Origin of the sequence: Streptomyces sp. NPDC086766, from assembly GCF_044746005.1 — a bacterium.
Taxonomy (GTDB): Bacteria; Actinomycetota; Actinomycetes; order Streptomycetales; family Streptomycetaceae; genus Streptomyces.
Genome location: NZ_JBIVBI010000005.1, coordinates 171,836 through 285,789, shown reverse-complemented (window position 1 = coordinate 285,789; position 113,954 = coordinate 171,836). Strand labels below are relative to the sequence as shown.

General features: G+C 72.7%; 97 protein-coding genes, 1 tRNA gene, 2 pseudogenes and 1 riboswitch (2 of these 101 running past the window's edge). Of the genes and pseudogenes, 60 read left to right on the top strand and 40 right to left on the bottom strand.

Features of this window, described 5'->3' with window-relative positions:
• The 4 genes from ACIPM1_RS11950 to ACIPM1_RS11935 form a co-directional block, all read left to right on the top strand.
• Positions 1-510 carry the 3' portion of a hypothetical protein gene (locus ACIPM1_RS11950; protein ID WP_402432461.1) on the top strand. The gene continues 834 nt to the left of window position 1, outside the view, so 510 of the gene's 1,344 nt are visible here — the last part of the coding sequence; its start codon lies beyond the left edge, outside the window; it ends in the stop codon at positions 508-510.
• 81 nt (positions 511-591) lie between these two features.
• A complete protein-coding gene (locus tag ACIPM1_RS11945) occupies positions 592-957 on the top strand; it encodes a hypothetical protein (RefSeq protein WP_402432458.1) in 366 nt (121 codons plus the stop codon).
• A 4-nt stretch (positions 958-961) separates the two neighbouring features.
• Positions 962-3,832: a caspase family protein gene (locus tag ACIPM1_RS11940; protein WP_402432455.1), complete on the top strand. Its 2,871-nt coding sequence runs from the start codon at positions 962-964 to the stop codon at positions 3,830-3,832.
• Positions 3,832-5,328: an extracellular solute-binding protein gene (locus ACIPM1_RS11935; RefSeq protein WP_402432452.1), complete on the top strand. Its 1,497-nt coding sequence runs from the start codon at positions 3,832-3,834 to the stop codon at positions 5,326-5,328. The genes ACIPM1_RS11940 and ACIPM1_RS11935 overlap by 1 nt, the downstream gene beginning before the upstream one ends.
• 91 nt (positions 5,329-5,419) lie before the next feature.
• Here the strand turns inward: ACIPM1_RS11935 and ACIPM1_RS11930 are convergent, their stop codons facing one another.
• Positions 5,420-5,587 (bottom strand): hypothetical protein, encoded by a 168-nt coding sequence (locus tag ACIPM1_RS11930; protein ID WP_402432449.1) that lies wholly within the window; start codon positions 5,585-5,587, stop codon positions 5,420-5,422.
• Between the two features lie 188 nt (positions 5,588-5,775).
• Here ACIPM1_RS11930 and ACIPM1_RS11925 point away from each other — a divergent pair, with 188 nt between their 5' ends.
• Positions 5,776-7,119, top strand: coding sequence for a tetratricopeptide repeat protein (locus tag ACIPM1_RS11925; RefSeq protein ID WP_402432446.1), 1,344 nt, complete (start codon positions 5,776-5,778; stop codon positions 7,117-7,119).
• Between the two features lie 16 nt (positions 7,120-7,135).
• Here the strand turns inward: ACIPM1_RS11925 and ACIPM1_RS11920 are convergent, their stop codons facing one another.
• Positions 7,136-7,918 carry a hypothetical protein gene (locus ACIPM1_RS11920; RefSeq protein WP_402432444.1) on the bottom strand — a complete coding sequence of 261 codons (783 nt, stop codon included), beginning with the start codon at positions 7,916-7,918 and terminating at the stop codon, positions 7,136-7,138.
• A gap of 223 nt (positions 7,919-8,141) precedes the next feature.
• Here ACIPM1_RS11920 and ACIPM1_RS11915 point away from each other — a divergent pair, with 223 nt between their 5' ends.
• On the top strand, positions 8,142-9,137 hold the full coding sequence (locus ACIPM1_RS11915) for a nucleoside hydrolase (protein ID WP_402432441.1): 996 nt from the start codon (positions 8,142-8,144) through the stop codon (positions 9,135-9,137).
• Here the strand turns inward: ACIPM1_RS11915 and ACIPM1_RS11910 are convergent.
• Positions 9,130-10,218, bottom strand: coding sequence for a HoxN/HupN/NixA family nickel/cobalt transporter (locus ACIPM1_RS11910; protein ID WP_402432438.1), 1,089 nt, complete (start codon positions 10,216-10,218; stop codon positions 9,130-9,132). The two genes, ACIPM1_RS11915 and ACIPM1_RS11910, sit on opposite strands and share 8 nt — an antisense overlap.
• Positions 10,219-10,247: 29 nt before the next feature.
• A riboswitch (cobalamin riboswitch) is annotated at positions 10,248-10,448 on the bottom strand.
• Between the two features lie 79 nt (positions 10,449-10,527).
• Here ACIPM1_RS11910 and ACIPM1_RS11905 point away from each other — a divergent pair.
• Positions 10,528-10,902: a metalloregulator ArsR/SmtB family transcription factor gene (locus ACIPM1_RS11905; RefSeq protein WP_356184938.1), complete on the top strand. Its 375-nt coding sequence runs from the start codon at positions 10,528-10,530 to the stop codon at positions 10,900-10,902.
• Positions 10,903-11,111: 209 nt separating this feature from the next.
• Positions 11,112-12,803, top strand: a complete 1,692-nt coding sequence (locus ACIPM1_RS11900; RefSeq protein WP_402432434.1) for a glycoside hydrolase family 13 protein — start codon at positions 11,112-11,114, stop codon at positions 12,801-12,803.
• A 21-nt stretch (positions 12,804-12,824) separates the two neighbouring features.
• Here the strand turns inward: ACIPM1_RS11900 and ACIPM1_RS11895 are convergent, their stop codons facing one another.
• The gene (locus ACIPM1_RS11895) at positions 12,825-13,556 is read right to left on the bottom strand and encodes a DUF4142 domain-containing protein (RefSeq protein ID WP_356184932.1); all 732 of its coding nucleotides are present in this window, start codon (positions 13,554-13,556) and stop codon (positions 12,825-12,827) included.
• 266 nt (positions 13,557-13,822) lie between these two features.
• Here ACIPM1_RS11895 and grpE (ACIPM1_RS11890) point away from each other — a divergent pair, with 266 nt between their 5' ends.
• Complete coding sequence (grpE, locus tag ACIPM1_RS11890; RefSeq protein ID WP_402432431.1) at positions 13,823-14,389, top strand: nucleotide exchange factor GrpE; 567 nt, start codon at positions 13,823-13,825, stop codon at positions 14,387-14,389.
• A 10-nt stretch (positions 14,390-14,399) separates the two neighbouring features.
• Complete coding sequence (locus ACIPM1_RS11885; protein ID WP_402432428.1) at positions 14,400-15,083, top strand: DUF6445 family protein; 684 nt, start codon at positions 14,400-14,402, stop codon at positions 15,081-15,083.
• 90 nt (positions 15,084-15,173) lie between these two features.
• Here the strand turns inward: ACIPM1_RS11885 and ACIPM1_RS11880 are convergent, their stop codons facing one another.
• Positions 15,174-15,659: a hypothetical protein gene (locus ACIPM1_RS11880; protein ID WP_402432425.1), complete on the bottom strand. Its 486-nt coding sequence runs from the start codon at positions 15,657-15,659 to the stop codon at positions 15,174-15,176.
• 386 nt (positions 15,660-16,045) lie between these two features.
• On the opposite strand from ACIPM1_RS11880, the gene ACIPM1_RS11875 reads away from it, so the two are divergent.
• Both ACIPM1_RS11875 and ACIPM1_RS11870 read left to right on the top strand, forming a co-directional pair.
• The gene (locus ACIPM1_RS11875) at positions 16,046-16,741 is read left to right on the top strand and encodes a type 1 glutamine amidotransferase domain-containing protein (RefSeq protein WP_356184920.1); all 696 of its coding nucleotides are present in this window, start codon (positions 16,046-16,048) and stop codon (positions 16,739-16,741) included.
• 157 nt (positions 16,742-16,898) lie between these two features.
• On the top strand, positions 16,899-17,789 hold the full coding sequence (locus tag ACIPM1_RS11870) for an NAD(P)-dependent oxidoreductase (protein WP_402432421.1): 891 nt from the start codon (positions 16,899-16,901) through the stop codon (positions 17,787-17,789).
• A gap of 56 nt (positions 17,790-17,845) precedes the next feature.
• Here the strand turns inward: ACIPM1_RS11870 and ACIPM1_RS11865 are convergent, their stop codons facing one another.
• The 6 genes from ACIPM1_RS11865 to ACIPM1_RS11840 form a co-directional block, all read right to left on the bottom strand.
• Positions 17,846-18,853, bottom strand: a complete 1,008-nt coding sequence (locus ACIPM1_RS11865) for a hypothetical protein (protein ID WP_402432418.1) — start codon at positions 18,851-18,853, stop codon at positions 17,846-17,848.
• A gap of 277 nt (positions 18,854-19,130) precedes the next feature.
• A complete protein-coding gene (locus tag ACIPM1_RS11860) occupies positions 19,131-19,496 on the bottom strand; it encodes a hypothetical protein (RefSeq protein WP_402432415.1) in 366 nt (121 codons plus the stop codon).
• A gap of 202 nt (positions 19,497-19,698) precedes the next feature.
• A complete protein-coding gene (locus ACIPM1_RS11855) occupies positions 19,699-20,550 on the bottom strand; it encodes a hypothetical protein (protein ID WP_402432412.1) in 852 nt (283 codons plus the stop codon).
• A 355-nt stretch (positions 20,551-20,905) separates the two neighbouring features.
• Positions 20,906-23,437 (bottom strand): SpoIIE family protein phosphatase, encoded by a 2,532-nt coding sequence (locus tag ACIPM1_RS11850; protein ID WP_402432409.1) that lies wholly within the window; start codon positions 23,435-23,437, stop codon positions 20,906-20,908.
• A 53-nt stretch (positions 23,438-23,490) separates the two neighbouring features.
• Positions 23,491-24,684: a PP2C family protein-serine/threonine phosphatase gene (locus tag ACIPM1_RS11845; protein WP_402432406.1), complete on the bottom strand. Its 1,194-nt coding sequence runs from the start codon at positions 24,682-24,684 to the stop codon at positions 23,491-23,493.
• Between the two features lie 124 nt (positions 24,685-24,808).
• On the bottom strand, positions 24,809-26,500 hold the full coding sequence (locus ACIPM1_RS11840; RefSeq protein WP_402432403.1) for an acetolactate synthase large subunit: 1,692 nt from the start codon (positions 26,498-26,500) through the stop codon (positions 24,809-24,811).
• 231 nt (positions 26,501-26,731) lie between these two features.
• Between ACIPM1_RS11840 and ACIPM1_RS11835 the strand changes: the two genes are divergently transcribed.
• A complete protein-coding gene (locus ACIPM1_RS11835; RefSeq protein ID WP_402432400.1) occupies positions 26,732-27,853 on the top strand; it encodes a RimK family alpha-L-glutamate ligase in 1,122 nt (373 codons plus the stop codon).
• 43 nt (positions 27,854-27,896) lie between these two features.
• On the opposite strand, the gene ACIPM1_RS11830 is transcribed toward ACIPM1_RS11835, so the two are convergent.
• The 3 genes and pseudogenes from ACIPM1_RS11830 to ACIPM1_RS11820 all read right to left on the bottom strand — a co-directional run.
• Positions 27,897-28,676, bottom strand: coding sequence for a hypothetical protein (locus ACIPM1_RS11830; RefSeq protein WP_402432397.1), 780 nt, complete (start codon positions 28,674-28,676; stop codon positions 27,897-27,899).
• Positions 28,677-28,789: 113 nt separating this feature from the next.
• A complete protein-coding gene (locus ACIPM1_RS11825) occupies positions 28,790-29,494 on the bottom strand; it encodes an RNA polymerase sigma factor (RefSeq protein ID WP_356184890.1) in 705 nt (234 codons plus the stop codon).
• 365 nt (positions 29,495-29,859) lie between these two features.
• Positions 29,860-30,237: pseudogene (locus ACIPM1_RS11820) on the bottom strand (hypothetical protein); the annotation flags it as partial.
• A gap of 176 nt (positions 30,238-30,413) precedes the next feature.
• Here ACIPM1_RS11820 and ACIPM1_RS11815 point away from each other — a divergent pair.
• The 4 genes from ACIPM1_RS11815 (at position 30,414) to ACIPM1_RS11800 (ending at position 36,845) form a co-directional block, all read left to right on the top strand.
• The gene (locus ACIPM1_RS11815) at positions 30,414-30,917 is read left to right on the top strand and encodes a DUF1877 domain-containing protein (RefSeq protein ID WP_402432394.1); all 504 of its coding nucleotides are present in this window, start codon (positions 30,414-30,416) and stop codon (positions 30,915-30,917) included.
• A 129-nt stretch (positions 30,918-31,046) separates the two neighbouring features.
• Complete coding sequence (locus ACIPM1_RS11810) at positions 31,047-31,919, top strand: hypothetical protein (protein ID WP_402432391.1); 873 nt, start codon at positions 31,047-31,049, stop codon at positions 31,917-31,919.
• 13 nt (positions 31,920-31,932) lie between these two features.
• The gene (locus ACIPM1_RS11805; RefSeq protein ID WP_402432388.1) at positions 31,933-34,509 is read left to right on the top strand and encodes a glycosyltransferase; all 2,577 of its coding nucleotides are present in this window, start codon (positions 31,933-31,935) and stop codon (positions 34,507-34,509) included.
• A gap of 20 nt (positions 34,510-34,529) precedes the next feature.
• Positions 34,530-36,845 carry a transglycosylase domain-containing protein gene (locus ACIPM1_RS11800; RefSeq protein WP_402432385.1) on the top strand — a complete coding sequence of 772 codons (2,316 nt, stop codon included), beginning with the start codon at positions 34,530-34,532 and terminating at the stop codon, positions 36,843-36,845.
• Positions 36,846-36,972: 127 nt separating this feature from the next.
• Here ACIPM1_RS11800 and ACIPM1_RS11795 read toward each other — a convergent pair whose 3' ends face one another.
• The 4 genes from ACIPM1_RS11795 to ACIPM1_RS11780 form a co-directional block, all read right to left on the bottom strand.
• Complete coding sequence (locus tag ACIPM1_RS11795; protein WP_356184875.1) at positions 36,973-37,389, bottom strand: YeeE/YedE thiosulfate transporter family protein; 417 nt, start codon at positions 37,387-37,389, stop codon at positions 36,973-36,975.
• On the bottom strand, positions 37,389-38,045 hold the full coding sequence (locus ACIPM1_RS11790) for a YeeE/YedE family protein (protein WP_402432381.1): 657 nt from the start codon (positions 38,043-38,045) through the stop codon (positions 37,389-37,391). The genes ACIPM1_RS11795 and ACIPM1_RS11790 overlap by 1 nt, the downstream gene beginning before the upstream one ends.
• 1,230 nt (positions 38,046-39,275) lie before the next feature.
• A complete protein-coding gene (locus ACIPM1_RS11785; RefSeq protein WP_402432378.1) occupies positions 39,276-40,445 on the bottom strand; it encodes a tyrosinase family protein in 1,170 nt (389 codons plus the stop codon).
• Between the two features lie 163 nt (positions 40,446-40,608).
• Positions 40,609-41,646: an aldo/keto reductase gene (locus ACIPM1_RS11780; RefSeq protein WP_402432375.1), complete on the bottom strand. Its 1,038-nt coding sequence runs from the start codon at positions 41,644-41,646 to the stop codon at positions 40,609-40,611.
• 118 nt (positions 41,647-41,764) lie between these two features.
• Between ACIPM1_RS11780 and ACIPM1_RS11775 the strand changes: the two genes are divergently transcribed.
• The 3 genes from ACIPM1_RS11775 (at position 41,765) to ACIPM1_RS11765 (ending at position 44,512) form a co-directional block, all read left to right on the top strand.
• Positions 41,765-42,337: a TetR/AcrR family transcriptional regulator gene (locus tag ACIPM1_RS11775; protein ID WP_402432371.1), complete on the top strand. Its 573-nt coding sequence runs from the start codon at positions 41,765-41,767 to the stop codon at positions 42,335-42,337.
• 219 nt (positions 42,338-42,556) lie between these two features.
• Positions 42,557-44,002, top strand: coding sequence for a rifampin monooxygenase (rox, locus tag ACIPM1_RS11770; protein ID WP_402432368.1), 1,446 nt, complete (start codon positions 42,557-42,559; stop codon positions 44,000-44,002).
• A 102-nt stretch (positions 44,003-44,104) separates the two neighbouring features.
• Complete coding sequence (locus tag ACIPM1_RS11765) at positions 44,105-44,512, top strand: hypothetical protein (RefSeq protein WP_402432365.1); 408 nt, start codon at positions 44,105-44,107, stop codon at positions 44,510-44,512.
• Here ACIPM1_RS11765 and ACIPM1_RS11760 read toward each other — a convergent pair.
• The 3 genes and pseudogenes from ACIPM1_RS11760 to ACIPM1_RS11750 all read right to left on the bottom strand — a co-directional run bounded on the left by ACIPM1_RS11760 (position 44,502) and on the right by ACIPM1_RS11750 (position 46,781).
• A complete protein-coding gene (locus tag ACIPM1_RS11760; protein WP_402432362.1) occupies positions 44,502-44,669 on the bottom strand; it encodes a hypothetical protein in 168 nt (55 codons plus the stop codon). The two genes, ACIPM1_RS11765 and ACIPM1_RS11760, sit on opposite strands and share 11 nt — an antisense overlap.
• A 124-nt stretch (positions 44,670-44,793) precedes the next feature.
• Positions 44,794-46,107 carry a hypothetical protein gene (locus tag ACIPM1_RS11755; RefSeq protein ID WP_402432359.1) on the bottom strand — a complete coding sequence of 438 codons (1,314 nt, stop codon included), beginning with the start codon at positions 46,105-46,107 and terminating at the stop codon, positions 44,794-44,796.
• A 145-nt stretch (positions 46,108-46,252) separates the two neighbouring features.
• Positions 46,253-46,781: pseudogene (locus ACIPM1_RS11750) on the bottom strand (cysteine hydrolase family protein).
• A gap of 441 nt (positions 46,782-47,222) precedes the next feature.
• On the opposite strand from ACIPM1_RS11750, the gene ACIPM1_RS11745 reads away from it, so the two are divergent.
• Positions 47,223-47,705, top strand: coding sequence for an SRPBCC family protein (locus tag ACIPM1_RS11745; protein WP_356184852.1), 483 nt, complete (start codon positions 47,223-47,225; stop codon positions 47,703-47,705).
• 275 nt (positions 47,706-47,980) lie between these two features.
• Here the strand turns inward: ACIPM1_RS11745 and ACIPM1_RS11740 are convergent, their stop codons facing one another.
• The gene (locus ACIPM1_RS11740) at positions 47,981-48,892 is read right to left on the bottom strand and encodes a hypothetical protein (RefSeq protein WP_402432356.1); all 912 of its coding nucleotides are present in this window, start codon (positions 48,890-48,892) and stop codon (positions 47,981-47,983) included.
• Positions 48,893-49,192: 300 nt separating this feature from the next.
• On the opposite strand from ACIPM1_RS11740, the gene ACIPM1_RS11735 reads away from it, so the two are divergent.
• The 5 genes from ACIPM1_RS11735 to ACIPM1_RS11715 all read left to right on the top strand — a co-directional run bounded on the left by ACIPM1_RS11735 (position 49,193) and on the right by ACIPM1_RS11715 (position 55,417).
• Positions 49,193-49,993 carry a hypothetical protein gene (locus ACIPM1_RS11735; RefSeq protein WP_402432353.1) on the top strand — a complete coding sequence of 267 codons (801 nt, stop codon included), beginning with the start codon at positions 49,193-49,195 and terminating at the stop codon, positions 49,991-49,993.
• A gap of 111 nt (positions 49,994-50,104) precedes the next feature.
• On the top strand, positions 50,105-51,049 hold the full coding sequence (locus ACIPM1_RS11730) for an RNA polymerase sigma-70 factor (protein ID WP_402432350.1): 945 nt from the start codon (positions 50,105-50,107) through the stop codon (positions 51,047-51,049).
• 107 nt (positions 51,050-51,156) lie between these two features.
• The gene (locus ACIPM1_RS11725) at positions 51,157-52,350 is read left to right on the top strand and encodes an NAD(P)/FAD-dependent oxidoreductase (RefSeq protein ID WP_402432347.1); all 1,194 of its coding nucleotides are present in this window, start codon (positions 51,157-51,159) and stop codon (positions 52,348-52,350) included.
• Between the two features lie 737 nt (positions 52,351-53,087).
• Entirely contained in the window at positions 53,088-53,933 is an 846-nt protein-coding gene (locus ACIPM1_RS11720; protein WP_402432344.1) for a hypothetical protein, read from the top strand.
• A complete protein-coding gene (locus ACIPM1_RS11715; protein WP_402432341.1) occupies positions 53,930-55,417 on the top strand; it encodes an NADH-ubiquinone oxidoreductase-F iron-sulfur binding region domain-containing protein in 1,488 nt (495 codons plus the stop codon). Before ACIPM1_RS11720 ends, ACIPM1_RS11715 begins: the two co-directional genes overlap by 4 nt.
• A gap of 335 nt (positions 55,418-55,752) precedes the next feature.
• Here ACIPM1_RS11715 and ACIPM1_RS11710 read toward each other — a convergent pair whose 3' ends face one another.
• On the bottom strand, positions 55,753-56,097 hold the full coding sequence (locus tag ACIPM1_RS11710; protein ID WP_402432338.1) for a helix-turn-helix domain-containing protein: 345 nt from the start codon (positions 56,095-56,097) through the stop codon (positions 55,753-55,755).
• Between the two features lie 618 nt (positions 56,098-56,715).
• Here ACIPM1_RS11710 and ACIPM1_RS11705 point away from each other — a divergent pair.
• A complete protein-coding gene (locus ACIPM1_RS11705; protein ID WP_356184827.1) occupies positions 56,716-57,090 on the top strand; it encodes a hypothetical protein in 375 nt (124 codons plus the stop codon).
• A 220-nt stretch (positions 57,091-57,310) separates the two neighbouring features.
• Here the strand turns inward: ACIPM1_RS11705 and ACIPM1_RS11700 are convergent, their stop codons facing one another.
• Positions 57,311-59,008, bottom strand: a complete 1,698-nt coding sequence (locus ACIPM1_RS11700) for an MFS transporter (protein ID WP_402432335.1) — start codon at positions 59,006-59,008, stop codon at positions 57,311-57,313.
• 494 nt (positions 59,009-59,502) lie between these two features.
• Between ACIPM1_RS11700 and ACIPM1_RS11695 the strand changes: the two genes are divergently transcribed.
• Positions 59,503-59,823, top strand: coding sequence for a hypothetical protein (locus tag ACIPM1_RS11695; protein WP_402432332.1), 321 nt, complete (start codon positions 59,503-59,505; stop codon positions 59,821-59,823).
• Positions 59,824-59,948: 125 nt separating this feature from the next.
• Here ACIPM1_RS11695 and ACIPM1_RS11690 read toward each other — a convergent pair.
• Positions 59,949-60,022, bottom strand: a tRNA-Gly gene (locus tag ACIPM1_RS11690).
• Between the two features lie 524 nt (positions 60,023-60,546).
• Between ACIPM1_RS11690 and dcd the strand changes: the two genes are divergently transcribed.
• The 3 genes from dcd (at position 60,547) to ACIPM1_RS11675 (ending at position 62,761) form a co-directional block, all read left to right on the top strand.
• Complete coding sequence (gene dcd / locus ACIPM1_RS11685; RefSeq protein WP_356184816.1) at positions 60,547-61,122, top strand: dCTP deaminase; 576 nt, start codon at positions 60,547-60,549, stop codon at positions 61,120-61,122.
• An 11-nt stretch (positions 61,123-61,133) separates the two neighbouring features.
• A complete protein-coding gene (locus tag ACIPM1_RS11680) occupies positions 61,134-61,643 on the top strand; it encodes a phosphoribosyltransferase (RefSeq protein ID WP_402432329.1) in 510 nt (169 codons plus the stop codon).
• 323 nt (positions 61,644-61,966) lie between these two features.
• Entirely contained in the window at positions 61,967-62,761 is a 795-nt protein-coding gene (locus ACIPM1_RS11675; RefSeq protein ID WP_402432326.1) for a hypothetical protein, read from the top strand.
• Between the two features lie 82 nt (positions 62,762-62,843).
• Here the strand turns inward: ACIPM1_RS11675 and ACIPM1_RS11670 are convergent, their stop codons facing one another.
• The 3 genes from ACIPM1_RS11670 to ACIPM1_RS11660 form a co-directional block, all read right to left on the bottom strand.
• The gene (locus ACIPM1_RS11670) at positions 62,844-63,836 is read right to left on the bottom strand and encodes a Yip1 family protein (RefSeq protein WP_402432323.1); all 993 of its coding nucleotides are present in this window, start codon (positions 63,834-63,836) and stop codon (positions 62,844-62,846) included.
• Positions 63,837-63,976: 140 nt separating this feature from the next.
• A complete protein-coding gene (locus tag ACIPM1_RS11665; RefSeq protein ID WP_402432320.1) occupies positions 63,977-65,428 on the bottom strand; it encodes an FG-GAP and VCBS repeat-containing protein in 1,452 nt (483 codons plus the stop codon).
• A 311-nt stretch (positions 65,429-65,739) separates the two neighbouring features.
• Positions 65,740-67,422, bottom strand: coding sequence for a recombinase family protein (locus tag ACIPM1_RS11660; protein WP_402432317.1), 1,683 nt, complete (start codon positions 67,420-67,422; stop codon positions 65,740-65,742).
• Here ACIPM1_RS11660 and ACIPM1_RS11655 point away from each other — a divergent pair.
• Positions 67,372-67,779 (top strand): antibiotic biosynthesis monooxygenase family protein, encoded by a 408-nt coding sequence (locus tag ACIPM1_RS11655; protein WP_402432314.1) that lies wholly within the window; start codon positions 67,372-67,374, stop codon positions 67,777-67,779. The two genes, ACIPM1_RS11660 and ACIPM1_RS11655, sit on opposite strands and share 51 nt — an antisense overlap.
• Before the next feature lie 80 nt (positions 67,780-67,859).
• On the opposite strand, the gene ACIPM1_RS11650 is transcribed toward ACIPM1_RS11655, so the two are convergent.
• Positions 67,860-70,142, bottom strand: coding sequence for a (Fe-S)-binding protein (locus tag ACIPM1_RS11650; protein WP_356184793.1), 2,283 nt, complete (start codon positions 70,140-70,142; stop codon positions 67,860-67,862).
• A gap of 227 nt (positions 70,143-70,369) precedes the next feature.
• Between ACIPM1_RS11650 and ACIPM1_RS11645 the strand changes: the two genes are divergently transcribed.
• The 5 genes from ACIPM1_RS11645 to ACIPM1_RS11625 all read left to right on the top strand — a co-directional run bounded on the left by ACIPM1_RS11645 (position 70,370) and on the right by ACIPM1_RS11625 (position 75,932).
• A complete protein-coding gene (locus ACIPM1_RS11645; protein ID WP_402432309.1) occupies positions 70,370-71,647 on the top strand; it encodes an MraY family glycosyltransferase in 1,278 nt (425 codons plus the stop codon).
• Positions 71,648-71,740: 93 nt separating this feature from the next.
• Positions 71,741-73,585: a molecular chaperone DnaK gene (gene dnaK, locus ACIPM1_RS11640; protein ID WP_356184786.1), complete on the top strand. Its 1,845-nt coding sequence runs from the start codon at positions 71,741-71,743 to the stop codon at positions 73,583-73,585.
• Positions 73,582-74,268, top strand: a complete 687-nt coding sequence (gene grpE, locus ACIPM1_RS11635) for a nucleotide exchange factor GrpE (RefSeq protein WP_402432305.1) — start codon at positions 73,582-73,584, stop codon at positions 74,266-74,268. Before dnaK ends, grpE (ACIPM1_RS11635) begins: the two co-directional genes overlap by 4 nt.
• Positions 74,269-74,304: 36 nt before the next feature.
• Positions 74,305-75,480 carry a molecular chaperone DnaJ gene (gene dnaJ / locus ACIPM1_RS11630; RefSeq protein WP_402432302.1) on the top strand — a complete coding sequence of 392 codons (1,176 nt, stop codon included), beginning with the start codon at positions 74,305-74,307 and terminating at the stop codon, positions 75,478-75,480.
• Positions 75,481-75,485: 5 nt separating this feature from the next.
• Positions 75,486-75,932 (top strand): heat shock protein transcriptional repressor HspR, encoded by a 447-nt coding sequence (locus ACIPM1_RS11625; RefSeq protein WP_402432951.1) that lies wholly within the window; start codon positions 75,486-75,488, stop codon positions 75,930-75,932.
• A 63-nt stretch (positions 75,933-75,995) separates the two neighbouring features.
• On the opposite strand, the gene ACIPM1_RS11620 is transcribed toward ACIPM1_RS11625, so the two are convergent.
• A complete protein-coding gene (locus tag ACIPM1_RS11620; protein ID WP_402432299.1) occupies positions 75,996-77,681 on the bottom strand; it encodes a PA14 domain-containing protein in 1,686 nt (561 codons plus the stop codon).
• A 296-nt stretch (positions 77,682-77,977) separates the two neighbouring features.
• Here ACIPM1_RS11620 and ACIPM1_RS11615 point away from each other — a divergent pair, with 296 nt between their 5' ends.
• Complete coding sequence (locus tag ACIPM1_RS11615; protein WP_402432296.1) at positions 77,978-79,084, top strand: sugar ABC transporter substrate-binding protein; 1,107 nt, start codon at positions 77,978-77,980, stop codon at positions 79,082-79,084.
• A gap of 325 nt (positions 79,085-79,409) precedes the next feature.
• Complete coding sequence (locus tag ACIPM1_RS11610) at positions 79,410-80,453, top strand: helix-turn-helix transcriptional regulator (protein ID WP_356184774.1); 1,044 nt, start codon at positions 79,410-79,412, stop codon at positions 80,451-80,453.
• Here the strand turns inward: ACIPM1_RS11610 and ACIPM1_RS11605 are convergent.
• A complete protein-coding gene (locus ACIPM1_RS11605) occupies positions 80,416-81,426 on the bottom strand; it encodes a helix-turn-helix transcriptional regulator (protein WP_402432293.1) in 1,011 nt (336 codons plus the stop codon). The two genes, ACIPM1_RS11610 and ACIPM1_RS11605, sit on opposite strands and share 38 nt — an antisense overlap.
• A gap of 292 nt (positions 81,427-81,718) precedes the next feature.
• On the opposite strand from ACIPM1_RS11605, the gene ACIPM1_RS11600 reads away from it, so the two are divergent.
• Positions 81,719-82,054 (top strand): hypothetical protein, encoded by a 336-nt coding sequence (locus ACIPM1_RS11600; RefSeq protein WP_356184768.1) that lies wholly within the window; start codon positions 81,719-81,721, stop codon positions 82,052-82,054.
• A 148-nt stretch (positions 82,055-82,202) separates the two neighbouring features.
• On the opposite strand, the gene ACIPM1_RS11595 is transcribed toward ACIPM1_RS11600, so the two are convergent.
• Entirely contained in the window at positions 82,203-82,619 is a 417-nt protein-coding gene (locus ACIPM1_RS11595) for a TIGR03618 family F420-dependent PPOX class oxidoreductase (RefSeq protein ID WP_356184766.1), read from the bottom strand.
• 131 nt (positions 82,620-82,750) lie between these two features.
• Here ACIPM1_RS11595 and clpB point away from each other — a divergent pair, with 131 nt between their 5' ends.
• The gene (gene clpB, locus ACIPM1_RS11590) at positions 82,751-85,348 is read left to right on the top strand and encodes an ATP-dependent chaperone ClpB (RefSeq protein WP_402432948.1); all 2,598 of its coding nucleotides are present in this window, start codon (positions 82,751-82,753) and stop codon (positions 85,346-85,348) included.
• A gap of 115 nt (positions 85,349-85,463) precedes the next feature.
• Here clpB and ACIPM1_RS11585 read toward each other — a convergent pair whose 3' ends face one another.
• A complete protein-coding gene (locus tag ACIPM1_RS11585; protein WP_402432289.1) occupies positions 85,464-85,979 on the bottom strand; it encodes a hypothetical protein in 516 nt (171 codons plus the stop codon).
• Between the two features lie 137 nt (positions 85,980-86,116).
• Between ACIPM1_RS11585 and ACIPM1_RS11580 the strand changes: the two genes are divergently transcribed.
• On the top strand, positions 86,117-86,653 hold the full coding sequence (locus tag ACIPM1_RS11580; RefSeq protein ID WP_356184760.1) for a YbjN domain-containing protein: 537 nt from the start codon (positions 86,117-86,119) through the stop codon (positions 86,651-86,653).
• A 157-nt stretch (positions 86,654-86,810) separates the two neighbouring features.
• On the opposite strand, the gene ACIPM1_RS11575 is transcribed toward ACIPM1_RS11580, so the two are convergent.
• Entirely contained in the window at positions 86,811-87,881 is a 1,071-nt protein-coding gene (locus tag ACIPM1_RS11575) for a zinc-binding dehydrogenase (RefSeq protein ID WP_402432284.1), read from the bottom strand.
• A gap of 431 nt (positions 87,882-88,312) precedes the next feature.
• On the opposite strand from ACIPM1_RS11575, the gene ACIPM1_RS11570 reads away from it, so the two are divergent.
• Positions 88,313-88,543, top strand: coding sequence for a hypothetical protein (locus ACIPM1_RS11570; protein WP_402432281.1), 231 nt, complete (start codon positions 88,313-88,315; stop codon positions 88,541-88,543).
• On the opposite strand, the gene ACIPM1_RS11565 is transcribed toward ACIPM1_RS11570, so the two are convergent.
• On the bottom strand, positions 88,524-88,994 hold the full coding sequence (locus ACIPM1_RS11565; protein ID WP_402432945.1) for an ATP-binding protein: 471 nt from the start codon (positions 88,992-88,994) through the stop codon (positions 88,524-88,526). The two genes, ACIPM1_RS11570 and ACIPM1_RS11565, sit on opposite strands and share 20 nt — an antisense overlap.
• Positions 88,995-89,202: 208 nt before the next feature.
• On the opposite strand from ACIPM1_RS11565, the gene ACIPM1_RS11560 reads away from it, so the two are divergent.
• Together ACIPM1_RS11560 and ACIPM1_RS11555 are read left to right on the top strand one after the other, a co-directional pair.
• Entirely contained in the window at positions 89,203-90,123 is a 921-nt protein-coding gene (locus ACIPM1_RS11560) for a Scr1 family TA system antitoxin-like transcriptional regulator (RefSeq protein WP_402432942.1), read from the top strand.
• Entirely contained in the window at positions 90,074-90,217 is a 144-nt protein-coding gene (locus ACIPM1_RS11555) for a DUF397 domain-containing protein (protein ID WP_402432278.1), read from the top strand. The genes ACIPM1_RS11560 and ACIPM1_RS11555 overlap by 50 nt, the downstream gene beginning before the upstream one ends.
• Positions 90,218-91,028: 811 nt before the next feature.
• On the opposite strand, the gene ACIPM1_RS11550 is transcribed toward ACIPM1_RS11555, so the two are convergent.
• The 4 genes from ACIPM1_RS11550 to ACIPM1_RS11535 all read right to left on the bottom strand — a co-directional run bounded on the left by ACIPM1_RS11550 (position 91,029) and on the right by ACIPM1_RS11535 (position 95,919).
• The gene (locus tag ACIPM1_RS11550) at positions 91,029-91,247 is read right to left on the bottom strand and encodes a hypothetical protein (protein ID WP_356184744.1); all 219 of its coding nucleotides are present in this window, start codon (positions 91,245-91,247) and stop codon (positions 91,029-91,031) included.
• Between the two features lie 532 nt (positions 91,248-91,779).
• Positions 91,780-92,232: a hypothetical protein gene (locus tag ACIPM1_RS11545; protein WP_356184741.1), complete on the bottom strand. Its 453-nt coding sequence runs from the start codon at positions 92,230-92,232 to the stop codon at positions 91,780-91,782.
• A gap of 202 nt (positions 92,233-92,434) precedes the next feature.
• Positions 92,435-93,688: a pyridoxal phosphate-dependent aminotransferase gene (locus ACIPM1_RS11540; RefSeq protein ID WP_402432273.1), complete on the bottom strand. Its 1,254-nt coding sequence runs from the start codon at positions 93,686-93,688 to the stop codon at positions 92,435-92,437.
• Between the two features lie 221 nt (positions 93,689-93,909).
• Positions 93,910-95,919, bottom strand: a complete 2,010-nt coding sequence (locus ACIPM1_RS11535) for a cell wall-binding repeat-containing protein (protein ID WP_402432270.1) — start codon at positions 95,917-95,919, stop codon at positions 93,910-93,912.
• Between the two features lie 603 nt (positions 95,920-96,522).
• Here ACIPM1_RS11535 and ACIPM1_RS11530 point away from each other — a divergent pair.
• The 15 genes from ACIPM1_RS11530 (at position 96,523) to ACIPM1_RS11460 (ending at position 112,382) form a co-directional block, all read left to right on the top strand.
• Positions 96,523-96,891: a hypothetical protein gene (locus ACIPM1_RS11530; protein ID WP_402432267.1), complete on the top strand. Its 369-nt coding sequence runs from the start codon at positions 96,523-96,525 to the stop codon at positions 96,889-96,891.
• 370 nt (positions 96,892-97,261) lie between these two features.
• Positions 97,262-97,789: a DUF2617 family protein gene (locus ACIPM1_RS11525; RefSeq protein WP_402432264.1), complete on the top strand. Its 528-nt coding sequence runs from the start codon at positions 97,262-97,264 to the stop codon at positions 97,787-97,789.
• Positions 97,790-97,877: 88 nt separating this feature from the next.
• Positions 97,878-99,518, top strand: a complete 1,641-nt coding sequence (locus ACIPM1_RS11520) for a polyamine aminopropyltransferase (protein ID WP_402432261.1) — start codon at positions 97,878-97,880, stop codon at positions 99,516-99,518.
• A gap of 74 nt (positions 99,519-99,592) precedes the next feature.
• The gene (locus ACIPM1_RS11515) at positions 99,593-100,498 is read left to right on the top strand and encodes an SRPBCC family protein (RefSeq protein WP_402432258.1); all 906 of its coding nucleotides are present in this window, start codon (positions 99,593-99,595) and stop codon (positions 100,496-100,498) included.
• Positions 100,499-100,617: 119 nt separating this feature from the next.
• A complete protein-coding gene (locus ACIPM1_RS11510) occupies positions 100,618-101,406 on the top strand; it encodes an aldose 1-epimerase (protein ID WP_402432255.1) in 789 nt (262 codons plus the stop codon).
• Between the two features lie 10 nt (positions 101,407-101,416).
• Positions 101,417-101,965 carry an orotate phosphoribosyltransferase gene (gene pyrE, locus ACIPM1_RS11505; protein WP_356184719.1) on the top strand — a complete coding sequence of 183 codons (549 nt, stop codon included), beginning with the start codon at positions 101,417-101,419 and terminating at the stop codon, positions 101,963-101,965.
• A 140-nt stretch (positions 101,966-102,105) separates the two neighbouring features.
• The gene (gene fbaA / locus ACIPM1_RS11500; RefSeq protein ID WP_356184717.1) at positions 102,106-103,137 is read left to right on the top strand and encodes a class II fructose-bisphosphate aldolase; all 1,032 of its coding nucleotides are present in this window, start codon (positions 102,106-102,108) and stop codon (positions 103,135-103,137) included.
• Positions 103,138-103,317: 180 nt separating this feature from the next.
• Positions 103,318-104,796 (top strand): MFS transporter, encoded by a 1,479-nt coding sequence (locus tag ACIPM1_RS11495; RefSeq protein ID WP_402432250.1) that lies wholly within the window; start codon positions 103,318-103,320, stop codon positions 104,794-104,796.
• Between the two features lie 45 nt (positions 104,797-104,841).
• The gene (locus ACIPM1_RS11490) at positions 104,842-105,255 is read left to right on the top strand and encodes a DUF3151 domain-containing protein (RefSeq protein WP_356184711.1); all 414 of its coding nucleotides are present in this window, start codon (positions 104,842-104,844) and stop codon (positions 105,253-105,255) included.
• Positions 105,256-105,441: 186 nt separating this feature from the next.
• Complete coding sequence (locus tag ACIPM1_RS11485; RefSeq protein WP_402432247.1) at positions 105,442-106,290, top strand: tryptophan 2,3-dioxygenase family protein; 849 nt, start codon at positions 105,442-105,444, stop codon at positions 106,288-106,290.
• The gene (kynU, locus tag ACIPM1_RS11480) at positions 106,283-107,509 is read left to right on the top strand and encodes a kynureninase (protein WP_402432244.1); all 1,227 of its coding nucleotides are present in this window, start codon (positions 106,283-106,285) and stop codon (positions 107,507-107,509) included. The genes ACIPM1_RS11485 and kynU overlap by 8 nt, the downstream gene beginning before the upstream one ends.
• A gap of 421 nt (positions 107,510-107,930) precedes the next feature.
• Positions 107,931-108,866 (top strand): alpha/beta hydrolase, encoded by a 936-nt coding sequence (locus ACIPM1_RS11475; protein ID WP_402432241.1) that lies wholly within the window; start codon positions 107,931-107,933, stop codon positions 108,864-108,866.
• A 148-nt stretch (positions 108,867-109,014) separates the two neighbouring features.
• Complete coding sequence (locus tag ACIPM1_RS11470; RefSeq protein ID WP_402432238.1) at positions 109,015-110,358, top strand: sensor histidine kinase; 1,344 nt, start codon at positions 109,015-109,017, stop codon at positions 110,356-110,358.
• Positions 110,355-111,020, top strand: coding sequence for a response regulator (locus ACIPM1_RS11465; protein ID WP_402432234.1), 666 nt, complete (start codon positions 110,355-110,357; stop codon positions 111,018-111,020). Before ACIPM1_RS11470 ends, ACIPM1_RS11465 begins: the two co-directional genes overlap by 4 nt.
• Positions 111,021-111,137: 117 nt before the next feature.
• On the top strand, positions 111,138-112,382 hold the full coding sequence (locus tag ACIPM1_RS11460) for a cytochrome P450 (protein WP_402432231.1): 1,245 nt from the start codon (positions 111,138-111,140) through the stop codon (positions 112,380-112,382).
• Positions 112,383-112,389: 7 nt separating this feature from the next.
• On the opposite strand, the gene ACIPM1_RS11455 is transcribed toward ACIPM1_RS11460, so the two are convergent.
• On the bottom strand, positions 112,390-113,954 hold the 3' portion of the coding sequence (locus tag ACIPM1_RS11455; RefSeq protein WP_402432228.1) for an ABC transporter permease. It continues 49 nt past the right edge of the window; the window shows 1,565 of its 1,614 coding nt (coding positions 50-1,614); its start codon lies off the right edge, out of view; it ends in the stop codon at positions 112,390-112,392.

The following is a 113,954-nucleotide window of genomic DNA, read 5'->3' as shown; positions in this document are numbered from 1 at the left end:
CCGCAGGCGCCGGTGACGGTCTCCCCGCTCGCCGCGACGGCCGACGGCGTCCCGGCCCCGCGGCGCGATCCGCGGCCGGCGGGCGCGGACGACCCGCACGCCGCGATCGCCGAGTGCGTCCGGGGCGGGCGGCACGGTGACGCCGACGTGCTGGCCGCCCGCTGGGAGCAGGCCGCCGTAAGGGCGCACGGAACCGCCTCCGAGGAGGCGCTGCACTGGGCCGAAGTCCGCGCGGATCTCGCGATGTTCGCGGGGGACGCGGCCCGCAGCTGCCGCGCCTGGCTGACCGTCGCCACCACCCGCCTCGCCCTGGGACAGTCCCCCGACACCCCGGAGGTCGAGGCCGCCGTCGACCGGGCGCACCACCAGTGGGGGCAGCTCGGCGACCCGGCGCGGGCCCGTGAACTCGGCCCCGAACTGGCCGAGTTGCGTGGCCGGGTGCCCGGCCGGAGGCAGGGCGCGCTGGACCACGTACGGCAGCAGCTGACGCAGCTCCAGACGCACGGCTGACCCAACTCCACTGGTACCAAAAGGACGTGTCCGGTACGAACCCTCCCCGCGACGCCTGCCGCGGTGCCAGAATGGTGAGTTATGGCTGAGGGGGAGGGCGTGGCCGGCCGAGGCATCCGGGTCCGGTTGGACGGGAGCGCGGGCAGCACCAACGACGTCGCCGCGCTGAAGGCGTGGCTGGAGCGGGAGAGACCGCTGGAGGAACTGGTCCGCGGCGGGCAGTTGCGGATCCTGGAGCGGCCCCGCACGGACGGCCCGCCGGGGCACATGGGCGTCGGCATGGAGATCCTGCTGGTCGTGGTCGGCGTCGGCACCGAGATCACGTTCCGGGAGCTGCTGGCGCAGACCAAGCGGGCGGTCGCGGCCTGGAAGGAGAACCGCCGCCGGGTGGAGCGCGGTGATCCGCCGGAGGAACGGGTCGATCCGGTGGACCTCGACGAGGGGTAGCCCCGTGAACCGCTTCGACCCGCGCGGGCGGGTGAACCGGGCGCTGCTGGTCGGCGTGTCCGACTACGACCACACGAAACCGGCCGAACCGGACGGCGTACCCGGCGATCTGCCCGCCGTCCGGCACAACCTGACCCTGCTCGAGGACGCGCTGCGGCGGGGCGGTGTGTTCGACCGGGGGGAGATCACCGTCCGGCGTTCGCCGTCCCTGGACGAGTTCAGCGAGGAACTGCGCACGGCCGCCCGCCTCACCGAGGGGCTGCTGCTGTGCTACTTCGCCGGGCACGGGGCGGTGCCGAGCGCGGGCAACGAGCTGTTCCTGCAGATGCGCAACGCGCGCGTGGTCGCGGGCGGGCGCGCGGTGTTCCCCGGCGCCGACGCCTTCACCGCCGTGCTCACCGAGCTGGCCGGGAGCCGCGCCGAGCGCGTCGTGGTGATCCTCGACTGCTGCTACGCGGGCAACGCCGCCAAGGTCTGGCACGACTTCGCCGACCGCCGCCAGAAGATCCTGCTGCTGATGAGCGTGCAGGCCAACCGGCTCATCGACTCCGGCGACGGCACGAGAGCGACGCCGTTCACCGACGCACTCGTACGACTCCTCGGCGCGGACGGGGAGTCGTCGCTTCTGGAGCTGTTCGACCGGCTGCGGGACCGCATGTCCCTGGCGGGCCGCACGACCACGCTCGGCGACGCGTGGGAGCCGCAGCTCGCCGGGGAGCCGGGCACGGACGTCCTGCTGACGGCGGCGCCGTGGTCACCGTCCTCGCCGTCGTCGGCGTCCCCGTCGTCCTTACCGTCGTCGCGGCCGCCCGTGTCCTCGGCGGCGTCGGTGACGGCGACGGCCTCGGGGACGGCGGCCTCGGCGTCTCCCCCGTCCTCCACCCAGTCGTCCGAGCAGCCGGGGCCCGGTCCGGAGGCGTCCGAGCAGCCGCCCCGTGCGGAACCGCCGGGCGCGGGACGGCCCGGCGCGCAGGGTCCACGGTCCGAGCCGCGGGGACGGCCGGGTGCGGCGCCGCCGGGATCCGGGCGGCCGGACACGGAGCGGTCGGAGCGGTCGGAGCCGTCCGAGCCGGGGCGGCCGGAGGGCTCCGGGGCCGGCGGCAGGCTCGCGGCCCCGCTGCGGGCCGTACGCGGCCGGGTCCGCGCCGCCGGCCGGTGGTTCCGCGGGCTGCGGCCCCGGGTCCGGGCCGCCGTGAGCGCCCTGACCGTGCTCGCGCTCGGCGCCCTCGGCGTCGGCTGCTACGTCCTCGTCGACCCCGGCGGCGACCGCCCCTGCGCGCCGCCGCTGGAGCTGCGCGTGCTGACCGACCCCGACCTGGAGCCGACGGTGCGCGCGGCCGCGGACGCGTACCTCACCTCGGACGCGAACACCACCGGGCACGGCTGCCGCCGTACCGGCATCACCGTCTACGGCGCGGGCGCGGCCGCCGCCGTCAACGCGCTGCACCAGCAGACGGACCCCTGGCAGGCACCCCGCGAGGACGCCGACCCGCAGCGGGACGTGGGACCGCAACCGGACGTCTGGATCCCCGCATCCGTCGCGGACGTGCCCCGGGTCAACACCGACCGGCCCAACCGCTCCTTCGCCCCGCTGGAGCCGGAGGCCGGGCCCTTCGTGTACTCGCCGGTCGTCCTGGCCGTCCCGCAGAACACCGCCGCGGACGCCCTGGCGGACCGCGTCGGGCGCCCGCTGTCCCAGCTGGTCGACGCCCTGCGGAAGCAGGACGCGAACGCCGAGGTCCGGCGGCCCGACCCCGAGTTCACCGACTCCGCGCTCCTCGCGACGGTCGGCCTCTACGACGGCGGCGGCGCCGACCCGCGCACCGCCGAGGGGAGGATCCGCCCCACCGGGCCGCCCGCGCCCACCTCCGCCGAGCTGCTGTGCGCGCTGCCGGCCGACCACACCGCGGACGGCCGCACCGCCGTACTCGTCCCCGAGTTCCTGCTGAAGAGCGGCGTCGGCTGCGCCCGGACCACCCGGGTGCGGCGGACCGCCGAGTACCCGAGCGACGTACCCGGCCTGACGCCCACCTTCGTACGGGTGCGCTGGGAGGGCGCCGACCGGGACGCGCAGGCGCGGGACGACGCCGTGCGCCGCTTCCACGACTGGCTCACCGGAGAGCCGGGCCGTGCCACGTTCGAGAAGGCCGGCTTCCGGCAGGCGTCCGGCCCCGGACACGCCCTGCTCGACCAGGACGATCCCGGCGAGGGTGTGCTGCGCGCCCCCAGCCCGCTGCCCGGCCCCGCCGAACCCGGGGTGATGGACGCGGTGCTGGAGCGGTACCGCAGCGCCAACGGCCCCGGCCGGGTCCTCTACCTCCTCGACAGCTCCGGTTCGATGAACGCCCAGTGGCGCGGGCCCAGCGGCGGCCCCGGGCTGCTGAAGCAGTCCCTCGGCGGACTCGGTGTGCAGGACGAGTACGGCGTGTGGTCGGTGTACGGCACCTCGGGGGCCCGGCCGTACGGGACGCTGCTGCCCTTCACCCACCACCGGCGCACCGACGCCGAGCGCGTCGTGGACGACGGGGCGCGGGTGCGGGACGCGGAGGCCGATCCGCACGCGGCCCTGCTCGCCGCGCTCGACGAGATGCGGCGCCGCGGCACCGACGACGCCCGGCCGCAGCTGATCGTCTACATCACCGACGACGAGGACGACAACCGGCTGACCGGCGGGAACCTCGACGACGTGCTGAGCCGGGCACGGCGGTTCAAGGTGCCGGTGGACATGGTGTCCCTGGCCGGGGGCTCCTGCGACGAGGGCCGGCCCGACGCCCTGATCGCCGAGGCGAGCGGGGGCCGTTGCCTGGACGCCGGCGACGACCTCGGCACGGGACTGCACGACGAGGTCGCGCGGGTGGGGACGGGGGAGGACTGATGCCACTGCGACCGAAGCCAGGGCGACTGGTGCCCCAGCGGCTGCGGCTCACACCCCGGCAACTGATCTCACGGCGGCCGACGCGGCCCGAGCCACGCCGGCCGGTGTCCCTTCGGCTGCGGGCGCGACGGCTCGCCCTGCCCGCGCTGCTGCCGCTGCTCGCGGTCGGCGCCTGCACCGGGCGCGGCCCGCAGGTGTCGCAGACACGGGCCGCCGACGTGCCCGGGGAGATCGTGGTGGCCAGCGGCCGTGACGTGACCGGCAAGAACGGCATCCGCGAGCAGCTCATCGACGCCTGGAACCAGCGACAGGCCAAGGAGCACTCGAACTTCACCGCCCGCCTGGTGGAACTGCCCGGCTCGGCCGACGAGCAGCGCAGCCAGCTGCTGGGCGCCCTGCAGTCGGCCAGCGCGCAGTACGACGTGGTGAACCTGGACGTGACCTGGGTGCCGGAGTTCGCCGAGGCCGGGCTGATCCGCCCGCTGTCCGACCAGGCGGTCGACGCCGACGTGATCGCGTCGGTCGCCGGCACCGCCCGCTGGAAGGACAAGGTGTACGCGGTGCCGTTCAACAGCGACGTGGGGCTGCTCTACTACCGCAAGGACTACCTGCGCGAGGCGGGCGTCCGGCAGACCGCGCTCGGCGGCGGCACCGACTGGCAGGACCTGCTCAACCTGGGCGACGTCCTGAACACGCACCGGCCCAAGGGGTTCGAGAAGGCGTGGACCACGCAGCTGGCCGGGTACGAGGGCCGTACGGTCAACGCGATCGAGGCGTTCGCGTCGGCGACGAAGGGCTTCGCGCTCACCGACGCCTCCGGCCACTACACCGGTGACGTCCAGGAGCTGAGCGACGGCATCGCGGAGCTGCGCGCGCGCACCGCGAGGCCGTACACCCTCGACGACGCCGTCGACTCCGACGAGGCCGCCTCGCTCAGCGACTTCGCGGACGGCCGCACCGCGTTCCTGCGGCACTGGCCGTACGCCTACCGCACGCTGTACCAGACCTTCACGGAGAAGCAGCTGGGCGTGGCGCCGCTGCCCGGCCGCGCGGTGCTCGGCGGGCAGAACCTGGCGGTGACCCGGGACTCGCAGCGGGCGGAGAAGGCGGCCGAGCTGATCACCTTCCTCACCAGCCCGGAGAGCGAACGCTGCCTGCTGGACGCGGGCTTCGCCGCGACGCGCACCTCGGCGTACGTGGACGACCACGTCACCTGCGCCTCCGCGCCCACCTCCGGGGCGAGAGCCTCGGCGTCGCCGACCGGCGAGAGCGCCGACCACATGCCCCGCGACCGGACGGGCCGCCCCCGCTACGCCCGCGGCACCCTGCTGCCGGCCCTGCGCGCGGCGGTGCGGCGGCCGAGCACCCCGCTCTACGGGGCCTTCACCCAGACGTTCACCGCGGAGCTCGGGGCCCTGTTCACCGACGACCCGCCGGGCGACGCGGACCTGGCCGCCCGCCTGGACCGCGCCCTGCGCCGGGCACTGCCGGACTAGGGACTTCTTCGGGACCCGGCCGGCCAGGGTCCTTCTTCGGGACCGGGCCGGTCGGGCCCCGCGACCTCCGGCTCCGTCCGAAGGAAAGGCCCTAGCGGTGCCGGGCCGTCTGGTGGGCGGCCGGTGCGGCGTCCGACGCGCGCGCGGGGCCGGCGTTGGCGGCGGCGATCAGGGCGGCGACGGCTATGACCGCCGCGCCGAATCCTCTGGCGTGACGTGCGGAGATGCGTCCATGGCGCGCGACAGTGCGTCCGGGCACGGCAACCGACCTCGCAGCGACAGTGATGGATCAAGCACGCTTAATGCGCTCCCCAACCTAGGGGGTCGGGAGGCCGAACCGAAAGGGGACCCAAGGCAGTTGGGCGTCATCGAGCCGTCTCGCACGGGCGCCTCGGCAGGCCCGTCGGGCCGCTCGGTGCACGTGGGCCTACTGGCATGATGAACCGCATGGCGAAGCGGGACGACCCGAAGACCATCGGACGCAGGGTGCAGCGGCTGCGGCGCGAACAAGGCCTCAATCGGCGGCAGTTGGCGGAGCCCGTGTACACGCCCGCCTACATCTCCACCCTGGAGGCCGGACGGGTGCGGCCGTCGGACGAGGCGCTCAGGCACCTCGCCGGCCGGCTCGGGGTCGCCTTCGACGAACTCGCCACCGGGCGCCCCGCCCACCTCGCCACCGACCTGCGGCTCAGGCTCACCGAGGCACAGCGCGCCCTCGCCGCCGGGGAGACCGGCAAGGCGGCCGAGAGCTACGCGCGGCTGCTCGCGGAGGCCGAGGAGCACGAACTCGCCGACGTCCGGGCGGAGGCCCTGCTGGGGCTCGGCGAGTGCGCCCTGGAGACCGGTGAACTGGAGGCCGGGCGGCAGCACTTCGAGCGGTCCGAGCGGGCCCTCGCCGACGCGCCGCTGCCCGCCCGCGTGCCCGCCCTGCGCGGCCGCGCCGTCTCCCACTACCTGGCCGGCGAACTCCGGTACGCCGTCTACCTCCTCGAATCCACCCTCGACGAACTCAACCGCGGCGGACTGCACGACCCGGACGCGCTGCTCCTGCTGTACGCCAGCGTGATCGGGCCGTACATGGACATGGGGGCGCACGCGCGGGCGGCGCAGGCGGCGGAGTTCGCGCTGGCCCTCGCCCCGCAGGCGGGCGACCCGGCGCTGGTGGCCCGGATGCACCGCTCGGTCGCCCGCACCCTGCTGGCCGAGGGCCGGGTCGCCGAGGCCGACGCGTCGCTCGCCAAGGCCGCCGAGCTCTACCGTCGCCTCCAGCTGCGCACCGAACTGGCCAAATGCCACTGGATGCGCGGCTACGTCTGCGCGCAGAACGGCGAACTGGAGCGTGCCGAGGAGGAGTTGCGCTCCGCGAAGGCCATGCTGTCGGCCCGGCGGGCGGCGCTCTACACCAGTCAGGTCGTGGTCGAGCTGGCCGATGTGCTGCACCGGCGCGGCAGGTCGGAGGAGGCCGCGGCGCTGCTGCTCGACGTCCTCGGCGACCTCTCCTCCGAGCGCGGCGCCGTCCACGCGGCCGCCGCGCACCGACTGCTCGGCATCATCGCGGAGGACGCACGCGACACCGAGGCAGCCGAGGAGCACTACGTCCGCGCGCTGAGCCTCCTGGAGCGGGCGGGCGCGGCCGGCGACCTGGCCGACCTGTGCCGCCTCCTCGGCGACCTGCTGCGCCGCACCGGCCGCGTCGAGGCCGCCCTGGACGCCTACCGCACCGGCCTGGGCCACCGCACGGCCCCCGGCACCACCACTCTGGGCCCGGCGCCCGCCCAGCCGCTCCTGTGAGGGGGGCTCACCCCTCTCAGGCCTGCACCCGCGCCCGCCGGCGGATCTCCGCCAGACGCTGGGCGCCCCGCTGGGCCGTCTGCGCGGTGGCGTCGGACGAGATGCCGCCGAGGGCGCCGTCGGTGAGGGTGATCGCGGTACCGCCGACCCGCACCGCGGCCACGTCCAGGGTGAGCACGGTCCGGTCGCCGTCGGAGTTCCTGCCGGTCAGCACCACCCGCAGCCCCTGGCGGGCGTCGCCGACGGCCGGCAGTCCGAGATCGGTGACCTCCACCTGCTGCGTGCCGGCCCGGGTGGTCGTCGCCGTGAACTGTGCGCAGGTCTTCGGCAGCTTCTTCAGCCAGGCCAGGGACCGGTCCACGTCCGCCGCCGGGCGGTCGAGGACCTGGTAGCGCAGCTGGGCCGCGTCGTCGCCGTTGTCGAAGGCGGCGACCGCGTGCGTCCCGGTCGGCGTGCCGAGCGGCTCGTCGGCGTAGAGGGCGTCGAGCAGACGCTGGCAGTCGGGTGTCCCGGTGCTCGCCTTGAGCAGTCCGTCCCGCCAGGTCGCGACGCCCTCGGTGGGCGCCCACGGCGACCCCAGGTCGGCCTGGGTGAGCAGGGCTGCCTGCGCCTGTGCGGCGGTCAGCGCGGACCCGGCCGCGGACGCGGCGGGCGTGCGGGTGTCCGGCGCCGTCACCGGGGGCGGTTCGGCCTTCCCGATGCCCCCGGCCGTGCAGGCGGCCGTGATCCCCAGGGCAGCGGCGAGGACCGTGGTCACCACGGTCGAGGTGGAGAGGGCGGGGGCCGGGAAGCGGGGCATGGCGGTGCCTCCAGACGTGCGGATGCGAGGGGCGTGGCTCAGTTCACGGCACCACCGGTGGCGCCCCCGCACCACCGAGCCGGGCCGTCCGGGTGATCGTTCGGGCGGAACTCCGCCGGGTCGGCGGCCGCCCCGCCGTGACCGAGCCGGCCGCGGCGCGCGTGCCCCGGCCCGTGCTGTCGCCGAGTGGCGCATAGGGTCGGTGCGACGGAAGGAGCCCGCCGTGACCGGTCAGCCCGTCCCCGTGGTGATCGACTGCGACACCGGCGTCGACGACGCCCTGGCCCTGCTGTTCGCCGTACGCCATCCGGGTCTCGACCTGCGTGCGGTCACCTGTGTCGCCGGGAACACGGACGTGGACCAGGTGGTGCGCAACACCCTGACCGTCCTGGAGCAGGCGGGCGCCGGCGACGTGCCCGTCGCGCGCGGCGCCCGGCGCCCGCTGATCGAGCCGGCCCGCGGCGCGCACCACGTGCACGGCCGGGACGGCATGGGCGACCTCGGCCTGCCCGCGCCGCGCCGCCGTCCCGTCGACGTGGACGCGGTGGCGCTGCTCCGGCGCGAGATCCTGGTGTCCGACCGTCCGGTCACCCTGGTCCCGACGGCCCCGCTGACGAACATCGCCCTGCTGCTGCGCACCCATCCGGAGGTGACGGGCAACATCGAGCGGATCGTGTTCATGGGCGGCGCGGTGGCCGCCGGGAACGCCACGGCGGTCGCCGAGTTCAACGTCTGGCACGATCCCGAGGCGGCGGCGATCCTGCTGACCGCCGAGGTGCCGATGACCATGTACGGCCTCGACGTGTTCGAGCGGGTGGTCGTCCCGGCGGCGGACGTACGGCGGCTGCGGGAGAGCGCGGAGCCCGGCGCCCGGCTGGCCGGGCGGCTGCTGTCCCACCGCGACCCGGCGACCTACCAGGCCCCCTCCGACGCCCTCGGCGACGTCTGCGGCGGCCTCGGCGACGCGGGTGCGGTCTGCTCGGTCGCCGACCCGGCGGGACTGGCCACCCAACGCCTGCCGGTGGAGGTGAACCTCGCGCCGGGCCCGGCCCGCGGGCAGACGGTCGTCGACCGCCGCCCGCGGCCGGGCGAGGCGGAGCTGCACGGCGAGATGCGCGAACAGCCGCTGGTGGACGTGGCCCTGGACGTCGACGTCGAGCGCTACGTGAAGCTGTATCTCACGACCGTCGAGAACGAGGCCCGGGCGGGGGCTAGTTGAGGTCGGCCGCCCATCGCTGCTCGACCTTGGCCACCTTCCAGTACGACAGCGCCGCCGCCCACACCACGACGAACAGGCCCACGATGACGTAGCCGACGTTGTCCAGGTCCAGCCCGGCGATCCAGCCGGTCACGTCGTCGCGCAGGTCGAGCTTGTCGTGCAGCACGCCGACCAGCTCGATGGTGCCGATGAAGAAGGCGACGGCGATCGACAGGCCGGTGATGGTGAGGTTGTAGAACACCTTGCGGACGGGGTTGGAGAACGCCCACTGGTAGGCGAAGTTCATGAACGTGCCGTCGAGGGTGTCGAACAGGCTCATGCCCGCGGCGAACAGCAGGGGCAGGCACAGGATCGCGTACCAGGGCAGCCCGGCCGCCGCCCCCGAGCCCGCCATCACCATCAGCGTGACCTCGGTGGCCGTGTCGAAGCCGAGGCCGAACAGGAAGCCCAGCGGGAACATCTGGCCGGGACGGCTGACGGACCTGGTCAGCCGGCCGAGGACGCGGTTCATGAACCCGCGGGAGTCCAGGTGCTCTTCGAGCTCCCGCTCGTCGTAGGTGCCCGCCCGCATCGCCCGGAAGACCTTGAGGATGCCGATCAGGGCGACCAGGTTGAGGGCCGCGATCAGGTAGAGGAACGTGCCCGAGACGGTCGTCCCCATGAAGCCGAGGACCTGGTGGGTGCGCGAGCCCTGGTCCATGACCTTTCCGGCGAGCTGGGTGCCGCCCGCGATCAGCACGGCGAGCACGACGACCACACTGGAGTGGCCCAGCGCGAACCAGAAGCCGACCGACACCGGCCGCTTGCCGTCGGCCATCAGCTTGCGGGTGGTGTTGTCGATGGCGGCGATGTGGTCGGCGTCGAAGGCGTGCCGCATGCCGAGGGTGTAGGCGGTGACGCCGAGGCCGATGCCGAAGGCCTGGGAGCCGACCTCGTAGTGCCCGGGCACGACGAGGAGGAACAGCACGCCGAAGGCCACGACATGCAGCACGGCGATGACGGCCATCAGGCCGGCGGTCTTGAGGGTGTCCTCCCGGCGCCAGCGGAAGGACGGCGTCGGGGCAGGGTCGGGCAGGGTCATCCGGTATCACGCTCCAGCACCTCGTGGATCACTTCGTGAGCTGCCGTGGCCGGTCTCCTGGCTTACGGGTCGTGCGTCCGCCGTCCCTGCCTTCCCGGTCGTGCGACCAGTGGCCCGGCGTGAGCCGGACGGAACGGGAACTCCCCGATCACAGTGGCGAGGGCCGCTCCGGCATGGGCCCCTGAAGGGCCGTCACCGGCTTCCCGAACACCACGGCCCGCCCACCGTAGGGCCGTGAGCGGTTCCCTGCATAGCTGCGCACCTGGGCAGGTATGGAAGATCACACGGGGCGCCTGCGAGGATGACGCCATGCATCTCGTCCCCGCGGACCGCGCAGACCGCCGCACGATCGACGGCCACCGGGTGTGCGACGCCATCGCCGCGATCGGCGATGCCGGCCACGTCCGTGCCTGGGCCGACCGCTTCTCCCTGCTCGCCGACCCCAAGCGGCTCGCCCTGCTGCTGGCGCTGCACCGCACCGGCCCGCTCGCCGTCTCCGACCTCGCGATCGCCACGGGCATGAACGATCCGGCCGTCTCACAGGCCCTGCGGCTGCTGCGCGCGGCGGGGGCCGTCGAGGGCGACAAGGAGGGGCGCGTGGTGCGCTACCGGATCGTCGACCCGCAGGTGCGGCAGTTGCTGCAGCACTGCGTGGCCGACACGGGCCGCCCCGGCCCCCGCTGATCCGGCGCGGGCCGCCCCGGCGCGCCCTTGTGTGAGGTGCGGTGATCCGGCGTGCGCCGACCCGCTTCCGTCGATCCGGCGTGCGCCGGTCCGGCGCGGGCGCGTGCCGCCCGGCGAGCCAACTCCCCGTGGTCCGTACGGGTTTCACTTTTCCGGCGAGGTGGACAGAGTCCTACGTGACGCTCGTACGCAGCCGAAGAGGAGAAAGCGTGACCGACCGCACCACCACGCACGGCTCCCCGCCCGACCTCTCGTCCCGCGACCCCGACTGGTGGCGGCAGGCCGTCGTCTACCAGGTCTACCCCCGCAGCTTCGCCGACGCCGACGGCGACGGACTCGGCGACATCCGGGGCATCACCCAGCGGCTGAACCACCTCGCCGCGCTCGGCGTCGACGCCCTGTGGCTCAGCCCCTTCTACCCCTCCGAACTGGCCGACGGCGGCTACGACGTCGCCGACCACCGGGACGTCGACCCGCGCCTGGGCACCCTCGCCGACTTCGACGCCATGGTCGCCGAGGCGCACCGGCTGGGCCTGAAGGTGATCGCCGACATCGTGCCCAACCACACCTCGCGGCAGCACCGCTGGTTCGAGGAGGCGCTGCGGTCCGGCCCCGGATCCCCGGCCCGGGACCGGTACGTCTTCCGCGACGGCCGGGGTGAGCACGGAGAACTCCCGCCCACCGACTGGCAGTCCGTCTTCGGCGGCAGCGCGTGGCGGCGGGTGCCCGACGGGCAGTGGTACCTGCACCTCTTCGCACCCGAGCAGCCCGACCTGAACTGGCAGAACGAGGAGGTCCGCGCCGACTTCCGCACCACGCTGCGGTTCTGGTCCGACCGCGGGGTCGACGGCTTCCGCGTGGACGTCGCGCACGCCCTGGTCAAGGACCTCGACGAGCCGCTGCGGGACCTCGGGGACATCGGCGCCACCGGCGAGGACGCGCTGCTGCGGGTACCGCCCGGCAGCCACCCCTACTACGACCGGGACGAGGTGCACGAGGTCTACCGGGACTGGCGGAAGATCTTCGACGCCTACACCCCGCCGCGCACGGCGGTCGCCGAGGCCTGGGTGCCGGGCGACCGGCGTGCGCTGTACGCCCGCCCGGACGAACTCGGCCAGGCCTTCAACTTCGAGTACCTGCAGAGCGGATGGGACGCCGACGAGCTGCGCCGGGTCATCACCGAGTCGCTGCGCACCGCGCGCGCCGCGGGGGCGTTGGCCACCTGGGTGCTGTCCAACCACGACGTCGTCCGGCACACCTCCCGTCTGATGCTTCCGCCCGGCACCGACGGCAACGCCTGGCTGCTGTCCGGCGGCCGCGCCCCGGCGGTCGACGCGGCGGCGGGGCTGCGCCGGGCCCGCGCGGCGACGCTGCTGATGCTCGCCCTGCCCGGTTCGGCCTACGTCTACCAGGGCGAGGAACTCGGCCTGCCCGAGGTGGCCGACCTGCCCACGGAGGTGCTCCAGGACCCGATCTGGGAGCAGACCGGGCGTGTCCGCAAGGGCCGCGACGGCTGCCGGGTGCCGCTGCCGTGGACGACCGGCGGACCGTCGTTCGGCTTCGGCGCGGGCGCCGCCTGGCTGCCGCAGCCGGACGGCTTCGCCGCGTACGCCGTCGAGGCGCAGGACGGGGCGGAGGGCTCGACCCTGGAGCTGTACCGCACGGCCCTGCGGCTGCGCCGCAAGCTGCTGGAGGGCGAGTCGCTGACCTGGGCGGAGGACGCCCCGGCCGGGGTGCTGCGGTTCGCCCGGTCCGAGGGCTGGCGCTGTGTCACCAACCTGTCGGACCGGCCGGTCGCGCTGCCGGCGGGCGAGGTGCTGCTGAGCAGCGGCCCGCTCGACGACGGCCGGCTGGGCCCGGACACGACCGTCTGGCTCGGTCCGGGCCTCTCCGTGGGCTGATCCGGGGAAGGGAGCTGGTTCTCATCCCACCGTCGGGCTCGGGGCGCCGTTCTGGCCGGGGTTCTCGCCCGGCAGGACCGGCGGCCTGGTGGTGCTGTTCACCGGTGGGGTGAGGACGACCTCGGGCTGGCCCGCGGGCGGGGGCGGCGGGGTCAGGTCCGTGTCGGGCAGCTGCGGCGGGGTGGTCTGCTGGAAGAGGACCTGGTCGAAGTCGACCAGGCCGGTCTGCTCCATGACCGTGATGTGGTCCAGCACCGTGTCGTTGGCCTGGTCGGCCAGGGTCCGCACCAGGGTGTTCTTCGTCGTCGAGCGGATCTTCGCGATCGTGTTGAAGATCGAGCCGTGCGTGACGCGCAGGATGTTGGCGAAGTCCGTGTCGAACTGCTTGCCCTGGTCCGCGGCCAGCTTGTTGACGAAGCCCTGCTGCTGGGGGCTGGCCACGTTGGGGATCGCGATGTTGAGCATGGGAGCGATCTTGCGGCAGCTGGCGTCCAGGGCCGCGTGCCCGTCGATCAGGTGCTTGCTCGCGGTGATGACCGCGTTGCTCTGCCCCTTCTTCAGCCCCATCTGCCCGACGGGGTACTCCCACAGCCCGGCCGCGCGCACCTTGACCACGAAGTCGCGATCCCCTTCGGTCAGCGGCCCCCACTGCGTCTGGGCGATGACGCGCGAGGGGTCGGTGGAGACCTTGGTGACCCCGAGCATGGACGGATAGGCGAGCGCGACGAGGGTCAGGCTGAGAGCTCCGCCCACGAAGAGAGTTCCCGTCGCGTTCCGCGAAAAGCGCACCGTGCCTCCTGCCCGGTCGTGGATCCGCCGGCGGGCGGTTCGGACACCCAGGAGTACGGACGCGGGAGCGCGTGGCGCCTCTGGTTCGGGTAAAGAATGGGCAAAGCATGTACGCCTGTGGTCCGGGCGTGCCACCGCCCGGATGTGACCCGGGAGCGCTCGGGTTTTACTCGGCACAGGGGCCGATCGGGCCCGGGAGCGCGGGCCGCGGGGTTGCGGGAGGTGACCGGATGCCGACGGGCGACGGAAGGCCGGACACGTCCGCGGAGCCGGCGGAGGCGGCCGCGCTGCGGCGCCTTCTGGAGGAGCGCACCGCGGACCTGCAGCGGGTGAAGGCGGAGTACGACAACTACCGCAAGCGGGTGCGGCGGGACCGGCTGGCCGTGCGCGAGATCGCGGCGGCCAACGTGCTGCGCACCCTGCTGCCGGTGCTGGACGCCGTGGACCGGGCGAACGCGCACGAGCCGTCCACCCCGGGTCTGCGGGACATCGCCGGCACGCTCCGGGAAGGGCTCGGCGGCCTCGGCGTACGGACGTTCGGCGCGGTCGGCGACCCCTTCGACCCGGCGTGCCACGACGCCCTGGCGCACCACGTCTCCCCCGGCGCCGGCCCCCTCGTCTGCACGGCGGTCCTCCGCCCCGGCTACCGCCTCGGCGACCAGCTGCTCCGCCCGGCCCACGTCGAGGTGACGGGCCCCGCGCAGACCCCCGCCAAGCCGCCGATGACCTTACACGGAGCCAAGGTTGAGGGAATGTTGACCGCTTCCGGGGAGAGCCCTGAGGAGGGCCCGGCCTAGATTCGGCGCCATGCCCCCACAGCCCCCCGGCGTGCCCGCCGCGCTGCCCGTCCTGCCCTATCGCAAGCCCACCGAGGGCCGTGACTACTGGGTGCTGGACGACGTCCTGCCCGACGCGGAGGCCGTACGGCAGCGGTGCCTGACCAGGGACGATTGGGTCAAGGGCCACCCGTACACCGCGGAGAGCTGGCCCGGGATGCGGACGATGCCCGGCCTGGAGCCCCCCGAGCTGGCCCGCGTCGAACGGCTGGTCAAGAAGGCCACCGGCGCGCGGGAGCTGTGGGTGCAGCGGGCGCCCGGCGGCGGCACCCTCAACCACAACTGCGTCCAGGTCGTCGGCGAGGGCGAGAGCGAGCCCCGGCCGCACACCGACTCCCGTGCCCTGTGCCGGTACGCGGCCGTGCTCTACCTCAATCCCGCCGTCCCCAAGGACTGCGGGACCGCCTTCTACCGGCAGTCCCTGCCCGGCGGGCGGCTCGGCGGCAATGTCGTCCGGGCCCCGCACACCAACCTCGTCGAGGCCCTCGGCACCCGGTTCGTCGCACCCGGCGCCTTCACCGAGGACGTCCGCGTGCCGCACCGGGCCAACCGGCTGCTGCTCTACCACGCCAACCTGGTGCACAGCGCGACCGGTTACACCGGGCGGACGCTGGAGGAGAAGCGGATGACGGCGGTCTTCTTCTGGATGGCATGACCTTCTGGATGGCGTGACCGTCGGGGCGGGCCGCACTTCGGAACGGCCCGATCTTCGGGCCGGCGCGGCCCGACGACCGCGGCGGCGGGGTCAGTACCGCAGGGCGGTGCCCACCTCCGCCTTCACCTGGCCGGACAGCTTGTGGGTGCTGCGGGCGGTGCCGTTCGCCGACTTGCCGGACGGTACGTCGTGGAGGGTCACCACGACCGTGTCGAGCAGGTTGCCGCCGGAGTCCTTGTAGTTGACCTGCACGGCGAAGGACTTGGTGGAGTCCGCGGAGTTGGTGACCGTCATGGGGACCGTGGTGCGTCCGGCGGAGTCCGTCGTCGGCGCGCCGAGCTTGACCGAACTCCTCGCGTCGACACCGCCCTTGGCCTCGTCGAGCCGGTGGCCCGCCTCCGCGGTCGCCGAGGCCAGCGCGTCGTTGGCCTGCGAGGCGAGCGACGAGGCGGCGGAGGCCGCCTTGCTCACGGACTCCGACGGGCTGCCGGTGTTGTCGGAGCAGCCGGTCAGCCCCATGGCCACGGCCGCCGCCAGCGCCGCGCCCGTCGTCCAGCGTGCCGGGTGACCGGCCATGTCGCCTCCCACTGCTCGTGCGGTGCCCCCGCGCCGGGAGCCGACGGGAGGGGTGGTCGTCAGTTCCAGTGAAGGGCCGGGGACGGGCCCCCGCACGCGGGCGTCACCCGACCGGGCCCGCCCCCGTGGTGGCGCCGGACCCACGGCCGGATGGTCGTAGAGGGGCGGCGCCCGGATGTCCCGGCGGCCGCCGTCCGCGGCTGTCGCACAGGGAGGCCGCCCGCGACCGCCGTGTCGGGCCGCCCCGCGCGGCCGTTCCCCGCGGCCACGCACGCACACATCGAAGATCCGATGGCAGGAATCGGATCTTCTATTGGCTCGCCGGCGGCGGGCGATCCTACCGTCGGGATCCTCGCCCCCGTGACCGTCCGAGGAGAGCTACGACCATGGCGAAGATCCTGTTCCTGATGACCGCCGCCGACCAGTGGACCCTGGCCGACGGCAGCAAGCACCGCACCGGCTTCTGGGCCGAGGAGGCGGTCGTCCCCCTCGAGGCCTTCAAGTCCGCGGGCCACCAGGTCACCGTGGCCACCCCGGGCGGCGCGGTCCCGCCGGTCGACCCGGCCAGCCTGAGCCCCGAGGCCGCCGGTGGCGCCGAGGAGGCCGCCCGGCTGCGGCAGGTGATCGACACCGCCCCCGAGTTCGCTGCCCCCGTCGCGCTGTCCGGCGTCCGCCTGGACGACTACGACGCCCTGTACGTCCCCGGCGGCCACGGCCCGATGGAGGACCTGGCGGTCGACGCCGACTCCGGCCGCCTCCTCACGAGCGCGGTGCAGAGCGGCCTGCCGGTCGGCGTGGTGTGCCACGGCCCGGCCGCCCTGCTGGCGGCGGTGCGGGAGGACGGCAGCAACGCCTACGCCGGATACCGCATCACCGCCTTCACCAACGCCGAGGAGCGGATGGCGGGCAACGCCGAGCGGGCCAAGTGGCTGCTGCAGGACCGGCTCACCGAGGCGGGCCTGAAGGTGGAGACGGGGGAGGCGTGGGCGCCGCACGTCGAGACCGACCGCAACGTCGTCACCGGCCAGAACCCGGCCTCCTCCGCGCCCCTCGCCCAGGAACTGCTCAAGAAGCTCGGCTGAGCCACGGGGTCGCGCCGGCCGGGGCGCGCACGGCCGGGCGCGCTCCCGAGGGGGCGTGGCCCGGCCGACTCCGGGAAGGCTCGGACCTGACCGGGCGCGCCGGCCGGATGCGCCCGGCCGCCCCACCACCCACCGCACGGATCAGGAAGCCGACGACATGACCGACACCCTCACCGTGAGCGTCCTGGGCACCGGGATCATGGGTTCCGCGATGGCCCGGAACCTGCTGAAGGCCGGGCACACCGTCCGGGTCTGGAACCGCACCCGCGCCAAGGCCGAGCCGCTCGCCGCCGACGGCGCGCGGATCGCGGACACGCCCGCCGAGGCGGTGCGGGACGCCGACGTCGTCCTCACCATGCTCTACGACGGCGGCACGGTGCTGGAGGTCATGCGCGAGGCCGCCCCCGCGCTGCGCTCCGGCGCCCTGTGGGTCCAGTCGACCACCGTCGGCCTGGACTCCGTCGAGGAACTGGCCGGCCTCGCCCGCGACCACGCACTCGTCTTCTACGACGCACCGGTGCTCGGCACCCGCCAGCCCGCGGAGGCCGGGCAGCTGACCGTCCTGGCCGCGGGGCCCGTCGAGCACCGGGACGCGGTCGCCCCGGTCTTCGACGCGGTCGGCGCCCGCACGGTGTGGACGGGCGAGGACGGCGCGGCGGCCGGTGCCACCCGGCTGAAGCTGGTGGCCAACAGCTGGGTGGTCGCGGCCACCGCCGCGACCGGTGAGGTCCTCGCCCTGGCCGGGGCGCTCGGCGTGGACCCGCAGGACTTCTTCGGCCTCATCGCCGACGGACCGCTCGACATGGGGTACCTGCGCGCCAAGGCGGCCCTCGTCCTGGAGGACCGGCTGTCCCCGGCGAGCTTCGCGGTGGCGACCGCCGAGAAGGACGCCCGCCTCATCGTCGAGGCCGGCGAACGCCACGGGGTCCGCCTCGACGTGGCCGCCGCGAGCGCGGAACGCTTCGCCCGCGCCGCCGCCCAGGGCCACGCCGACGAGGACATGGCCGCGGCGTACTTCGCGAGCTTCGGCGACAAACCGGCCGGCTGAGCGGGGGCCGCCCCCGCCGGGCTGCCCCGGCTCCGGTCGGGTCCGGGGCGGCGCGGTCAGCCCAGGCAGACCACGAGCAGGCAGAGCTGGGACGGCGACGTCGGGTCGGCCGTGGGGCTCGTCTGCGTCGACCCGGACCCGGACGTGGAGGTCGAACCCGAACCGGACTGCGATCCCGATCCCGTCGCGGTCCCGGATCCCGAGGCCGAGCCGGTGCCGTCGGAGCCGGCGGGCGCGGTGGACGGCTGGGCCGCCGTGCCGGATCCGCCGGAGGCCGTGCCGCCGGTGGACGAGGACAGGCTCCCCGTCCCCTGGGCCGCCGACGTCGTACCGGCCGGGCCGCCCGCCGTCGTGCGTCCCGTCGTGGGCGCCGCCGTGCGGGGCGCGGCGGAGTCCGGACGGACGTCCGGTGCCGTGGAGCCCTGCGGCGCGGGAGCGGACTGCCCGTGCGTGCGCCCGTCCGTCCGCGGCGCTGCGGAGGCGGGGGACGACTGACGGGCGTCGGGGCTCGGCGAGTCCGGGAGGACGTGCTGCGGCGGGAGGTCGCCCACGGAGCCCGCGTTCGCGGAGTCCGGTGCCGAGGCCGCCTGTGCCCGGTCGCCGGTGTGCTGGTCCATCGAGGCGAGGGTCAGGCCGCCGCCCACCATGGCGACGGCGGTCGCGACCAGGGCCCGCCGCTGCGTCTTCTTCCAGCGGGCCAGCCGGCGGCGCCGGGCCGCCCGCCCCATCCGCGCGGGCGCCACGCCCGCGACGCCGGTCTCGCCGTGCGGAGCCTCGTCCACGCCGTGCGGGGCGTCCATGTCGTGCCCGGCGTCCATGCCGTTCATGCCGGGTGCGTGGTGCACGTCGGCCGGAGCCGGCGGCCCGTCCGGACGGCGGCCGCCGTGCCACTCGCCCGAGGCCGTGACCTCCCACCCGGCGGCCGGGCCCGCCGCCGCGCCGGCCGACGCCAGCGGGGCGCGGGCCGAGGCGATGGGGGGAGCTATGTCCGGGGCGTAGGCGCCGCACCCGGGGCACACCAGGGCGCCGTTGAGATACCGGCGACACGAGGAGCAGTAGTCCATCCGCGGTCTTCCTGAGTCGACACGCCGTCGGCCCGCCGGGGCCGTGGCCTGAACACGCTCGCACGTGGAACCGAGCGGCAGTCACGCTAACGAGCCTTTCGAAAGACCCGGTGCAGCCCCTGTGACGCTGTTGCGCGGATTCTTCGCAAACCTCGCGCAGGTGTGACCTGCCGGGGGAACACCGCCCGCCCCGTCCGGCGCGGTACGTCGGGTGCGGTCCGCCGGGCGCGGTCTCTCGGCTGCGGTCCGCGGGGCGGGTTCGGGCACGCGCGGTCGGTCAGGCGCGGTCGGTCAGCTCCTCGGCGTACACCTGCGACAGCGGCTGGGGGCCGACGTACTGCCGGCAGTTGCACTCACCGGCCTCGAAGCGCAGCGGCTTCCTGTTCTCGTCCCAGGCGGTGGGCACCTCCACCCGCTCGTGGCACCGGCCCCCCTTGTCGTGCTTGGCCAGGTGATGGGTGCAGCCGCACACCGGCTCCGGCGGCCGGTGCGCCGCCTCCACGGCCAGGCGTTCCGACTTCGCCGCCTCCAGCCGCTCCATCCTGCGCTCGTGCCGGTTGCGCAGGGCGGTCCGCGCGGTGTCCGCGAGCCAGGCGAAGCCACCTGTCCAGAACAGGATGAGCACCCACCAGAACCAGTCCATCGGTCGTCCCTCCCCCGGTACGGCGGCGATCCGGTGCGGTCGCCGCGCGGCACCGGTGCCGGTCGGTGCACCGGGGCCCGGACTTCAGCATAGGCAGGGGGAGTTGGGGCCGACAGGGGTGAGCGCCGAGCTTCGACTGCCGGGCCTTCGGTGCCGGGCCCCGGATGCCAGGCATCGAGTGCCGGTGCAGGTGCCGGACGGCTCAAGACTCCCGGGCGGGCCGCGTCAGTGCGCGGGCCTGGTCGCCGCCCCGGGCCGCCACGGGCCGCACGGACACGGACACGGGTGCGGGCACCGGCACCGGCATGGGCGTCGCCGGTACGGACGCCGCCCGGCCGAACAGCCGGCTCGGGAGGTCCCAGGGGAGCGGCCGCCTCGGGCGGTGCCCGTGGAGCAGGCCCAGCACGATCGCGGCGGACACGGCGATCAGATGCTCGCGGCCGGCCAGGTTGGGCACGGCGATCGACTCCCACACCATCGACCCGCCGGTCAGGACGAACACGACCGGGGCGCGCCGGACCACCGCGATGTAGGTGAACAGCCCCACCACGGCGGCGGACGGACCGGTGTCGAGGACCTGCCCGATCTCGGGCGGCAGCCCCAGCCCCCACCAGCCCGGCCCGATCGCCAGCATCACCCGCACGGTCAGCGTCCCGGCCAGCGTGGTCGCGTACGACACCACCAGCGTCCTGGCCCGGCCCAGGACGAGTTCGGCCAGCGCGAACGCCAGGAACAGCTGGGTGATGCCCGCCCAGACCGGCAGGTCCAGGGCCGGCACGTACAGCGAGACCGGGGTGCGCAGCAGCGCCAGCCACAGCGGCAGGTCGGCCGTGACCCCGCCGAGCAGCCGCACCGCCACCTCACCGGCCGGCCGCTGCGCCAGCGCGTGGAAGAAGATCACGCCGAAGGCGGCCACGAACGCCAGCACCAGTCCGGACAGCCCCCGGCGCACGAGCTGCCGCACCGGATCGACGACGATGCCGTGCCACTCGTCGCGCAGGGTCCGGCCGGCGAACAGTGCGGCCCGCGCCAGAAGGTCACGCGGCCGCTCCAACCCGGCGCCGAAGCGCCGCCGTGTCCCTCGGAGCAATTCCCCCACCCACCGTGCCACACCCGTATGGACCGCGATCCCGCCCAGCGCGTTGCCCGGCCGCGCCCGGGCGGCCCCCCTGTTCCATGATCTTCCCCGAGCTGCTCCGCGATAACATCCCGTGCGGCGCCGGGTCCGGCGCCGGCCCGTCGGGAAGCCGCGTGCGGCGGGTGGGCGTGCGGACAGCGGTGCGCGGGGGCGGGCGGGCCGGCGCCTTCTCCGCCACCTCGGGGGGCGCCGCCGCAGCGAGCCGGAGGGCCTTGCTCTCCGCGTCCTGACGCGACCGCTGCGCGTCCCGTCGCGCCGAACGGCGGAGGACTCACCCGCCGGGCAGGTCGATCTCCGCCCAGATCGTCTTTCCCTCGGTGTGGGGGCGCGTCCCCCACCTCTCGGCGAACTGGGCGACGAGGAGCAGGCCGCGCCCGCCCTCGTCGAAGGTGCGGGCCCGCCGCAGGTGCGGGGCGCTGCTGCTGCAGTCGGACACCTCGCAGATCAGCGCGGTGGCCGTGTGGATCAGCCGCAGCCGGATGGGCGGCTGCCCGTAGCGGATCGCGTTCGTGACGAGTTCGCTGACCACCAGTTCGGCGGTGAAGGACACCTCCTCCAGCCGCCACTCCGTCAGCCGGGCGAGGACCGCGCCACGGGCGTCGGCGACCGCCGCCGGGTCGGACGGCAGGTCCCAGCTGGCGACGTGGCCGGTGTCGAGCGCCCGGGTGCGGGCGACCAGCAGGGCCACGTCGTCGCGGGGCTGGGCCGGGAGCAGCGTCTCGATCAGGTCGTCGCAGGTGGTCTCCAGCGATCGGGCGGCCCGCTGCTCCAGGCACTGGCGCAGCAGCGCCAGGCCGTGGCCCAGATCGTGCTTGGCCCCTTCCACGAGGCCGTCCGTGTAGAGGACGAGGAGGCTGCCCCGGGGCAGCTCCCACTCGCTGGTCTCGAAGGGCAGGCCGCCCACGCCGAGCGGAGGGCCGGGCGGTACGTCGACGAAGTCCGCCGCGTCGTCGCCGGTGACGACGGCGGGCGGCGGATGGCCCGCGGTGGCGGCGGTGCAGCGCCGCGAGACCGGGTCGTAGACCACGTACAGGCAGGTGGCGATGAGCGCCGTGGAGAGGTCGAGGTCGGCCCCGCGGGCGGGCACGGGCCCCTGCTCCGGCTCCGGTTCCGCGGAGGCGTCCTCCTCCGCGGCCAGATGGGTGATCAGATCGTCGAGGTGGGTGAGGAGTTCGTCGGGCGGGAGGTCGACGTCGGCCAGGGTGCGGACCGCGGTCCGCAGGCGGCCCATGGTGGCCGAGGCCCGCAGGCCGTGGCCCACCACGTCGCCCACGACCAGGGCGACCCGGGCACCCGACAGCGGGATCACGTCGAACCAGTCCCCGCCCAGCCCCGCCCGGGTGCGGGCCGGGAGGTAGCGGTAGGCCACCTCCACCGCCTCCTGGGCCGCGAGGCGGCGCGGGAGCAGGCTGCGCTGCAGGGCCAGGGCGGTGTCGCGTTCGAGGGTGTAGCGGCGGGCGTTGTCCACGGCCACGGCGGCGCGCGCGCCGATCTCCTCGGCCAGCAGCAGGTCGTCCTCCTCGAACGGGTCCTGGCGCCGGTGGCGGACGAGCACCGCCACGCCGAGGGTGATGCCGCGGGCGCGCAGCGGAATGACCATGACCGAGTGGATCCCGAACGTCCGGACCACCCCGGACCGCGCCGGGTCCGCCTCCTGCCAGGCCTGGACGGACTTGTCGATCGTGCTGTGCAGCGAGGGCCGGCCGGTGACCAGGCACCGGACGGGGGGAGCGGCCTCGGGGTAGTGGTCCACGTCTCCCGGCTGGATCACCGCCTCGGGCACACCGGGCAGCACGGACTGCTGTGCGACCCGGCGCAGGGCGACGGTGCCCGGGGAGGGGGACCGCGGCTCGACTCCCCGGAACAGGGAGTCCAGCAGGTCGATGGTGACGAAGTCGGCGAGCCGGCCCACCGCCACGTCGGCCATCTCCTGCGCCGTGCGCATCACGTCCAGCGTGCTGCCCACCTGGGCGCTGACGTCGTTCAGCAGCGCGAGCCGTTCCCGGGCCCGGAACTGCTCGGTCACGTCGAGCGCGGAGAGCTGCACGTGCCGCACCCGGCCGGACGGGCTCCTGATCGGCGACACGGTGATGGACCAGGCCCGCTCGGACGCGTCCGGCCGGGCTCGACCCCGTATCTGGAACTGCTCCGGTTCGCCGGTCTTCAGCACCCGGCGCATACCGTTCTCGGTCGTCCGGCAGACGTGGGGCGGCAGGATGTCGGTGACCCGCAGCCCGCTCATCCGCTCCTCGCTCATCCCCAGCTCGCGCACGGCCCCGGCGCTCGCCCGCAGGGCCCGCAGCCCGGAGTCGAAGACCATCACGGGCAGATGGCACTGCGTGAACGCCTCGTCCGCGGTGAATCCCTCGACGTCCTCCGGCTCCGGCCGCTCCGCCCCGGTCTCCTCCGGCTCCGGCCGCTCCGGCTCCGGGGACGGTGCCGAGACCACGACCAGCTGCTGTGCGTTGCCCACGCCGTCGAAGGAGGGGTACACCCGCAGCCGTACCTCCACCCGGCGGCCGTCCCGGTGCCGCAGCACGGTCGTCCCGCGCCGCACCCCGTCGGCGGCGTGCTCCCCGAGCACCGCGCGGAAGCCCCGCTCGACGTCCGCGTCCGAGCCGAACAGACGGACCACGGGACGCCCCACGACCTCCTGGTGCGGATAGCCGAGCAGGCGCTCGGCACCGGCGCTCCACCCGGTCACGAGCCCCTGGTCGTCGACGACGGCCGTGGCCGCGCCCGCCGGGTCCGGGAGCGGTCCGGAACCGCTTCCGGGTGGGGTGCCACCGTGCATGTCGATCATCGCCCGTTCCGACCTCGCCGCGTCGACCCCGTACCTCCTCGCGTACCTCACTTCTACCGTTCTTCGCCGCCGCCCGCGCGTCGTGACGCCGCCCCGCCCGTCGCGGGGTGGGGGCATGTCCCGGCGTCCTCCGGGAGCCGGTCGACGAGGATCATGGCGACGTCGTCCGCGAGCGAGTCCCCGGTGTGCCGGAGCAACCGCTGGTGCAGCTGCTCCAGGAACTCCTCGGGACCGCGGGCGCGCACCGTCTCCATGGCCTCGGGCAGCGGGAAGAAGGTGTCGGAGCCGTCGCGCGCCTCCACCACGCCGTCGGTGTGCAGGAGCAGCCGGTCGCCCGGCGCGAACGGATGGCGCTCGGTGGCGGCGGGCGGGCAGGTCAGCAGGTCCTCCAGACCCAGCGGCGGCATCGGCACCCGGGGGTCGAGCGGCCGGGCCCTGCCCTCGTGCAGCAGCAGGGGAGGCGGATGCCCGCGGTTGACCAGCTCGACCTCGGACGTGCTCGACACCTGGGCGACGACCGTGGTGACGAAGCACTCGGTCCGGTACTCCTCGTCGTGGCCGGAGGTGGCGCACTCCCGGCGCAGGGCGGCCGCGCAGTGGTCGATGACCTCGACCAGGTCGCGCTCGTAGTGGGCGGTCTCCCGGAACGCGCCCAGCACCGCCGCGGCCGCCTGCACCGCGGGCAGCCCCTTGCCCCGGACGTCGCCCACGATCATCCGGACCCCGTACCGGGTCTGCACCGCCTCGTACAGGTCGCCGCCGATCTGCGCCCCGGTCTCGGCCGCGAGGTAGATGCTGGCGGCCCGCAGCGGGCCCAGCCGGGGGCACACGGGCCGCAGCAGGACCGCCTGCGCGGCTTCCGCGATACGGCGGATCTGGTCGAGCTCGTTCTTCCTGCGCGTCCGCATGAGGTTGCTGATGGTGACGGACGCGACGGACACCACGAACAGGCCCAGCATGTTGCTGTACACCTGCTCGCCGGCCCACGAGTGGTGCAGCGTGGCGGACGTGCTGGTGACCGCCAGGGCGCCGGTGGCCGCCGACAGGGTGCCCACCGGTCCCATGGTCAGCGCGGCGAGCGGCGGCATCGCGGTGAGCAGCGGCCCGGTGTAGACGAAGTGCGCCGGTGACAGTTCGATGCCGAGGCCCACGAGTACGACCGCGAAGGGTACGCACTGCTCGACTCTGAGAAGGACCCGGCCGTGACCGCCCGCCGCGGATCCGGGAGAACCACGGAGCCACCGCATGACAACAGCGTCCCTCTTGGCCTCCCGATGGTCCACCCGCGCCCGGCGCCCCCACGCGCCCGGACCGTGCCGCCGCCGCCCGTGCGGCCCGCGGCGCGGCCCCCGGGGGACCGGCGGGGCCGGGTCAGAACGGGCCGCTGAGGCTGCCCAGCCGGTCGGTCAGGCGCAGGTTCTCGGCGTAGTCGACGGGGCAGGCGATCACGGAGACCGCGTCGTCGGCGAGGGCGCCGCGCAGCACGGGCAGCAGCTGGTCGGCGCTCTCGATCGCGTAGCCGCGGGCGCCGAAGCTCTCGGCGTAGGCGACCAGGTCCGGGTTGGCGAAACGGGTGTGGCTGTGGCGGCCGAGTTCGAGTTCCATCTTCCAGGTGATCAGGCCGTACTCCTGGTCGACCAGGACGAGGACGACCAGCGGGACGCCCTCGCGTACGGCGGTCTCCAGTTCCTGGGAGTTCATCAGGAACGAGCCGTCGCCCATCATCGCCAGCACGCGCCGGTCCGGCCGGGCCAGCTTGGCGGCGATGGCGCCCGGCAGCGCGAAGCCCATGGTGGACAGGCCGTTGGAGACCAGGCAGGTGTTCGGCTCGTAGGTGGGGTAGAGGCGGGCCATCCACATCTTCCCGGCGCCGGTGTCGGCGAGCACGATGTCGTGGCGGTCGAGCGCGGTGCGGACGTCGGCCACCACGCGCTGCGGCACCAGGGGGAAGGCGTCGTTGTCGCGCCCGTAGCGCAGTTCGTCGTCGAGGAGCGTGCGGATCTTCCCGCTGCTCCCCGAGTCGTAGGAGAGCCCGTCGGGCAGTGCCGCCGCGAGCGCGTCCAGCGCCAGTGAGGGGTCGCCCTCGACGCCCACCGCGACCGGGTAGTGGGTGTCCACCTCGGCGGGGAAGCGGTGCACGTGGACGATCCTCTTGTCGCCGTCCGGGTTGATCTTCGCCGGGTCGAACTCCTGGATCTCGTAGCCCACGCAGACCAGCACGTCGGCCGCGTCGAAGCCGAAGTTGCCGTAGTCGTGGCGCATGAAGCCGACCGCGCCGAGGGCGCTGGGGTGGTCGTCGGGGAAGACGCCCTTGGCGTGGAAGGTGGTCGCGACCGGGATGCCGAGCCGCTCGGCGAACCGTACGAGGGCGTCGCCCGCTCCGGCCCGGGTGGCGCCGTGGCCGGCCAGCACGACGGGGTGCCGTGCGGCGGTGAGCACCTCGGCGGCCCGCGCGATCTGGGTGAGGGACGGCGCGTCGGCGTGGACCGTGTCGATCTGGAGGGGCGCCAGCGGCTCGGCGGGGTGCTCGGCCTCGATGTCCTCCGGCACCGCCAGGAACACGGCGCCGGGGCGTTCGCTCTCGGCGGTCTTGAACGCCTTGCGCGTCATCTCCGGCACCGCGTCCGGGCACTCGACGCGCGCCGCCCACCGGGTGACCGGAGCGAACATCGACACCAGGTCGATGACCTGGTGCGACTCCTTGTGCGTGCGGCGCAGGGAGCCCTGGGCGGCCAGGGCGACCATCGGCGTGCTGTTGGTGGTGGCGTCCGCGGTGCCGAGGAGCAGGTTGATCGCTCCGGGCCCCAGCGTGGCCGAGCACACGCCGGCCCGTCCGGTCAGCCGGCCGTAGATCTCCGCCATGAAGGAGGCGGCCTGTTCGTGACGCACGAGGACGTACCGGATCCCGGAGCCGTTCAGCGCGTCGACGAAGCGGATGTTCTCCTCACCGGGGATCCCGAAGACGTACTCGACGCCCTCGGCGCGCAGACAGCGCACCAGCAGGTGCGCGACGTCCTCATCCGCTTCCGCGGTCCGCGACCCGGTCGCGTCGTTGGTGGCCATGGGACGAACGTAGGCACGCCCGCCGGGCCCGGCCACTTGTCGGCGTCCGGACGGGCGGGTGCCGGGGAGCGGGGCACCGCGGTGGGCGGGCGCGCGGGGGCGGGTGGTGGCGCGCCGGGGCGGACGGGCACGCGGGCAGCGCCCGCGGGGCCGCCGGGATGCGCCTGTCGGCGCGATGTGCTGCTCTGGGGGGAGATCGCCCTCGACCGGTCCCGGACGGCGGAGATGGTCATGCTGACAGTGGGCACCTTTCTGCCGCCCGCCCCGCGCGGCGGAGCGCCGGCGCCGGCCGCTCGCGCGCGGACCGGAAGGATCCCGGCCGACGAACACGCGCTGCTGATGGACCTGCTGGCGACCCTCCCGGACGTCGAGTTCGTGCACGGCCTGGACATCCGCCGCTCCTGCGTCCGCGACGGCAGGGTGCACTGCGGCGAGGTCTGCCTCAACGACCTCGACCTCTACGTCTGGCACGCCGGGACGGCCCGCGACCCCCGCGGCTACACCCTGGAGGCGCTGCGCACCCTGAGCCTGGACGTCCCCGTCGTCCCCGACCCGGAGCGCTTCGCCACGGGCCTGGACAAGTACCGGGCGCACCTACGGCTGTCCCGGGCCGGCCTCCCGGTCCCCGACACGATCCTCCTCGACCACCGCAACACGGAAGCGGGCGCCCCGGTCCTCGCCGCGTGGGGCCGCGCCCTGCTGAAACCCCGGTTCGGCGCGTACGGCAGAGGAGTCCTGCTGATCGAGGACGCCGCCACCCTGCGGGACCTGGCGGACTACCTCGACGGCACCGTCGGGGCCGGTGCGGAGAGCACGTTCCTGCTGGAGCGCTTCTGCCCCAACCGCGGTCCCGCGGACTGGGTCGGCACCACTCTCGTCAACGGCACGCTGATGTACGGCTACCGCAAGCGCGCTCACCGCTTCACCCGCATGCCCACCGGCGCCTGGAAGGTGTACGACCCGGAGGGCGTCGGCGGCGACGTCGACGCCTGCGACGTCCCGCCGGAACACGCCCGGCTCGCGCGGCTCGCCCAGCGGGCCCTGGACCTGCCGCTGGTCGGCTTCGACCTGATCCGGAGCGAGGGGCGGCCCGTCATCGTGGACGAGAACACCTTTCCCGGCTTCTACCCCGATCTCCTCGCCGCCGCGGGACGCTCGCTCGGCCGTGAACTCTTCGGCCTCGTGCGGGACCTGGTCGCCGGTCTGATCGCGGAGCGGGCCGGGGCGCCGGAGGCGGCACGGCGGACGCGCCTCGACGGCGAGCCCGCGGGGCCCGGCGCCCGGGGGGAAAGGCCCCCGAGAACGGCGGACGGCGTGCCCGCGAGAGTCTCCGGGAGGTCCACGGCCACGTGAGTCCCGGCGCGGGCGCCGGCCGCCCCGGGCTTGGAGCCGCCGTCTACCTGTGGCTCCCGCCGCCGCCGCTCCCGCCGCTGCCGCTCCCGCTGCCGCCGCTCCGGTCGCCGCCGCTCCCGCTGCCGCCGGCGGTGCCGCCCGAGCCGCCGGAGGCGCCGCCGGACGTGCCGTTGCCGGAGGCGTCCCCGCCGGAGCCGCCCGGGTTCCCCGCCGTGGCCCTGCCGGCCGCCGTCGCCCCTGCGGCCGGTCTGCCGGTGCCGTCCGGCCCGGTCGGCGCGGCTGTCGCGTGGGCGAGCTGCTCCAAGCAGTACGCGGAGACCCGGTCCTTGCCGCCGGCCGCCTCGACGAGCTGCCGCCAGGCCGTGGCGTCGAGCGCCTTGCCGTGGTCCTCGACCTTCTCGTAGGCGCGGCAGTGCGCCTCGGTGTCCTGGGCGGAGGCCGGGCGGCCCGTCGGTCCGCGGTCGCCGGAGGACGACGAGACGGCGCCGCCCGGCCGGTCCGAGGCGGCCGCCGACGGGTGCGCGGCTCCCGGGCCGGCATCGGCTCCGTCCCCGGACGGGCCGGCGGAACCGATGGCCGCGACCGCGACACCGCCCAGCGCCAGACTGGCGAACACCACGCCGAACGTCGTCTTCATCGGGCGCCCGGACCGCCGCTCCGCGGGGTGCCGCCAGTCGTCCCGGCGCCGGGTGCGCGCCCCGTGCGCGCCCGTGCCGCGGGCGGACCGGTAGGCGGTCACGGCCCGCTGCTCGGCCGCGGGGGCGGGATCGGCTCCGCGCAGGGCGGCGGCGAGCGCCGCTTCCAGCGCGGCGGTCTCCCGCACGTCGTCCCCTTGGCCGGACACCTCGCCGTGAGGGCGCGCATGTCGACGGCCTCTGACTCCGCCGCTCAGCCGTTCACCCATGTCCGCTTCCGTTCCTGTACGGCACGTTCGATTCATTTCGACTCCCCAAGCGTGCGGGAAGCCTCATCCGTCACACCCTCGCCCTCCTCGCCGCCCAGACCCAGCTGGCGGGCGAGGCGTTTCAGACCCCGGTGGGCGGCCGTGCGCACCGCCCCCGGGCGCTTGCCGAGCACGCGTGCGGCGGCGGGACCGTCCAGGCCGACGACGACCCGCAGGAGCACGGCCTCGGCCTGGTCCCGGGGCAGCCCGCGGACCAGTTCCAGGGCCCGCTCGGTGGAGAGGGACTCCAGGGCCAGGTCGTGGGTGCTGTGCGGGCTGGGCAGGTCCAGGACGTCCTGTTCGGTGCCCCCCGCCCGGGGCCGCGCGCGCTGGCGGCGCAGGTGGTCCAGGGCCCGGTGCCGGGCGATGGTCGCCGTCCAGCCGCGGAAACCGGCCCCGTCGCCCTTGAAGCGGCCGAGGTCCCGGGCTATCTCCAGCCAGGCGTCGGACGCCACGTCCTCCGCGTCGTCTCCGACGATGCCGTGCAGATAGCCGAGCAGTCCCGGCTGGACGATCCGGTAGGCCACGGCGAAAGCGGTCTCGTCGCCGTCCTGGGCCCGCGCCACCGCCGCGCCCAGTTCCCCGTTCGCCGCCACGCGCCCGGGTTGCCGTACCTGGCTCAAAACTGTCCTCGTTCGCACCGAATTCACAGCGAGTCCATGCCTCCGCCGTGCGCCCGATCGCGTCGACGGCCCCATGATGACCAGCGTCCGCTCGCACGGAAATGTCACAACGCACCACGTGTCTTCACGTCGTCGCGGGTGTGGCGGGTGACGTTTCGCGCCGCCCGTGCGCTGCATGAGTGCCGAGTCCGCCCGGGACGGGTCGTGAGCGACCACCTGGCCGGATCCCGGCACCGTGATCCACCTCCGGATCTCTCTCCGTGCTGCTCTTGACTCCCCCCGGGAGCGGCACGGAGAGGGCCGCGGGCGGCCGGAACCCCTCCCACTGCATGGGGTTCCGGCCGCCCGCACATCTCCCGGCCTCACCGGTTCCGGTGATCCGCGGGCGCCGGTGAGGGCGCCCCCGCCGACGCGGGGGCGGGAGCGGCCGCCGGTGCGCCGGCCGTCGCGTCGCGGCACAGCAGCCGCAGCGAACCGTGTCCGGCGAAGCAGCGGCGGGCCTCGTCGATGGGGTCCCACAGCCGCCCGTCCGCCGTGCGGATCCGGTGTCCGCCGTCCACCGCCGACCACTCGGCGTCGGCCTGGCGGACGATCACCTCACCCGCGTACGCCCCGAGGGAGCGCAGCACGCTCTCCACGGCGGCGTAGGGCGTCTCCTCCCGCCGGAGGTCGGCGATGATCCGGTCGACGCGCCACAGGCTCGGTGCCGAGTAGTCGAGGCGCAGCCGGGCCCCCTCGCGCATCGTCGCCACCACGTCGGCCGCCCAGCGCACGGGCTTGGCCGCGGCGTGGGGTCTCGTCTCCTGCTGTGTCGTCACGTACGGAGTAGCGAGGGCACCGGCCGATCCGTCACCCGGTGCCGGCGCTCGCCCGCGACGGGGCCCGGGGTGCCCACCCCGGCCGGACGACGGACGTGCGACGGTCCAGGAGCCCCCGGACCTGGCGGTCCTTCCGCGGGCGTGACGCTCCGGCACCCCGGTGCGCTCCTCCTGGCATGAGCGCGTACCTCCGTCTGCGAGCGGTGCCGCCCCCGGCACTGCGCAACAGTGCGACCTGGCTTGAACGGCTGTTCGAGGACGACTCGGCGGCCGTACGGCACCGGGTCGGCCGGCACCGCGAGGAGGTGCTGGACGGGCGCTATCTGGACCAGGAGCGCATCTACGCCGGCGTCTGCCCGCAGCGCGCCGCCGACCGGCCCCAGGCCCAGGTGGTCCTCGGCGGCCGGCCGGTGCCCCGCGCCGATCCGCGCAAGCCGCGGCTCCTGGTGCTGACGGCGGCCCAGGCCCGCCGGGTGGCCGGGTTCCTGACCACCGCCGACTTCGACGCGCTGTGGTTCTTCGCCCGCGACGAACTGCTGCCGCGCTACGGCGGTGCGCGGGCGGAGCCCGAGACGTGGGGCGCGTTCGTCACGGGGCACCGGGAGCTGACGGCGTTCTACACGCGGACGGCCGACTGCGGCGAGGCGGTGGTGAAGTGGCTGCCCGCCCGGACCACGTGAAGCGCCCGCGCCACGTGAAGGCCGTCCGGGGCGCATGAGGGTCGCCCGGGTGTAACACTTTCGGCCGCGTGCGCTCTTTCCATGCGGACGACCATGCCGGTCGTCGGCCAGGACTAGGGGGCACGACTCGTGCAGTGGACGAACGACAGCGGCGCGGCGTACGGCGAGGACCCATACGCCGGTGCCGGGTATCCGTATGCCCACGGCCAGGGCCACGGATACGGCCACGGGTACACGTACGGGCACGGACACGGCGGCACCGCCACCACCGACACGGCCACCCTGCCCTGGTCCCCGCAACCCGCGTACGGGACGCACCCGGGGCAGGCCGTCTTCACGACGGGAACGTACCCCCACGCCCCCGGCACGCACCCGTACCCGGCCGGCCCCGGCACCGCCACGACGGCGTGGGACGCCCCCCACGGTGACGCCCTCACCGTGCCGCCCCCGGAGTACGGCACTCCCGTCCCCGCCGTACCGCAGGGGCGAGCGGAACCGCCACCGGGTCCGGAGCCGGACGCGGCGGGGGAGGCGGTGCGGCCCGTCTTCGTCGACTCCTCGGGGCGACGCCAGCGCCGCGTCCTGCGCGCCACCCGGCTGCTGCTGATCCCCGCCGGCGGCTACGTCGCCCTGCTGATCAGCACCGTGCTCGGCGGCCCCAGCATCAGCTCCCCGGTCGTCCCGCAGCCGCACTCCCCGCACCCGGCCGCGCCCGGGGCGACCGCACCCGACGCCGCGCCCGGCACGGACCACTCGTCCGGGACCACGGACTCCGTCGCCGCGCCCCGGAACTCCCGCTCCGCGGCGACGCGGGCGGCCGCCGGCCCCACCGGCAGGCCGGCCGGCTCCTCCACCCCCGTGGCCACCTCCGGGACCACCGCGGCCCCCACCCGGACCACGTCCCCGGCCCCGGCCCCCACTGCGACGGCGACCACGACCGCCGCCCCCACCTCCGCCTTCCAGGGCCGCGGCGCCGGCTCGACCCACAACCCCGTGAAGTGAGCCAGGCCCCGACGTGACCGACCGCCGACGCCACACCGCTCCCGCGCGCCGCGGCCGCAGCCGCACCCGCCAGATCACCCCCCGCACCCACTGGCTGCTGCTGAGCGTGCTCACGGTGACCCTGGCGACGGCGCTGCTGCTGCAGGGCTACACCCACCACATGTTCGGCATCACGTCGGACGCCGTGTCCGGCGCCCGCGGCCGCAGCGAGGCGGTGCCCCGCCAGGTGGCCCACGGCGGCCCCGTGATCGCGAACGCCGCCGGCACCGCGCACACCGCCCGGGTGAGGGCCCACACCGTGGCGCTCACCTTCGACGACGGCCCCGACCCCGTCTGGACGCCGCGCATCCTGGACGTGCTGCGCCGCAACCATGTGCACGCGACCTTCTTCGTCGTCGGCACCGAGGCCGTCGCCCACCCGGAGCTGGTCCGCCGGATCGTCGCCGAGGGCCACCAGATCGGCATCCACAGCTTCACCCACCCCGACCTGTCCCGCATCGCCCCCTGGCAGCGCTCCCTGGAGCTGCGCGAGACGCAGCTCGCGGTGGCCGGCGCGGCAGGCGTCACCACCGCGCTGCTGAGACCGCCGTACTCCTCGCAGAACGGGGCGCTGGACGACGCCGACTGGTCCGTCCTCCGGCAGGCCGGCGCGGCGGGCTACGTCACGGTGCTCTCCACCCAGGACGCGGGGGACTGGCAGCGCCCCGGCACGGACCGTGTCCTCGCCCGGGCGACGCCGCACGGCCACGCCGGGCAGATCGTGCTCCTGCACGACGGCGGCGGCGACCGGTCGCAGACCGTCGCCGCGCTGGGCGCGCTGGTGCCCCGGCTCAAGGCGCGGGGCTTCACCTTCGCCACGGTCTCCGACGCGGTCGGCATGGCCCCGCCCGTCCGGTCCGCCGGCCTCGGCGACCATCTGCAGGGACTGGCCCTGATCCGGGTGCTGCAGGGCGGCGACTGGCTGGTGTGGCTGCTGGGCCTGCTGATGTACGCGGCCGGCGCGATCAGCGTGCTGCGCGCGGTGGTCGTGCTGGTCGCCGCCCGCCGGCACCGGCGGCTGCGGACGGCTAGCCGGGGCGCGTCCTGGGGGCCGCCGGTGACCGAACCGGTCAGCGTCATCGTCCCCGCGTACAACGAGAGCGCCGGGATCGAGGCGGCCGTGCGCTCCCTGCTCGCCTCGGACCATCCGGTGGAGATCATCGTGGTGGACGACGGTTCGACCGACGGAACCGCCGACCTGGTGGAGTCGCTCCGGCTGCCGGTACGGGTGATCCGGCAGCAGAACGCCGGCAAGCCCGCCGCGCTCAACACCGGTCTCGCGGCCGCGACCCACGACCTGGTGGTCATGGTCGACGGCGACACGGTCTTCGACTCCGACACGGTCGGCGCGATCGTGCAGCCCTTCGCCGACCCGCATGTGGGCGCCGTCTCGGGCAACGCCAAGGTCGTCAACCGCGGCGGCCTGCTGGGCCGCTGGCAGCACATCGAATACGTGGTCGGGTTCAACCTCGACCGCCGCCTGTTCGACCTCGCCGAGTGCATGCCGACCGTGCCCGGAGCGGTCGGCGCGTTCCGCCGCCGGGCGCTGCTCGAACTCGGCGGCGTCAGCGACGTCACCCTCGCCGAGGACACCGACCTCACCATGGCGCTGTGCCGCGACGGCTGGCGCGTGGTGTACGAGGAGGGCGCGGTGGCCTGGACCGAGGCGCCCGCGTCGCTGAACGCCCTGTGGCGGCAGCGGTACCGCTGGTGCTACGGCACCCTCCAGGCGATGTGGAAGCACCGCGGCGCGCTGGTGCAGCGCGGCGCGGCCGGGAAGCTGGGCCGCCGCGGCCTGGTCTACCTGCTGCTCTTCCAGGTGCTGCTGCCCCTGCTCGCACCCGTCGTGGACGTCTTCGCCGTGTACGGCCTGTTCTTCCTCGACCCGGTCCGGATCGTCGGGCTGTGGCTGGCCTTCCTGCTGCTTCAGCTCCTGATGGGCCTGTACGCGTTCCGCCTGGACGGGGAGCGGCCCGGCCCGCTGTGGAGCCTGCCGCTGCAGCAGTTCGTCTACCGGCAGCTGATGTACCTGGTGGTGATCCAGTCCGTCTTCACCGCCGTCTCGGGCTCCCGGCTGCGGTGGCAGCGCATGGAGCGCTACGGCAGCCTGCGGGCCCCCGTGGCCGCGGAGACGCCCGGCGACGGCCACGGCCTTCCCGGGCAGGACCCCGGCTCTCCCCACCCGGCGCCGTACGACGGCCTTCCACGGCAGACGCAGGCGCAGCCGGGATACGGCGGCGTTCCGGCGCAGGCGCCGTACGACGGCGTTCCGGCGCAGGCGCCGTACGGCGAGGCTCCGGTGCCGCCCGGCCACGGCGGCTTCCCGCGGCAGAGGCCGTACGAGCCCCTCCGGCAGCCGGCCCCGTACGGCGGTGTCCCGCAACAGGCCCCGTACGACCCGTACCAGCAGCCGGCGCCGTACGGCCCTTACCAGCAGCCGGCGCCGTACGACCCCTACCAGCAGCAGGCGCCGTACGACCCCCACCAGCAGCCCCCGCCCCACCCCGGTCACTGGCAGCCCGGACCCCACGAGACCACGCGACCGTACTGAGAGGACAGTGAGCAGCGCCCATGAGCGGACACCGGCGCCGACCGCCGCAGCGCTTCCCCGGCGGCCCACGTGCCGGGGGACACCTCGCCACGGGCCGCAGGGCCGCACGCGGTGACCAGATCCCCGGTCCGGACGTGCCGGGCCGCGCCCGGCAGCGGGCGCCGCAGGGCAAACGCCGGATCGACTACCCGCGCCGGGCCAGGACGGGCCCGCGCCGCTGGCTGCCGTCGGTGCGTCAACTGCTGGCGCTCCTCGCGCTCTTCTCCGGCGTCTCCGCCGCGGCCGTCGGCTACGCCTACGCCACGGTCACCATCCCCGACCCCAACCCCACGACTCTGCTGCAGAACAACGTCTACTACTGGTCGGACGGCACGGTCCTCGCGACCGACGGCAGCGTCAACCGGCAGAACGTGACGCTCGCGCAGGTACCCGCCGACGTGCGGTGGGACTTCATCGCCGCGGAGAACGCCTCCTTCTACACCGACCCCGGCATCGACCCGCAGGGCATCCTCCGCGCCGTCGTCGACATGGCCGAGGGCGGCTCCGTCCAGTCCGGCTCGACGATCACCCAGCAGTTCGTCAAGAACACCTACCTGGACCAGTCGCAGACGGTCTCACGGAAGCTCAGGGAGCTGCTGATCTCCACCAAGATCGGCGCCGTCATGACCAAGGACCAGATCCTCCAGGGGTATCTGAACACCTGCTTCTTCGGCCGCCAGGCCAACGGCATCCAGGCCGCGGCCCGTATGTACTACGACCTGCCGGTGGAGAAGCTCGACGTGAGCCGGGGAGCCTTCCTCGCCGCGGCGGTCAACGAGCCGAGCCTCTTCCAGCGCGCGGACTCCGACCCGGTGGCCAGGAAGAAGGCGGAGGCACGCTGGTCCTGGGTGCTCGACCGGATGGTCGAGATCGGCAGGCTGACGCCCCAGCAGCGGGCGCGGTACGCCGCCGCCGGATTCCCCGCCCCCAAGAAGTGGACCCCCGGTTCGGGACTCACGGGCGAGACCGGCTACCTGGTCCAGCTCGCCCGGTCCTACGTCCAGTCCCACGACCCGAACATCACCGACGGCAGCCTCAGCAGGGGCGGCTACCAGATCCACACCACCTTCGACAGGAAGAAGACGGCGCACCTGGCCCGGGCCGTCGCCGCGGTGCGCAGGCAGCGCCTCGACCCCGCCCACCGGCCCGTCGACCGGGACGTCCAGGTCGGAGCCGCCTCGGTGGATCCCTCGACCGGCAGGATCCTCGCCGTCTACGGCGGTCCCGGGTTCGACCACAACCACTTCTCCGACAACGCCGACACCTCCGGCGTCCCGGTCGGCTCGACCTTCAAGCCCGTCGTCCTCGCCGCCGCCCTCCAGCACGGCGCCGTACTGCGGCCCGGCGCGTCCCCGAAGCCGATCACCCCGGCCAGCAAGTTCGACGGCGACGACGGCCTCAAGATCAAGGACCAGCAGGGCAACTACGTCGCCGACCCCAAGGACCCCACCGGCCTCCTCCACCAGCACAACGACACCCCGCAGCGCTGGGGCTACATCTCCCTGCGCAAGGCGATGGAGCAGTCGGTCAACACGCCGTACGTGCAGCTCGGCGAGGACGTGGGCTACGGCAATGTGGCGCGCACGGCCCAGGCCCTCGGCCTGCGCCCGAGCAGCCTCGCCGCGCCCAGCGCCGGCTTCTACATCGGCACCTCCACACCGAGCGCCATCCGCATGGCGGGCGCGTACGCGACCTTCGCCGCCGAGGGGATGCAGGCCACCCCGTACTCGGTGACGAAGGTGGTCCACAACGGCTCGCCCCTGCCGGGCTTCACCGCCCCCGCCCCCGTGCGGGCCCTGCCGGCGGAGATCGCCGACAACGTGACGGACGTGCTCCGCGGTGTCATCGCCCGGGGCACCGGCACCAAGGCCCAGGCGCTCGGCCTGACGGCCGCGGGCAAGACGGGCACCACCGACGACTTCAAGTCGGCCTGGTTCGTGGGCTACACCCCCCGGCTCGCCACCTCCGTCGTCCTCTTCCGCGAGGACCCGGCCCACCCGCAGTTGCAGTCCCTGATCGGTGTCGGCGGCCTGCGGAAGGTGTTCGGCGGCGACATCCCCACCGAGATCTGGACCCAGTACATGCGGGACGCCCTCGCCGGTCTGCCCGACGTGCCGTTCCCCGCTCCCGCGCCCCTCGGCCGCGGCGCCGACGAACCCGGCGTCCCGTCCCCCTCCCCGTCCGCCTCCCGTCCCGGGCGAGGCGGCAAGACCGGCAAGAAGTCGCCGTCGACCGCCGCACCCACCCCGGGCGCCCCGGTGAACCGCACCAAGTGCCACGCCCACAAGTGCCGTTGACGCAGTGTGGCCCGGGGTGTGAGACCCCGGGCCGCAGTGGCGTGGCTTTCGTCCGGTCGTCCGGCTGTCCGGCCGTCCCGTTGCCCGGCCGGTCCGGTCCTTCGGGAACGACGCGGGTTCCCCCGCGTCACATCCCGCAGGAGCCGCGGTCGAACTGGAAGAACCGGTTGCTGGCCCAGCGGCACAGCCACATGCCGACGGCGACGCCGGCGATCGTGACGAAGGCGGGCAGGTACCCGCTGGCGACCTGGATGATCGGGATCGTCGGGCACCCGCCCGAGATCGCCCAGCCCGCGCCGAACAGCATCGCGCCCGGGATCACACCGGCGTGGATGCGCCCCGGGGTGCGGCGGACCCGCACCAGGGCGAAGGCGACCACGATGATCGCGACGGCGCCGGCGAAGGAGTAGAACATGCGCATGTCCTGGAAGGTGAACATGCGGTTCAGCTCGGCGAAGTCGCCGAAGCCGATGTTGGTGACGACGTAGCCCAAGGCCAGTCCGGTGAGGATGTTGGCCAGCAGAATCGCGCCCCGGGTACGCATCAGATCACCTTCCACAGGAGGAACGACACCGCGACGGCGGTGCCGAAGAACACGGTGGTCGCGACGATGCTGACCGGGCGGAGCCGGCCGCAGCCGCTGAGTCCGTGGCCGGAACTGCACCCGCCGGCCAGTCGCGTGCCGAAGCCGACGAGGACGCCGCCGAGGAACAGCACACCGATCATGACGGCCGGATCGGCCGTGACCAGGTTCCGGAAACCCGCGCCCATGTCGTACCGCACGTGGAAACGCCCGGAGGTGACCGCGGCGATCAGCCCGCCGAAGAAGACCGACACCAGCAGGGCGGCCTGGGTGACCAGCGGGGCGGGCCGCGAGTTCGTGACCGAGGAGTCCGCACCCGGCGCCGGTTCGACGACGTCCGGCTGGGGCGGCTGCGCCTGCGGGTAGGGGGCCGGCCCCGCGGCGGGGGCGCCGACCGTGCCGAAGTGCTCCGCGGTGGCCGCGGCGAGCGCCGCGGCGAGCGCCTCCTCGTCGCCGAACTCCTCGTCCATCCGCTCGAGTTCGCGTTCGCTGCGCCAGTTCAGCACGCGCTCCCACGCCGAGGACACACCCAGGGAGCGGTCGGTGATGAGGGTGAAGTTGATGGTGATCAGCGCGAGCCCGACAGCTCCCGCCCACCAGGGCCAGTACGTACTCATGCGGGGCCTCTCATCCAGTCGGCGAGTCGAGCCCACCAGCCGCGCTTCGGGCTGGACGCCTGCCGCCCGCGTCGGGCGGGGCGGCCCCCGGGCTGGGGAGTCAGGGTGGGTGATGACATTTGGTGGTGCCCGGCCATGGCCGGCTGGGACCAGGAAGCGTCGGCCTGCTGGGACCAGGGATCGGCTCCCTGCGCCCACGGATCGGGCTGTGACGGCGGGGCCTGTGCGGGCGCCTGCCAGGACGCCTGCCCCGGGTTGCTCGCGCCGTGCATACCGGCGCCCTGCATACCCGCACCGGGCATACCCGCACCGTGCATACCCGGGCCGGGCATACCGGCGCCCTGCACACCCGCGCTGTGCCGACCCGCGCCCTGCATACCCGGGCCGGGCATACCCGCGCCGTGCATACCGGCGCCCTGCATACCCGCGCCGTGCCGACCCGCGCCCTGCATGCCCGCGCCGGGCGTACCCGCACCCTGCATCCCCGCGCGGGCCGTCTCCGCGGCGGCCGGGGTCTCGAGGTGCCGCGCCACCGCTCCGTTGGGCAGCAGGCTGATGGGTACGCGCTCACCCGCGAGCGACGACTTGTAGCGGGCACACGAGTGCCACTGGTCCTGGCTGTCGCAGTAGTAATCGCGCCATCCGTGCAAGCTCGCCCGGAGTAGGGGGAAAAGGGGACATGACACGGCGTGCGAGCAACTCACGCTGCTCCCTCCTGACCGGGGCCTGCCGCCCGGTTCGGAGAGGGCGGTTGCCGTTCTCGGTTCTTGTCCTTGCTGCGGCCGGCCGGCGATATCGAATGCCTCGAGAAATGCGGGCCCAGTGCCGAATTGTGACTTCCTGTCATCGTGTTCAGCGGTGATGCAACCACTTTTCCGGTGTCCCGGGCAACCTGACTGGGTATTCACCGGCCAACCTCTTGACATCACCGAGTGATGTGCGCCACGTGTTGAATACGCCGGTCTATCTGCCATGTCCGGATATCCGCAGGCCGCGGCGCGGGTGGTTTGATCGTTATTCGGCCGCACAGTTGAATCCTTGACCGCTCAGGTCGGTTGTTCGTGGAGAGGGTAGAAATTCTGCGACCGAGTGTGACGAAAATGTGAATATTGCGGATCGTAAATGAAGACTTTCGCGAAGAGTGATCATCACACCTGGTCTCCTGGCCGCCGTGCCCGGCCAGGAGACCGTCGGGGGGAAAGAGACCCGGGGAGGGTGCCTCCGGCCCGGTCAGGCGGTCGCGTCCCTGGTGGACCGCCATGCGATCGCGCCGGACAGACCGCTGACCTCCAGGCCGCCCTCCTCGGTCAGCCGGAGACTGTTGCCGGTGCCGTCGACGCCCAGGCTCCACACCCGGTGTCCCTCGGCGTCGTCGATGGTGAGGTCGCCGTCCATCTGCATGACGCACATCCCGGGAGACGTGCGCTGCGTCTCGGACGCCCACCGCGGAGTCCGTTCGCCGTCCTGATACAGCACCAGGTTCCCGTCCGTCTCGTAGACGAGCCGGTACCGGCCGTCGTCCGTACTGATCGAGTCGCCCCTGCGGAGGGTGTCCCCGGGATGCATCTGGTCGCCCTGGGCCGTGGGGTTCTCGGTGTCGTAGACGTAGCCGAGGCGGCGGTGGTCGAGCACCGCGCTCACCCTGACGTTCGTCCACGGCGGCATCAGGTCGTTCTGGTTCTGTCCGGGCGGGCCGCCGCTCTTCGGGAGATACCCGTCCGGGTTCAACTGCTGCCACTGGGCCCAGAGCCGGTCGAGGTTGCAGTGGTGCAGGAAGAACACAGGATCGTTGGGTGAGCTGTTGAGCTGCATGTTGCCGCCGACCCACCGGTGGACCCTGTTGTGGATGTAGGGCGCTGTCGCGCCTTCGAGGGAGTTCCGGAAGCTCGGGTCGCTGGTGACGTCCCACGGCGGGTTGTCGTACGGCGTCTTCCGGAGGCAGTCCTCCACGTCGTCGGCCGTGGGCAGTCGGCGGCCGCCGGCTCCGAACTGCCGCCTGAGGAAAGCCGGGATCGGCCGGGTGGGGTCGACACAGGTCCATCCGTTGGCGTAGGCGAACGGACCGGTCGTCACCATGGCGTCGCCGGCCCTGCCGTTGCCGCCCATGAAGTCGTCCGCCCAGATCGACCAGGGATCGACGGTGTCGGTCCAGTCCCAGTACGGAATGGTGGCCTGCTGGTCCCCGGCGAGCCGCTGCACCGCGACCTCGAAGATCCGGACGAACTCCCGGTGCCAGGGGAGGAAGGTGGGGACCTGGTGGTACCAGGGGGCGCCCTCCGCGTGCATCTCGGTGAACTGGTCGTAGGCGCCCTGGCGCTTGGCCTCCAGCACGGCGTTGACGAACTGGGCCTTCTGTCCTGCGGAGAGCAGTGCCTGGTTCCTGCGGACGACGTGAGCCATGACGGGCTCCTCTCGACGATGGGCCGAACGGGTGAATCCCCCCGACCAACGTCGAACGCGCCCCGACCCCCCGCCACGCGGATTACGCCATCCGGGTGACATCCGGGTGGCGCACGGCGATCCCGGCGCTCCCGGCACGCGGCGCTGCGGGGGCCCGCCCGGTCTACCGGCGGCGGAACGCGGCGTCCAGCGAGGTCGTACTGGTGCTCCACATGTTGTCGGCGATGTTGATCGTGTGCCCGGGAGGCACGATCTCGTCGATGCGGTCGAGGACCTCGTCGGACAGATCGACGCCGTCGGCCGTCAGGTAGGAGTCGAGGTGCTCCATGGTGCGCGGGCCGACGATCGCGGAGGTGACCGCCGGGTGGCGGGTGACGAACGCGATCGCCATCTGAACGAGCGTCAGGCCGGCCTCGTCGGCGAGCGCTCCGAGGGCGTCGGCGGCGTCGAGCTTCGCCGCGTTCGCCGGGGACGTGGCGTCGTAGGCGCCGGGGAAGCGGCGCTGCCGGGCCGGCGAGCCCGGCCCGGCGATCTCCCGGCCCTTGCGGTAGCGCCCGGTCAGCCAGCCCCCGGCCAGGGGGCTGTAGCTGAGCACGCCCATGCCGTGGCGCAGGCAGGTCGGCAGCACGTCGTACTCGACGGCACGGGTCAGGAGGGAGTACGGCGGCTGCTCGGTGCGGAACCGCTCGCGGCCGCGCCGCTCGGCGGTCCACCGCGCCTCGACGATCTCGGACGCGGCGGCCGTGGACGCGCCGAACATACGGATCTTCCCGGCGCGGACCAGGTCGGACAGGACGCCCAGGGTCTCGTCGACGTCGACCGCCGCGTCGAGACGGTGGACCTGGTAGAGGTCGATCCGGTCGGTCCCCAGCCGGCGCAGCGAGCCCTCGACCGCCTCCGTGAGCCAGCGCCGCGACGCCCCCCGCCGGTTCGGGTCCTCGCCGAACGGCAGCCCGACCTTGGTGGCCAGGACGACGTCCTCGCGCCGCCCGCCGCCGAGCGCCTTGCCCACGATCCGCTCCGACTCCCCGCCGGAGTAGACGTCGGCCGTGTCGATGAAGTTGACGCCGGCGTCGAGCGCGCGATGAATGATCTTGATCGAGTCGTCGTGGTCACTGTTGCCGAAAGCGCCGAACATCATCGCGCCGAGGCACAGCCGGCTGACGGAGACGCCGGTGCGTCCCAGGGGTCGGTAGTCCATCGAAGCTCCTCCGGTCACCGCGAAACGCTCGCGGTGGATGGGTAGAATCAGGCTCCGCGCAGAACCGGATAGCCTGTCCGTTCAGCGTACCGGATAGCCTATCCATTTAGGAAGCCCGATGACCCCGTACCAGCTGCCCGCACCGCCGAGGCGTGCCGACGCCGAGCGCAACCGCGGCAAGATCCTCGCGGTCGCCCGCGCCGCCTTCGCCGAACCCGGCGCCCAGGTGTCGATGGCCGAGATCGCGCGCCGCGCGGGGGTCGGCATGGCGACCCTCTACCGCAACTTCCCCGGCCGCCGGGAGCTCCTGGAAGCCCTGTACGTCGACGAGGTCGACGCCATCTGCGAGGCCGCCGGGACCGTCGAGGGCGAGACGCCGGGAGCGGTGCTCACGGCCTGGCTGCACCGGTTCTTCGCCTTCTTCACCAGCAAGCACGACATCGCCTCCGAGCTGCTGGCGCAGTCCGGCGGCGACAACCCCGTCTTCAGCGAGAACCGCCCCCGGGTACTGGCCGCCGGCCGGCCGCTCCTGGCCGCCGCGCAGCAGTCCCGCGAAGTCCGCGCCGACCTCACCCTCGAGCAGATCTGCGACATGGTCATCGCCATCGCCACGATCCACGGCGACCCCGACTACGTCGCCCCCATCCTGGGAGCCGCCCTCGACGGCCTGCGCCCGACGGACACCGCTTAATTCGCCCAGGACCTCTTTTCCGGTCCCCTTTTCGGATCTTGCCGGGATCGTAGGGCCCGGCAAGGCCGCGGAGGGCGGAGAAAAAGACAAAGGCAAGGAGGTCGACCCACTCCTTGCCACTCTCAAGATATAGCGCACCGGGGGGCTTGCGGCAAGGCCCCTCTCATGCCGCAGAATCGCCGGCCGAAGCGACAACCTGCGGAAACAATGGGGGCGTTGATGATCGACGTGATCATCGCCGGTGGCGGACCGACCGGATTGATGCTGGCCGCCGAGCTGCGGCTGGCCGGAGTGCACGTGGTCGTGCTGGAAAAGCTGACCGAGCCGAGCGGCCAGTCCCGCGGACGCGGGCTGCACGCGCGCAGCGTCGAGATGATGGACCAGCGCGGCCTGCTGGACCGGTTCCTCGCGGTCAGCGAGAAGTTCCAGGTGGGGGGTCTCTTCGGCGGCATCGTCAAACCGTGGCCGGACCGCCTGGACACGGCCCACCCGTACGGCCTCGCCACCCCGCAGCCGGTCACCGAGCGGCTGCTCGGCGAGCGTGCCCGCGAACTCGGTGCCGAGCTCCGGCGCGGCCGTGAGCTGGTCGGGCTGAGCCAGGACGGGGACGGGGTCACCGCCGAGCTGGCGGACGGCACGCGCCTGCGCTCGCGCTACCTCGTCGGCTGCGACGGCGGCCGCAGCACGGTGCGCCGGCTGCTCGGCGTCGGCTTCCCCGGCGAGCCCGCCAAGGTCGAGACGCTGCTGGGCGACATGGAGCTGACCGAGGATCCGGAGACGATCGCCGCCGTCGTCGAGGAGGTCCGCAGGACCCAGCTGCGGTTCGGAGCCATCCCCGAGGGCGAGGGGGTGTACCGCGTCGTCGTGCCCGCCGCGGAGGTGGCCGAGGACCGGACGGCCGCGCCGACCCTGGAGGAGTTCAGGGACCGGCTGCGGGCGGTGGCGGGCACCGACTTCGGCGCGCGCTCGCCGCGCTGGCTGTCCCGGTTCGGCGACGCCACCCGGCAGGCCGAGCGCTACCGGGTGGGCCGGGTGCTGCTGGCCGGCGACGCGGCGCACATCCACCCGCCGACCGGCGGGCAGGGACTCAACCTCGGTGTGCAGGACGCGTTCAACCTCGGCTGGAAGCTGGCCGCCGCCGTCAACGGCTGGGCGCCGGAGGGGCTGCTGGACAGCTACCACGCCGAACGCCACCCGGTGGGCGCCCGCGTGCTGGCCGGCACCCGGGCGCAGATGACGCTGCTCGGGACCGATCCGGGCGCGATCGCACTGCGGGAGCTGTTCTCCGAGTTGATGGACTTCGAGGAGGTGAACCGGTACGTGACCGGGATGATCACCGCGGTCGAGGTCCGCTACGACTTCGGCGAGGGTCACGACCTGCTCGGCCGGCGCCTGCGGGACGTGCACCTGAAACGGGGCCGCCTCTACGAGCGGATGCGCGACGGCCGCGGACTGCTGCTCGACCAGACCGGCCGGCTCTCGGTCGAGGGCTGGGCGGACCGCGTCGACCACGTCGCCGACGTCGCCGAGGACCTGGACGTGCCCGCGGTGCTGCTGCGGCCGGACGGCCACGTGGCGTGGGTCGGTGAGGACCAGCGGGAACTGCTCGGCCACCTCCCGACGTGGTTCGGCACCGCCGCCGGACGCGGCCCTGAGCAAAGGTGACGACGACGGTCCGGAGCGCACCGTGCCCCCGGTTCAGGTACTCGGGTCGAGCTGAGTACGCGCGCTCTGTGCGGGGACGGCGCGGGCCGGAACGCTGGGGCCATGCGCCAAGGACTGATGAAACCCGTGCTCCCGCTGTTCCCGGTCCTCGTGCCCGCCGCGGCGTCGCTGCTGCTCTGGGCCGCCTGGCTGGGCTGGGACCAGCAGCGTGACGTCCACCCCGACGGCACGACGACCGGACCGTACGACGCCTGGCAGGTGATCGGGCTGGTGGTGACGCTGCTGGTGCCGGTGTACTGGGCGGCGTCCCGGCGTCACGTGGCGGCCGCCGTGCTCGGCACCACGGCCGGCCTGACCGCCGCCGCCTGGGCCGACTGGTCGGACGACTCCAGCGGCCTCTTCGTGATCGGCGTGGGGATGGTCATGGTGGGGAGCCTCGCCGTGACCGCCGTCGCCTCCACCGTGATCGCCTCCGTGACCCGGGGCGGGCCGCGGTCGGCTATCCGCTGAGCGCGTTCACGAGTTCCACGAGGACGCCCACGCCGAAGGCGGTGAGGACGACCAGCCCGACGACCACCAGCGAGCAGCACGAGGCGGCCGCCACCATGACCCATGCCCGCCCCGCGGCCCGGCGGTACTCGGTGTCGTCGTCCCAGTCCTGAGCCATCACGCCGTCCCCTCGCCGAGCACGATACGGAGCGGGCCGGCCCTCCGCGGAGCACGGCCTTCCCACGCCCCGGGTCGCGACCTCGCGCGCCGCGACCGTCCTCCATGCGCGAGCGCCGGGCGGGTTACCGCCGGGCCGCGCGACGGCGTACGAGCAGGACCGTCCCCGCACCGGCGGCGACGACCGCGGCCGCGGTGCCCGCCAGCGGCAGGGCCGGACCGGAACCGGTCGCGGCGAGGTTGCCGCCTGTGGAGGAGGCGCCCCCCGAAGCCGCGGAGCCGCCGGCCGGGGAACCGCCCGAGGTGTCCGCCCCGCCGCCGGTGGTTGCGGAGCCGCCCGCGGCCCCGCTTCCGCCGGTGGAGCCCGAGCCGCTTCCGCCCGCGGTCCCGCTCCCGCCCGTCGAGCCGCTGCCGCCGGTCGTCCCGCTCCCGCCCGTGGAACCGCCGCCCGCTACGTCGAGCAGGATGTCGGCCTTGTCGTTCGCCTTGTTCACGTCGTACGGGCGGGCTTCGTCCTCGAGGGCCACCGAGCCGGCGGCCCCCGCCACCGCCTTGTCGATCTTCAGCCTGAACTTGTAGTTCTGCACCTGGCCCTCCTCCACCCAGGACTGCACGGTGCCGCAGTCGTAGGTGCCGGCCGCCGGGTTCTTGCAGTACTGGAGCCCCCCGACCACGCGCGTACCGGCGGGCACCTTGATCAGCACCCGGGTCACCGAGGTGCCCAGTTCCCCCATCACCCAGGCGGGGCCGGCGTTGGTGAACTTCACCTGGGCGTCCACCGTCGACCCGACCCGGCCGGTGAGCCTCGCCCCCGTCACCTGGAAGTCGGCCGTGTTCACCGCGCTCACCCGCACCGAGGCCGAGTCCCAGTCGGGGCTCTTCGACCCACCGCCGGTGGCGGCGGAACCGGCGGGCTGCTCCACCAGCTTCACCGCGGGCCCGGTCCCGCGCACGGGCCCCGAGGCGTTCTCGTCAGCGCTTATCTCGTGGTTCGCGACCATGACGAAGAGGTCGTCGTACAGCGCCCGGTCGAGAGCCTTGAGGACCAGCGGCCTCTCGGGCGCGTAGACGGCACCCGGCTCCACCGCCTGGTCGAACTCGCAGATCACCGAGGATCGGGCCGGCATCTCGTCGTAGGAGCCGACGTCCCACCGCTCGCAGTTCGAGGGCATCTCGGTGTGGCTCAGCCCCCGGGTGACGGAGTACGACAGCCAGACCTTCGGCAGCGCCTCGGCGCCCTTGTTGGCGAAGGTCACCGGTGCCTCGAAGGTGCTCCCCGGCTTCACCCCGTCGATCGGGGCGATCTCCCCCAGCACCAGCCCGGTCCCGGAGTCGTCGGCCACGGCGCCGGACGCGGTGCCCAGCGCGATCAGCGCACCGGCGCCGACGACACCGGCGGTCCTGCGGAACGTGCGGAGGCGGGGACCGAAGTGGGGCATGCGGGTCTCTCCGGGGGGAAGCGGCGGCAACGGACGGTGAACCGGGGGCGAACGCCGGTTCAGCACGTCAGACACACACCGGCGCCGGAGAGTTGTACCGACGGCGGGCGGACCTCTCCGGAAGGAGTCGCACGCGCGAGTGCGGTCAGGGCCCGGCGGCTGAGTCCGTGAAGTCGATCTCCTTCGCGGTGACGATCCGGGCGCCCATGTTCCGCTCCATCATCTCCAGCGCGGCGGAGGCCAGATGGGGATGGATGGAGGCGACGGCGTCCTTGGGCACCGTGACCTCCAGGTGGCGGATGTGCGCGTCCAGGGCGGAGTAGAGGACGCACTGCTCGGTGACCTGACCGGCCAGCACCACCTGCCCGACGGCCAGACGCCACAGGAGGTAGGCCAGGGGCGTCTCGTAGAAGGCGGAATGGCGGGCCTTCACCACGAAGAGCGACTCGGCGTCGGGCCGTATCGGCTCGGATCAGGCCGGCATGGGGCCCGGCCAGCGCGGCGTCCACCAGCTCACCGTGGTGGGAGCGCCACAGCCCGAAGTTGTCGTTCGCGTAGATCACCGGCACGCCCGCCTCGCGGGCCCGTTCGAGCAGCCCCGCCAGCACGGGTACGACACGTTCGACGGACGGCACGAGCAGTTCGGCGTCCTCGTGCTCGTACGTGTTGATCATGTCGACCACGAGGAGAGCGAGCCCCGTCGGGTCCGGCCGCCGGTCCACGGCCTCCTCCGCCCGTCCGTCTCTCTCAGCCACGCGGCTGCGACAGGATGTCGGACATGGTGTCTCCCGGGTGAGGTGTGGGGCGGCGCTTGCGGGAACGCGCTGCCGAGTACCCGGTGGCCCGGCGGGCCTAACGGGGGGCGCGCGGGTGCCCTCGCCCGTACGAACACCTCAGGGAGAGCGCCGAGGACCGCGCCGAGTCCCCGACGCGCACCATCCAGGGGCGCTCATCGACGGCCGAGAGGGAGCCGCGGAACGCACTCGGCCGCTGAGGCGCGGAGTCCCGTCCCGAAGCGGTGGTCTTCACATCGGTTTCCCGGGTACCCGGTCCCTCGCACACAGGCAGGAGGCCGGCGCGGCCGGTCCCGGTGACCAGCGGACCAGGAGGGATCTATGAGCACGGTCAAGGAAACGGTCGACGTGGAGGTCCCGCTCCGCAGGGCGTACGACCAGTGGACGCAGTTCGAGCAGTTCCCGAAGTTCATGGAAGGCGTCGAGGAGGTCCGCCAGCTCGACGACCGGCACAACCACTGGACCACGAGCATCGGCGGGGTCCGGCGCGAGTTCGACACGGAGATCGTCGACCAGTTGGCGGACGACCGGATCACCTGGCGGTCCGTCGGCGGCGAGACCCGGCAGCGCGGCTCGGTCCGGTTCGAGCGGCTGGACGACGCGCACACCAGGGTCGAGCTCACGATGGAGGTCGAGCCGACCGGTGTCGCCGAGAAGGGCGCGGACGCGCTGGGCGTGATCGACATGCGGGTGAAGGGTGACCTGCGCCGTTTCAAGGACTACATCGAGGGTGGCGGCGGCGCGGGCGAGGGCTGGCGCGGACGCATCCGCCCGGGCGAGCCGGGTGCGGGCACAGGTTCCTGACGGTGCGTCAGGCGTTCGCGCCGCCAGGTGCCGGCGCGGCACCCGGGCCGGGGCGCCGACGGAATCCCCGGCCGGGACCCCGATCGGAGCGTTCTGCAGGCCAGGACGCCCGCCGGCCGTTCGGCAGGCCAGGACGTCCGCCGGCTCGCTCCGGCGGGCCGGTCCGGACCACGCGCAGGCCGGCACGGCCCCCGGAGTGAGGGGCCGTGCCGGCTGCGCGGCCGGTTCGGCCACTGCCGTCCCGGCTCCCTGTCGTGGTCGCCCGAGGCCGGAGGTCAGACCCTGGAAAGGGTGACCTCGGACTCCTGCTGCCCGGTGTCGACGGTCACCGGGTAGTCGCGGTCGTCCGCCCTGGCCTTGCCGCGCATCGTCGCGGTGCCCGGACGGAACGAGGTGTCGGGTTCCTGGCTGGTCAGGCTGACGGACCAGGGGACGGGCGCGCCCGGGGTGCAGGCGACGGTGGTCGCGTACGACGCGCCCGGCGTTCCGTTGTTCAGGACCTGGAAGACCTGGCCGGTCAGTGAGACGCTCGCGGCCTTGTTGCACGTCACGGTGCCGCCGACCGTGATGTGACCGTCCCGGACGTCCACCGTGCCGTCGGGGTCGGTGGCCATGCCCAGGGCCAGTTCGGCCGGAGGCTCGGGCATGACGGCGTGCACCTCACCGCTCAGAGGCACCGTCGATCCGTTGCAGTACTGCTCGTAGGTGGCGTCCAGTTCACGGACGTAGCCGTAGGGGCCGAAGGTGATGTGCTCGATGGTGAAGGAGCCGGAGTTGGTGCTGCACCATTTGTCGGTCCCGTTGTCGGTCCCGCTGAACTGCAGTTCCGGATCGGCCGGCTGGGCGTAGGGCCACTGCTTGGCCCCGGTGTACGTGGTGCCCTCGGTCAGCTTCTCACCGTCGGGCGCGGCGATGATGAGACGCCAGCGCGTGCTCTCGTCCGCGTCGACCGCGACGGTCAGGCTGTTCCCGTCCTGGCTGCCCTGGACGTCGAACAGCTGGACCGCGCCGGCCGCGTACGCGTACGACTGACCGCCTGAGACGGGCTCGCCCGTACCGCCGCTGAAGCTGAGCGTTCCCGACTCCGCGCTCTGGGCCTCCGCGGTGCCCGTCAGCGGTGCGGCCGTGAGCGCGACGGTGACCGCCGCGACCACGCCCATCGTGCGGGCCAGTACGCGCCTCGGCATGGTACTTCTCGTCAAGGTCCCCCCAAGGGAGTGTGGTGAGCTCGACCGGCCTGGCGCGCGACACATGCGCCCGCTCTGGTCAAGTCGCCCTGGAATGAGGCTGGTTGAGGGGCAGCTCAGGCCCCACCCACTAAGCGCCGAAACGTGATCGAGCGTCACAGTGCCCCTGTCGTCCCCGTCCGCCGCGCACCGCGCGCGGACGGCCGGGGCGGGGTGGGACCGGTGGCACCGGGCGCGTCAGGTGGTAGCGTCACGCTCTTCGCCAGGCGCCCTGTGCGGAGTCACCGGTAGGTACCCGCCATGCCTGATCAGCTCGCCCTCGACCCGTACGCGATGTGGCGGCACGCGCTCGCCGAGGTGGACCGGGTCTTCGCCCCGCCGCCCGAGCTCGACCGGCCGGTGGAGGGGTGCACCTTCTGCACGCCGGAGCCGGAGCTGCGCGTCCTCGGCGGCGACCCGGCCGCCGTACCGGAGGATCTCCTCGGGCATTTCCTGCGCGAGGTCGTCGACCACTGGAGCGCCGACCAGTACCCCGTCCTGTGGCGTCGCCTGCTGCCCCGTGCCCTGCGCCATTGGGGCCCGGACGGCTCCGGCACCGACCCGTCCGGGGAACTCGACCGTCTCGGCCCGCACGGAGCCCGGCTGGTCGACTGGCCGGTCTGCGAACGTACGGCGGTGGAAAGGGCCTTCCGGGCCCTGCTCGCGATCGCCGTGACCGACGGCCGGTCCCCCGGGGAGATCACCGACCTCGTGGAAGGCATCGCCGGCGCCACGGACGGCCTGGGGCCGTGGCTGGAGCACGTGGCGGGACTGCCCGGCCCCGAGGCGGACGCCGGCCTCGTCCGGCTGGTGCTCCACTGGGCGACCGAACTCCTGTGGGAGGACTTCCGGTTCTGGTACTACGACGGCGATCCGCAGGCCGTCGCCGACTGGCTCCTCACCCAGCAAGACCGCATCGCGGCCTTCGCCGCACGGCATCCGCGCTGCAAGAACGCGTCGGACGCCCTGACGGCGCTCGCCCACCTGCGAGCAGGGGCCGAGAGCCCCTGGCTGTACCCGTACAGCGGGGCGAGCACGTCGTGCTTGCCGCTCGGCGCGTGACGCGCACCGGGAACGGCCGGGCCGCCGGCGCGTCCCGCGGCCGCCTCGCGGCCGGTCGGTCCACCTGATGTGCGGGGGAGTACGGCCCCTCCGGGAGCTAGGATCCGGGCCATGGCCCTGACCGTGAACGACGTGGAACGGTTCGAGGCCTCCAGGCCTCGCCTGGAGGCCATCGCCTACCGCCTCCTCGGCTCCGCGAGCGAGGCCGAGGACGCCGTGCAGGAGACGTTCCTGCGCTGGCAGGCCGCCGACCTCGATCACATCGAGGTCCCCGAGGCATGGCTGGCGAAGGTCCTCACCAACCTGTGCCTCAACCAGCTCACCTCGGCCCGCGCGCGGCGCGAGACCTACGTGGGCCAGTGGCTCCCCGAGCCGCTGCTCGCCGGGGACCCGATGCTCGGCCCGGCCGACACAGCCGAACAGCGCGAATCGGTCTCGTACGCCGTCCTCACCCTGCTGGAGCGCCTCTCCCCCACCGAGCGGGCGGTGTACGTGCTGCGGGAGGCCTTCGCCTACCCGCACCGGGAGATCGCCGAGATCCTCGACCTCACCGAGGCCGCCAGCCAGCAGATCTTCCACCGGGCCAAGAAGCACGTCGCGGACGGCAGGAGCCGCACCGAGATCGACGAGGCCGCCGCCCGGCGGATCGTCGAGGAGTTCCTCGCGGCCGCCACCAGCGGCCGGACCGAGCCCCTCGTACGGCTGCTCACCCAGGACGCCGTCTCGATCGGCGACGGCGGCGGGAAGGTCCCGGCCCGGGCCAAGGCGTTCGAGGGCGCGCTCGCGGTCGCGAAGTTCATGCGGGGCCTGTTCAAACCGAGCAGGGCCAAGCGCGTCCTGGCCGGCGGATCCCCCGAGGTCTACGCCACGACCGCCAACGGCGATCCCGCCGTCGTGGCGGTCGTCGAAGGCCGGGTCGTCGGCGTCATCTGCCTGGAGGTCACCGCGGGCGGCATCGCCGCGTTCCGCAACCAGGTCAACCCCGACAAGCTCGAACGGGCGACCCGGCGGTGGGCGTCCGCCGACCACGGTGACCCCCTGCTCCACGCCTTCTGACCCGGAGACTTCCGACCAGATGTGAGGTGCTTCACATCGCCCTGTTGTCAGGAAAGGGCGGCCGGCCCGGTTCAAGTGGCGAACCCGCTGACGACAGGAGCCAGGAAATGCAGCACCGCATCATCGTCCTCGGAGCCGGATACGCAGGAGCCATCGCCGCCGGGCGCCTCGCGGGACGACTGCGCCGCGAGGAGGTCGCCGTCACCCTCGTCAACGCCGAGCCCGACTTCGTCGAGCGCGTCCGGATGCACCAGCTCGCGGTCGGCCAGGAGCTCGAGCCGCGGCCCTTCAGCGAGATGTTCGCGGGCACCGGCGTCGAACTGAAGCTCGGCAAGGTCACCGGCGTCGACGTCGACCGCAAGACGGTCACGGTCCTCGCGGCGAACGGCGTCGAGGAACTGGCGTACGACACCCTCGTCCACGCCCTCGGCAGCGGCTGGAACGGCCACGACGTCCCCGGCGCCGCCGAGTACGCCCACGAGATCGCCGGCCGTCCCGGAGCACTGCGGCTGCGGGAGCGCCTGGCCCGCCTGGACGCCGGCCGGCCCGTGGTCGTGGTCGGTGGCGGCCTCACCGGACTGGAGGCCGCGAGCGAGATCGCCGAGGCCCGGCCGGACCTCGACGTCGCCCTCGTCGCCCGCGGCGGCCTGGGCGACTGGCTCTCCGGCAAGGGCCGCGGGCACCTGCGCAAGGTCTTCGGCAAGCTCGGCGTCACGGTGCACGAGCACACCACCGTCACCGGCGTCGAGGCCGACCGCGTCACCACGGCCGAGGGCGGGACGATCCCCGCCGCGGTCACCGTGTGGACCACCGGCTTCGCCGTCCACCCGATCGCGAAGGCCACCACCCTGGAGGTCACGGGCACGGGCCGGATCGTGGTCGACCGGACCATGCGCTCGGTCTCGCACCCCGACGTGTACGCCATCGGCGACGCGGCCATGGTGACGGGCCCCGGCGACAAGCCGCTGCGCATGTCGTGCGCCTCGGGCGTCCCGACCGCGTGGCAGGCCGCCGACGCCATCGCGGCGCGCCTGACCGGCAGGAAGCTCCCGAAGGTGCCGCTCCGCTACTTCAACCAGTGCATCTCGCTGGGACGGAAGGAAGGCCTGATCCAGTACGTCACCGCCGACGACCGCGCCGTGCGGATCGCCCTGACGGGGCGGACCGCCGCCCGCTACAAGGAGTTGGTCTGCAAGGGCGCCGCCTGGGGCGTGGCCCACCCGTTGCTCGTGCCGGCCCGGCGCCGTCACGTGGTGCGGGAGCCGGCCCGGGCGGGCTCGGCGGTCGGGACGCCGGCCTGACGCCTCCTCAAGGGCGCGCAGGCTGCGGCGGCGTGCATCGCCGGGAGGCCATGGAGGTGCAGTGCCGATGCGCTGGGTCCCGTTCGCCCTGCTCACCGGTCCGACCCTGCGCGGCACGGGGGCCTGAGCAGGGTCGTCATGGCGCTGCTGTGGCGGCTGTCCACCCGGGAGCGCGAGAGCGGCAGGACCGCCGGGCCGGCGGGGCCCGTCGGCATGGTGACCGTGGTGGCCCCGTGGGCCTGCGCCGTGGCCGCGGGCCGGCCGCCACGGCCGAGGCGGGAGCCCCGTCAGCCGGTGATCGTGCGGGTTCTCGCGGCACATCGGCGACGGCTGCGCTTCCGCCGGCGTGGGCAGGCTGGTGGAGAACGGCCAGGCCGGCGCGGATGGCCGGGCTTCCAGGCCGGGCGACGCCGAGCCCGAGATCCTGACCCGGCCCCTGGCCGCTGCTCGGTGAGTCTGGTCACGCCGCTCTCGGTGGCTACTACGGACGGTCGTGGGCCACAACGCCCGCCGCCCGGCGACGATCCGGTGCCGGGGCCGGGCCCCGCTACGGTCGTAGGTCGTACCGGAGGCGGTTGGCACGGGGCCGGCTGCGAGCTAACGATGGCTCCTGCCGTGTCGCGCCGCAGGTGCCACGCTCCCCGGCGGCGCGCTGCCCCGGCGTGGGCATGCGGAACCACGATCCGGCCCGCCACGGCCCGGCCGTGTCATCCGAGCGCGAGGAAGAAGGTGCCCCCATGCCCAGCGTCGCCCTGCTCGCCCGGCCCGCGGTCGGCACTGCGCCGGCTGGAGCAGCGGGCCGGGTGATGGCCTTCCTGGACTGCTTCGACGGTGTCTTCGCCCTGCTCTCGCTGACGGCCGTGGTGGCATGCGGGCTCGCCGCCACCGACCGGCTGGTGCTGACCCCCCGGCTGCGGGTGGCCGTGCAGTCGGTGCACCGGGCGAGCGCCGTCGCGGCGCTCGGTTTCCTGGCCACCCACATCGCGGTCAAGGTCGTCGAGCGGCACGCCGCTCCGCTGACCGCGGTGGCCCCCTTCACCCGCGGCGCCGCCCTCTCGGTGAGCCTGGGCACCGTCGCCGCCGACCTGCTCGTGCTGATCACGGCCACCGGTGTGCTCCGCGGCCGGTTCGCCGGCAGCCGGCGCCCCTGGCTGTGGCGGGTGCTGCACTCGACGGCGTACGTCTGCTGGCCGGTCTCTCTGGCGCACGGGCTGACGGCCGGGCGCACGGCGCACGCGTGGGTGCTCTGGGGCTACGGCCTGTTCGCGGCCCTGGTGGCGCTCGCACTGCTGGTCCGTGCGCTTTCCGGCCTGGGCCGCCACCGGAACCTGAGCCGCCGTCGGCGCGGCGCCAGGGCTTATCGGCCCGCCGCGGTCCGCCCGGCCGCGCTGGCCGACCTGTCCACGCGGTCGGCCCGGCCCCTCACCGGCGCCCGCCCGATCGCCTGGGCTGCCGGGCCCGCGGCACTGACGAAGGCGGCTCGCCGGTCCCCGCAGAGTGCCGGCCTGTCCGGGCAGCCCAGGCACGCCGCGAAACCAGGGCCCCGACCGGTCCGCCTGGCCCAGCCGGGGAGCAGCGAGTGAAGGACGCCCCGCTGAAGCTGCCCGAGGTGCGCCACCTGGATGCGGCCCGGCTGACGGCCGGCCTGGACCGCCACCGGCGCCTGGACCTCGCCGCGCACACCCGTGTCCACCCGCCGCTCCGCCCACCGGGCCGGGACGGTCTGCTCGCCCTGGCCGAAGCCGTCGACCTGTCCGGCCGCGGCGGCGCCGGCTTCCCCTTCGCCCGCAAGGCCCGTGCCACGCTCGCCGCCGCCGACCGCACCGGCGCGCGGCCGGTCGTCGTGGTGAACGGCGCGGAGGGCGAACCGGCCAGCGCCAAGGACAAGATGCTGCTCGCCCGCGTGCCGCATCTGGTACTGGACGGTGCCTGCCTGGCCGCGGCCGCGTTCGGCGCCGAGGAGATCGTGATCGGCGTCGCCGCGGGCAGTCCCGGCGAGATGTCGGTCCCGGCGGCCCTCGCCGAGCGGGAACTTCCCTGCCGGGCCCGGACCGTGTGCCTGCCCGACCGCTTCGTCTCCGGCGAGTCCGGGGCCCTGATCCGTGGCGTCAACGGCCTGCCGGTGGTACCGGCGCCGTTGAAGGCCCGCGCGGCCGGCGGCGGAACGGGCGGGGTGCGGCGCCGTCCGACGCTGCTGTCCAACGCCGAGACCTGGGCCCAACTCGCCGTCGCGGCCCGGCTCGGACCTGACTCCTACGCCTCCGTCGGCGCCGCCGGTGAACCCGGTACGGTCCTGCTCACCGTCAACCGGCCGGGTGCTGATCCGCTCGTGGTCGAGGTTCCGACCGGCACCCTGTTGGGCCCGGTACTGGACGCCTGCGGCCTCCAGCCCGGCGCCGGAGTGCTGGTGGGCGGCTACCACGGCGCCTGGCTGCACCCGTCGGACGCCGTCGGCGCGCCGCTCTCCCGTGCCGGCCTCGCCGGCCTCGGCGGAACCCTCGGCGCGGGCGCGATCGTCGCGCTGCCCGGCGACACCTGCCCGCTCGGTGAGACCGCCCGGGTCGCGGCCTGGCTGGCGACCGAGTCCGCCGGCCAGTGCGGACCGTGCAAGCGCGGCCTGCCCGAAGCCGCCGAGGCCTTGATGGTGCTGGCCGCCGGTGCCGGCGAGCCCGCGGTGCTGGAGGACGCCCGGCGCGCCCTCGGCGCGGCTCAGGGCGGTGGCGCCTGCTCCCATCCGGACGGCACGGCCCGCTTCCTGCTCACCGCGCTGGACGTCTTCTCCGAGGACGTCGACGCCCACCTGTCCGGCCCCGGCTGCGGCCGTCCCGTGCGCGGCGTCCTGCCCCTCCCTCCTGCGAAGGGCGCCCGCCTGGAGGTGGACTGGTCCCGCTGCGCCGGCCACGGTCTGTGCGCCGTCCTGGCTCCCGAGCTCATTCGCCTCGGCCCGCACGGTTACCCCACCTCCACCACCATCCCGGTCGCCCCCTGGCAGGAGCACGGCGCCCGCCGCGCCGTCAACCAGTGCCCGGCCCTGGCCGTGCGTCTCCGGCATCGCGGGTTCCGGTGATCGGTGCCGGGAGCGCCCGAAGTGGCGCTTGTCACAGAGGGTTCTCACTCTCGGAGGGATCTCCGTGCGAAGGCACCGTGTGAACACGGGATGCAGAGGACTTTCGGAGATGGCCCACAGAAGGGGCCCCTTCGTCTCCGCAGAGAGATCCTGGTCCTGACCGCGGCGGCGATGGGCGCCTACGCCAGAGTGCTGGTCACCGCCGCGCCGATGCCGCCGAGCAAAGCACCGGCCGTCCCGGTCGCCGGGGGAGGCGGCTCCCGCTCCGACGCCCCGAGGGACTCAACCGGCAAGGAGGAGTCTGCGTACGACGGGACACGGTGGCGCCCGCGTCTTCAGCAGGAGCTGGAAGTGCCCGCCGATTCACCGGCGGCACGGCGGTACGCGGCGTTGATGCGCTGTGCCTCCTCGAGCTGGTCCTCGAGGATGACGATCCGGCAGGCGGCCTCGATCGGGGTCCCCCTGTCGACGAGCTCGCGGGCGCGAGCGGCGATCCGCAACTGGTAGCGGGAGTACCGGCGGTGTCCTCCCTCCGAGCGGAGCGGAGTGATCAGACGGGCCTCACCGATGGCTCGCAGGAAGCCCGGGGTGGTGCCGAGCATCTCGGCTGCCCGGCCCATCGTGTACGCGGGATAGTCGTCGTCGTCCAGACGATCATTGAGAGGGTGGTCCGCTGTCATGTCACCTCGCTGTGCAACGCGTCGAGGGGCCCTGGTGCCGTACGGCACCAGGGCCCCGAAGGAAATTCAACACCATCTGTCGGCCCTATTGCTGTGCCGACCTTCTGTTTCCGCTGCCCGGCCCGGCAGGCGGGGGAGCGGGGATCGCGGCTGCGTGACCGGGGACCACCATCCAATCCGGGGTCTTGCGGTACCCGGGCCGAGTGCTTCTCGGTCCGGGCGATCCTGATGGCGTCTGCTCCTCCGTTTCTCTCTGAACCGACAACTGCGTGGAGCGGTACTGCCGTCGGCGGCTCCTCGACCTGCGAGCCGCCCTGCGTACTTCGTGTTCCGCCACTCGCCAGTTCGTGTCTGGCGGGTCTCGTTCGACCGTGTCTACGAGATGAAGCGTAACCATGCCGGCAACGAATGTCTACTCTGGCAAAGATAGATTTCACCTCCTTGGCGGAGCAGGAACCCTGCCACCTGCGGTATTGGCTCACGCGGGTCGACGTGCGCTGCGACACGGCGGCGGAGCGGCCCCCAACGCCTGGTCGGGAGCCGCCCCCCGTCGCCCGCGGGGCGGTTTCACGCCCCGCTGGGCGCTTAGGGGAGCGTCAGTGAATAGGCTCTGCTGTCATGTCGAACCCTGATGAGCTGCTCGTCGCCATCTCGGCCGCGGTGGAGTCCGAACGAAGCAATCAGATGGCGCTGACGGTGGTCGTCGGCGGTGCCGTCATCACCGGCCGGCTGGCTCCCGAGGCGGTGTGGAGGGAGCGGGTGGCGGAGGTCCTCAAGGACTCGGACCGTCTCGGCCCGTTCTCCGACGTCTTCGCCAGCGGGCCGCGGGCGAACCGGCCCGGTCGCGGTGAGGCGCCCACGCATCTGCACTTCCATCTCGCCCGGATCCTGCAGGGCAGCCTCGGGATCCCCGAGACGGGCGGCATGTACCGAGTCGCGATCAAGGACGTCAGCGCTTGGACCGTGGGCGATCTCAGCTACTTCGACCGGTGAGACGCCGTCTCCGCCCCGTCGCCCGACCAAAGGTCTGCGAGCGGACGACGGCATGGAAGTGGTGCCCCGCCGACGCCGACGCGTGTCGGCGGGGCCCCGGATCACTCACACGGCGGGCGGGGCGGCCGGGACGCCGCGCCCCGCCGTCCGGCCTCGCCGGAGCGAACGGTCCTGTGAGATCGGGAACCCCTCGACTGCCGAGGACGACCCAGGACGTGCATCACCGCGGCCGCGGCGCGCGCGTTCGGACCCGCGGGATCCGGGACGCCACCAGGCATCCCGCAGCCGCCAGCGCGGCCATGCAGACGACCCCCCAGGTCAGTGCCCGTTCGCGGGCGTAGGCGTTGATGCGGACGACTTCCTGGGAGGCGCCCTGCGCCACACCCCGTGCCTCGAGTTTCGCGCGGACCGCCTGGTCGGTCGCCGCCGTGATCTGGACCTGCCTTTCGAGCGCCTCCTTCGTCAGCTCTTTCTGAGTCGACGTCAGGACGGTGCTGCCGTCCGTCCTGGACTCGAAGGAGTGGAGCAGCGTCGTGGTCATGACGGCACCCGCCAGCGCCACGCCGAGGGAACTCCCGAGGTAAGTGCCACTGCGCGAGAGCCCCGTCACGTCGCTCACCTCGTCCGGCGGCGCGGCCGACTGGATGAGGTCGGTGACCGTCGTGGCCAGGCCCTGCCCCACACCGACGAGGAACAGACCGGGTGCCAGCGCCAGGCCCGTGGCCGTGATCCCCCGGCGCGGGTCGAACAGGGCGGCGACGACGACACAACCGGCGAGGAGGAACACGAACGACCACATCTGGGCGGCGCGGTGGGTCATCCGCTGGGCGGCGACGAGCCGTGCGGCCGGCGCGGCGGTCAGCATCAGCCCCAGGGTCGTCGGCAGCAGCGTGACACCGCAGTGGAGCGCGTCGAAGCCCAGGGTCGTCTGCAGGAACACCGGTACGAGGAAGAGCGCCCCGTTGGGCACCAGGTACTGCATCGCCTGGGTCTGCGTGCCGGCCCGGACGGTGCGGTTGCGCAACACGGACAGCCGCACGAGGGGATCCCTGCCCCGCTCGACCAGGTGGCGCTCCCAGACGGCGAACGCGGTCAGCACCACCAGCCCGATACCGGCGAGGACGGGCACGGGCGACAGGCCGCCGCGGTGGAACAGCGTGTGGCCGAAGACCTCGACGTCATGCCGGGCCCTGAGCAGGCCGAACCACCCCGCCAGCAGGATGGCGACGACCAGCAGCCCGACTCCGGCGGCGGACAGCAGTGCCCCGGGCACATCGAAACGCTGCCCGGGGCGCGCGGGCGGCGACTCGGGTTCGGCCGGCCGCCGCATGAGGAGCATGACCGCGACCGTGACCACGGTGCCCATGAGGAACGACACACGCCAGCTGGAGTAGTGGGTGATGAAGCCGCCGAGCAGGGGACCGGCCGCCGCGCCGATGCCGCCGATCGTGCCCAGCGCCGACAAGGCCCTCGTCCGCGTGGCCCCGGAGAGCGCCTCGGTGAGCAGGGACAGCAGCGCGGGAAGCATCAGCGCGACGCCGATCCCCTGCAGCAGCGGCCAACCGACCAGCATGAACGCCATGTTCGGGGCGAGTGCGGTCACCAGCGTGCCCACCGCGAACACCCCCGCGCCGAAGACGAAGGTGCGCCGGTACCCGTGGCGCGCCCCGATCTTGCTCGCGGCGATCAGGGACGCGGCCACCACGAGGGAGTACAGCGAGATCGCGGACTGCACGGCGATCAGCGTGGTGTGCAGATCCCTGACGATCGCCGACAGCGCCACGTTCATGGCGGTCGAGGTGTACGTCATCAGCAGGTTCTGCAGGGCGAGCGGAAGGAACAGCGCCCCGAACTCCGGGCCGGGCCCATCGCCGGCCGGTCCGCCGACGGTCCGCCGCTGTCTGCCGCGTCGCCCCACGGTTCCGCCCTGCGTCTGCTCGCGTCTTCCGAGGCCGGCCCGGACCGTGCTCCGAGGCCCTGAGCCGGCCATGTCGCGGCTTCGCCTGCGGCCCAGGGTGGCACACGGCGTTCGCCCAGCCCCGCCAAGACGCCACCGAATCGGGCGTCGTCACCCGCCACTCATTCGAGGGTGCACCCGTTCGCGTCGTCGGAGAGCCGGCGACAGGCAACAAACCCCCGGCCGGTTGACCTGCGGTTCCCTTCGGTGGCGGCACGGGGAATACCCGCTGCTTCCCCGGCGGCATGGTCGCCCTCTTCGACCGCATCACCCCCGTGTCCCCGACAAGGCATTCGTGCCGACCATCGCTGAAAGCACCGCAGTCTTGATCCGGAAAGGCTATTGAGGTCGACTTGAGTGCTGACCTGGGCAGACGGCCAGGCTCCGACGTCGTACAACCTTCCCGATCCCTCGGGTGTCTGAGCGTCACTGGGAGCTGAAGGGAGAAGTGGGAAGTGGAAGGCACCGTGGGCGGGGCTCTTGTCCTCGCCGGCCGGCCGGTGGTCACCCCCGTCAATTGGGTGGAAGCCCTCTTCGTGTTGAGCTGGGTCGCCCTGCTGGGAGTCCTCTGTTTTCTCGTCGCCGTCGACTACCGCAATCTTGGTCTCTGGGTCTACGACTACTTGGATCGGAGGAACACCGTCACTGCCAGGCCGATGATGACTCCGGATCGCTTCCGGGTCGTGGCGGGTGCGATGGCAGCGGTCTTTCTGTGTGTGCTCGTCTATCTGCTGGGCGGACTCGTGGTGGACGCCGGCGCCGGCAGGCACACGTAGCCGGTTCGGAAGATCGCGTATGCGGATCCCGCCTGAGCCGGCAAAACGCTGACCTGCGCGTTCCCGGGCCGCGCACCGGTCTGGAGAACAAAGAACCCCCGGGCCTCTGGCCTGGGGGTTTTTGCTGGAGCGGGTGACGAGAATCGAACTCGCGCTCTCAGCTTGGGAAGCTGATGTTCTACCATTAAACTACACCCGCGTAAGACGCCGGATCGCCCGGTGTCGAATGCTCGCCCACTGTACCCCATGCGTGGCCCCCGGTGCTCAAGCCGAGGGGCCTGAGTGCGTTTCAGGGGAGTGGGAGGTGTGGTGACGGGGCTGCGGGGTACCGGAGTTGGGGCGTACGGTGGTTCGGTGGAGCAGGGGCCGGGTGGGGTCGGAGTGCCGCCTGGAGCGTCGTCTCTTCCATCCCGTAATGTGCCTTTTGTCGTCAGGTGGCAGCAGCCCGACGCGGCTCTGGGGAAGGGACTCTAGGACTTGATGGAGCGCACCGTCGTCCGTTGTGCCGATGGGCACGTGTTCAGCACCGCTTCGTTCCCGATGCAGAAGGCCGAGCGGCTCGGCCCCGGTCGGCTCATGCGCTGTCCGGGGTGTTCCCGGCTCCGCAGTGTCGTGCCGGTGAGCTTGGAGAGGCGATAGGGCGCTCGGCAGAGCGGCTGATCACAGGCGCGCGGGGCCGGTCACGATTGTGGCCGCTCCGCGCGCCTTGCGTATCCTCGGGGCGTGCTTCTCTCAGACAAGGACATCCGGGCCGAGATCGACGCCGGCCGGGTGCGGATCGATCCCTACGACGAATCCATGGTGCAGCCGTCGAGCATCGACGTGCGACTCGACCGCTACTTCCGGGTGTTCGAGAACCACCGCTACCCCCACATCGACCCCTCCGTCGAGCAGCCCGACCTCACCCGGCTCGTGGAGCCGGAGGGCGACGAGCCGTTCATCCTGCATCCGGGCGAGTTCGTCCTCGCCTCGACGTACGAGGTCGTCTCGCTGCCGGACGACCTCGCCTCGCGGCTCGAGGGCAAGAGCTCGCTCGGGCGGCTCGGGCTGGTCACCCACTCCACCGCCGGCTTCATCGACCCCGGTTTCTCCGGGCACGTGACGCTGGAGCTCTCGAACCTCGCGACCCTGCCGATCAAGCTCTGGCCCGGTATGAAGATCGGCCAGCTGTGCATGTTCCGGCTGAGCTCGCCCGCCGAGTTCCCCTACGGCAGCGAACGCTACGGGTCCCGGTACCAGGGCCAGCGCGGACCGACCCCCTCCCGGTCCTACCTCAATTTCCACCGGACGCAGGTGTGAGTGACACGGGCATGAGCGACATACGAGAGAACCTCAGCTACGAGCAGTTCGGCGTCGCCGTCCGCGAGCTCGCGCAGACCATCGCCGACGACGGGTACCAGCCCGACATCGTCCTGTCGATCGCCCGCGGCGGCGTCTTCGTGGCGGGCGGTCTCGCCTACGCCCTGGACTGCAAGAACATCCACCTGGTGAACGTCGAGTTCTACACCGGGGTCGGCACCACGCTCGAGATGCCCGTCATGCTCGCGCCCGTTCCCAACGCCATCGACTTCTCCGACAAGAAGGTCCTGATCACCGACGACGTCGCCGACACCGGCAAGACGCTCAAGCTGGTCCGCGACTTCTGCCTCGACACCGTCGCCGAGGTGCGCAGCGCCGTGGTCTACGAGAAGTCCCAGTCGCTGGTGAAGTGCGAGTACGTGTGGAAGCGCACGGACGAGTGGATCAACTTCCCGTGGAGTGTCCTGCCTCCGGTGCACAAGTCGGGTGAGGCGCCGAAGGAGAACAAGGAAGCCCTCTGACCTGCGGATCTGCCCGCGTCCGCTGCCACCGGCGCGGGCTCTTCCGGGCGTGCTCCGGGGGCCCGCCGGCCCGGTGACCGGCCCCGGGCAGGGTCGGGGAGCCGTGGCGACGCCTGCGCCGGCGGAAGGCCGACGACGCGACCGCGAACCTCCAGGACGACCGCGGTACCGGCCACGGACCGGCCCTCGTGCAGGGTGATCACCTGACCGACCGCTCCACGCCTTTGCGAAGCCTGGGTGATCCAAGGGCTGGAGTCCTGGTGATCCTCGGTGCGAGGGTCCCCCAGCAGTGCGGTGTCCGGCATCTGCGTGGGGGTCCACACATGCTCGTCATGGAAGCGCTCGTCGCCCTGCTCTGCCTCGGCGCCGGGACCTTGCTGGTGCGGCGCGGTCTGCGCAGTTGGCGTACGGAGGCTCCCGCCGGGGACCGCTCGGCGATCCTCATCCCGGGCATGAAGGACGGGACCGAGCGGGCACTGCTCCCGCTGGGAGTGTTCTCGTACTTCCTCGGCTCGCTCTTGGGGACTGTTGTCTGTCTCCATGCCACCCACCACATGGGTGGCGCGAACCGACACCTGTCGTTGGCGCCGGCGATCGTGCTGCTCGTCCTGCTGGTCGGCACGACCGCCAGTGCCTTGACAGTCGTCGCGATCACCACGGTGGGCAGGCCCCGCTGCCTGGTTCCTCCGCAGCTCCGGCGGCGACAGGGGGCCGCCGACCCAGCCGGGTTCGCCGAAGACGTTCCGGTCGGCGACGACGATGACGACGGGTCCGCGCGGGGCGGTTACCTGATCAGCGTGGTGCCCGGGGCGCTCACGACGACGCTGGCCGAGCGGATCGGCTCCATGCGGGCGGACAGCCTGTCGGTCGCGGTCTCCCACCGGGAACTGCTGCCGGGCGGGAACTACCTGCTGGGCGGCCCCGGGGAACCGACCTGCGAGGTGGTCCAGATCGCGGAGGGAGAGCCGATGCCGCCGGGTGGGCCCCTGCGTGTGCGGCGGGGGAGATTCCGGACCATCGCGTCCACCCACCCGGCGGGTACCCCGGTCACTCCGGTCACCGCCGAGTACGTCGAGGACTGGGCGCGGTGGGTCCCCGGGGACGCCCCACCCGCGTGAGCGCGTGACGGGGTGATCGCGTGACCGGCGTGAGAAGGGCCCCCGGCGTGCGTCCGGGGGCCCTTTCGTGTGCGGTCGGGCGTCAGAAGGTGCCGAGCTTCACGATCGACAGCAGGGCGATCAGCTGGATCGCGCTCGCGCCCAGCGCCTTCGGCCAGGGCAGGTCGTGGGAGCGGCTGACCATGAGGGTCATCAGGGCGCCGGCCCCGACCCAGGTGGCCCAGCCCAGCAGCTGCACGAAGCCCGCGTCGCCGCCGAGGAACATGGCGACGAGCAGGCGCGGCGCGTCCGTGAGCGACATGATCAGCATGGACAGGCCGACCGTGGGCTGCCAGGCGCCGTCGCCGCCGAGCTGGCGGGCCACGGTGTGGGTGACCACGCCGAGGACGAAGGAGCTGATCACCATCGCCACGGCGGTGACCAGGACGATCGGGACCGCGTTCGAGAGCGTGGCGTTGATGGCGTCCTGGCGGGCGCCGTCGAAGCCGAAGACGGCCAGCAGGCCGTAGAGGAAGGTCACGGTGAGGGCGGGACCCCACATCGTGTAGTCGCGCATCTGGAGGAACGTCTGGTTGGGGGCCAGCACGATCCCGCGCAGCAGGTCCTTCCAGTGCAGCCGGGGGCCGATCGGGCCGGCCGGGGCCGCACCGGCCCGGTAGGTCCCGCTCTGCTGGTACGGGTCCTCACCGACCGAGAAGGCCTGGGTGTGACCCGGGTTGTTGGCCGCGTACGGGTCGGGGCCGCCCTGGGCGTAGGACCCGTCGCCGAAGTACTCCGGCTCGCCCTGGCCGCCGCCGTTCGACTGCGGCCACTGGCCGCCCCGGGCCCCGCCGCCGTTCCCGTACGGCGGTTGCTGCTGCGGGTACGGCTGCGGCGCCGACGGGTAGCCGTACGACTGCGCCTGGGGCGCCTGCTGTCCGTACGGGGGTTGTTGGGGGCGCGCTTGCGGGGCCCGGTTGTCCCGGCCGCCGCGTCCGTTCCTGAATCCAGCCACGTCTTCGAACGTACCTGCTTCCGCAGAGTGACGTGCGAGGCCGGGGCATTCGGGACCGGCTTTGCTGCCGAGCTGTGACATCCCCTAGGGGGATCGCGGGAGGGCTGTCCTACCTGAGCAGGCCCCTGCTCCATCCGGAGGAGGGGCCTGCTCCGTCCGGAGTACGGGGCCGCTTGCTCCATCCGGGTTGCTCCGGCTCCCTCCCGCCGCCTCCGTAAGGCTCAGCCGCCCAGTACGTTGCCGAAGTACGCGGTGCCCGACGGGCCGCCCAGGGTGGTGCTGCCGAAGGACGTGGCGCCGGTGGCCGTGGTGCCGGAGGAGGAGCCGCGCAGCACCCAGACCGACCCGGCCCCGTCGTTCTCGCCGCGGGCGCCGGCCACCAGCTCCGCCCGGCGGTCGCCGTCGGCGTCGGTGAGGAAGACCGCGTCGCCGAAGAAGTCCTGCGACTCGGCGGTGCCGGGGACGCCGGAGGTGTCCTGGGAGAAGGACTTGGCGCCGGTGCCGGTCAGGCCGGTCGCCGAGCCCCGCAGCACGACCACCGCGCCGGCGCCCTGCTTGGCGCCCAGGTCCTCGTCGGGGACGCCGACCGCGATGTCGGGGTAGCCGTCGCCGTTGGTGTCGCCGGCCGCGAGGCTCCAGCCGAAGGCGTCGCCCTTCTCGGCCGAGCCGGGCACCCCGGCCGTGTCCTGGGTGATGCGGACCGGCGTACGGCTGCTCAGCCCGCCCGAGGCGCCGTAGGTGACCGTGAGCGCGCCGCCCGGGCCGCCGTTCGGCTCGGTGGTCGACTTCTCCATGAAGTTGCCGGTGACGATGTCGCCGTAGCCGTCCTTGTCGACGTCGGCGACCACGGCCGCGTAGCCGCCGGCGAGCTTCTTGCCGGGCGTGGGACCGCCGGCGGAGCCGGTGTAGAGGACGCTGCGGGTGCGGTACTCGCCCGTGCTGGTCTCCTCCTGGCCGAGGACCACCAGGTCGGTCCTGCCGTCGCCGTTGACCTCGCCCGCGACGAGGGAGCTCGGGACGACGCCAGTCTGCTCCACCGGGTCGATGCCGAGGAGCGAGGCCGCCTGGCCGGTGCGGGAGAGGGGGCCGCGGAAGACGCTCAGCGAGGGCGAGGCGTTGTTCAGGGCGGCCAGGTCGGTCTTTCCGTCGCCGTCGAAGTCGCCGGCCGCGACGGACCAGCCGAGCTCGTTGCGGTACTTCGGCAGCGGGGAGGAGATGTCGGTGCCGGAGGTGATGCCGGCCGCCCCGCCCCAGAGGACCGTGAGCGTGCCGTAGTCGCCGGTGGAGCCGATGCGCTCGGCGTGCACGCCGACCACGACGTCGGTGTAGCCGTCGCCGTCGAAGTCGCCCGTGGTCAGGCGGTCGCCGAAGTAGTCGCCCGACTCGGGGGTGCCGGGTATGCCGGTGGTCGCCTGGCTGATGATCTGCCGCTTGGCGGTGTCGAGGCCGTGGGAGGTGCCGTAGACGACGGCGACGTAGCCGGCGCCGGACCTGCTGGAGACCTTGGCGAGGGGGGCGGCGATCACGACGTCCCGGTGGCCGTCGCCGTTGAAGTCGCCGGAGAGGCCGGAGGGGGCGGCGGCGGCCGTGGGGGCGGGCAGGACGGTGAGCAGGCCGGTGGTCAGGGCCGCGGTGAGGGTGGAGGCGGCCAGCAGAAGAGTGCGCTTGCGCATTCCGGTCCGTTCTGGGGTGGGTGGCGGTCGGGCCCGGGGCGGGCCCGGCGGGCGCCGGGGTCGGCGATCAGGAGACCCCCCGCCAGAGGTAAGGGTTGTACGTGAATCCGGTAAAGGTTCGGGTCGGCTGCGGAGATCTCTGATTCCGCGTGGCCGTACGCCCCGGCCGGTATGCCCGTCGTCCGCCCGTGGGGGCAGGGGGCAGGGGGCAGGATGGGGCCACGAGCGTCGTGAAGAGAATGAGGAAGCACCACCCGCGCGTTCCTCCCACCAGAGACGCCCGAACGGGGCTCAGAGGGGCACCCGGGTGCCTACTTGACTGGTGCCTCTGCCCAGTGCACGGCCACCCGTTCCGCCGTGTTCGCATTCCGGCCCCTACCCACGCTGCGTGCCACGCTCACGCGGTCAACGAACAGCGCAAGGAACTCCCGTCGTTTGGAAAGGGCCCAACCGGCCCACGTCGACTCTGGCCCCAGCGGGTCACCCTCCGGGGCCGTCCACTCCGAGGGGATCGCCACCGTGCCGGCCTCGGCGGTCCCCAGTTCTTCCACACGTCCGGCCGTTCGTGCCTCGTGCGCTGTCAACCGCTCCACGGACTCACGGAACATCTGGTCACCCACGGCACCTGCGTACAAGCCTGCCTGCCGGTCGACATACAGCGTGCGGAGCGCTTCCCGCACGTGTTCCAACTCGACGCGTGCGGCTGTTAGTTCGGCCTGTCGCTCGCCTGTGTCCGCTTGCGCTGCAAACCGGCGTGCGGCCTCGGCGAGCCATTCGAGATCTTCGGGGTCTTCGGGGTCCAGCGCTGTCAGGCGGGACCACACGGTACGGGCCACCACGTCATCAGCTGCGTCCATGTCGATGGCCAGACCACCGTGTCCCGGTACGGCGCCGAACTGGGCCCGGTTGCAGCGGTAGAGCGGCTTGCCGTTGCGCTTGTCTGTGACCATGGAGCTACCGCAGACCTCGCAGAACAGCATCCCGGCGGAACCGAGCAGGGACGGCACGGAACGGCCACCCTGGCGAACCACTCGGGGCGTGCGACCGTCGAGTACGTCCTGAAGCCGCCACCAGTCATCGGCGGGAACGATGCCCTCATGCGCCACCAGCGGGGCCCCTGAGTCGTCGCGCAGGATGACGCGCTTGGTCCCCTGGCGTTCGGCGGCGTAGCCGGCAAGGCGCGGGTCACGGAGGATGCGGAGCACAGTGGACGACACCCACGTCGTACGCTCCAACGGCTGGCTTGTGCCTCGCGCCCGGCGGGCCGTCACCCGCGCTGACATGTCCGCTGCTTTGGTCGGTACGCCCTCCGTGTTCAGCTTGCGAGCGATGGCCGATGCTGTCATGCCATCCAGCGCCCAGGACACCATGTCGCGCACGTACGGGGCCTCAGCCGGATCGGAGATCAGCTTGACCACCACCAGATCTCCACGCGGCTCACGCGTCGACTGGAAGCCATACGGGGCCATGCCGGACACGTGGGAGCCGGCAGCGCGCAGAGTCTCTTTCGTCGCCGTAATGTACGCGGACTTGAGGTCGCTCTCCTGCTGGGCCAGCGCAGCGATAAGGCCGAAGATCGCGACGCCCATGGGGGTGGAAGTGTCCAGGTAGGGCTCTTCGACGCTGACGAGCAGCACGCCGTGTTTGGCCAACCCCTCATTGATCAGCATGGCCTCAAGGGCGCCCTGTCGGGTGAGGCGGGACAGCGAGAACACGACCACTGCGTCTACGTGCCCGGCGCGAACGGCGGACATCATCTCCTCGAACTCCGGCCGGACAACCTTGGGGTCCCAGCCGGATGTACCGACGTCGGCGAAGTGACCCGCGTTGTCCCAGCCTTTGGCCGTGATCAGTGCCTCGCACTTGGTCCGCTGCGCTTCGGGGGACGACGCGGAGTCGTCCTCACGCTTCCTTGACTGCCGGATGTAGGACACTGCGCGCACATGGTCCGGGTTAGGGGTCCAGTCGGGGCCTCGTCTGACGAGAGGTGTCATGTGCCTAGCGTAGTTAAAATCAATGTGCTGACCGTGCCCGCCGAGCAGCGGGAGACGCTGGAGAAGCGGTTCGCCTCGCGCGCGCACGCCGTGGAGAACTCCGACGGGTTCGAGTGGTTCGAGCTGCTCCGCCCGGTCGAGGGCACCGACACCTACCTCGTCTACACCCGCTGGCGGGACGAGGAGGCGTTCCAGGCCTGGATGGAGGGGCCGATGAAGGCGGCGCACCAGGGCGCCGGAGAGGGTGCGGAGGGCGGAAGGGGCGGTGAGGGCGGAGAGCGGCCGCGGCCCGCGGCCTCCGGCGCCACGCTGTGGTCCTTCGAGGTGGTGCAGCAGGCGGGGCCGAAGGGCGAGTAGTCGGCCCGCGCCCCTGGTACACCACGACGCCCCCACGTCCGTACGGGACATGGGGGCGTCGGTCGTGGTGACGCGGCCGGTTACTTCACCGGCTCCGGCTCCGGCTCGCTCTCGGTCTCCGCCTCGCCCGCCGGGTCGACCGGCGTCTTGACGGAGTCGAGGAGGAGCTGGGCGACGTCGACGACCTGGATCGACTCCTTGGCCTTGCCGTCGTTCTTCTTGCCGTTCACGGAGTCCGTGAGCATGACGAGGCAGAACGGGCAGGCCGTGGACACGATGTCGGGGTTCAGCGACAGGGCCTCGTCGACGCGCTCGTTGTTGATGCGCTTGCCGATGCGCTCCTCCATCCACATCCGCGCGCCGCCGGCGCCGCAGCAGAAGCCCCGCTCCTTGTGGCGGTGCATCTCCTCGTTGCGCAGGCCCGGGACCTTGCCGATGATCTCGCGCGGGGGCGTGTAGATCTTGTTGTGGCGGCCCAGGTAGCACGGGTCGTGGTAGGTGATGATGCCCTCGACCGGGGTCACCGGGACCAGCTTGCCCTCGTCGACGAGGTGCTGGAGCAGCTGGGTGTGGTGGATGACCTCGTAGTCGCCGCCGAGCTGCGGGTACTCGTTGCCGAGGGTGTTGAGGCAGTGCGGGCAGGTGGCGACGATCTTCTTCGCCGACTTCGGCTTGCGGGACTCCTCGGTGACCTTGCCCTCGTCGTCCGTCTCCTCGCCGAACGCCATGTTCAGCGCCATGACGTTCTCCATGCCGAGCTCCTGGAACAGGGGCTCGTTGCCCAGGCGGCGGGCGGAGTCACCGGTGCACTTCTCGTCGCCGCCCATGATCGCGAACTTGACGCCCGCGATGTGCAGCAGCTCCGCGAAGGCCTTGGTGGTCTTCTTGGCGCGGTCCTCCAGGGCGCCGGCGCAGCCGACCCAGTAGAGGTACTCGACCTCGGTGAGGTCCTCGATGTCCCGGCCGACGACCGGGATCTCGAAGTCGACCTCCTTGGTCCACTCCAGGCGCTGCTTCTTGGCCAGGCCCCAGGGGTTGCCCTTCTTCTCCAGGTTCTTGAGCATCGTGCCCGCCTCGGACGGGAACGCCGACTCGATCATCACCTGGTAGCGGCGCATGTCGACGATGTGGTCGACGTGCTCGATGTCCACCGGGCACTGCTCGACGCAGGCGCCGCACGTGGTGCAGGACCACAGGACGTCCGGGTCGATGACGCCGTTCTCCTCGGCGGTGCCGATCAGCGGGCGCTCGGCCTCGGCGAGGGCGGCTGCGGGCACGCCGGAGAGCTGCTCCGCGGAGGCCTTCTCCTCGCCCTCCATCGTCTTGCCGCCGCCGGCCAGCAGGTAGGGGGCCTTGGCGTGCGCGTGGTCGCGCAGCGACATGATCAGCAGCTTCGGGGAGAGCGGCTTGCCGGTGTTCCAGGCGGGGCACTGCGACTGGCAGCGGCCGCACTCGGTGCAGGTGGAGAAGTCGAGGAGGCCCTTCCAGGAGAACTGCTCGACCTGGGAGACACCGAAGACGTCGTCCTCGCCCGGGTCCGCGAAGTCGATCGGCTTGCCGCCGCTCGTCATCGGCTGGAGGCCGCCGAGGGCCGTGCCGCCGGCCGCGTCGCGCTTGAACCAGATGTTCGGGAACGCGAGGAAGCGGTGCCAGGCCACACCCATGTTGGTGTTCAGCGAGACCACGATCATCCAGATGAACGAGGTGCCGATCTTGATCGTCGCGACCAGGTAGACCAGGTTCTGCAGCGTGGGGAGGCTCAGCCCCTTGAAGGCCAGGACCAGCGGGTACGAGGCGAAGTACCCGGCCTCGTAGCCCTCGACGTGGTGGAGGGCGCCCTCCAGGCCGCGCAGCACGTAGATCGCCAGGCCGATGGTGAGGATGACGTACTCGACGAAGTACGCCTGGCCGGCCTTGGACCCCGCGAACCGCGACTTGCGGCCGGGCCGCGAGGGCAGGCTGAGCAGGCGGATCGTGATGAGCACGACGATGCCCAGGACGGTCATCACACCGATGAACTCGGTGTACATCTCGAACGGCAGGAAGTCGCCGATGACCGGCAGCGTCCAGTCGGCCTGGAAGAGCTGGCCGAACGCCTGCGCGAGGGTCGGCGGCAGCGTCAGGAAGCCGACGGCGACGAACCAGTGGGCGAAGCCCACGATCCCCCACCGGTTCATGCGCGTGTGGCCGAGGAACTCCCGCACCAGGGTCACGCTGCGCTGGTAGGGGTTGTCGGTCCGGCTGCCCGCGGGCACGGGCTGGCCCAGCTTGAAGTACCGGACGAACTGTCCGATGGCGCGGGCGAGCAGCGCGACGCCGACCACGGTCAGTACCAGCGACACGATGATCGCGGCGAGTTGCATGGGGGCTCCTCGGGCCTGCGAGGTTCTCTTCGAGCGGCTCCCACGACGGGGATCGCGGGAGAGGACGGAGATTACTAAGCGGTAACTTATGCAGTCCGTCTGAGACTACCCCCATCCTGCGACGCAATGTAGTCGAGCGCGGGGTGATCTCGGTCGCTGAGGGTTGCCTGACGATCCATTCGTGTTATTCGCACCCAATCAGTACATTCACCCCTAATTTAAGAACCGTGCTCTACGGGATCGTCACCGCCATCACCGCTCTGCTCCTCGCCGCCCTGCTCTCGGCGCTGCTCCGGACGCCCGCGCTGCGGCTGGGGCTCGTCGACCGGCGGCGGGTGCGACCGGTGCCGCTGCTCGGGGGCGTGGCCGTGGTGGCCAGCACCTGCCTGGTCGCGGCGGCGGGGGGCTGGACGGGTGCCGCGCCGCTCAGCGACCCGGTCGGCGGGCTGCTGGTCGCGGCGGCCGGGGTCGCCCTCCTCGGCCTGGCCGCCGACCTGTGGCGGCTGAAGACACGGCTCCTGCTGGTGGGCGCGGCCGTCGCGGCCGCCTTCGTGGTGCCCTACGACGAGACCGGGCTGCCCGCCGGGATCTGCGCCGTGGTCTGGATCGCCTGTGTGGCGGCCGCGTTCCGGGGGCTCGACCACGCGGACGGCCTGGCGGGCACGGTGGGTGTGGTCACCGCCTTCGGGGTGGGCGCCTGCGCGGCGGCCGAGGTGATGGACGACCTGGCGGCGCTGCTGAGCGTGCTGGCGGCCGCCCTCACCGGCTTCCTGATGCACAACTGGCCGCCCGCGCGGATCGCGTTCGGCGCGTGCGGCTCCCTGTTCACCGGCTTCGTCCTGGCCTCGGCGGCGGTGCTCACCCGCAGCGGGTACGACTCCCTCTCCAGCGCGGCCGTGCTGTTCGCGCTCACCGCCACGGCCGCCGCCGACGCCCTCCTCGTGCTGCTGTCCCGGTGGCCGGCGCTGTTCCGGTGGCAGGCCCGGCGGCCCGCGCCGCGCCGCGGGCCGGAGCATCTCGCGCACCGGCTGCGCCGGCTCGGGATCACCCCGCCGGGTGCGACCGTCCTGCTGGGTGTGGGCACCTTCTGCGCGGTGCTCGTGGGGGTGCTGGTGCACACGGGCTGGCTGCCGTGGACCGGCGGGCTGTGGGTGGCCGGCGTGGCCCTGGTGGCCGTGCTCGCACTGCTGCGGGTCCGGGGGTCCCGTCGTCCGGGCGAGACCCGTCACACCCGGATTCGGACGGGCGTCCACGGGGCACCGGTGACCGGGAGCCGGACGGGCGTCCACCGGACGGGCCTCCGGGAGACCCCGCCCGTCCGAGGGCGGCCGGGTGGCCGCGAGGTCCCGCCCACCCGAGGGGAGGCGGCCGTCCGCGCGCCCCGGTCCGCCCGCGGCCAGTCAACCGCCCAGGCGACCGGTCGTCACCCTCAGGTCACCCCGCGCCCGCCGCGACAGTCCACATCGGCGCAGGTCAGCGAGTCCTTGCGCGTAAGGGATGGATAAGACTTGAGTCGGAGCGACTCAGGTCTGTTGACCGCATGGCGAGCCTCGTGCACACTTGAGTCCGTTCCACTCAAGTCAGCTGGAGGATTCACCATGGCACGTGCGGTCGGCATCGACCTGGGCACGACTAACTCCGTCGTCAGCGTTCTGGAGGGCGGCGAGCCCACCGTCATCACCAACGCCGAGGGCGCCAGGACCACGCCGTCCGTCGTCGCCTTCGCCAAGAACGGCGAGGTGCTGGTCGGCGAGGTGGCCAAGCGTCAGGCCGTGACGAACGTCGACAGGACCATCCGGTCGGTCAAGCGCCACATGGGCACCGACTGGAAGATCAACCTCGACGGCAAGGACTTCAACCCCCAGCAGATCAGCGCGTTCGTGCTGCAGAAGCTGAAGCGGGACGCCGAGTCCTACCTGGGCGAGAAGGTGACCGACGCGGTCATCACCGTTCCGGCGTACTTCAACGACGCCGAGCGCCAGGCCACCAAGGAGGCCGGCGAGATCGCGGGCCTGAACGTGCTGCGCATCGTCAACGAGCCGACGGCCGCCGCTCTCGCGTACGGCCTCGACAAGGACGACCAGACCATCCTGGTCTTCGACCTCGGTGGCGGCACCTTCGACGTCTCGCTGCTGGAGATCGGCGACGGCGTCGTCGAGGTGAAGGCCACCAACGGTGACAACCACCTCGGTGGTGACGACTGGGACCAGCGTGTCGTCGACTACCTGGTCAAGCAGTTCCAGTCGGGTCACGGCGTGGACCTGAGCAAGGACAAGATGGCCCTCCAGCGTCTGCGTGAGGCTGCGGAGAAGGCCAAGATCGAGCTGTCCTCGTCCACCGAGACCACGATCAACCTGCCCTACATCACCGCGTCCGCGGAGGGCCCGCTGCACCTGGACGAGAAGCTCAGCCGGGCTCAGTTCCAGCAGCTGACGGCCGACCTGCTGGAGCGCTGCAAGACGCCGTTCCACAACGTCATCAAGGACGCCGGCATCCAGCTCGGCGAGATCGACCACGTCGTCCTCGTCGGTGGCTCCACCCGTATGCCCGCCGTCGCCGAGCTCGTCAAGGAGCTGACCGGCGGCAAGGAGGCCAACAAGGGCGTGAACCCGGACGAGGTCGTCGCCATCGGCGCCTCGCTCCAGGCCGGTGTCCTCAAGGGTGAGGTCAAGGACGTCCTGCTCCTCGACGTGACCCCGCTGTCCCTCGGCATCGAGACCAAGGGCGGCATCATGACCAAGCTCATCGAGCGCAACACGACCATCCCGACCAAGCGGTCGGAGATCTTCACCACGGCCGAGGACAACCAGCCGTCGGTGCAGATCCAGGTCTACCAGGGCGAGCGCGAGATCGCGGCCTACAACAAGAAGCTCGGCATGTTCGAGCTGACCGGTCTGCCGCCGGCGCCGCGCGGCGTCCCGCAGATCGAGGTGTCCTTCGACATCGACGCCAACGGCATCATGCACGTCACGGCGAAGGACCTCGGCACCGGCAAGGAGCAGAAGATGACCGTCACCGGCGGCTCCTCGCTCCCGAAGGACGAGGTCGACCGGATGCGCGAGGAGGCCGAGCGCTACGCGGAGGAGGACCACAAGCGCCGCGAGGCCGCCGAGACCCGCAACCAGGGCGAGCAGCTCGTCTACCAGACCGAGAAGTTCCTCAAGGACAACGAGGACAAGGTCCCGGGCGAGATCAAGACCGAGGTCGAGGAGGCCGTCGCCGAGCTGAAGGAGAAGCTCAAGGGCGAGGACACCACCGAGATCCGCACCGCCACGGAGAAGGTCGCCGCCGTCTCGCAGAAGCTCGGCCAGGCGATGTACGCGGACGCCCAGGCCGCGCAGGCCGCGGGCGGCGAGTCCGCCGGCGCCGGTGAGGCCAGGGCCGACGACGACGTGGTGGACGCCGAGATCGTCGACGACGAGCGCAAGGACGGTGCCGCGTGACGGAGGAGACCCCGGGCTTCGACGAGCAGCAGTCTCAGCAGCCCGACGTCCCCTCCGGCGCCACCTCTGACGACGCCGAGCCGCAGGCCGCCTCCTCCTCCCAGGAGAAGGAGGCGGCCCCGGCCGGGGACGAGGGCCGCGTGGCCGGCCTGACGGCGCAGCTCGACCAGGCACGCACGGCGCTCAGCGAGCGGACGGCGGACCTGCAGCGGCTGCAGGCCGAGTTCCAGAACTACCGGCGCCGGGTCGAGCGCGACCGCGTCACGGTCAAGGAGATCGCCGTGGCGAATCTGCTGACCGAACTCCTGCCCGTGCTCGACGACATCGGGCGCGCACGGGAGCACGGCGAACTGGTGGGCGGTTTCAAGTCCGTCGCCGAGTCGACGGAGACCGTGGCGGCCAAGATGGGCCTCCAGCAGTTCGGCAAGGAGGGCGAGCCCTTCGACCCGACGATCCACGAGGCCCTGATGCACTCCTACGCCCCGGACGTCACGGAGACGACGTGCGTGGCGATTCTGCAGCCCGGGTACCGGATCGGCGAGCGCACCATCCGCCCCGCGCGGGTGGCCGTGGCCGAGCCCCAGCCGGGCGCGCAGACGGTCAAGCCGGCCGAGGAGTCGGGCCAGGCCAAGGCCGAGGAGCCGGCCGAGGACAAGGAGAGCGGTGGCCCGGACGAGGGCTGACGTGGACACGAACGCAGGGAAGGAGGGACGTCGGGGATGAGCACCAAGGACTTCATCGAGAAGGACTACTACAAGGTCCTCGGCGTCCCCAAGGACGCCACCGACGCCGAGATCAAGAAGGCGTACCGGAAGCTCGCCCGCGAGTTCCACCCGGACGCCAACAAGGGCAACGCCAAGGCCGAGGAGCGCTTCAAGGAGATCTCCGAGGCGAACGACGTCCTCGGCGACCCCAAGAAGCGCAAGGAGTACGACGAGGCCCGCGCCCTCTTCGGCAGCGGCGGGTTCCGCCCGGGGCCGGGCGCGGGCGGCGGCTCCTTCAACTTCGACCTGGGCGACCTCTTCGGAGGCGGCGCCCAGGGCGGGGGCGCCGGCGGCTTCGGCGGCGGCATAGGTGACGTCTTCGGGGGCCTGTTCAACCGCGGCGGCGCGGGCGCCACACGCACCCAGCCCCGGCGCGGCCAGGACATCGAGTCCGAGGTCACGCTGAGCTTCACGGAGGCCATCGAGGGCGCGACGGTTCCGCTGCGCATGTCCTCGCAGTCGCCGTGCAAGGCCTGTTCGGGCACCGGCGACAAGAACGGCACGCCGCGCGTGTGTCCGACCTGTGTCGGCACCGGGCAGGTGGCGCGCGGCTCGGGCGGCGGGTTCTCGCTCACCGACCCCTGCCCGGACTGCAAGGGCCGCGGCATGATCGCCGAGCACCCGTGCGAGGTGTGCAAGGGCTCGGGCCGTGCCAAGTCGTCCCGGACGATGCAGGTGCGCATCCCCGCGGGCGTCTTCGACGGCCAGCGCATCCGGCTGCGCGGCAAGGGCGCGCCGGGCGAGCGGGGCGGCCCCTCGGGCGACCTGTACGTGGTCGTGCACGTGGGCGCCCACCCGGTCTTCGGCCGTAAGGACGACAACCTCACCGTCACGGTGCCCGTCACCTTCGCGGAGGCGGCCCTGGGCGGGGAGGTGCGGGTCCCCACGCTCGGCGGACCCCCGGTGACGCTGAAGCTGCCGCCGGGCACGCCGAACGGCCGGACGATGCGGGCCCGGGGCAAGGGCGCGGTCCGCAAGGACGGCACCCGCGGGGACCTGCTGGTCACCGTCGAGGTGAGTGTCCCGAAGGACCTGGCGGGGAAGGCTCGTGACGCACTGGAGGCGTATCGCGAGGCGACCGCGGGCGAGGACCCGCGGGCGGAGCTGTTCGAGGCCGCGAAGGGAGCATGAGTGAGATGGACGGCCGCCGCCGCAACCCGTACGAACTGACGGAAGAGACACCGGTGTACGTCATCTCGGTGGCCGCTCAGCTCTCCGGACTGCACCCTCAGACGCTCCGTCAGTACGACCGGCTGGGTCTGGTCTCGCCCGACCGCACCGCAGGGCGGGGCCGCCGCTATTCGGCCCGTGACATCGAACTGCTCCGTCAGGTGCAGCAGTTGTCGCAGGACGAGGGCATCAACCTGGCCGGCATCAAGCGGATCATCGAACTGGAGAACCGGGTCGTCGCGCTCCAGTCCCGAGTGGCCGAGCTGGAGGCGGCCCTGGACGGAGCCGCGGCCGCCATGCGTCAGCGGGAGGCCGCCGTGCACGCCTCCTACCGCCGGGACCTGGTCCCGTACCAGGAGGTCCAGCAGACCAGCGCGCTGGTGGTGTGGCGTCCCAAGAAGGCCAAGGACTGACCCGCCCGCGAGGGCCACGACGAAGGGGCCGGGAGGCGACAGCCTCCCGGCCCCTTCGTGTGGTCACGGGAACAGGATCGCGTAGTCGGCGCCGGGTGCCGACTCGGTGCCGTCCGCGTACCGCGCGGTCACCCAGTAGTAGCGGGTGGTGTCCGCGCCGGCCGTGGTGTCCACGTAGGTCTGCTGCTCGGTGGCCGCCAGCTTCTCGTACGCGCCCGTGGCCGGGTCCCAGCGGTAGACCTGATAGCCGGTGGCGTCCGCCACCGTGTTCCAGGACAGCGTGACGGGCGAGGTGCGCTGCGAGGCGGTGGTCGCATCCAGTTCGACGGGTGAGCCCTCGGGCGTGGCCACGCCGGGCGTGGTGTCGAGCTCGGTCGCGGTCACCACCTCGGGCGCGCGGGTCCACTGGTAGTGCGAGTTCCAGTCGTCGTCGACGGCGTCGACGAACATGCAGCGTTCCTCGCCGTCCGGCAGGGTGGCGTAGTCGTAGGAGGTGGTGTCGGTGAACAGCCACTCCACCTGGTGTGCGGAGCAGGCCCGCTCCTCGTCGTCGCCCACGATTTCGCCCGCGTAGACGACGTACCGCGCGAGGTCGGGGGTGGTGTTGGCGTCCCAGGCCAGGTGGAAGCCGTACCCCGTCGGCGTGATGGTCACCCCGGTCACGGCGGACGGCGGGGTGAGGTCGATGCGCCGGGCGCTGACGGCGGCCGGCGCGGACTCGTTGCCCGCCGCGTCGAGGGCGGTGACGCGGTAGTAGGAGGTGGCGCCCTCCACGGCCGAGGTGTCCAGGTAGGACGTCTCGCCGGTGCTGCCGGCCAGGGTGTACGCGCCGTCCGCGCTGGTTGCCCGGTAGACCCGGTAGGAGGCGGCGTCCGCGACCGGATTCCAGCCGATCCGCAGCCCGTCCGTCTCGGAGTCGGCGGTCGGCCCCGTGGGCGCGGCGGGCGGCGTGCGGTCGGCCGTGGTCACCGGTTGGTCCGCCGTGCCGGCCGAGGTGTTGCCCGCCTTGTCGTAGGCGCGGACCTCGTAGTAGTACGTCTGGCCGGTCACCGGCAGGGTCGCGTCGGTGTACGACGTCGTGGTGGTGGTGGCGAGCGGGGTGCCGCCGAACGACGTGCCCTTCAGACGCCGGTAGACGCGGTAGCCCCCGAGGTCCATCTCCTTGTTCTTCGACCAGCCGAGCCGGGCCTTGCCGGTCGCCGGGTCGTAGGCGGCCGAAGCCCCGGCCGGGGTGAGCGGCGCGACCTTGTCGATGTCGGCGGAGGTGCGCGGCTTGTAGGTGAAGGCGACGTTGGCCGTGCCCGTCCAGTTGACGAAGTCGACGCGGAGGGTGTGTTTGCCGGAGGGAACGGTGACGTTGACGGTCTTGCGCACCGTCGACGAGACGTTCTTCCACAGATCGATCTTGCGGACGCCGTCCAGGTAGACGCGGACGCCGTCCTGCGCGGACGCGGCGAGGGCGAAGGGACCGCCGGAGCCGAAGTCGCGGGTGACGGTCCAGCGGACGGCGAAGTAGTTGGAAGGCAGGCCGGAGGCGGGCGCGCCGGTGCCCCAGTTCTGGTCGATCGCGCTGTCGCAGTCCGTCTTCTTCGGGGTGCCGGAGAAGGTGGTGTTCGCGTAGAACTGCCGCTTGTAGACGGGGGAGGCGCAGCTGACCGCGGCCGAGGCCGGGACGGCGGCCGCGCAGAGCGCGCCGGCCGCGGTGGTGAGCACGAGGGCGGTGGCCGTCGTGCGTCTGGCTGGGTTCATTCGGTCCTCTGGTCGACGCCTGGACAGGCGGGCGAGACTTTCGTGATCACGACTCGCGGGGAATGGAATTGGTTGTACGGATCTTTGCCGCTCCGTTAACTGCCGTTGAGTGAAGGGTCCGTAACGCACGTTTGAAGGCGATTCCCCACCCCCTTCACAAGAGAAGCGGAGGGTGATGTTGTCATCTCGTTAAGTGGCATGGGTTGACGCCGGTACCCGCCTCCGCGTTGGCTTTTCAGTCACCTGGGGCGCAAAGTTGCGCCCGCGTCCGGAAGGCACCAGAAGTGAGCACCTCGATGCGTCGTATCGCCATAGCCGTGGCTGCGCCCACGCTGACCCTCTCGCTGGCCGCCTGCGGCGCGCTCGGTGTATCGGGGAGCGGCAGTGACGCCAGCCCGACCAAGGGCGACGACCTCACGGTGGGCCTGCTGCTGCCGGAGACGGCGAACACGCGCTACGACAAGTTCGACTACCCCATCTTCAAGGCCAAGGTGTCCGAACTCACCCGCAACCGGGGCAAGGTGGACTACGCCAACGCCGGTGCGAGCGCCGACAAGCAGATCAGCCAGATGCAGCGGATGATCGACGACAAGGTCGACATCATCCTGATCGACGCCGTGGACTCGCACTCCATCGCGGGCGAGGTGAAGAAGGCCAAGGAGGCGGGCATCCCGGTCATCGCCTACGACCGGCTGGCCGAGGGCCCGATCGACGCCTACATCTCCTTCGACAACGAGCTGGTCGGCGAGGTGCAGGGCCGCACCCTGCTGGAGGCCCTGGGCCGGGAGGTCGACAGCTCCTCCAAGATCGTCATGATGAACGGCTCGCCCACCGACCCGAACGCCAAGCAGTTCAAGGCCGGCGCGCTGTCCGAGCTCAACGGCAAGGTGACGGTCGCCAAGTCCTACGACACCAAGGACTGGAAGCCGGAGAACGCCCAGGCCAACATGACCGAGGCGCTCAACGAGATCGGCAGGAGCAACCTCGTCGGCGTCTACGCCGCGAACGACGGCATGGCGGGCGGCGTCATCAAGGCGCTGAAGGCCGCGGGGGTCACCAAGATGCCCCCGATCACCGGCCAGGACGCCGAACTCGACGCGGTCCAGCGGATCCTCGCCGGCGAGCAGTACATGAGCGTGTACAAGTCCTACCCGACCGAGGCGGAGGCCGCCGCCGAGATGGCCGTCGCCAAGGTCCAGGGCCGCGACATCCAGTTCGACTCCCTCACCCGGGACACGGTCAGCAGCCCGACCGACAAGAACATCCCGGCCCAGCTCGTCTCGGTGACCGCGCTCACCAAGAGCAACATCAAGTCCACCGTCATCGCCGACGGCATCTACAAGGTCTCCGAGATCTGCACGAGCCGCTACCGCGCGGCCTGCGCGGCCGTCGGCCTCAAGTAGTCCGCACCGCACGGCCGTAGACGCGCATCGCGCACAGCACACGAGGAGGCCCGGGACTCGGTCCCGGGCCTCCTCCGTGCGTACGACCCCCGGGGCGGGCGCACTTCGCGGGTGCGAACCGTTTTCCGGTGCGGGTGAAGGGGTGCCTCCGGGCGGGTCGCGGCGGGCGCTTCCACCTCGCTGCAATGCGCCAGCCGACGGCCGGTACACAGCGGGCGATACCGGTGGTTACCGGGGGGCACGGCGCAGGGAGCCGTGTTGCGGAGCCGGTCCCGTCCGCGCATAGTTGCGCTGCGGAAGACGGAAACCGGGGGTGTGATGGGCCATGGCCGGGCACGGGGCGGAGGGGCATCCTCACGGTGCTGACCGACTGTGCGAGGCCGGGGATCGCGTGTATTCCCGGGCCGTACGGCGGGGCCGTGTGGCGCGCCGGGACGCCGAGCCGGTGCCCTGCCTGCTGGAACTGGCGCTGCTGCACCCGGACCCCGACGACATGGACTTCCTGGTGCCGACCGCGCCGCAGGAGGTCATGACCCGGCTGCTGCGCGGGATGTACGACGAGGTCAGCGAGAGCCACCGGCGGGTGGGTTCGGTCGTCGCCGCCTTCGAGCGCTACGCCGGTCTCGGCCGTCCGGTCCCGTTTCCCTCCGCCGCCCTGGAGGGCACGGCGATCCGCGTCCTGGACGGACTGGCCCGTATCCAGGCGGCCATGGACGAGGCGACCGAGGCGTGCACCACGGAGGTGCTCACCGTCCAGCCCGGCGGCATCCGCCGCGAGCACGAGCTGTCGGAGGGCTTGCACCGCGCCCTGGCGCTGCGCGGCCGCGGGGTGCGGATGCGCGACCTGTACACGCACGTGGCCCGGCACGGCCAGGGTCTGCTCACCTACCTGGAGCTGATGGGCGACGCGGTCGAGGCGCGCACGCTCGACGAGGTGATCGACCGTCTGATCCTGTTCGACCGCACGGTCGCCTTCATCCCCGCCAACAGCGACCGCACGATGGCGCTGGAGCTGCGTCACCCCGCGCTGATCGAGTACCTGGTGACGGTCTTCGAACGCCTGTGGCGGCTGGCGATCCCGCTGACCGCGCCGCTGCCGGAGACCGGCATCGAGGGCATCTCCCACCGCGAGCAGTCCATCGCCGCGCTGCTGGCGGAGGGGCACCAGGACGCGGTGATCGCCGAACGGCTGGGGATCAGCGTGCGCACCTGCCGCGCCCACATCGCGCGGCTGTCGGAGACGCTGGGCGCGGCGAGCCGGACTCAGCTCGGTGTGCGCATCGCGCAGGCCGGCCTGGACGGGCCGCCGCGCACCTCCGCGCCGGCCCCGCTCACGGTTCCCGGTCCAGGATCCCGGACTGGGCGATGAGGTAGCCGAGTTGGGCCCGGCTGCCGCTGCCGAGAGCGGTGGCCAGCTTGGCTATGTGGGCCCGGCAGGTGCGGACGTTCATGCCCAGGCGGCGGGCGATGGCCTCGTCGACGTGGCCCTCCACGAGCAGTTTGGCGATGGAGTGCTGGATCTCGGTGATGCCGCCGGGGGCGGTCTCGTAGGGGGCGCCGGTGCTCAGCGGGACCGCCCGGTCCCACAGGAACTCGAAGAGCTTGATGAGGTAGCGGACGAGTCCCGGGTGCCGCAGCTCAAGGGCGACCTGCTGGTCGTCGCGGGCGGGGATGAAGGCGACGGTCTCGTCGCAGATGATCAGGCGCTCGACGAGTTCGTCGATGGTGCGGTACTCGGCCTTGCCGTCGGTCAGTTGCGTGCCGTAGGCGAGTTTCTCGGGGCTGAAGCGCGCGGTGTGCTGGTAGAGGGTGCGGATCCGGACGCCGCGTTCGGTCATCGGCCGGTCGCGCTCCAGCCCCTGGAGGATGCTGTCCTCGCTGCGGTTGCCGCTGGGCTGGATGGTGAGCATCTCCGAATGGCACTGGGCGGCGGCCAGGTTGAGGGCCGAGTTGATCCGCTCCCTGCCCTCCAGCACGGTGATGGCGTCCGTGCCGGCCGTGGCCTGCGCGCTGAGGGTCATGAATGGCTCGAATGCGTCCGACAGTTCGATCGACAACCGCCGCCGCTCGGTGATCTCCTGCTCGATGGGATTGAGCCGCTGGGCCAGCGCGGCCGCCGGAGGCACCGGGCGCAGCCAGCGCGCGTCCTCCGGGTCGGGGTGCAGCAGGGCGAACTCGACCAGACAGGGGGCGGACTCGACGTCGGCGCGGGAGACACGTCCCAGGCGCAGGGCGTGCGCGTAGAGACGGCCGCCTTCCTCGCACATCTGGGTCACCGCATGGGGATGTGTCGCCTTAGTGCGATTCGTTGTCAAATCTCCACCCCCCAGGGTCCTGAACATGCAGGAACATGATGCACCGATTGTGTGGCCATGACGTGCCCGAATGAGCCATCGTCGTAGTCGACGGGGGAAGAGGGGACCTTCAAGTGAGGACGAAGCCGACTATGCGTAAGAGAATGCTTCGCTCGGTGCTTGTAGCAGCCTTCACCACCGTTGTGGCCGTCGGTGCGCTGAGTGGCCTCGCGGGTGCGAAGGGTGATACCCGGGCGGACAGTGCCTGGCCGATAGCGCCTGTCAACAGCACATCCTTCGACAGTGGTGGAGCGCCGGCCGGCGCAGGTGGTGGCTCCAAGTGACCACGCCACCCGACGACCGCTCCTTCCGTCGCGAAATGGCCACGGCCTACCGCTCCGGCTGGCACTTCATCGACCTGGTCACCGCCATCCCCCACAGCGGTGACTCGTTGATGGTGACCGTGTTCGGCGAGCCGGTCGTGGTCACGCGGGACGAGGACGGAGACGTACGGGCGTACCGCTGTCTGCGACGGCCTCGGGGGGCGCCGCAGCCCGTGCGGTGTGCCATCCGGTACGGAATGATCTTCGTGAATCTCGACCAGCGGGACCATCGGCAGGTGGCGCCGGAACCGCATGACATCAGGACCATCTCAGCCACCCCCCGCAGTGCCTGACGCGATTCCCCCGTCGCAACAGATCGCTCAGGTGCTTCCCCCCGCAGCGGCGTCACCGTGACCTGAACACGGTGACGCCGCTGCAGTTTTCCCGGGAACCTCCAGGAATCTCCCGGTTCACGTGCTGGCCGAAAACCGGCGATCCGGCTCAGCCGCGCCCCAGGGCCCGTGTCACCTCGATCTCGATCACCACACGGGACGGGTTCGGCCGCGGCGCCCGCTCGTAGCGCTCGGCGTACCGCTTCTCCGCCTCCGCGATCCGCTCCGGCTCCGTCCGGACGTGCGCGCGCCCCTCCAGCGTCGCCCAGCGCCGCCCGTCCACCTGGCACACCGCGACCGGCGCGCCCTCGGCGCCGGCCGCCCGCACGTGCCGCACCTTCGCGCTGGACTTGTTCGCGACCACCCGGGCCAGCCGCGCCGCCGGATCGTAGGTCACCGCGACGGGGACGACGTGCGGGGTGCCGTCCGGGCGCAGCGTGGTCAGCGTGCACAAATGCCGTTCCCGCCAGAAGTCGCGGTAGGGCACGTCGGGATCGCCGGGGTTCTGGGCATATGTGGTGGCCATGGAACCGGAACTTAGCCCGCCAGGACTCCCGCGTGCCGCCTTGAGTGGAATAGACTCAACTTTGTGTACGCTGACTCAGTCAGTATTGGGAGATGTGGCAGAGCGCTGACGCCAAGGAGGAGAACGCGACCGTGGACGCCGAGCTGACCAACAGGAGCCGGGACGCGATCAACGCGGCCAGCAACCGGGCCGTGTCCGAGGGACACCCGGACCTCACCCCCGCCCACCTGCTCCTCGCGCTGCTCGAGGGGCAGGACAACGAGAACATCATCGACCTGCTGTCGGCCGTCGACGCCGACCAGGCGTCCGTCCGCTCCGGGACCGAGCGCGTGCTCGCCGGACTGCCCAGCGTGACCGGGTCCACCGTCGCGCCGCCGCAGCCCAACCGCGAGCTGCTCTCCGTGATCGCGGACGCGCAGAGCCGGGCCCGGGACCTCGGGGACGAGTACCTGTCCACCGAGCATCTGCTCATGGGCATCGCCGCCAAGGGCGGCGCGGCCGGCGAGGTGCTGTCCGGGCAGGGTGCCGGTGCGAAGAAGCTGCAAGAGGCTTTCCAGAAGGCGAGGGGAGGGCGCCGGGTGACCACACCCGACCCCGAGGGCCAGTACAAGGCCCTGGAGAAGTTCGGCACCGACTTCACCGCCGCGGCGCGTGAGGGCAGGCTGGACCCGGTCATCGGCCGGGACCAGGAGATCCGCCGCGTCGTGCAGGTGCTGTCCCGCCGCACCAAGAACAACCCGGTCCTCATCGGTGAGCCCGGCGTCGGCAAGACCGCCGTCGTCGAGGGCCTCGCCCAGCGGATCGTCAAGGGCGACGTGCCCGAGTCCCTGAAGGACAAGCGGCTGGTCGCGCTCGACCTCGGCGCCATGGTCGCCGGGGCGAAGTACCGCGGCGAGTTCGAGGAGCGCCTGAAGACGGTCCTGGCGGAGATCAAGGACTCCGACGGGCAGATCATCACCTTCATCGACGAGCTGCACACCGTCGTCGGCGCGGGTGCCGGCGGCGACTCCGCGATGGACGCGGGCAACATGCTCAAGCCGATGCTGGCCCGTGGCGAGCTGCGCATGGTCGGCGCCACGACCCTGGACGAGTACCGCGAGCGGATCGAGAAGGACCCGGCGCTGGAGCGGCGCTTCCAGCAGGTGCTGGTCGCCGAGCCGACCGTCGAGGACACCATCGCGATCCTGCGCGGCCTCAAGGGACGCTACGAGGCCCACCACAAGGTGCAGATCGCGGACAGCGCGCTGGTGGCGGCGGCCACCCTGTCCGACCGGTACATCACCTCCCGCTTCCTGCCCGACAAGGCCATCGACCTGGTCGACGAGTCCGCCTCCCGGCTGCGCATGGAGATCGACTCCTCGCCGGTCGAGATCGACGAACTCCAGCGCGCCGTCGACCGGTTGCGCATGGAGGAGCTGGCCATCGGCAAGGAGACCGACCAGGCCTCCAAGGAGCGGCTGGAGAAGCTGCGCCGCGACCTCGCCGACAAGGAGGAGGAGCTGCGGGGCCTGACCGCCCGCTGGGAGAAGGAGAAGCAGTCCCTCAACCGCGTCGGTGAGCTGAAGGAGAAGCTCGACGACCTGCGCGGCCAGGCCGAACGCGCCCAGCGCGACGGCGACTTCGACACCGCGTCCAAGCTGCTGTACGGGGAGATCCCCGGCCTGGAGAAGGAACTGGAGGCCGCCTCGGAGGCCGAGGAGGAGGCCGCCAAGGACACCATGGTCAAGGAGGAGGTCGGCCCCGACGACATCGCGGACGTCGTCGCCTCCTGGACCGGCATCCCGGCCGGCCGCCTGCTGGAGGGCGAGACGCAGAAGCTGCTGCGCATGGAGGAGGAGATCGGCAAGCGGCTCATCGGCCAGGGCGAGGCCGTCCGGGCCGTCTCGGACGCCGTCCGCCGCAGCCGCGCGGGCATCGCCGACCCGGACCGCCCGACCGGCTCGTTCCTCTTCCTCGGCCCGACCGGTGTCGGCAAGACCGAACTGGCCAAGGCGCTCGCCGACTTCCTCTTCGACGACGAGCGGGCCATGGTCCGCATCGACATGTCGGAGTACGGCGAGAAGCACAGCGTCGCCCGGCTGGTCGGCGCCCCGCCCGGATACGTCGGCTACGAGGAGGGCGGCCAGCTCACCGAGGCGGTGCGCCGCCGGCCGTACAGCGTGGTGCTGCTGGACGAGGTGGAGAAGGCCCACCCCGAGGTCTTCGACATCCTTCTCCAGGTGCTGGACGACGGCCGCCTGACGGACGGCCAGGGCCGCACGGTCGACTTCCGCAACACCATCCTGATCCTCACCTCCAACCTGGGCAGCCAGTTCCTGGTCGACCCCATCTCCAGTGAGGAGGAGAAGAAGGAGCAGGTCCTGGAGGTGGTCCGGTCCTCCTTCAAGCCGGAGTTCCTCAACCGGCTGGACGACCTGGTGGTCTTCTCCGCGCTGACGAAGGCCGAGCTGGAGCGGATCGCACAGCTCCAGATCGACCGCCTCGCCCAGCGCCTGGCCGAGCGGCGCCTGGCCCTGGAGATCACTCCGCAGGCCCTGGCCTGGCTCGCGGAGGAGGGCCTGGACCCGGCCTACGGAGCCCGGCCGCTGCGCCGCCTGGTGCAGACCGCCATCGGCGACCGGCTCGCCCGGGAGATCCTCTCCGGAGAGATCAAGGACGGCGACACCGTCCGCGTCGACCGCTTCGAGGACGGCCTGCTGGTCGGGCCGGCGACGGGGAAGACGCTGTAACCCGGGCCCGCTCCGCGGCCTCTGTCCGCCTCCCTGCGGCCCGTCCGCGGCCCGTCACCCAGGCAATGGGTGACGGGCCGCCGCCCGTCCCCCGGTGGGCGCTCGGCCGGCGGGGTCACACCGTGAACGCCGCGAAGTCGACCAGTGCGGTGCCGGCGTTCTCGTACTCCACCTCGATCTGTACGGCGTCGACGTGCACGGTCGCCGGGAGGCCCTGGGCGCGGCTCACATCCAGACACAGCTCCGCGTCGCCCTCGCAGAGGTCGGTCCTGGGTGCGGGGGCCTCCGGGTAGGTGCGGTGCAGCCACTGCGCGACGCCGGCTCGCGGCATCCGGAAGGTCGCCCGGTAGGAGACGTCCTGCCGGCTCTGCTCCACACACTCCCCGACCGGCCGGGCGCCCTCCGGGAGCACCGCCCCGCCGGACTCCAGCACCTCGGCGCACGCGACGGCCTTGGGCCCTCCGCCGAGTGGGTACTCGGAATCGGACAGGGCTATGCCCACGAAGCCGACCAGGAAGGGGAGCAGGGCCAGCGCCGGCAGCGCCGCGACCGCCGTCACCAGCCACCATCTGGTCCGGCCCCGCGGCGCCCCCGCGGTTCCGTCCGGCACCGGCGCTCCGCTGCGTGTCACGACCCCCACCTCCACCGCCAGACGTTCACCCGTCGGCCGGATCATGTCAGCCCAGGGCTGACAGGCCGCCGACAGGCTTGCCACCACCCTCCCCGCATGGGAGAGGATGGCGGGATCCGTACGAAGGGAAAAACACGGTGACCATCGACCCGTCCTCGATTCCGAACTTCGGGGGCCAGCCCGAGCCGCAGCCGCAAGGACCGGCGGGCCCCGTCGTCCCGGATCAGGACCTCGTGAAGCAGCTCCTCGACCAGATGGAGCTGAAGTACGTCGTCGACGACGAGGGCGACCTCGCGGCGCCGTGGGAGCAGTTCCGCACGTACTTCATGTTCCGGGGCGAGGCCGACCAGCAGGTCTTCTCGGTGCGGACGTTCTACGACCGGCCCCACAAGATCGACGAGAAGCCGCAGCTGCTCGAGTCCATCGACGACTGGAACCGGCGCACCCTGTGGCCCAAGGTCTACACCCACACCCACGACGACGGCACCGTCCGCCTCATCGGCGAGGCGCAGATGCTGATCGGCATGGGCGTGAGCCTGGAGCACTTCGTGTCCTCCACCGTCAGCTGGGTGCGGGCTGCGATCGAGTTCGACAAGTGGCTCGTCGAGCAGCTCGGCCTGGAGCAGGAGGTCAACGACTCCGACCAGCCCGGAGAGGGCGACGGCGAGGAGTAGTCCTCCCGGACCACCGGACACGCGCTGAGCGGGCGGGAGCCCGGCCAGGGCGCAGGCCATGACGGCCGGCGCCGGGGCCGGGCTCCCGCCGCGTTCCGGACCGCCTTCCGGACATGGCCTCGACCCCCTTACGCCGTACGGGTGGCCGCCGCACGGGCTATCCGGCGCCGCCGCCCGTCGGCTGTGGCGTGACGACGATGCGGACCGGGTTGCCTTCCTTCGTCCGCATCCGCTCCACGCCGAGGCCGACGTCCTCCAGGGGCAGGAGGCCCGAGACCGAGCGGGACAGGTCGAGGCGGCCGGCGGCCAGCAGGCGCATGAGCTGGGTGAGGTGGCGCCGGGTGTAGCCGTCGTGGCCGAGGACGGCGTGGTTGTTGTAGCCGAACATGATGGTGTTCTCGCCGAGGCGCACCGGCTCCCGCGACATGCCGATCACGACGGTCCGCCCGTACCGGCCGAGGCAGCCGACCGTCTGGTCGAGCGCGCGTCCGGCCCCCGACAGCTCGGCCGCCAGGTCCAGCCCGTCGCCGCCGGTGAGCCGCAGCACCTCTTCGCGGACGTCCGCGGTGGCCGGGTTCACGGCGTGGTCGGCCCCGACCTCCAGGGCCCGTTCGCAGGCGGCGTCGAGGGTGTCCACGGCGACGACCAGGCTCGCCCCGGCGAGGCGGGCGATCTGCACGGCGTGCACACCGAGGCCGCCGACCCCCCATACGCCGACGGTCTCGCCCGGGTGCAGCCCACCGCGGTCGACCAGTGCCGAGTAGGGCGTGGCCACCGCGTCGGCGCAGATCGCCGCCTGCTCGATCGGCACGTCGTCGGGCACGTTCACCAGCGTGGCGTACGGGACGACGACGTACTCCGCCCAGGCGCCGTCCCAGTGCTGCCCCATCGTCTGCGGGGCGGGACAGGCCAGCGCGTCTCCGCAGTGGGGGCAGGCCCCGCAGGACCTGCCCGGCGCGATGACCACCCGCCGGCCCGGCCGCCAGTACGGCACCTCGGAACCCACCGCGGCGATCGTGCCCGCCGGCTCGTGGCCCGGAGTGACCCGCTCCAGAGGGCACGGCAGGCTGCCGTCGATCATGTGCACGTCGGAGAGGCAGATGCCGCACGCCTCGACGCGCACCAGCACCTCGCTCGGCCCGGGCCGGGGCACGGGCACGTCCTTCTCCACGGTCAACCGGCCGTCCGCCCGCTCGAAACGGGCCGCCCGCATGGTCTCCGCCGCCATCGGCTCGCCTCCTCCGACCCGCCGGTCAGGAGCAGTTGACGGGTACGTACGTCCGTCCCGGGACCGCAGCCTTCCTCAGCGTAAGCCGGGGGCCGGGCCGCCGCGAGCCGGTGGCGGCCGGGCCCCCGGCGGCGGCCCGGGTTGCTGCGCGTCCGCCGCCCCCGGAGAATCGACGTACCGCCGAAAGGCAGGAGGCCGCCGTGAGAAAAGGGCTTCTGAGCACGACAGTTGCCGGCGCCGCGGCGGGTGTCCTGGCACTGGGCGCGTGCTCCGGCAATCCGCGACCGGCGCCGACGACGCAGCCCCCGACCACCACGGCCACGAGCCCGGCGAGCCCCACGAGTCCGACGGGTTCCGCGTCGCCGAGCAGCCCGGCCGGGACACCGTCCGCCGGCCCCTCCGGCCCGGTTCCCGCCTATCCGGGCGCCACGGTGACCACCCACACCGACGGGTTCACGCTGCTGCACTCCGACGACTCCGTCCGCGAGGTGGGTGCCTTCTACGTGGACACCCTGGCCCGGGAGGGGTGGCGGACGATCTCCAAGTACCAGGGCGAGTTCAGCGTCAACGTCGTCGCCCGGCGCGGCGACGAGGGAGTGACCGTCCAGGTCAGCCCCACCGGATCGGGCACCTCGATCTCCATCACCACGTATCCGAGGTAGCGGCTGCCGCCGGGCCGGGAGGCGCGGTGGGCGGCAGCGGCACATCGGGGGACGAGTCGAGGGACACCTCCCCCCACACCGTCTTCCCCACGGGCCGACGCGGGGCCCAACCCCAGCGCGCGGCGAGGTAGTCCACCAGGAGCAGCCCGCGGCCCGACTCGCCCTCGGGGCAGGCGGCGGGCGGGGCGGCGGGCGGCCGCTTCCGCGCGGCGGCGTCCGCGACCTCGACGCGGACCAGCCCCGCCGCCGCGTCGAGAGCGAGCCGCAGACCGAAGCCGCATCCCGGAACCCGGCCGTGGCGCACGGCGTTCGCCGTGAGTTCGCCGACGACGAGCGCGACCGCGCACGACACGTCCGAAGCCGGCGGATACCCCCATTCCTCCATGCGCCGCACGGCGAGGCGCCGGGCGAGCCGCGCACCTCGCGGCGAAGCGGCGAACTGCGCGGTCATCACGCCCGAGCTGGTCGTTTCTGTCGGCACGGCGTGTCCGTCCTTGTCTGGCGAGCCCTGGCACGTCTCACCCTGTGCGTGAGACGTCACGTTCCGTACTCAAGGATCGTCGGGCGCCCCTACGCTCGGAAGACGGCGCAGCCTTACCTCTCGGCTCGTAAGGAACGGAAGTAACGCCTTGGCCAATGGAATTGACCCGAGCGCCTCCATGGCGGCCCTCTTCGGCGCACGGGTCCGCAGACTCCGCACGGCGGCCGGCCTGACCCAGGCCGAACTCGGCCGGAAGACCCACGTGGTGAGCACCCGCATCACCCAGATCGAACGCGCCTCGGGAGCGAGACCGACGCTGGAACTGGCCCGCGCCCTGGACGCCGCCCTCGGCGCGGACAACCTCCTGGTGGAGCTGTGGCCGTACGTGTACCGGGAGGCGTTTCCGGACTGGTCGCGGGCGTTCATCGAACTCTCGGAGCGGGCGGAGTCCATCAACCAGTACGCGGCACACGTGGTCCCGGGCTTGTTGCAGACCGAGGCGTACGCACGGGCGGTTCTGAGCCTCGACGTACTGCTGTGCAGCGAGCAGCAGTTGGAGGAGCGGGTGGAAGCCCGGCTGGGTCGGCAGGAGCGGCTTCGCTCGCCGGACCGACCGCACCTGTGGGTCGTCCTGGACGAGGCGGTGCTGAGGCGTCCGGTCGGTGGCCGTGCCGTGATGCGGGAACAGTTGGCGCGGCTGCTGGATGCCGCCACGGGACGCCACATCCGTTTGCAGGTCCTGCCGTTCGACCAGGGCGGGCATGAGGCGATGGGCGGGTCGCTGACGATCCTGACCCTGCCGGACGGCTCGATGGCGGCCTACACGGAAGGCTCGGACTACGGCCGGCTCATCGAGGAAACCGCCGACGTCACCCGCTACAAGGCGATCTACGATCGGCTGCGGGCGGCAGCCCTGCCCCCGTTCATGTCACTCGACATGATTCGGTCCGCGATGGAGGGCAACTACCGTGGCGCGAATGTCCCGTCCAGATCTGAACGGCGCCGAGTGGCGCAAGAGCAGTTACAGCAATCAGGCGGGAGGCGACTGCGTGGAGGCGGCGGTGGCGACCGGAACCCCCGGCATCGTCCCCGTCCGTGACAGCAAGGCCCCACACGGTCCCGCCCTGTTCTTCGAGGCCGACTCCTGGACCGCTTTCATAGGCGGGTTGAAGACCGGCCGGCACCGCGCCTGAGCCGGCCGGGTCCCGGCCAAGGCCTGCTTCCCGGTGTGCCGGACCCTCGTCCACGAGGGCCCGGCACACCGCTGACCTCCGTAAAGAACCGGGTACAGGACCACCCGCCCAGGTCACTCCTCAGGGGATCGGAGCTCGTGACTCCGGAAGAAGTGCGCGTCGAGGCGGCCGAGTCCTCCATGGCGCTCATGGAACAGCACGCCACTGACATCCCGGTGAAGCACTCCGCACCGTACTCACCGGACCGAGGTCGGATCGCGCGGCCCCGGAACTCGGTGGCCCCCGGTATATGGGGGCTCGTACCATCGCGCCATGACCGATGACCGAAGGGGCGATGCCGCGTAGGCGCCCCTCAGCCCTGCGGGGCGAACATCCCGTCCGCCTTCTGAGGCGGCGCAGATACCCGTGCATTGATCGACTCTCGGGATCTTGCACGTCCGACCTCCGTCGGCTGGAGCGGACCCGCTTCTGGCCCGAAGCCACGGAAGAAGCCTTCTGGCACTGGAAGTTGATCGCCCAGGGCCCTCTCAGGCAACTGGAAGACTCACTCACAGGTCCTGGTTGCGGCATCCTGGAGTGTGGGTGTTACGGCATCGACTTCCGAGCACACCTCGAAGTCGTTCTCCACGCGCTGCCCAGGAAGAGTGCGCGTGAGCTGCGCGCCCTCGTGCGGGTCCTCGACGAGCGAATTCTGGCGAGAGCCAAGTCCGTCCCTGCTGCGAGTCTGGACATGCCGTGGTGGCGGGATCGGTTCTAGACAGCGCGGCAGCGTGCCGCCGGTCTGCTCCTCGTCAGCCGGCGGCACGGTCGGTCATTCGCCGCATGCAGAGTCGTAGGCCGACTCGTAACCCGCGGTGTAGCCCGCCTTGTACTTCGAGTTGCTCTGGAGCGGGTTGAAGGAGTCCCGGTAGTTGCAGTTCTCGCCGTCGGCCGCCCCAGCCGCCCGTCCGTCCGCCTTTCCCTGCTGGAACGGCGGGCGCGGCTTCAGGAGGTCTTGGTGGGCGCCCGACGTCTGAGCGCCTGCGGCCACCGATGTCTGGGTGGCGGCCGTCGCGGCTGCGGAAGAGACGGTCAGGGCAGCCAACACGACGAGGGGGCTCGCCAGAAGTGCGAGAGTTCGCTTCGCGCGCATAGCTATGCTCTTTCATTGCACTGGTAAAGGGAGGTGGCCTCTCCAGCCGGTGTACTCATCACCCGTGTGATTGAATACCGCACCTTATGCCACCGGGGCCCAGAATCCGGGCCGGAGCCACTGGATCCAGGCCTTGACACCCTCATCTCGGCTTTCCGGCTATGGCTGCCACAGAGAGGGCCCTTGTATTTCGATGGTATGGAGCTGCGGGCGATATGTCCACCTGGGGTCCGCTCGCTATTCCTCTGACCATCAGTCATATAAGGCAGTCAAATTCCTCTGTGGCGGACAGACTTGACGTAGGTGGCGGCACAGGGGAGCCGATGAAAATGTTTCACACACAACGAACCGGCCTCGCGACCCGAGCCAACGCGCGCCAAGGACATGGAAACGGCCCGCCCGATGATGGGGCGGGCCGTACCTCTGATGATCAGGCGGGACCGTCCAGGCTGACGTAGCACGTGTAGTCGCTCTTGGGGTCGCTCTGCGGATTGCCGTCGTATCCGTCTTCCCAGCCGCCACCGGACTCCGGGAATCCCGTGTACGCCTCCTTCTGGGTTCCACCGACCCAGAAGTGGGCCTCCCGGGAATTGTCGACGTCGGAGTCCAGCACGCACGAGAAGTTGTTCTTGCACCAGAACTTCCCGCTCGGCGATCCCGTGGCAACGAACTCGACGTACCAGTAGTCGAAGTTCTCCGAGCCGATCCCGGTCTGGTAGTGCCTGAGGAAGGGGCCGGCGCTGTCCCCGTCCTTCAGCAGGTCGATTTTGTAAGTGTCGGACTCTACACCGCTCTTGGAGGTGCTGAACTTCAGGACGATGTTCTGAAGATCCGCACCCCATTTGTTGAAGAATCGTACATTGATGGTTCGATCGGTTGACATCCGAAAGCACCTCCTTGGCGAGGGTGGGTGTTGTAGCGGAGAGCCGCGGAAACCACCTGATCCGGAGTCGGATGGTGCAAATCAAACCTATTTGCCCTGATGTGCGCCCGCAACTGGTGCGCGGAGCGCGGAGAGACCTTTACAGGTGAACGGTTGGGGAGCCTTGGGCTGGGGGGCCAACAGCCGCTCAGCCCTTTCCTGTTCAGGGCGCCAGGCGCCGCAGGCGGTCGCTCGCCTCCTGGAGGACCGCGTCCTTCTTGCAGAAGGCGAAGCGGACCTGGGTGCGGCCTGCTTCGGGGTCGTCGTAGAAGACGGAGTTGGGGACGGCGACGACGCCGCAGCGGTCGGGGAGGGCGCGGCAGAAGGCGTAGGCGTCCTTCTCGCCGAAGGGGGCGATGTCCGTGGTGATGAAGTACGTGCCCTGCGGCTGGTAGACGGTGAAGCCGGCGGCGCGCAGGCCGTCGGCGAGGAGGTCGCGCTTGCGGCGGTGGTCGGCGCGGAAGGCGGAGAAGTAGGAGTCGGGCAGCGACAGGGCCTCGGCGATGGCGTACTGGAACGGGCCCGAGGCCACGTACGTCAGGAACTGCTTCGCCGAGCGGACCGCCGCCACCAGTGCCGGAGCCGCCGTGATCCAGCCGACCTTCCAGCCGGTGAACGAGAACGTCTTGCCGGCCGAGCCGATCGTCACCGTCCGCTCGCGCATCCCGGGGAAGCACGCCAGCGGCAGGTGCTCGGCGTCGTCGAAGACGAGGTGCTCGTACACCTCGTCGGTGACCACCAGCAGGTCCCGCTCGACGGCCAGTTCCGCGATCGCCGCCAGCTCCTCGCGGGTGAGGACCGTGCCGGTCGGGTTGTGCGGGGTGTTGATCAGCAGCAGCCGGGTCCGGTCGGTCACCGCGGCGCGCAGTTCGTCGAGGTCCAGGCGGAACGCGGCGTCCCGGGCGCCCTCCTCGTGGTGCGGGCGCAGGGTGACCGGCACCCGCCTGCCGCCCGCCATCGCGATGCAGGCGGCGTAGGAGTCGTAGTACGGCTCCAGGGCGACGACCTCGTCCCCGGGCTCCAGCAGCGCCAGCAGCGAGGCCGCGATGGCCTCGGTGGCGCCCGCGGTCACCAGCACCTCCGTGTCCGGGTCGTACGACAGGCCGTACCGCCGCTGCTGGTGGGCGGCGATCGCCGTGCGCAGCTCGGGGACGCCCGGGCCCGGCGGGTACTGGTTGCCGCGCCCGTCCCGCAGGGCCCGCACGGCGGCCTCCCGGATCTCCTCGGGGCCGTCCGTGTCGGGGAAGCCCTGCCCGAGGTTGATCGAACCCGTCCGCACCGCCAGGGCGGACATCTCGGCGAAGATCGTCGTCCCGAACTCGGTGAGCCGCCTGTTCAGGAGCGGGCGTGCGCCGGCGGCGCCGGAGCCGGCGGTGTCTGCGCTGGAGGGGCGTGCGCTGGAGGTCATGGCGGCCATCCTGCGTCCAAGCGCTGCAGTTCCTCAACCACCTTCACGGACGAGTACCTGCGGAGCGGACCGGCATTCGGGCGGCCGTTCTTCGGCCGCCTTCCCTGGAGAGCACGTCGGCGCTACTGGGTAGCGGGGTGCCGCACCCCACTCCCCAGTAGCGCCGTTGTGGTGGCCGAGCCCTCGGTGACCTTCTCGACGTCGGAGTTCCTGGTCCCGTAAGGAGGGATCTACCTCGTGGTCGTCACCCGCAGCGGTGCGAGGTCCGGACTCGGAGCGGACCCGGTGGTGCCGCCGGACAGCGTCTGGGTGGACGTCGTCTGCGGAGCCACACCCTTGTAGTACGGCGTGTAGACGTAGTGGGTGCCCACGCCGATGGCCGCACCGATCTTCGGAATGACCGACGCGTCGACCGATCCGGTGCCGCCGAAGACGGCCACGTGGTACATGCTCGACGACATCCGCATCAGGTACCGCTTGGTGTCGTACGACAGCGAGGTGGTGTCGGTCCACAGCAACGGACCGTACGTGGTCATCGCCGACGACGCGGAGACACCGCCTCGCCAGCTCCCCACGGAGGCCACCGCGGCGTTCGACGGCAGCGACCACCACAGGTCAGCGAGCTGCATGGCGTTCGACTGTGGCGTGGAGCCGGCGACCCGGTAGTAGTGGTACGAGCTGGGCCACTTGGGCATCTTGCCGGCCTTGTACGCCCTGGTCAGCGCCGACTCGGCGTCGGTCCCCACCGTGATGATCTTCGTCGTGCTCGGGCTGTACTTGTCGAGGTATCCATAAACCGACGCAGTCATGGTCGTGCCGTCGGTCAGGACGACGGTCGCGGTTCCGGAACTACCCATGGAACCGGCGGCGGAGCTCGCCGCGAGGGCGTTGTGGTAGTCGGTGCCGGTTGCCACGAAGATGTACTTCGGCGTGCTGGTGACGGTGTTGGCCACGGCCACCGAGGTGGAGTAGCGCGAGGTGCCGGACAGCCGCTTGGCCACGTATCCGAGCGAGGTCACCTTGGACGCCACCGTGCTGCTGAGGATCGTGCTGCCGCCGATCAGGTAGACGGTCTTGCCCTTCGGCAGCATGCGCTTGAGCTCCGTCTGCACCGAGGAGTCCAGGCCCGTGCCGGACGTCATCAGCACCGGCCCGTGCTTCTTGCCGGCCAGCGATGTCGCGGTGGTGGCGTACGCCGAGTCGGACTTGCTGATGAGCACGGCCGCGCCCGCGTTCTTCAGGCCGGGCGTGCTCGTACCGACCGTGTTCCAGGTCCACTTGGACGCGGCGATGTTCGTGTCGTACGAGTCCGAGCCCCAGACACGGGAGATCGCGTTGTCACGGAGCGGCTGCCAGGCCACGTTCGTGCCCTGGGCCTGGGGCACCTGCGTGTCCGTGCCCGTGCCGAGGTCGTGGATCCAGACCTGCGGGCCCTGGGGGACGTCCGGGTTGCCGGAGACGTAGATGTCGTACGCGATCCGGTCGCCCTGCGGCGACCAGGCCGGACGGTTGTGGTCGGTCGCGTCCGTGGTGAGCTGGGTCAGCCCGGTGCCGTCGGTCTTGACCGTGAAGAGCTGCTTGTGACCGTCGACCGACCGGGTGAAGGCCACCGACTGGCCGTCGGGGGAGATGCTCGGCTCGCTCGCGTCATCGGCCACCTCGGTGAATGCGCCGGAACGGCCGTTGTAGACCCAGACGGCCGGGGTGCCGGCGGTGGCGCAAGTCGTTCCCGTCCGCACGAAGGCGAGCATGCCGTTCACCGCTCCGCTCGGCTGCGAGTCGCAGCCGTCGACGTCGGTGCCGAACAGGGCCTTGGGCGTGCGGGTGCCGTCGGCCGCGGTCAGCCGCAGCCGACCACCGGCCGTGAAGACGACATCGCCGCCGCCGTACCAGAACGTCGGATCGTGCGGATGCCAGCCACTGCCCGACGGCATGGCCATGTCGATGCTCTGCGACCCGTCGGACAACGCCGTGGCGATGTGGTCGTCGTACGGGTTCACGAAGACGATCTGGCTGCCGTCGGCGGACCAGGCGCCCTGGTTTCCGGTCGGATAGAACTGGGACAACCGCGACCCGTCTGGGTTGATGTAGTTCATCGAGCTGCCGCCGGCCGTGTACAGCAGCTGCCCGTCGGTGGCGGGCCAGCTGCTGGAGACGGCCGCCGCCGGCCCCGGAAGTGCGGCGACGAGGCCCGCCGCGAGCGCTGTGGCGCCGGTGAGCGCCGCGAGTCTGCGGCGCATACGCATGTTCAATGTGCCCCCACAAGTGAATGGTTGGCCGCCGTGCTCCTCCCCCAAGGTGAACGGACGGCGTCATGCTCATCCACACGGCGGCGACGAAACACTAGAGCCAGGCCCCGGCAGCCGGGAAGAGACAGAAGATCACGGCTTCGCAAGCGCTTGCGAGCCGACAGGGTCCGCCCGTCGACGGAGTGGCGCGGCAGCCGTGTCACGCTCTCGGGGCCGCAGAGCGTCGTCTCCGCCTGACACCCGCGCGTACGGTGAACCCGCAGAGATCACGTTGCCGTGGGACGTGCCCGAGGGGCCGAAGGTGTCCGCCCGGCTGATCTTCACTGCTGAGCGCGCCCACCGCGTCATCGACTCGGTGTTCCAGCGCCTCTTTGAGGAACATCACGGCCCACAGGCGGCCCGGTGGGACCCCGACCGCCCCGGACCTGAACTTCTGTGCAGGCCACGGGGTTTCCTCTTGCGGGACCCTCTGAAGTTCCTCAAGTGTGCTTTGGCCGGTGTGGCGGCCGGGCATCCCCCGGGCACGCAACGAGCGAGGCGTCCACGGGGGCCGCTTCGGGGGACATCACGGGGAATCGGAAGGAGGGTGACGCCATGGTCATCGGCATCATCCTGACGGTGATGGCAGTGCTGTTCGCGGCGGTGCTGGTGTCCGGCCTGCGCCGGAACGGGCGCAGCCGGGACATGCGGCGGAACGCGCGGCGGAACGGGGTGCGCGCGGGGTCGTACAGCGGGAGCCGGGGGAGCGGCAGCGGGAGCAGCAGTGACGCGGGCGCCGTCGGCTGGTGGGCCGCTTCGGGGGACAGCGGCTCGTCGTCGTCCGGGGGCCACCACTCCGGCGGGCACCACGGCCACTCCTGCGGCAGCAGTCACTCCTGCGGTGGCAACTCCTCCTGCGGCGGAGGGTCCTCCTGCGGCGGCGGTTCGTCCTGCGGGGGCGGCGGATGCGGCGGAGGCAGCTGACACGGGCGAGCGCACCGCTCGCGGGGCAGCCGGCCCCGCTGACGGGGGAGCCGTGTACCGACGGGCGCCCGGCGGGAAACCTCTCCCGGCGGGCGCCCCGGTGTGTGGCCCGGTGTGTGCCCGCGGGCCCGGCGCCCTCCCTGGTTGAACAGTTGAGCTGTGGAGCCCTCTAGGGGATGGAAAGCCCCCGAAGTTGGGTAAAAACGCTGTGGCGAAACCGCCGTTCATGATTCCCTCTACTTCACCGACGCAGCCCCTCGGACGTCCCGCACCCCCCTCCCGAACTGGGCTGACCGGGCCGTCCCCCTGTGCCGACAGGGGTACGTCGGCCCCACACCTCCCTTTTCTTGCGTGCAAGCGGAGCCGATCCATGCTCACGACCCTGAACACCTCTTACACCGACACGCGCGCGGCCGACCTCGCCTGGGCCCTGGGGCGCGAACCGCTCCCTGCCCTGGCCACGCTGGATCTTGAACTCGCTGGTGCGAAAATGCAGTTGAGACTTCTCGGCGCGTCCCACCAGGTGATCCTGGAGGAGGCCCGGGGCCTTTGTTCGGAGACCGTGGCGTGCCTGCCGGGCTCGAGTACGCCCCTTCCGCTGGGTGTCGCCAAACGGATCGGCGACTGGGAGTACGAGTTCGCGGCTCGCGTGGAAGTGCTGTCGCCCGGTTCGTTCGCCGGCCGTGCCCAGGAACTGCTCGCCCTCGTCTCCGACCATCCCCAGGGCCTCGCCGGTGTCTTCCCCGGCAGCCCGCACGCGTTCACCGCGCTGCTGGCGCAGCGGCACGACGGCCAGGTGCACTGGCGCACCTGGCACGCCTATCCGCAGGACGGTCAGTTGGTGGCGACGCGGACGAAGGTGGGGGCGCGCCGATCGGCGCTGGCCGGGACCGGCTGAACCATTCAAACTTCCGTGCCCCATCCACCTCTTTTTCCACACGTGTGGGTGACGAAGCGCCCCATGGCCGTGACGTAACGTCGCAGTCGTGATCGAACCGCACGCCCCGGCCCCGCCCGGCACCGCACCACCCTGGGGCGGCCCCGTGAGACTGCCCGTCCGTCCGGGCACCGGCCGGTTCCTCGTGCTCGCGGGCGTCTTCGTCTGTGCGGCCTGCGGTTTGGTGTACGAGCTCGAACTGGTCGCTCTGGCCTCCTACTTGATGGGCGACTCTGTCACCCAGGCGTCCGTCGTGCTGTCCGTCATGGTGTTCGCGATGGGCATCGGCTCGCTCGCCGCGAAACGTCTGCGGCACCACGCCGCCATCGGCTTCGGGGTGATCGAGGCGGCACTCGCCCTCGTCGGCGGATGCAGCGCCATGGCGCTGTACGCCGTCTTCGCCTGGACCGGCGCCTGGGGCGGGCTGTGGGTGAACGGGCCGCGCTGCCTGCTGGTCGCCTTCTCGCTCGCCATAGGCCTGCTGATCGGCGCCGAGGTGCCGCTGCTGATGGAGCTGATCCAGCGGATCCGGCGTCAGGACGCGGGCGGCGCGGTCGCCGACCTGTTCGCCGCGGACTACGTCGGCGCGCTCGTCGGCGGCCTCGCTTTTCCCTTCCTGCTGCTGCCGATGCTGGGCCAGTTGACCGGCGCGCTCCTCACCGGCGCGGTCAACGTGGTGGCGGGCGGCGCTCTCGTCCTCGGCCTGTTCCGCCGGGATCTGAGCCCGCGCGGGCGCCGGCTGCTGCTGGCCGCCAACCTCGCGGTGCTCGGCCTGCTCGCCTCGGCCGCCGTCCTGGTCGGCGACTTCGAACGGGCGGCGCGGCAGGCGGTGTACGGCACGGACGTCCGGGTGGCGCTGCGGACGGGCGTGCAGGAGGTGGTCCTCGCCGGGGGCACCCGGGGCCGGCCCTTGAACCTCTATCTCGACGGGCGGCTGCGGGTCGGCGGCCGCGACGAGCTCCGCTACCACGAGGCGCTCGTGCACCCGGTGATGACCGGACCGCACGCGCGTGTGCTGATCCTCGGCGGCGGCGACGGCCTCGCCGCGCGCGAGGTGCTCCGGCATCCCGGCGTCGACCGGGTGGACATCGTCGAACTCGACCCGGCCGTCGTCCACCTGGCCCGCAGCGACCCGTCCCTCGCCCGGCTGAACGGGCACGCGTACCGCGACCGGCGCGTGCACGTCACCACGGCCGACGTCTTCGGCTGGCTGCGCGGGGCGCCGCCCGCCGGGTACGACGTGGTCATCGCGGACCTGCCCGACCCGGGCATCACCGCGAGCACGAAGCTGTACGCGCAGGAGTTCTACGGCCTGGCCCGGCGGGCCATGGCCGCCGACGGGCGGCTGGTGGTGCACGCCGGTCCGGTCTCCTCCCGCCCGCGGGTCTTCTGGACGGTGGAGGCGACGATCCGGGCGGCCGGCCTGCGTACCACCCCGTACCGCGTCGGCGGCCGGGTCGCCGGGTTCGCCGTCGGGCCCGACCGTACGGCCGGAGCCTCCCGGCCGCCCGGCGACTGGGGGTTCGTGCTGGCGGCCCGGACGACTCCCGCCCTGCGGCTGGACCCGGGCGCCCCACGCCCGCGGACGCTCACCCCGGCCGGGCTCGCGGCGGACTTCCGCGCGGCGGCCCGCACACGTGTACGCCATCTGCCGCCGTCCACGCTGGTCCACCCGCGATACGCGGACTGAGGACCCGCCCGCAGGAGAACGAGACGGTTACGAGGACGTATCCCCGGCCGTCAAACTGGGTACCCTCGGCTGACATGGAGCACGAGGTGTTCGTTCCGGTCCCGGCCCGGCGGCTGCGGGCGGCGCTCGCCGACCCCGCACAGGTGGCGCGCGCGGTGCCCGGGCTCCAGCGGGAAGCGGGTGCCGAGCCCGTCGCCGGGCGCCTGAAGGTGCGGATCGGCGGCCATTCCATCACCTACCGGGGCACCCTGCGGGTCTCCGCCCGCGACGACGGGTCGTACGCCGTCGAGGGGGACGCCACCGAGTCCCGGGGCACCGGCTCGGTCAAGCTCGCGCTCACGCTCCGGGTGCGGGACGCCGAGGGCGGCTGCGTGCTCGTCTTCGAGGGCACCGCCTCCGCGGACGGCCGGGTCGAGGAACTGCCCGAGGATGCGGTGCGCTCGGCGGCGGTCCGGCTGCTGAACCGTTTCGCGGAGCACCTGGCCACCGGCAACGACACCGGCACCGGCACCGACTCCGGTACCGCCGCCTCCGGCCCTGGCGCCGGCACGGAGAGTGCGTCCGCCGGAGGCACGGAAGACCTGCCCGCCGAGCCCGAGCCCGCCTCCGCGTTCGACACCGAGGCGCCTCCGCCCTCCCTCGCCCCGTCGGCGGACGAGGGCGAGGAAGAAGGAGAAGCAGGGAAGACAGGGGAAGCGGAAGCCGGAGAGGCCGGGGGAGAAGCCGCGGAGGAAGCGGCACCGGAAGCGGCGGCAGCGCCGGCCGCCGAGCCGCCCGCCGAGGCGGCGCACGCCCGGCGAACGATGATCGGACGCAGCGCGGAGGAGGTCGACCACGCCCCGCCGCGCGGCCGTTATGCCCCCGTCCCGGCCCCTCTCACCGTCTCCTCCAGCCCCGCCCTGCGCTGGGCGGCCCCCGCGGCGGCCCTGGTCGTGGCCTCGGCGATCGTCCTGGGGCGAGCTCTCAGACGCCGCCGCTGACCCCCCACCCCACCTCCGCCCCCCTCCCCACCGCACCACCGCCGCCACCTCACCCCCGCCGTCACCGCCGGTGGCCGGGACGCGCACCGCGCTCTTGATCGGCCCAGTAGCCTCGTCGCGTGAGTAACGAAGACATCACGCTGACCGCGGGTGACGCGGAAGTGACCGTGCGGCCGGGCGACGGGGGACGGATCGGGGGGCTCCGGGTCGGTGGGCTCGAACTGCTGCGCCAGGGGGAGCGGTTCGGTTGCTTCCCGATGGTCCCCTGGTGCGGGCGCATCCGCGACGGCCGGTTCCGGGACGGTGCCGCCGTCCACCAGATGCCGCTGAACTCCCCGCCGCACGCCATCCACGGCACGGCCCGCGACGGCGCGTGGACCACCGCCCGCACCACACGGAGCGAGGCGGTCCTCACGTACGACCTCGTCGACCCCTGGCCCTACGCCGGCCGCGTCACCCAGGTGGTCGCCCTGAGCGGGGAGGCCCTGACGCTGACCATGTCCGTGGAGACGTACGACTCCTCGTTCCCGGCGCAGATCGGCTGGCACCCGTGGTTCAACCGCACCCTCGGCGGCGAGGGCGTGCGGCTCGACTTCAGCGCCGCCTGGCAGGAGGAGCGCGGCGCGGACCACCTGCCCACCGGGCGGCGCACCGACCCCGCCCCCGGACCCTGGGACGACTGCTTCGGGATGCCCGGCGGCGTCGACGTCACGCTCACCTGGCCGGGTCGGCTGGAGCTGAGGGTGACCAGCCCCGAGGAGTGGGTCGTCGTCTACGACGAGCAGGACGCGGCCGTGTGCGTGGAGCCGCAGACCGGCCCGCCCAACGGCCTCAACACGCTCCCGCGCCTGGTCACGCCCCTGGAGCCGCTGGAGGCCACGACCACCTGGGCCTGGCGCCGCCCTTAAGCTGGCTGCCATGAGTGACGTACGCGGCGAGCTGCTGCAGGAGATCAAGGACAAGGCCGTGGTGCACGGCAAGGTGACCCTGTCGTCGGGCAAGGAAGCCGACTACTACATCGACCTGCGCCGCATCACGCTCGACGGCGTGGCCGCCCCGCTGGTCGGCCAGGTCATGCTCGACCTGACCGCCGACCTGGACTTCGACGCGGTCGGCGGCCTCACCCTGGGCGCGGACCCGGTGGCCACCGCGATGCTGCACGCCTCCGCCGCCCGCGGCCGCACCCTGGACGCCTTCGTCGTGCGCAAGGCGGGCAAGGCGCACGGGCTGCAGCGCCGGATCGAGGGCGCCGAGGTGGCCGGCCGCCGGGTGCTGGCCGTCGAGGACACCTCCACCACGGGCGGGTCGGTGCTCACCGCGGTGGAGGCGCTGCGGGAGGCCGGCGCGGAGGTCGTCGCGGTCGCCACGATCGTGGACCGGGCGACCGGCGCGGCCGAGGCGATCGCCGAAAAGGCCGGTGTCCCCTACGTGTTCGCGTACTCGAAGGACGACCTGGATCTGGACTGAGCCACCGGGTTATCCACAGGCTGGACAGGGTGTCCGAAGGATCCGGCTCCGTCTGCAAAGATGGGGCCGACGACGACGTCACCCCCTAGGTCAGGGCCTTCAGTACGCAGAACGCCACCCGCACATACAAGGAGCGGACCATGCCCATCGCAACCCCCGAGGTCTACAACGAGATGCTCGACCGGGCGAAGGCAGGCAAGTTCGCCTACCCGGCCATCAACGTGACGTCTTCCCAGACCCTGCACGCGGCCCTGCGCGGTTTCGCCGAGGCGGAGAGCGACGGCATCGTCCAGATCTCGACGGGTGGCGCCGAGTTCCTGGGCGGCCAGTACAGCAAGGACATGGTCACCGGCGCGGTGGCCCTGGCCGAGTTCGCGCACATCGTCGCCGAGAAGTACCCGGTCAACATCGCGCTGCACACCGACCACTGCCCGAAGGACAAGCTCGACGGGTACGTGCGTCCGCTGCTCGCGCTCTCCCAGAAGCGTGTCGAGGCCGGCCTGAACCCGCTGTTCCAGTCGCACATGTGGGACGGCTCGGCGGAGACCCTCGCGGACAACCTCGCCATCGCCCAGGAGTTGCTGGAGCAGGCCCGCGCCGCCAGGATCATCCTCGAGGTCGAGATCACCCCGACCGGTGGCGAGGAGGACGGCGTCTCCCACGAGATCAACGACTCGCTGTACACCACGGTCGAGGACGCGGTCCGCACCGCCGAGGCCCTCGGCCTGGGCGAGAAGGGCCGCTACCTGCTGGCCGCCTCCTTCGGCAACGTGCACGGTGTGTACAAGCCGGGCAACGTCGTGCTCCGCCCCGACCTGCTCAAGGACCTCAACGAGGGTGTCGCGGCGAAGTACGGCCGGCCGTCCGGCAGCCAGCCCTTCGACTTCGTCTTCCACGGCGGTTCCGGCTCCACGGAGGAGGAGATCCGCACCGCCCTGGAGAACGGCGTCGTGAAGATGAACATCGACACGGACACCCAGTACGCCTTCACCCGCCCGGTCGCCGACCACATGTTCAGGAACTACGACGGCGTCCTGAAGGTCGACGGCGAGGTCGGCAACAAGAAGACCTACGACCCGCGCACCTGGGGCAAGCTCGCCGAGGCGTCGATGTCGCAGCGCGTCGTCCAGGCCTGCGGCAACCTGCGCTCCACGGGCACGAAGATCAAGTAACCGGTTCTCCCGCACGGCCGGTGACGGCCCCGGCGCCCACGGTGCCGGGGCCGTTCCCGTCCGCTGCCGGGCCGTACCCCGCTGCCGGGGCCGTTCCCGTCCGCTGTCGGCCGTGCCCGTTTCGGCACCTCGGTGGCCGTCCGTCTGGCAGTGCGGGAGCGGGCGCGGGATGATCCCCGCATGGCTGTCACCGCGCAGCACGCCCCCGCCGTCAGGATCTCCACCCCCACCGGGCGCTGGATCCTCCTCACCACCGTGCTCGGCTCCAGCATGGCCCTGCTGGACTCGACGGTCGTCAACGTCGCCCTTCCCCACATCGGCCGGGACCTGGACGCGAGCCTCGCCGCCCTCCAGTGGACCGTCAACGCGTACATGCTCACGCTGGCCGGCCTGATCCTCCTCGGCGGCTCCCTCGGCGACCGCTACGGCCGCCGCAGGATCTTCGTGCTCGGCGTCCTGTGGTTCGCCGCCGCCTCCCTGCTGTGCGGCCTCGCCCCGAACGCCGGCGTCCTGGTCGCCGCCCGCGCCCTGCAGGGCATCGGCGGCGCCCTGCTCACCCCCGGCTCGCTCGCCCTCATCCAGGCCTCCTTCCACCCCGACGACCGGGCCCGGGCCGTCGGCCTGTGGTCGGGGTTCGGCGGCATCGGCGCGGCGGTCGGCCCGTTCGTCGGCGGCTGGCTGGTGGACGGCCCCGGCTGGCGCTGGGTCTTCCTGCTCAACGTGCCGCTCGCCCTGGTCTGCGCCCCCGTCGCGGTGCGGCACGTGCCCGAGTCGGCGGACCCCGGCGCCCACGGCCGCTTCGACGTGCTCGGCGCGGCCCTCGGCGCCCTCTCCCTCGCGCTGGTGACGTACGCGCTGATCGAGGCGGGGCACGGGTCCGCCGCCGTGGCGCCGACCGCGGCCGCCGGAGTCGCCGCGGGCGTCGCCTTCGTGTACGTCGAGAAGCACCGCGCCACGGCGGCGATGATGCCGCTCGACATCTTCGCCTCCCGCCAGTTCACCGCGGTCAACCTGGTCACCCTGTGCGTGTACGCGGCCTTCGGCGGCTTCTTCTTCCTCACCGCCCTCCAGCTCCAGGTCGTGGTCGGCTGGTCGGCGCTCCAGGCGGGCACCGCCCTGCTGCCGACGACCGTCCTCATGCTGCTGTTCTCGGCTCGTTCGGGCGCCCTCGCGGACCGCATCGGGCCCCGCATCCCCCTCACGGCCGGCCCTCTGTTGTGTGCCGCCGCGATGCTGCTGATGCTGCGGGTCGGCGAGGGCGCGGACTACCTCACCGACGTGCTGCCCGCCCTGCTGGTCATGGGCGCCGGCATGGTCACCCTCGTCGCCCCGCTGACCGCCACCGTCCTCGCCTCCGTGGCCACCGCCCGGGCCGGGCTGGCGAGCGGCATCAACAACGCCGCCGCGCGCGCGGCCGGGTTGGTCGCGGTGGCCGCGTTGCCACTGGTCAGCGGGATGGGCCCGGAGGCCTACCGCTCGGCGACCGCCTTCGACGCCGCGTTCCGCCGGGCCATGCCGGTGCTGGCGGGGGTGCTGGTGGCCGGGGCGGTGCTGGCCTGCGCGACGGTGCGCCGGCCGGCCCCGGGCTGCCGTCATCCCGAGTGCCGCACCCACGGCTGCGTGACGGCCCCGCCGCTGGAGGACGGGCACCACGGGTGAGGCATCGCCCGGCCCGGCGCCGGGCGGATGCCGCAGACTGAACCCATGAGCATTCACGAGAACCTCCTGGGCGGTCCGCCTCCCACCCACCTGCCCGACGACCCGGAGCCCCGCGAGCTCCTCGCCCGGGGCACGGCCCCCGCCGAGGTCGCCGCCCAGCACCCGGCGTCCTCGCTGGCCTGGGCGCAGCTGGCCGACGACGCCTTCGAGCGGGGCGCGGCCGTGGAGTCGTACGCGTACGCCCGGACCGGCTACCACCGGGGCCTGGACGCGCTGCGCCGCAGCGGCTGGAAGGGGCACGGGCCGGTCCCCTGGGAGCACGAGCCGAACCGCGGCTTCCTGCGCGCCCTGCACGCCCTGGCCCGCGCCGCGCAGGCGATCGGTGAGCAGGAGGAGTACGAGCGCTGCTCGCAGTTCCTGAAGGACTCCTCGCCGACGGCCGCCCAGACCCTGGGCTGACGCCCGGGCCCCTGGGCCGACCGGAGCGCACCCGGGGCCCGCCCGCACGGCCGGGCGGGCCCCCGCGTTTCGGGGCCGACCTTGCGGTCCGGGTGGGTGATGCGGAAGATGCGGGTGGGGACCGGGGCCCCCGTGCCGGCATCGGCAGGGGCGGACCGCTACCCGGAGCAACAACAGGAGACAGCGATGTCCCAACAGGCTCATCGTTCCGTGGCGACCCAGGAGCCCGAGACCCCGCACCTCGACTTCGCGGGCACGACGCCGTACGAGGACTACGTCAAGGCGGACGTGCTCACCCACCTCCAGCACACCCTCTCCGACGACCCGGGAGAGATGGTCTTCCTGGTGACGACCCAGGTCATGGAGCTGTGGTTCACCGTCATCGTGCACGAGTGGGAGACCGCCGCGCGCGCCCTGCGCGAAGACCGGGTGCCGGTGGCGATCGACGCGCTGAAGCGCTCCGTACGAGAACTGGACGCGCTGAACGCCTCCTGGAAGCCGCTCGGCCAGCTCACCCCGGCCCAGTTCAACTCCTACCGCGGCGCTCTCGGCGAGGGCTCCGGCTTCCAGTCGGCGATGTACCGGCGGATGGAGTTCCTGCTCGGCGAGAAGTCCGCGTCGATGCTCGTCCCGCACCGCGGCGCCCCGCGTGTCCACGCCGAGCTGGAGAAGGCGCTGCACGAGCCCTCCCTGTACGACGAGGTGCTGCGGCTGCTCGCCCGGCGGGGGCACGCCGTCCCGGACGAGGTGCTGCGCCGCGACGTCGCGCAGCGCTACACGCCGTCGGAGCAGGTGGAGGCCGTCTGGACCGCCATCTACGCCGGTGATGCCACCGACGAAGTCGCCCGTCTCGGCGAGGCGCTGACCGACGTCGCCGAACTGGTGTGGCGCTGGCGCAACGACCACCTCGTCGCCACCCGCCGCGCGATGGGCGCCAAGCCCGGCACCGGCGGCTCCGCGGGGGTCGCCTGGCTGGAGAAGCGGGCGCAGAAGAACGTGTTCCCCGAGCTGTGGACGGCGAGGTCCCATGTCTGACCTCGTCGTTCGCGCGGGGAAGCTGGACGCCGCGGACGAACTGGCCGCGCTGCGCGACCGGTTCGTCCTCGACCCCGTGTCCGATCATGCGGCTGACACCGCGGGCGTCTACCTCGACGGGAACTCGCTGGGCGTGCTGCCGGCCGTCGTGCCGGACCGGGTCGCGGACGTCGTCCGCCGCCAGTGGGGCGAACTGCGCATCCGCTCCTGGGAGGAGAGCGGCTGGTGGACGGCGCCCGAGCGGATCGGCGACCGGATCGCCCCGCTGGTCGGAGCGGCACCGGGGCAGATCGTCGTGGGCGACTCGACCAGCGTCAACGTGTTCAAGGCGGTCGTGGCGGCGGTCCGGATGGCCCGGGAGGCGGGCGGCGACGGGCGCGACGAGATCCTCGTCGACGCCACGACCTTCCCCACGGACGGGTACATCGCCCGGTCGGCGGCCCGGATGACGGGCTGCACGCTGCGGCCGGTGGACCCGGCGCAGGTGCCCGGCGCCCTGTCCGGGCGTACGGCCGCGGTTCTGCTGAACCACGTCGACTACCGCACCGGTCGGCTGTACGACCTGCCCTCGCTCACCGCCGCGGTGCACGCGGCGGGCGCGTACGCCGTCTGGGACCTGTGCCACAGCGCGGGCGCCCTGCCGGTGGGGCTGGACGGGCACGGGGTCGCCCTGGCGGTGGGCTGCACGTACAAGTACCTGAACGGCGGCCCCGGTTCACCCGCGTTCCTCTATGTGCGCCGGGACCTCCAGGACCGCTTCGACTCGCCGCTGCCCGGCTGGAACTCGCACGCCGAGCCGTTCGGGATGCGGCCGGAGTACGAACCGTCGGCGGGCGCGACGCGCGGCCGGGTCGGCACCCCGGACATCCTCTCCCTGCTCGCCCTGGAGGCGGCGCTGGAGGTCTGGGACGGGGTGCGGATCGAGGCGGTCCGGGCGAAGTCCCTCGCGCTGACGGACTTCTTCCTGGAGTGCGTCGCCGCATACGTCCCGGCCGGGCGCGTGGAGTCGGTGACGCCGTACGCCCACGCCGAGCGGGGCAGCCAGGTCGCGCTGCGCTGCCCGGACGCCGGGGACGTGATGGAGCGGCTCATCGCGCGCGGGGTGGTCGGCGACTTCCGCCACCCGGACGTGCTCCGCTTCGGCTTCACCCCGCTGTACGTCGGTTTCGCCGACACGGAACGGGCGGCGCGGGTGCTGGCGGAGACCCTGGCGGAGTAGCCACCGGCAGGGCTGTGCCGGACGCGACCCGGTGACGTGCACCGGGTCGCGCCGGTCAGGTCCCCGGGCGGGCGTGGCCCGGCTGTGCCGGTGGGGCGTGCCCGGGCTGTGCCGGTCAGGTCCCCCTGACGTACCCCCCGCCGTCGCGGCGGCGTGAGCGGCGCGGGCAGCCTGCTCGGCGGCGGAGGGCGCCGTCGGGCCCGCCGTGCCGGGGGGTGTGCGGTGCCGGACTCGGCGGGCACGGCGCCTCCTCGGCATCGTCAGCGCGACGAGGCGGCCGGCGGGTCGGCGGAACCCTGTGGACCCTCACCGAGCGTGACCTCCCCATGTCCGCCCATGTCACCGGCCTGGTACCGTCCCCGCCAACGGCCGAATTCACCCCTGGTCCGTCAAGTACGTCCCGTCACCGAGAGGTTGGACCATGTCGGACGCCGCCCCACCCAGCGATGCCGCCGAGCCGGAGAACACCGCCGGCCGGGACGCCGCGGCACGGGACGCCGCGGAGGAGGAGTCGGCCTTCTCGCATCCGCCCGTCGACCCCGACGCCACCGCCGCGTACGGCGACCACCCCGACCAGGTGATCGACTTCTACGCCCCGCGCGGCCCCGGCTCCGCGGCGCCCGCCGTCCTCGCCCCGCTCGTCGTGGTCCTGCACGGCGGCGCCTGGCGGGCCCCGTACGACCGGCGGCACATCAGCCCCTTCGCCGACTTCCTGGCCCGCCGGGGCTTCGCCGTGGCCAGCGTCGAGTACCGGCGCGGCGCCGACGCCCCGGACCGGCCGGGTGAGGCCCCGGTCGCGGGCCGCTGGCCGGACACCTTCGACGACGTGGCGGCCGCGCTGGACGCCCTGCCCGCGCTCGCACGGCAGGCGCTCCCGCAGGCCGACCCGGGCCGCACGGTGCTCACCGGGCACTCGGCGGGCGGCCAGCTCGCGCTGTGGGCCGCGGCCCGGCACGTGCTCCCCGCCGACGCGCCCTGGCGCATCGACGGCCCCGCCGCCCTGCGCGGTGTGGTGGCCCTCGCGCCGATCGCCGACTTCGCGGTCGCCGAGAAGCTGGACGTGTGCGGCGGCGCGTCCCGGCAACTCCTCGGCGGGCAGGAGCAGTTCCCGCTGCGGCAGCCGTACGCCGACCCGGCCCTGCTGCTGCCGACCGGCATCGCGACGACGGTCGTGCAGGGGCGGACCGACGTGGTCGTGCCACAGGCGGTGGCCGAGTCCTACGCGGAGGCGGCGGCGAAGGCCGGCGAGACGGTGGGCCTGACGCTGCTGGAGGGCGCCGGACACTTCCCGCTGATCGACCCGGCGGCGGACGCGTGCGCGGTGGTGGCGGAGGAGATCGCCCAACTGGCCTGGTGAGCGGGTGGCGTCGCGGCGGGCGGGCAGAGGCACGGGCCGTCGGGCGGGCAGAGGCGCGGGCAGTCGGGCGGGTAGTACCTGAGAAGGATGCCGAAGGCCCCTCTCACAGGTGACGACCCCGGGTCCGCCCCCGCCTACCGTTTCCACCGTGACCGAGACGACCCAGACGCAGCCGCCGGACGGCGCGTTCCGCCCGTACATCCCGCGCAGCCCGGAGTACCGGGCGGCGGCGCAGGCACTGCGCGGACTGCGGCAGGACCTGTTCCACGACGCGTTCGCCTACCGCCCGCTGCCCCGGACGAGCGCCGACGGCCCGCTGGGCAGGCGGCTGCCCGGCCGCACCCGGAGGTACGCGGCCTGGCGGCCGCACGCCCTGGTGGTGGCGGCCGGAATGCTGGCGATGCTCGTCGCCCTGGCGGCCCAGGCCGAAGGCCCGGCGGGCCTGGTGACCGGTCTGCTGGCGCTGGTCCCGGTGCTGCTGACCCTGGTCCGCCCGGTCGGCGCCTTCTGGGTGTCCCTGGCGGCGGCCGCGGCCTCGTCGGTGATCTCCGGCGGCTTCGGCGACTGGCCGTGGCAGCCCGGCAGCATCGTCTCGCACCTGACGGTGCTCACCGTGGTGGCGATCCGCACCCGGCCGCGCACGGCGGCGTGGATGTGGGTGCTCACCGCGGCCTACTCCTTCCTCGCCGAGGGCCTGTTCGGCTACCGCTTCAGCACCAATTCGGCGCCGGTGCTGGCCGTCTCCGCGCTCGCGCTGCTGGCCGTCACCGTCTGGCACGTCCGCCGCAGCGCCGAGCGGGAGGTGACCGCCCAGCAGTCGGTGACCGCGCACGAGCGCTCCCGCCGCACCCTCCTGGAGGAGCGCACCACCATCGCGCGGGAGCTGCACGACGTGGTGGCGCACCACATGTCCGTGGTCGCCATCCAGGCCGAGGCCGCCCCCTACCGGGTGGAGAACCCGCCGCCGGAGCTGGAGAAGGCCTTCGCCACCATCCGGGAGAACGCGGTGGCCGCGCTGACCGAGCTGCGCCGGGTGCTCGGTGTCGTCCGCGCGGAGGACTACGCGGCGCCGGACGCCCCGCAGCCCACGCTCGCCGACCTCGGCACCCTGCTGGCGAACGTGCGGGAGGCGGGCCTGGACGTGGAGCGGGCGGTGACCGGCGCGGTCCGTGAACTCCCGCAGGGCGTCGAGCTGTCGGCGTACCGGATCGTGCAGGAGGCCCTGAGCAACACCCTGCGGCACGCGCCCGGCGCGAGCGCCCGCGTGGAGATCGGCTACGTCCTCGGCGGGCTCGGCCTGCGCGTCGTCAACGGGCCGCCGCCCGGGCCGGCGCCGCTGCGGCCGTCGCCCGGCGCCGGACACGGCATCACCGGCATGAGGGAGCGGGTGGCCATGCTGAACGGCGAGATGACGGCGGGCCCGGCCCCGGACGGCGGATACGAGGTGGCGGTGTTCCTGCCGGTGCCCTCCGCGGGCGGGGACGCGGCATGACGATCCGCGTGCTGATCGCGGACGACCAGATGATGGTGCGCGAGGGCTTCTCGGTCCTGCTGAACGCGATGCCGGACATCGAGGTCGCCGGCGAGGCCGTCAACGGGCGCGAGGCCGTGGACCGGGTCCGCGAACTCGCCCCGGACGTGGTGCTGATGGACATCCGTATGCCGGAGCTGAACGGCATCGAGGCGACCCGGGAGATCGTCGCCGCGGACGGCACGGCGAAGGTGCTGGTGCTGACCACCTTCGACCTGGACGAGTACGTGTACCAGGCGCTGCGGGCGGGCGCCTCCGGGTTCCTGCTCAAGGACGCCTCGGCACGGCAACTCGCGGACGGGGTGCGGGTGGTGGCGGCCGGCGAGGCCCTGCTCGCGCCCTCGGTCACCCGGCGGCTGATCACGGAGTTCTCGAAGCTGGCCGACCTCCCGCGTCCGACCCCGGCCGGCCCGGGGGCGTACGGCGAGCTCACCGAGCGGGAGACGGAGGTGCTGGTGCTCATCGCGCAGGGCCTGTCGAACGCGGAGATCGCCGGGCGGCTGGTGGTCGCCGAGTCGACCATCAAGACCCATGTGAGCCGGATCCTGGTGAAACTGGGCCTGCGCGACCGCACCCAGGCGGCGGTGTTCGCCTACGAGGCGCGGCTGGTCACACCGGGCTGAGCCCGGCGCACCGGGGACCGCCCGCACGGGGGGCCGTCCCGGGGAGCGCCCGGACCGGGGACCGCCCGGGCCGGGGAGCCCTGGTCAGACCGGGGGCGGCCGGGCTAGCGTCCGTCCATGGCAGCAGCTCCCGAACCCGCCCCCGGCCCGGCGTCCGGCCTCGCCTTCGACCCCTGGGACCCGGCGTTCCTCGCCGATCCGTACCCGGCGTACGCCGAGCTGCGGGCCCGGGGCCGGGTGCTCCACTACGCGCCGACCGACCAGTGGCTGGTCCCGCACCACGCGGACGTCTCGGCGCTGCTGCGGGACCGCAGGCTGGGCCGGACGTACCAGCACCGGTTCACGCACGAGGACTTCGGCCGCACCGCGCCCCCGGCGGAGCACGAGCCCTTCCACGTCCTCAACGACCACGGAATGCTCGACCTCGAACCGCCGGACCACACCCGCATCCGGCGCCTGGTGTCCAAGGCGTTCACCCCGCGCACGGTGGAGCGGCTCCGGCCGTACGTCCACGGCCTGGCGGACGACCTGGTCTCCGCCCTGGTGGAGGCGGGCGGCGGCGACCTGCTGACGGACGTCGCGGAGCCGCTGCCGGTCGCGGTGATCGCCGAGATGCTCGGCATCCCCGAGCCGGACCGTGGGCTGCTGCGCCCCTGGTCGGCGGACATCTGCGGGATGTACGAGCTCAACCCGTCCGGGGAGACGGCCGAGCGGGCGGTGCGGGCGTCGCTGGAGTTCTCCGGCTACCTGCGGGAGCTGATCGCGGCCCGCCGCGCGAAGCCCGGCGAGGACCTGATCTCCGGCCTGATCGCGGCGCACGACGAGGGCGACCGTCTGACGGAGCAGGAGATGATCTCCACGGCGGTCCTCCTCCTCAACGCCGGTCACGAGGCCACGGTGAACGCCACGGTCAACGGCTGGTGGGCCCTGTTCCGCCACCCGGACCAGCTCGCGGCCCTGCGCGCGGACCACTCCCTGGTCCCGTCCGCCGTCGAGGAGCTGATGCGCTACGACACCCCGCTCCAGCTCTTCGAGCGCTGGGTCCTGGACGAGATCGAGATCGACGGCACGACGATCCCGAGGGGCGCGGAGATCGCCATGCTCTTCGGCTCCGCCAACCACGACCCGGCGGTGTTCGGAGATCCCGGCCGGCTCGACCTCACCCGCCGGGACAACCCGCACATCTCCTTCAGCGCCGGCATCCACTACTGCATCGGCGCCCCGCTGGCCCGTATGGAGCTGGCCGCCTCGATGACGGCCCTCCTGGAGAAGGCCCCCACCCTCACCCCGGCCACGGAACCGAGACGCAAGCCGAACTTCGTGATCCGCGGTCTGGAGGGCCTGAACGTCGAGGTGGGGTAATCACTGGTCAGGTGGTGAGGTCCCGCCTGCGCAGAGCGGCCAGGCCCGCGCTCGTCAGCAGCGCGGCCAGGGCCGTGAGGAGGAGTACCGGGCCCCACCGCATCTGCCCGCCCGGCAGTTTCGGCAGGTGGGCGAAGGGGGTGAGGTCCAGGACCAGCCGGGGGGCGTTCAGGGCCGGGCCGACCCAGCCGATCAGGAGGACGGCCACCACGACGCCCCAGGCCGCCGTCGCCGCGCGCGGGGCGAGGCCGTACAGCAGGAGCGTCAGCCCGCCGATCACCCACACCGCCGGGAGCTGCGCCAGGCAGGCGCCCAGAATCGGTCCGGCCTCCTTGCCGTAGCCGATGGCGAGGCCCAGACCCGCCAGGAGCATGATCAGGACGGTCCCGCCGAAGGCGATCACCAGATGGCCGGCGGCCCAGCGCAGCCGCCCGACCGGGCACGCCAGCACCGGTTCCGCGCGGCCCGAGGTCTCCTCGCCGTGCAGGCGCAGCACGGACCCCACGACGTAGAGGGCGGCGATCAGGCCGAGCATCCCGACCATCGCGGCGAGGAACATGTCCGTGAGGGCGCTCTGTCCGCCCATCCGCGCGAAGATCTCCCGTGCCCGGTCGTTGTCGCGGACCAGCTCGGCCGCGCCGTCCGTCATCCCGCCGTACACCACCCCGGCGAGGAGGAAGCCCAGCGACCAGCCGATCACGCTGCCGCGCTGGAGCCGCCAGGCCAGCGCGCCGGCCGTGCCCAGGCGGCCGGCGGCGGGGCCGGGGAGGGTGGGCAGGAAGCTCATGCCGACGTCCCGGCGCCCGGCGAGCTCGTACGCCAGCGCGCCCAGGGCCGTCACCGCCACCGCGAACAGCGCCGGCACCCACCACCGCTCGCCGGCGAAGGACCGCTGGTTCTCCAGCCAGCCCAGCGGCGAGAGCCAGGTCAGCACGGACGAGCCGTCGGCGGTGGCGGAGTCGCCCGCCGCGCGCAGCACGAACGCGGCGCCCAGCACCGCCGCGGTCAGCCCGCGGGCGAGGCGTGCGCTCTCGGTCAGCTGGGCGACGACCGCCGCCGTCGTGGCGAAGACCATGCCGATCCCGGCCAGGCCGAGCCCGAAGGACAGCGCCCCGGCGCCGCCCTGCCCGGCCAGGCCCGCCGTGACCAGCAGGGCCAGGACGGCGTTCGCGACGGCCGCGGCGAGCAGCGCCGCCGTGAGGGAGGCCCGGCGGCCCACCGCCCCCGACGCCACCAGCTCCTGCCGGCCGCTCTCCTCCTCGTCGCGGGTGTGCCGGACGACGATCAGCAGGCTCATCACGGCGCCGAGCGCGGCGGCGTAGACACCGACGCGCCAGGCGGTCAGGGCGCCGATCGAGGTGTCGAAGACCGGGCCGATCAGGGCGCGGAAGGAGGCGTTGGACTCCATCTGCCGCAGCAGGCCCTCGCGTTGGGCGGTGGTGCCGTACAGGCTGCGCAGCGTGTTCGGCATGGAGAGGACCATGACCGCGTTCACCGCGATCCAGACCGGGATCAGCACCCGGTCGCGGCGCAGGGCGAAGCGCAACAGCGCTCCCGTTCCCGCGAGTTGGC

Bases quoted from the DNA above. Each gene is read 5' to 3' on its own strand.
- ACIPM1_RS11945 (WP_402432458.1), top strand. From the start codon at position 592: ATGGCTGAGGGGGAGGGCGTGGCCGGCCGAGGCATCCGGGTCCGGTTG.
- ACIPM1_RS11935 (WP_402432452.1), top strand. From the start codon at position 3,832: ATGCCACTGCGACCGAAGCCAGGGCGACTGGTGCCCCAGCGGCTGCGG.
- ACIPM1_RS11925 (WP_402432446.1), top strand. From the start codon at position 5,776: ATGGCGAAGCGGGACGACCCGAAGACCATCGGACGCAGGGTGCAGCGG.
- ACIPM1_RS11920 (WP_402432444.1), bottom strand. From the start codon at position 7,918: ATGCCCCGCTTCCCGGCCCCCGCCCTCTCCACCTCGACCGTGGTGACC.
- ACIPM1_RS11910 (WP_402432438.1), bottom strand. From the start codon at position 10,218: ATGACCCTGCCCGACCCTGCCCCGACGCCGTCCTTCCGCTGGCGCCGG.
- ACIPM1_RS11905 (WP_356184938.1), top strand. From the start codon at position 10,528: ATGCATCTCGTCCCCGCGGACCGCGCAGACCGCCGCACGATCGACGGC.
- grpE (WP_402432431.1), top strand. From the start codon at position 13,823: ATGCCGACGGGCGACGGAAGGCCGGACACGTCCGCGGAGCCGGCGGAG.
- ACIPM1_RS11885 (WP_402432428.1), top strand. From the start codon at position 14,400: ATGCCCCCACAGCCCCCCGGCGTGCCCGCCGCGCTGCCCGTCCTGCCC.
- ACIPM1_RS11880 (WP_402432425.1), bottom strand. From the start codon at position 15,659: ATGGCCGGTCACCCGGCACGCTGGACGACGGGCGCGGCGCTGGCGGCG.
- ACIPM1_RS11875 (WP_356184920.1), top strand. From the start codon at position 16,046: ATGGCGAAGATCCTGTTCCTGATGACCGCCGCCGACCAGTGGACCCTG.
- ACIPM1_RS11870 (WP_402432421.1), top strand. From the start codon at position 16,899: ATGACCGACACCCTCACCGTGAGCGTCCTGGGCACCGGGATCATGGGT.
- ACIPM1_RS11865 (WP_402432418.1), bottom strand. From the start codon at position 18,853: ATGGACTACTGCTCCTCGTGTCGCCGGTATCTCAACGGCGCCCTGGTG.
- ACIPM1_RS11860 (WP_402432415.1), bottom strand. From the start codon at position 19,496: ATGGACTGGTTCTGGTGGGTGCTCATCCTGTTCTGGACAGGTGGCTTC.
- ACIPM1_RS11850 (WP_402432409.1), bottom strand. From the start codon at position 23,437: ATGATCGACATGCACGGTGGCACCCCACCCGGAAGCGGTTCCGGACCG.
- ACIPM1_RS11845 (WP_402432406.1), bottom strand. From the start codon at position 24,684: ATGCGGTGGCTCCGTGGTTCTCCCGGATCCGCGGCGGGCGGTCACGGC.
- ACIPM1_RS11840 (WP_402432403.1), bottom strand. From the start codon at position 26,500: ATGGCCACCAACGACGCGACCGGGTCGCGGACCGCGGAAGCGGATGAG.
- ACIPM1_RS11835 (WP_402432400.1), top strand. From the start codon at position 26,732: ATGCTGACAGTGGGCACCTTTCTGCCGCCCGCCCCGCGCGGCGGAGCG.
- ACIPM1_RS11825 (WP_356184890.1), bottom strand. From the start codon at position 29,494: ATGGGGCCGTCGACGCGATCGGGCGCACGGCGGAGGCATGGACTCGCT.
- ACIPM1_RS11815 (WP_402432394.1), top strand. From the start codon at position 30,414: ATGAGCGCGTACCTCCGTCTGCGAGCGGTGCCGCCCCCGGCACTGCGC.
- ACIPM1_RS11800 (WP_402432385.1), top strand. From the start codon at position 34,530: ATGAGCGGACACCGGCGCCGACCGCCGCAGCGCTTCCCCGGCGGCCCA.
- ACIPM1_RS11795 (WP_356184875.1), bottom strand. From the start codon at position 37,389: ATGCGTACCCGGGGCGCGATTCTGCTGGCCAACATCCTCACCGGACTG.
- ACIPM1_RS11790 (WP_402432381.1), bottom strand. From the start codon at position 38,045: ATGAGTACGTACTGGCCCTGGTGGGCGGGAGCTGTCGGGCTCGCGCTG.
- ACIPM1_RS11785 (WP_402432378.1), bottom strand. From the start codon at position 40,445: ATGGCTCACGTCGTCCGCAGGAACCAGGCACTGCTCTCCGCAGGACAG.
- ACIPM1_RS11780 (WP_402432375.1), bottom strand. From the start codon at position 41,646: ATGGACTACCGACCCCTGGGACGCACCGGCGTCTCCGTCAGCCGGCTG.
- ACIPM1_RS11775 (WP_402432371.1), top strand. From the start codon at position 41,765: ATGACCCCGTACCAGCTGCCCGCACCGCCGAGGCGTGCCGACGCCGAG.
- rox (WP_402432368.1), top strand. From the start codon at position 42,557: ATGATCGACGTGATCATCGCCGGTGGCGGACCGACCGGATTGATGCTG.
- ACIPM1_RS11765 (WP_402432365.1), top strand. From the start codon at position 44,105: ATGCGCCAAGGACTGATGAAACCCGTGCTCCCGCTGTTCCCGGTCCTC.
- ACIPM1_RS11760 (WP_402432362.1), bottom strand. From the start codon at position 44,669: ATGGCTCAGGACTGGGACGACGACACCGAGTACCGCCGGGCCGCGGGG.
- ACIPM1_RS11755 (WP_402432359.1), bottom strand. From the start codon at position 46,107: ATGCCCCACTTCGGTCCCCGCCTCCGCACGTTCCGCAGGACCGCCGGT.
- ACIPM1_RS11745 (WP_356184852.1), top strand. From the start codon at position 47,223: ATGAGCACGGTCAAGGAAACGGTCGACGTGGAGGTCCCGCTCCGCAGG.
- ACIPM1_RS11740 (WP_402432356.1), bottom strand. From the start codon at position 48,892: ATGCCGAGGCGCGTACTGGCCCGCACGATGGGCGTGGTCGCGGCGGTC.
- ACIPM1_RS11735 (WP_402432353.1), top strand. From the start codon at position 49,193: ATGCCTGATCAGCTCGCCCTCGACCCGTACGCGATGTGGCGGCACGCG.
- ACIPM1_RS11730 (WP_402432350.1), top strand. From the start codon at position 50,105: ATGGCCCTGACCGTGAACGACGTGGAACGGTTCGAGGCCTCCAGGCCT.
- ACIPM1_RS11725 (WP_402432347.1), top strand. From the start codon at position 51,157: ATGCAGCACCGCATCATCGTCCTCGGAGCCGGATACGCAGGAGCCATC.
- ACIPM1_RS11720 (WP_402432344.1), top strand. From the start codon at position 53,088: ATGCCCAGCGTCGCCCTGCTCGCCCGGCCCGCGGTCGGCACTGCGCCG.
- ACIPM1_RS11710 (WP_402432338.1), bottom strand. From the start codon at position 56,097: ATGACAGCGGACCACCCTCTCAATGATCGTCTGGACGACGACGACTAT.
- ACIPM1_RS11705 (WP_356184827.1), top strand. From the start codon at position 56,716: ATGTCGAACCCTGATGAGCTGCTCGTCGCCATCTCGGCCGCGGTGGAG.
- ACIPM1_RS11680 (WP_402432329.1), top strand. From the start codon at position 61,134: ATGAGCGACATACGAGAGAACCTCAGCTACGAGCAGTTCGGCGTCGCC.
- ACIPM1_RS11675 (WP_402432326.1), top strand. From the start codon at position 61,967: ATGCTCGTCATGGAAGCGCTCGTCGCCCTGCTCTGCCTCGGCGCCGGG.
- ACIPM1_RS11670 (WP_402432323.1), bottom strand. From the start codon at position 63,836: ATGTCACAGCTCGGCAGCAAAGCCGGTCCCGAATGCCCCGGCCTCGCA.
- ACIPM1_RS11665 (WP_402432320.1), bottom strand. From the start codon at position 65,428: ATGCGCAAGCGCACTCTTCTGCTGGCCGCCTCCACCCTCACCGCGGCC.
- ACIPM1_RS11655 (WP_402432314.1), top strand. From the start codon at position 67,372: ATGGTCCGGGTTAGGGGTCCAGTCGGGGCCTCGTCTGACGAGAGGTGT.
- ACIPM1_RS11660 (WP_402432317.1), bottom strand. From the start codon at position 67,422: ATGACACCTCTCGTCAGACGAGGCCCCGACTGGACCCCTAACCCGGAC.
- ACIPM1_RS11650 (WP_356184793.1), bottom strand. From the start codon at position 70,142: ATGCAACTCGCCGCGATCATCGTGTCGCTGGTACTGACCGTGGTCGGC.
- dnaK (WP_356184786.1), top strand. From the start codon at position 71,741: ATGGCACGTGCGGTCGGCATCGACCTGGGCACGACTAACTCCGTCGTC.
- dnaJ (WP_402432302.1), top strand. From the start codon at position 74,305: ATGAGCACCAAGGACTTCATCGAGAAGGACTACTACAAGGTCCTCGGC.
- ACIPM1_RS11625 (WP_402432951.1), top strand. From the start codon at position 75,486: ATGGACGGCCGCCGCCGCAACCCGTACGAACTGACGGAAGAGACACCG.
- ACIPM1_RS11620 (WP_402432299.1), bottom strand. From the start codon at position 77,681: ATGAACCCAGCCAGACGCACGACGGCCACCGCCCTCGTGCTCACCACC.
- ACIPM1_RS11615 (WP_402432296.1), top strand. From the start codon at position 77,978: ATGCGTCGTATCGCCATAGCCGTGGCTGCGCCCACGCTGACCCTCTCG.
- ACIPM1_RS11610 (WP_356184774.1), top strand. From the start codon at position 79,410: ATGGCCGGGCACGGGGCGGAGGGGCATCCTCACGGTGCTGACCGACTG.
- ACIPM1_RS11605 (WP_402432293.1), bottom strand. From the start codon at position 81,426: ATGTTCAGGACCCTGGGGGGTGGAGATTTGACAACGAATCGCACTAAG.
- ACIPM1_RS11595 (WP_356184766.1), bottom strand. From the start codon at position 82,619: ATGGCCACCACATATGCCCAGAACCCCGGCGATCCCGACGTGCCCTAC.
- ACIPM1_RS11575 (WP_402432284.1), bottom strand. From the start codon at position 87,881: ATGGCGGCGGAGACCATGCGGGCGGCCCGTTTCGAGCGGGCGGACGGC.
- ACIPM1_RS11565 (WP_402432945.1), bottom strand. From the start codon at position 88,994: ATGACCGCGCAGTTCGCCGCTTCGCCGCGAGGTGCGCGGCTCGCCCGG.
- ACIPM1_RS11560 (WP_402432942.1), top strand. From the start codon at position 89,203: ATGGCGGCCCTCTTCGGCGCACGGGTCCGCAGACTCCGCACGGCGGCC.
- ACIPM1_RS11545 (WP_356184741.1), bottom strand. From the start codon at position 92,232: ATGTCAACCGATCGAACCATCAATGTACGATTCTTCAACAAATGGGGT.
- ACIPM1_RS11540 (WP_402432273.1), bottom strand. From the start codon at position 93,688: ATGGCCGCCATGACCTCCAGCGCACGCCCCTCCAGCGCAGACACCGCC.
- ACIPM1_RS11535 (WP_402432270.1), bottom strand. From the start codon at position 95,919: ATGCGCCGCAGACTCGCGGCGCTCACCGGCGCCACAGCGCTCGCGGCG.
- ACIPM1_RS11530 (WP_402432267.1), top strand. From the start codon at position 96,523: ATGGTCATCGGCATCATCCTGACGGTGATGGCAGTGCTGTTCGCGGCG.
- ACIPM1_RS11525 (WP_402432264.1), top strand. From the start codon at position 97,262: ATGCTCACGACCCTGAACACCTCTTACACCGACACGCGCGCGGCCGAC.
- ACIPM1_RS11515 (WP_402432258.1), top strand. From the start codon at position 99,593: ATGGAGCACGAGGTGTTCGTTCCGGTCCCGGCCCGGCGGCTGCGGGCG.
- pyrE (WP_356184719.1), top strand. From the start codon at position 101,417: ATGAGTGACGTACGCGGCGAGCTGCTGCAGGAGATCAAGGACAAGGCC.
- fbaA (WP_356184717.1), top strand. From the start codon at position 102,106: ATGCCCATCGCAACCCCCGAGGTCTACAACGAGATGCTCGACCGGGCG.
- ACIPM1_RS11495 (WP_402432250.1), top strand. From the start codon at position 103,318: ATGGCTGTCACCGCGCAGCACGCCCCCGCCGTCAGGATCTCCACCCCC.
- ACIPM1_RS11490 (WP_356184711.1), top strand. From the start codon at position 104,842: ATGAGCATTCACGAGAACCTCCTGGGCGGTCCGCCTCCCACCCACCTG.
- ACIPM1_RS11485 (WP_402432247.1), top strand. From the start codon at position 105,442: ATGTCCCAACAGGCTCATCGTTCCGTGGCGACCCAGGAGCCCGAGACC.
- kynU (WP_402432244.1), top strand. From the start codon at position 106,283: ATGTCTGACCTCGTCGTTCGCGCGGGGAAGCTGGACGCCGCGGACGAA.
- ACIPM1_RS11475 (WP_402432241.1), top strand. From the start codon at position 107,931: ATGTCGGACGCCGCCCCACCCAGCGATGCCGCCGAGCCGGAGAACACC.
- ACIPM1_RS11465 (WP_402432234.1), top strand. From the start codon at position 110,355: ATGACGATCCGCGTGCTGATCGCGGACGACCAGATGATGGTGCGCGAG.
- ACIPM1_RS11460 (WP_402432231.1), top strand. From the start codon at position 111,138: ATGGCAGCAGCTCCCGAACCCGCCCCCGGCCCGGCGTCCGGCCTCGCC.